General features: G+C 55.2%; 121 protein-coding genes and 13 pseudogenes (1 of these 134 only partly in view). 61 read left to right on the forward strand and 73 right to left on the reverse strand.

Annotated features, from left to right (window positions below):
* Positions 1–143: 143 nt before the first annotated feature.
* The 6 genes from ACQ86N_RS14070 (at position 144) to ACQ86N_RS14095 (ending at position 3748) form a co-directional block, all read left to right on the forward strand.
* Positions 144–830: a S49 family peptidase gene (locus ACQ86N_RS14070; protein WP_431215690.1), complete on the forward strand. Its 687-nt coding sequence runs from the start codon at positions 144–146 to the stop codon at positions 828–830.
* Positions 772–1500: a signal peptide peptidase SppA gene (gene sppA / locus ACQ86N_RS14075; protein WP_431217412.1), complete on the forward strand. Its 729-nt coding sequence runs from the start codon at positions 772–774 to the stop codon at positions 1498–1500. Before ACQ86N_RS14070 ends, sppA begins: the two co-directional genes overlap by 59 nt.
* A gap of 50 nt (positions 1501–1550) precedes the next feature.
* On the forward strand, positions 1551–1829 hold the full coding sequence (locus ACQ86N_RS14080; RefSeq protein WP_431215691.1) for a hypothetical protein: 279 nt from the start codon (positions 1551–1553) through the stop codon (positions 1827–1829).
* A complete protein-coding gene (locus tag ACQ86N_RS14085) occupies positions 1808–2626 on the forward strand; it encodes an ABC transporter permease (RefSeq protein ID WP_431217413.1) in 819 nt (272 codons plus the stop codon). Before ACQ86N_RS14080 ends, ACQ86N_RS14085 begins: the two co-directional genes overlap by 22 nt.
* Positions 2617–3129, forward strand: a complete 513-nt coding sequence (locus ACQ86N_RS14090; RefSeq protein ID WP_431215692.1) for an SRPBCC family protein — start codon at positions 2617–2619, stop codon at positions 3127–3129. Before ACQ86N_RS14085 ends, ACQ86N_RS14090 begins: the two co-directional genes overlap by 10 nt.
* A gap of 112 nt (positions 3130–3241) precedes the next feature.
* Entirely contained in the window at positions 3242–3748 is a 507-nt protein-coding gene (locus tag ACQ86N_RS14095) for a DUF2911 domain-containing protein (RefSeq protein WP_431215693.1), read from the forward strand.
* 24 nt (positions 3749–3772) lie between these two features.
* Here the strand turns inward: ACQ86N_RS14095 and ACQ86N_RS14100 are convergent, their stop codons facing one another.
* Both ACQ86N_RS14100 and ACQ86N_RS14105 read right to left on the reverse strand, forming a co-directional pair.
* Positions 3773–4681 (reverse strand): aminotransferase class III-fold pyridoxal phosphate-dependent enzyme, encoded by a 909-nt coding sequence (locus ACQ86N_RS14100; RefSeq protein WP_431217414.1) that lies wholly within the window; start codon positions 4679–4681, stop codon positions 3773–3775.
* A 70-nt stretch (positions 4682–4751) separates the two neighbouring features.
* Positions 4752–4967 (reverse strand): annotated as a pseudogene (locus ACQ86N_RS14105) (aminotransferase class III-fold pyridoxal phosphate-dependent enzyme); the annotation flags it as partial.
* Positions 4968–5245: 278 nt separating this feature from the next.
* Here ACQ86N_RS14105 and ACQ86N_RS14110 point away from each other — a divergent pair.
* The 3 genes and pseudogenes from ACQ86N_RS14110 to ACQ86N_RS14120 form a co-directional block, all read left to right on the forward strand.
* Positions 5246–5326: pseudogene (locus ACQ86N_RS14110) on the forward strand (RNA polymerase subunit sigma-70); the annotation flags it as partial.
* A gap of 8 nt (positions 5327–5334) precedes the next feature.
* Positions 5335–5691, forward strand: a complete 357-nt coding sequence (locus ACQ86N_RS14115) for an RNA polymerase sigma factor (protein ID WP_431215694.1) — start codon at positions 5335–5337, stop codon at positions 5689–5691.
* On the forward strand, positions 5678–7378 hold the full coding sequence (locus tag ACQ86N_RS14120) for an outer membrane beta-barrel protein (protein WP_431215695.1): 1701 nt from the start codon (positions 5678–5680) through the stop codon (positions 7376–7378). The genes ACQ86N_RS14115 and ACQ86N_RS14120 overlap by 14 nt, the downstream gene beginning before the upstream one ends.
* Here ACQ86N_RS14120 and queG read toward each other — a convergent pair.
* Positions 7336–8292, reverse strand: coding sequence for a tRNA epoxyqueuosine(34) reductase QueG (queG, locus tag ACQ86N_RS14125; protein ID WP_431215696.1), 957 nt, complete (start codon positions 8290–8292; stop codon positions 7336–7338). The two genes, ACQ86N_RS14120 and queG, sit on opposite strands and share 43 nt — an antisense overlap.
* A gap of 79 nt (positions 8293–8371) precedes the next feature.
* Between queG and ACQ86N_RS14130 the strand changes: the two genes are divergently transcribed.
* The 3 genes from ACQ86N_RS14130 to ACQ86N_RS14140 all read left to right on the forward strand — a co-directional run bounded on the left by ACQ86N_RS14130 (position 8372) and on the right by ACQ86N_RS14140 (position 14343).
* Positions 8372–10363, forward strand: coding sequence for a DUF3857 domain-containing protein (locus ACQ86N_RS14130; protein ID WP_431215697.1), 1992 nt, complete (start codon positions 8372–8374; stop codon positions 10361–10363).
* A gap of 63 nt (positions 10364–10426) precedes the next feature.
* Complete coding sequence (locus tag ACQ86N_RS14135; protein ID WP_431215698.1) at positions 10427–12451, forward strand: DUF3857 domain-containing protein; 2025 nt, start codon at positions 10427–10429, stop codon at positions 12449–12451.
* On the forward strand, positions 12451–14343 hold the full coding sequence (locus ACQ86N_RS14140) for a DUF3857 domain-containing protein (RefSeq protein ID WP_431215699.1): 1893 nt from the start codon (positions 12451–12453) through the stop codon (positions 14341–14343). Before ACQ86N_RS14135 ends, ACQ86N_RS14140 begins: the two co-directional genes overlap by 1 nt.
* A gap of 46 nt (positions 14344–14389) precedes the next feature.
* Here ACQ86N_RS14140 and ACQ86N_RS14145 read toward each other — a convergent pair.
* Positions 14390–15417: pseudogene (locus tag ACQ86N_RS14145) on the reverse strand (serine hydrolase domain-containing protein).
* A gap of 82 nt (positions 15418–15499) precedes the next feature.
* Between ACQ86N_RS14145 and clpB the strand changes: the two are divergent.
* The 6 genes and pseudogenes from clpB (at position 15500) to ACQ86N_RS14175 (ending at position 21531) form a co-directional block, all read left to right on the forward strand.
* The gene (gene clpB / locus ACQ86N_RS14150; RefSeq protein ID WP_431215700.1) at positions 15500–18133 is read left to right on the forward strand and encodes an ATP-dependent chaperone ClpB; all 2634 of its coding nucleotides are present in this window, start codon (positions 15500–15502) and stop codon (positions 18131–18133) included.
* A gap of 138 nt (positions 18134–18271) precedes the next feature.
* The gene (locus tag ACQ86N_RS14155; RefSeq protein WP_431215701.1) at positions 18272–18754 is read left to right on the forward strand and encodes a DsbA family protein; all 483 of its coding nucleotides are present in this window, start codon (positions 18272–18274) and stop codon (positions 18752–18754) included.
* A 139-nt stretch (positions 18755–18893) separates the two neighbouring features.
* Positions 18894–19373, forward strand: a complete 480-nt coding sequence (locus tag ACQ86N_RS14160; protein WP_431215702.1) for a YdeI/OmpD-associated family protein — start codon at positions 18894–18896, stop codon at positions 19371–19373.
* A 130-nt stretch (positions 19374–19503) separates the two neighbouring features.
* Positions 19504–19749 carry a KUP/HAK/KT family potassium transporter gene (locus ACQ86N_RS14165; protein WP_431215703.1) on the forward strand — a complete coding sequence of 82 codons (246 nt, stop codon included), beginning with the start codon at positions 19504–19506 and terminating at the stop codon, positions 19747–19749.
* Positions 19730–20808: pseudogene (locus tag ACQ86N_RS14170) on the forward strand (KUP/HAK/KT family potassium transporter); the annotation flags it as partial. The gene ACQ86N_RS14165 and the pseudogene ACQ86N_RS14170, both read left to right, overlap by 20 nt.
* Positions 20809–20826: 18 nt before the next feature.
* Positions 20827–21531, forward strand: a complete 705-nt coding sequence (locus ACQ86N_RS14175; RefSeq protein WP_431217415.1) for a KUP/HAK/KT family potassium transporter — start codon at positions 20827–20829, stop codon at positions 21529–21531.
* A 184-nt stretch (positions 21532–21715) separates the two neighbouring features.
* Here ACQ86N_RS14175 and ACQ86N_RS14180 read toward each other — a convergent pair whose 3' ends face one another.
* Positions 21716–22042, reverse strand: a complete 327-nt coding sequence (locus ACQ86N_RS14180; protein ID WP_431215704.1) for a hypothetical protein — start codon at positions 22040–22042, stop codon at positions 21716–21718.
* Between the two features lie 178 nt (positions 22043–22220).
* Positions 22221–22607 (reverse strand): annotated as a pseudogene (locus tag ACQ86N_RS14185) (NAD-dependent epimerase/dehydratase family protein); the annotation flags it as partial.
* A gap of 442 nt (positions 22608–23049) precedes the next feature.
* Here ACQ86N_RS14185 and ACQ86N_RS14190 point away from each other — a divergent pair.
* From ACQ86N_RS14190 to ACQ86N_RS14210, 5 genes and pseudogenes are all read left to right on the forward strand, one after another.
* Positions 23050–23442 carry a TolC family protein gene (locus ACQ86N_RS14190; RefSeq protein WP_431215705.1) on the forward strand — a complete coding sequence of 131 codons (393 nt, stop codon included), beginning with the start codon at positions 23050–23052 and terminating at the stop codon, positions 23440–23442.
* Positions 23408–24343 carry a TolC family protein gene (locus ACQ86N_RS14195; RefSeq protein WP_431215706.1) on the forward strand — a complete coding sequence of 312 codons (936 nt, stop codon included), beginning with the start codon at positions 23408–23410 and terminating at the stop codon, positions 24341–24343. Before ACQ86N_RS14190 ends, ACQ86N_RS14195 begins: the two co-directional genes overlap by 35 nt.
* Positions 24344–24382: 39 nt before the next feature.
* A pseudogene (locus ACQ86N_RS14200) lies at positions 24383–24646 on the forward strand (efflux RND transporter periplasmic adaptor subunit); the annotation flags it as partial.
* Positions 24531–25517, forward strand: coding sequence for an efflux RND transporter periplasmic adaptor subunit (locus ACQ86N_RS14205; RefSeq protein WP_431215707.1), 987 nt, complete (start codon positions 24531–24533; stop codon positions 25515–25517). The pseudogene ACQ86N_RS14200 and the gene ACQ86N_RS14205, both read left to right, overlap by 116 nt.
* A gap of 99 nt (positions 25518–25616) precedes the next feature.
* Positions 25617–28781, forward strand: a complete 3165-nt coding sequence (locus tag ACQ86N_RS14210) for an efflux RND transporter permease subunit (protein ID WP_431215708.1) — start codon at positions 25617–25619, stop codon at positions 28779–28781.
* A gap of 34 nt (positions 28782–28815) precedes the next feature.
* Here ACQ86N_RS14210 and ACQ86N_RS14215 read toward each other — a convergent pair whose 3' ends face one another.
* The 3 genes from ACQ86N_RS14215 to ACQ86N_RS14225 are packed head-to-tail and all read right to left on the reverse strand — an operon-like array spanning position 28816 to position 31234.
* Positions 28816–28977, reverse strand: coding sequence for a hypothetical protein (locus tag ACQ86N_RS14215; RefSeq protein ID WP_431215709.1), 162 nt, complete (start codon positions 28975–28977; stop codon positions 28816–28818).
* Complete coding sequence (locus ACQ86N_RS14220; RefSeq protein WP_431215710.1) at positions 28974–29432, reverse strand: ABC transporter permease; 459 nt, start codon at positions 29430–29432, stop codon at positions 28974–28976. Before ACQ86N_RS14220 ends, ACQ86N_RS14215 begins: the two co-directional genes overlap by 4 nt.
* A complete protein-coding gene (locus ACQ86N_RS14225) occupies positions 29420–31234 on the reverse strand; it encodes an ABC transporter permease (RefSeq protein ID WP_431215711.1) in 1815 nt (604 codons plus the stop codon). The genes ACQ86N_RS14220 and ACQ86N_RS14225 overlap by 13 nt, the downstream gene beginning before the upstream one ends.
* Before the next feature lie 497 nt (positions 31235–31731).
* On the opposite strand from ACQ86N_RS14225, the gene ACQ86N_RS14230 reads away from it, so the two are divergent.
* Together ACQ86N_RS14230 and ACQ86N_RS14235 are read left to right on the forward strand one after the other, a co-directional pair.
* On the forward strand, positions 31732–31929 hold the full coding sequence (locus ACQ86N_RS14230) for a WbqC family protein (protein WP_431215712.1): 198 nt from the start codon (positions 31732–31734) through the stop codon (positions 31927–31929).
* A complete protein-coding gene (locus tag ACQ86N_RS14235) occupies positions 31929–32351 on the forward strand; it encodes a WbqC family protein (protein ID WP_431215713.1) in 423 nt (140 codons plus the stop codon). The genes ACQ86N_RS14230 and ACQ86N_RS14235 overlap by 1 nt, the downstream gene beginning before the upstream one ends.
* Here the strand turns inward: ACQ86N_RS14235 and ACQ86N_RS14240 are convergent.
* Positions 32332–32493, reverse strand: coding sequence for a hypothetical protein (locus ACQ86N_RS14240; protein WP_431215714.1), 162 nt, complete (start codon positions 32491–32493; stop codon positions 32332–32334). The genes ACQ86N_RS14235 and ACQ86N_RS14240 overlap by 20 nt on opposite strands.
* Between ACQ86N_RS14240 and ACQ86N_RS14245 the strand changes: the two genes are divergently transcribed.
* Positions 32492–32635, forward strand: a complete 144-nt coding sequence (locus ACQ86N_RS14245; protein ID WP_431215715.1) for a hypothetical protein — start codon at positions 32492–32494, stop codon at positions 32633–32635. The genes ACQ86N_RS14240 and ACQ86N_RS14245 overlap by 2 nt on opposite strands.
* A gap of 153 nt (positions 32636–32788) precedes the next feature.
* Here the strand turns inward: ACQ86N_RS14245 and ACQ86N_RS14250 are convergent, their stop codons facing one another.
* The 3 genes and pseudogenes from ACQ86N_RS14250 to ACQ86N_RS14260 form a co-directional block, all read right to left on the reverse strand.
* Positions 32789–33937 carry a M56 family metallopeptidase gene (locus ACQ86N_RS14250; RefSeq protein ID WP_431217416.1) on the reverse strand — a complete coding sequence of 383 codons (1149 nt, stop codon included), beginning with the start codon at positions 33935–33937 and terminating at the stop codon, positions 32789–32791.
* Between the two features lie 93 nt (positions 33938–34030).
* Complete coding sequence (locus tag ACQ86N_RS14255) at positions 34031–34606, reverse strand: BlaI/MecI/CopY family transcriptional regulator (RefSeq protein ID WP_431215716.1); 576 nt, start codon at positions 34604–34606, stop codon at positions 34031–34033.
* Positions 34607–34802: 196 nt separating this feature from the next.
* Positions 34803–36940 (reverse strand): annotated as a pseudogene (locus tag ACQ86N_RS14260) (sodium-translocating pyrophosphatase).
* A gap of 579 nt (positions 36941–37519) precedes the next feature.
* Between ACQ86N_RS14260 and ACQ86N_RS14265 the strand changes: the two are divergent.
* The 4 genes from ACQ86N_RS14265 (at position 37520) to ACQ86N_RS14280 (ending at position 40223) form a co-directional block, all read left to right on the forward strand.
* Positions 37520–38179 carry a hypothetical protein gene (locus tag ACQ86N_RS14265; protein WP_431215717.1) on the forward strand — a complete coding sequence of 220 codons (660 nt, stop codon included), beginning with the start codon at positions 37520–37522 and terminating at the stop codon, positions 38177–38179.
* Entirely contained in the window at positions 38176–38502 is a 327-nt protein-coding gene (locus ACQ86N_RS14270) for a hypothetical protein (RefSeq protein ID WP_431215718.1), read from the forward strand. Before ACQ86N_RS14265 ends, ACQ86N_RS14270 begins: the two co-directional genes overlap by 4 nt.
* Positions 38503–38576: 74 nt before the next feature.
* Positions 38577–39554 carry a gliding motility-associated C-terminal domain-containing protein gene (locus ACQ86N_RS14275; RefSeq protein ID WP_431215719.1) on the forward strand — a complete coding sequence of 326 codons (978 nt, stop codon included), beginning with the start codon at positions 38577–38579 and terminating at the stop codon, positions 39552–39554.
* A 414-nt stretch (positions 39555–39968) separates the two neighbouring features.
* Positions 39969–40223: a hypothetical protein gene (locus tag ACQ86N_RS14280; protein WP_431215720.1), complete on the forward strand. Its 255-nt coding sequence runs from the start codon at positions 39969–39971 to the stop codon at positions 40221–40223.
* A gap of 63 nt (positions 40224–40286) precedes the next feature.
* Here the strand turns inward: ACQ86N_RS14280 and ACQ86N_RS14285 are convergent, their stop codons facing one another.
* From ACQ86N_RS14285 to ACQ86N_RS14325, 9 genes are all read right to left on the reverse strand, one after another.
* Entirely contained in the window at positions 40287–40760 is a 474-nt protein-coding gene (locus ACQ86N_RS14285; RefSeq protein ID WP_431215721.1) for a gluconate 2-dehydrogenase subunit 3 family protein, read from the reverse strand.
* Positions 40761–40845: 85 nt separating this feature from the next.
* Positions 40846–41568, reverse strand: coding sequence for a GMC oxidoreductase (locus tag ACQ86N_RS14290; RefSeq protein WP_431215722.1), 723 nt, complete (start codon positions 41566–41568; stop codon positions 40846–40848).
* The gene (locus tag ACQ86N_RS14295; protein WP_431215723.1) at positions 41549–42016 is read right to left on the reverse strand and encodes a GMC family oxidoreductase N-terminal domain-containing protein; all 468 of its coding nucleotides are present in this window, start codon (positions 42014–42016) and stop codon (positions 41549–41551) included. Before ACQ86N_RS14295 ends, ACQ86N_RS14290 begins: the two co-directional genes overlap by 20 nt.
* Positions 42013–42738, reverse strand: a complete 726-nt coding sequence (locus ACQ86N_RS14300) for an FAD-binding protein (protein WP_431215724.1) — start codon at positions 42736–42738, stop codon at positions 42013–42015. The genes ACQ86N_RS14295 and ACQ86N_RS14300 overlap by 4 nt, the downstream gene beginning before the upstream one ends.
* Before the next feature lie 196 nt (positions 42739–42934).
* The gene (locus tag ACQ86N_RS14305; protein ID WP_431215725.1) at positions 42935–43729 is read right to left on the reverse strand and encodes a M28 family peptidase; all 795 of its coding nucleotides are present in this window, start codon (positions 43727–43729) and stop codon (positions 42935–42937) included.
* Positions 43668–44504: a hypothetical protein gene (locus tag ACQ86N_RS14310; protein WP_431215726.1), complete on the reverse strand. Its 837-nt coding sequence runs from the start codon at positions 44502–44504 to the stop codon at positions 43668–43670. The genes ACQ86N_RS14305 and ACQ86N_RS14310 overlap by 62 nt, the downstream gene beginning before the upstream one ends.
* Before the next feature lie 24 nt (positions 44505–44528).
* On the reverse strand, positions 44529–44819 hold the full coding sequence (locus tag ACQ86N_RS14315; protein ID WP_431215727.1) for a S41 family peptidase: 291 nt from the start codon (positions 44817–44819) through the stop codon (positions 44529–44531).
* Positions 44707–45558 carry a S41 family peptidase gene (locus ACQ86N_RS14320; RefSeq protein WP_431215728.1) on the reverse strand — a complete coding sequence of 284 codons (852 nt, stop codon included), beginning with the start codon at positions 45556–45558 and terminating at the stop codon, positions 44707–44709. The genes ACQ86N_RS14315 and ACQ86N_RS14320 overlap by 113 nt, the downstream gene beginning before the upstream one ends.
* Positions 45559–45615: 57 nt before the next feature.
* Complete coding sequence (locus tag ACQ86N_RS14325) at positions 45616–47043, reverse strand: ABC transporter ATP-binding protein (protein ID WP_431217417.1); 1428 nt, start codon at positions 47041–47043, stop codon at positions 45616–45618.
* An 877-nt stretch (positions 47044–47920) separates the two neighbouring features.
* On the opposite strand from ACQ86N_RS14325, the gene ACQ86N_RS14330 reads away from it, so the two are divergent.
* The gene (locus ACQ86N_RS14330) at positions 47921–48835 is read left to right on the forward strand and encodes a sugar phosphate isomerase/epimerase family protein (RefSeq protein ID WP_431215729.1); all 915 of its coding nucleotides are present in this window, start codon (positions 47921–47923) and stop codon (positions 48833–48835) included.
* Here the strand turns inward: ACQ86N_RS14330 and ACQ86N_RS14335 are convergent.
* Both ACQ86N_RS14335 and ACQ86N_RS14340 read right to left on the reverse strand, forming a co-directional pair.
* Complete coding sequence (locus ACQ86N_RS14335) at positions 48829–51045, reverse strand: glycoside hydrolase family 3 N-terminal domain-containing protein (RefSeq protein ID WP_431215730.1); 2217 nt, start codon at positions 51043–51045, stop codon at positions 48829–48831. The genes ACQ86N_RS14330 and ACQ86N_RS14335 overlap by 7 nt on opposite strands.
* Before the next feature lie 136 nt (positions 51046–51181).
* The gene (locus tag ACQ86N_RS14340) at positions 51182–51415 is read right to left on the reverse strand and encodes a hypothetical protein (RefSeq protein ID WP_431215731.1); all 234 of its coding nucleotides are present in this window, start codon (positions 51413–51415) and stop codon (positions 51182–51184) included.
* Positions 51416–51781: 366 nt separating this feature from the next.
* Here ACQ86N_RS14340 and ACQ86N_RS14345 point away from each other — a divergent pair, with 366 nt between their 5' ends.
* Complete coding sequence (locus ACQ86N_RS14345; protein ID WP_431215732.1) at positions 51782–52966, forward strand: acetyl-CoA C-acyltransferase; 1185 nt, start codon at positions 51782–51784, stop codon at positions 52964–52966.
* A 52-nt stretch (positions 52967–53018) separates the two neighbouring features.
* Here ACQ86N_RS14345 and ACQ86N_RS14350 read toward each other — a convergent pair whose 3' ends face one another.
* Entirely contained in the window at positions 53019–53393 is a 375-nt protein-coding gene (locus ACQ86N_RS14350; RefSeq protein ID WP_431215733.1) for a helix-turn-helix domain-containing protein, read from the reverse strand.
* Positions 53394–53526: 133 nt separating this feature from the next.
* Between ACQ86N_RS14350 and ACQ86N_RS14355 the strand changes: the two genes are divergently transcribed.
* Positions 53527–54393 (forward strand): HEPN domain-containing protein, encoded by an 867-nt coding sequence (locus ACQ86N_RS14355; protein WP_431215734.1) that lies wholly within the window; start codon positions 53527–53529, stop codon positions 54391–54393.
* 38 nt (positions 54394–54431) lie between these two features.
* On the opposite strand, the gene ACQ86N_RS14360 is transcribed toward ACQ86N_RS14355, so the two are convergent.
* From ACQ86N_RS14360 to ACQ86N_RS14395, 8 genes and pseudogenes are all read right to left on the reverse strand, one after another.
* Complete coding sequence (locus ACQ86N_RS14360) at positions 54432–54842, reverse strand: RrF2 family transcriptional regulator (RefSeq protein ID WP_431215735.1); 411 nt, start codon at positions 54840–54842, stop codon at positions 54432–54434.
* Between the two features lie 68 nt (positions 54843–54910).
* Entirely contained in the window at positions 54911–55627 is a 717-nt protein-coding gene (gene dapB / locus ACQ86N_RS14365) for a 4-hydroxy-tetrahydrodipicolinate reductase (RefSeq protein WP_431215736.1), read from the reverse strand.
* Positions 55628–55681: 54 nt separating this feature from the next.
* Complete coding sequence (locus ACQ86N_RS14370) at positions 55682–56398, reverse strand: DUF5683 domain-containing protein (protein WP_431215737.1); 717 nt, start codon at positions 56396–56398, stop codon at positions 55682–55684.
* A 31-nt stretch (positions 56399–56429) separates the two neighbouring features.
* Positions 56430–56657 (reverse strand): hypothetical protein, encoded by a 228-nt coding sequence (locus ACQ86N_RS14375; RefSeq protein WP_431217418.1) that lies wholly within the window; start codon positions 56655–56657, stop codon positions 56430–56432.
* A gap of 51 nt (positions 56658–56708) precedes the next feature.
* Positions 56709–56765, reverse strand: a pseudogene (locus ACQ86N_RS14380) (hypothetical protein); the annotation flags it as partial.
* Between the two features lie 88 nt (positions 56766–56853).
* A pseudogene (locus tag ACQ86N_RS14385) lies at positions 56854–57363 on the reverse strand (ParB/RepB/Spo0J family partition protein); the annotation flags it as partial.
* 12 nt (positions 57364–57375) lie between these two features.
* Positions 57376–57897 (reverse strand): ParA family protein, encoded by a 522-nt coding sequence (locus tag ACQ86N_RS14390; RefSeq protein WP_431215738.1) that lies wholly within the window; start codon positions 57895–57897, stop codon positions 57376–57378.
* Entirely contained in the window at positions 57818–58177 is a 360-nt protein-coding gene (locus tag ACQ86N_RS14395) for an AAA family ATPase (protein ID WP_431215739.1), read from the reverse strand. Before ACQ86N_RS14395 ends, ACQ86N_RS14390 begins: the two co-directional genes overlap by 80 nt.
* Before the next feature lie 213 nt (positions 58178–58390).
* Here ACQ86N_RS14395 and ACQ86N_RS14400 point away from each other — a divergent pair, with 213 nt between their 5' ends.
* The 10 genes and pseudogenes from ACQ86N_RS14400 to ACQ86N_RS14445 form a co-directional block, all read left to right on the forward strand.
* Complete coding sequence (locus ACQ86N_RS14400; RefSeq protein ID WP_431215740.1) at positions 58391–58648, forward strand: hypothetical protein; 258 nt, start codon at positions 58391–58393, stop codon at positions 58646–58648.
* A 245-nt stretch (positions 58649–58893) separates the two neighbouring features.
* On the forward strand, positions 58894–59103 hold the full coding sequence (locus ACQ86N_RS14405) for a metallophosphoesterase (RefSeq protein ID WP_431215741.1): 210 nt from the start codon (positions 58894–58896) through the stop codon (positions 59101–59103).
* A complete protein-coding gene (locus ACQ86N_RS14410) occupies positions 59072–59515 on the forward strand; it encodes a metallophosphoesterase (protein WP_431215742.1) in 444 nt (147 codons plus the stop codon). The genes ACQ86N_RS14405 and ACQ86N_RS14410 overlap by 32 nt, the downstream gene beginning before the upstream one ends.
* Before the next feature lie 211 nt (positions 59516–59726).
* Entirely contained in the window at positions 59727–60398 is a 672-nt protein-coding gene (locus ACQ86N_RS14415) for a porin family protein (RefSeq protein ID WP_431215743.1), read from the forward strand.
* A 287-nt stretch (positions 60399–60685) separates the two neighbouring features.
* On the forward strand, positions 60686–61033 hold the full coding sequence (locus ACQ86N_RS14420; protein ID WP_431215744.1) for an outer membrane beta-barrel protein: 348 nt from the start codon (positions 60686–60688) through the stop codon (positions 61031–61033).
* A gap of 288 nt (positions 61034–61321) precedes the next feature.
* A complete protein-coding gene (locus ACQ86N_RS14425; protein ID WP_431215745.1) occupies positions 61322–61603 on the forward strand; it encodes an LON peptidase substrate-binding domain-containing protein in 282 nt (93 codons plus the stop codon).
* A pseudogene (locus ACQ86N_RS14430) lies at positions 61596–61895 on the forward strand (LON peptidase substrate-binding domain-containing protein); the annotation flags it as partial. The gene ACQ86N_RS14425 and the pseudogene ACQ86N_RS14430, both read left to right, overlap by 8 nt.
* 100 nt (positions 61896–61995) lie before the next feature.
* Positions 61996–62892 carry an AAA family ATPase gene (locus ACQ86N_RS14435; protein WP_431215746.1) on the forward strand — a complete coding sequence of 299 codons (897 nt, stop codon included), beginning with the start codon at positions 61996–61998 and terminating at the stop codon, positions 62890–62892.
* Positions 62893–62901: 9 nt separating this feature from the next.
* Positions 62902–63723, forward strand: coding sequence for a S16 family serine protease (locus tag ACQ86N_RS14440; protein WP_431215747.1), 822 nt, complete (start codon positions 62902–62904; stop codon positions 63721–63723).
* 434 nt (positions 63724–64157) lie between these two features.
* Positions 64158–64487 (forward strand): annotated as a pseudogene (locus ACQ86N_RS14445) (response regulator); the annotation flags it as partial.
* Here ACQ86N_RS14445 and bioB read toward each other — a convergent pair.
* From bioB to ACQ86N_RS14465, 4 genes are read right to left on the reverse strand one after another with little or no spacing between them, the layout of a single operon-like run.
* The gene (gene bioB / locus ACQ86N_RS14450; RefSeq protein ID WP_431215748.1) at positions 64476–65450 is read right to left on the reverse strand and encodes a biotin synthase BioB; all 975 of its coding nucleotides are present in this window, start codon (positions 65448–65450) and stop codon (positions 64476–64478) included. The pseudogene ACQ86N_RS14445 and the gene bioB overlap by 12 nt on opposite strands.
* A 12-nt stretch (positions 65451–65462) precedes the next feature.
* Complete coding sequence (locus tag ACQ86N_RS14455) at positions 65463–66578, reverse strand: M42 family metallopeptidase (RefSeq protein WP_431215749.1); 1116 nt, start codon at positions 66576–66578, stop codon at positions 65463–65465.
* A 31-nt stretch (positions 66579–66609) separates the two neighbouring features.
* A complete protein-coding gene (locus ACQ86N_RS14460; RefSeq protein WP_431215750.1) occupies positions 66610–67449 on the reverse strand; it encodes a UbiA family prenyltransferase in 840 nt (279 codons plus the stop codon).
* Positions 67450–67459: 10 nt separating this feature from the next.
* On the reverse strand, positions 67460–67900 hold the full coding sequence (locus ACQ86N_RS14465) for a hypothetical protein (RefSeq protein WP_431215751.1): 441 nt from the start codon (positions 67898–67900) through the stop codon (positions 67460–67462).
* 188 nt (positions 67901–68088) lie between these two features.
* Here ACQ86N_RS14465 and ACQ86N_RS14470 point away from each other — a divergent pair, with 188 nt between their 5' ends.
* Complete coding sequence (locus tag ACQ86N_RS14470; RefSeq protein ID WP_431217419.1) at positions 68089–68853, forward strand: hypothetical protein; 765 nt, start codon at positions 68089–68091, stop codon at positions 68851–68853.
* Positions 68854–68883: 30 nt separating this feature from the next.
* Here ACQ86N_RS14470 and ACQ86N_RS14475 read toward each other — a convergent pair whose 3' ends face one another.
* The 29 genes and pseudogenes from ACQ86N_RS14475 to ACQ86N_RS14615 form a co-directional block, all read right to left on the reverse strand.
* Positions 68884–69156 carry a hypothetical protein gene (locus ACQ86N_RS14475; RefSeq protein ID WP_431215752.1) on the reverse strand — a complete coding sequence of 91 codons (273 nt, stop codon included), beginning with the start codon at positions 69154–69156 and terminating at the stop codon, positions 68884–68886.
* Between the two features lie 11 nt (positions 69157–69167).
* Positions 69168–69551 carry a TSUP family transporter gene (locus tag ACQ86N_RS14480; protein WP_431215753.1) on the reverse strand — a complete coding sequence of 128 codons (384 nt, stop codon included), beginning with the start codon at positions 69549–69551 and terminating at the stop codon, positions 69168–69170.
* Positions 69460–69828, reverse strand: coding sequence for a sulfite exporter TauE/SafE family protein (locus ACQ86N_RS14485; RefSeq protein ID WP_431215754.1), 369 nt, complete (start codon positions 69826–69828; stop codon positions 69460–69462). The genes ACQ86N_RS14480 and ACQ86N_RS14485 overlap by 92 nt, the downstream gene beginning before the upstream one ends.
* A gap of 20 nt (positions 69829–69848) precedes the next feature.
* Positions 69849–70472 carry a precorrin-2 dehydrogenase/sirohydrochlorin ferrochelatase family protein gene (locus ACQ86N_RS14490; protein ID WP_431215755.1) on the reverse strand — a complete coding sequence of 208 codons (624 nt, stop codon included), beginning with the start codon at positions 70470–70472 and terminating at the stop codon, positions 69849–69851.
* Positions 70473–70640: 168 nt separating this feature from the next.
* The gene (locus tag ACQ86N_RS14495) at positions 70641–70838 is read right to left on the reverse strand and encodes a hypothetical protein (RefSeq protein WP_431215756.1); all 198 of its coding nucleotides are present in this window, start codon (positions 70836–70838) and stop codon (positions 70641–70643) included.
* Entirely contained in the window at positions 70789–70968 is a 180-nt protein-coding gene (locus ACQ86N_RS14500; protein ID WP_431215757.1) for a hypothetical protein, read from the reverse strand. Before ACQ86N_RS14500 ends, ACQ86N_RS14495 begins: the two co-directional genes overlap by 50 nt.
* A gap of 4 nt (positions 70969–70972) precedes the next feature.
* Positions 70973–71203, reverse strand: coding sequence for a hypothetical protein (locus tag ACQ86N_RS14505; RefSeq protein ID WP_431215758.1), 231 nt, complete (start codon positions 71201–71203; stop codon positions 70973–70975).
* Positions 71128–72102: a TonB-dependent receptor domain-containing protein gene (locus tag ACQ86N_RS14510; RefSeq protein WP_431217420.1), complete on the reverse strand. Its 975-nt coding sequence runs from the start codon at positions 72100–72102 to the stop codon at positions 71128–71130. The genes ACQ86N_RS14505 and ACQ86N_RS14510 overlap by 76 nt, the downstream gene beginning before the upstream one ends.
* Positions 72041–73339, reverse strand: coding sequence for a carboxypeptidase-like regulatory domain-containing protein (locus tag ACQ86N_RS14515; protein ID WP_431215759.1), 1299 nt, complete (start codon positions 73337–73339; stop codon positions 72041–72043). The genes ACQ86N_RS14510 and ACQ86N_RS14515 overlap by 62 nt, the downstream gene beginning before the upstream one ends.
* 151 nt (positions 73340–73490) lie before the next feature.
* Positions 73491–73799: a hypothetical protein gene (locus tag ACQ86N_RS14520; protein ID WP_431215760.1), complete on the reverse strand. Its 309-nt coding sequence runs from the start codon at positions 73797–73799 to the stop codon at positions 73491–73493.
* Entirely contained in the window at positions 73711–74646 is a 936-nt protein-coding gene (locus ACQ86N_RS14525) for a hypothetical protein (RefSeq protein WP_431215761.1), read from the reverse strand. The genes ACQ86N_RS14520 and ACQ86N_RS14525 overlap by 89 nt, the downstream gene beginning before the upstream one ends.
* A 132-nt stretch (positions 74647–74778) precedes the next feature.
* Positions 74779–74838 (reverse strand): annotated as a pseudogene (locus ACQ86N_RS14530) (hypothetical protein); the annotation flags it as partial.
* A 270-nt stretch (positions 74839–75108) separates the two neighbouring features.
* Positions 75109–75984 (reverse strand): hypothetical protein, encoded by an 876-nt coding sequence (locus tag ACQ86N_RS14535; protein ID WP_431215762.1) that lies wholly within the window; start codon positions 75982–75984, stop codon positions 75109–75111.
* Positions 75985–76079: 95 nt separating this feature from the next.
* On the reverse strand, positions 76080–76838 hold the full coding sequence (locus ACQ86N_RS14540; RefSeq protein WP_431215763.1) for a flavodoxin domain-containing protein: 759 nt from the start codon (positions 76836–76838) through the stop codon (positions 76080–76082).
* 63 nt (positions 76839–76901) lie between these two features.
* The gene (locus ACQ86N_RS14545) at positions 76902–77132 is read right to left on the reverse strand and encodes a hypothetical protein (RefSeq protein ID WP_431215764.1); all 231 of its coding nucleotides are present in this window, start codon (positions 77130–77132) and stop codon (positions 76902–76904) included.
* The gene (locus ACQ86N_RS14550; RefSeq protein ID WP_431215765.1) at positions 77093–77221 is read right to left on the reverse strand and encodes a hypothetical protein; all 129 of its coding nucleotides are present in this window, start codon (positions 77219–77221) and stop codon (positions 77093–77095) included. Before ACQ86N_RS14550 ends, ACQ86N_RS14545 begins: the two co-directional genes overlap by 40 nt.
* A gap of 23 nt (positions 77222–77244) precedes the next feature.
* Positions 77245–77658 (reverse strand): uroporphyrinogen-III C-methyltransferase, encoded by a 414-nt coding sequence (locus ACQ86N_RS14555; RefSeq protein WP_431215766.1) that lies wholly within the window; start codon positions 77656–77658, stop codon positions 77245–77247.
* A 13-nt stretch (positions 77659–77671) separates the two neighbouring features.
* A complete protein-coding gene (locus ACQ86N_RS14560; protein ID WP_431215767.1) occupies positions 77672–77953 on the reverse strand; it encodes an elongation factor 1-alpha C-terminal domain-related protein in 282 nt (93 codons plus the stop codon).
* On the reverse strand, positions 77878–78918 hold the full coding sequence (locus ACQ86N_RS14565; RefSeq protein WP_431215768.1) for a sulfate adenylyltransferase subunit 1: 1041 nt from the start codon (positions 78916–78918) through the stop codon (positions 77878–77880). The genes ACQ86N_RS14560 and ACQ86N_RS14565 overlap by 76 nt, the downstream gene beginning before the upstream one ends.
* 31 nt (positions 78919–78949) lie before the next feature.
* Positions 78950–79558, reverse strand: coding sequence for a sulfate adenylyltransferase subunit CysD (gene cysD, locus ACQ86N_RS14570; protein ID WP_431217421.1), 609 nt, complete (start codon positions 79556–79558; stop codon positions 78950–78952).
* 61 nt (positions 79559–79619) lie between these two features.
* Positions 79620–79934 (reverse strand): annotated as a pseudogene (locus tag ACQ86N_RS14575) (phosphoadenosine phosphosulfate reductase family protein); the annotation flags it as partial.
* Positions 79935–80603, reverse strand: coding sequence for a phosphoadenylyl-sulfate reductase (locus ACQ86N_RS14580; protein WP_431217422.1), 669 nt, complete (start codon positions 80601–80603; stop codon positions 79935–79937).
* 319 nt (positions 80604–80922) lie between these two features.
* Positions 80923–81501: a hypothetical protein gene (locus ACQ86N_RS14585; RefSeq protein WP_431215769.1), complete on the reverse strand. Its 579-nt coding sequence runs from the start codon at positions 81499–81501 to the stop codon at positions 80923–80925.
* Positions 81422–84064 (reverse strand): protein O-mannosyl-transferase family, encoded by a 2643-nt coding sequence (locus ACQ86N_RS14590; RefSeq protein ID WP_431215770.1) that lies wholly within the window; start codon positions 84062–84064, stop codon positions 81422–81424. The genes ACQ86N_RS14585 and ACQ86N_RS14590 overlap by 80 nt, the downstream gene beginning before the upstream one ends.
* 79 nt (positions 84065–84143) lie before the next feature.
* Positions 84144–84314 carry a T9SS type A sorting domain-containing protein gene (locus tag ACQ86N_RS14595; RefSeq protein ID WP_431215771.1) on the reverse strand — a complete coding sequence of 57 codons (171 nt, stop codon included), beginning with the start codon at positions 84312–84314 and terminating at the stop codon, positions 84144–84146.
* Positions 84274–86127, reverse strand: coding sequence for a CARDB domain-containing protein (locus ACQ86N_RS14600; RefSeq protein ID WP_431215772.1), 1854 nt, complete (start codon positions 86125–86127; stop codon positions 84274–84276). Before ACQ86N_RS14600 ends, ACQ86N_RS14595 begins: the two co-directional genes overlap by 41 nt.
* A gap of 38 nt (positions 86128–86165) precedes the next feature.
* Complete coding sequence (locus ACQ86N_RS14605; RefSeq protein ID WP_431215773.1) at positions 86166–87191, reverse strand: hypothetical protein; 1026 nt, start codon at positions 87189–87191, stop codon at positions 86166–86168.
* Positions 87192–87377: 186 nt separating this feature from the next.
* Positions 87378–88055 (reverse strand): hypothetical protein, encoded by a 678-nt coding sequence (locus ACQ86N_RS14610; protein WP_431215774.1) that lies wholly within the window; start codon positions 88053–88055, stop codon positions 87378–87380.
* Entirely contained in the window at positions 88018–89436 is a 1419-nt protein-coding gene (locus ACQ86N_RS14615; RefSeq protein ID WP_431215775.1) for a S8 family serine peptidase, read from the reverse strand. The genes ACQ86N_RS14610 and ACQ86N_RS14615 overlap by 38 nt, the downstream gene beginning before the upstream one ends.
* 410 nt (positions 89437–89846) lie before the next feature.
* On the opposite strand from ACQ86N_RS14615, the gene ACQ86N_RS14620 reads away from it, so the two are divergent.
* The 4 genes from ACQ86N_RS14620 to ACQ86N_RS14635 are packed head-to-tail and all read left to right on the forward strand — an operon-like array spanning position 89847 to position 91749.
* Positions 89847–90329: a DUF5009 domain-containing protein gene (locus ACQ86N_RS14620; protein WP_431215776.1), complete on the forward strand. Its 483-nt coding sequence runs from the start codon at positions 89847–89849 to the stop codon at positions 90327–90329.
* A complete protein-coding gene (locus tag ACQ86N_RS14625; protein WP_431215777.1) occupies positions 90319–90780 on the forward strand; it encodes a hypothetical protein in 462 nt (153 codons plus the stop codon). The genes ACQ86N_RS14620 and ACQ86N_RS14625 overlap by 11 nt, the downstream gene beginning before the upstream one ends.
* Positions 90749–90928, forward strand: coding sequence for a hypothetical protein (locus tag ACQ86N_RS14630; protein ID WP_431215778.1), 180 nt, complete (start codon positions 90749–90751; stop codon positions 90926–90928). The genes ACQ86N_RS14625 and ACQ86N_RS14630 overlap by 32 nt, the downstream gene beginning before the upstream one ends.
* Before the next feature lie 14 nt (positions 90929–90942).
* Entirely contained in the window at positions 90943–91749 is an 807-nt protein-coding gene (locus ACQ86N_RS14635; protein ID WP_431215779.1) for a Cof-type HAD-IIB family hydrolase, read from the forward strand.
* A 57-nt stretch (positions 91750–91806) separates the two neighbouring features.
* On the opposite strand, the gene ACQ86N_RS14640 is transcribed toward ACQ86N_RS14635, so the two are convergent.
* The 3 genes from ACQ86N_RS14640 to ACQ86N_RS14650 all read right to left on the reverse strand — a co-directional run bounded on the left by ACQ86N_RS14640 (position 91807) and on the right by ACQ86N_RS14650 (position 93673).
* Positions 91807–92436: a response regulator gene (locus ACQ86N_RS14640; RefSeq protein ID WP_431215780.1), complete on the reverse strand. Its 630-nt coding sequence runs from the start codon at positions 92434–92436 to the stop codon at positions 91807–91809.
* A gap of 95 nt (positions 92437–92531) precedes the next feature.
* Positions 92532–93155, reverse strand: coding sequence for a hypothetical protein (locus tag ACQ86N_RS14645; protein ID WP_431215781.1), 624 nt, complete (start codon positions 93153–93155; stop codon positions 92532–92534).
* A complete protein-coding gene (locus tag ACQ86N_RS14650; RefSeq protein WP_431215782.1) occupies positions 93146–93673 on the reverse strand; it encodes a hypothetical protein in 528 nt (175 codons plus the stop codon). Before ACQ86N_RS14650 ends, ACQ86N_RS14645 begins: the two co-directional genes overlap by 10 nt.
* 316 nt (positions 93674–93989) lie before the next feature.
* On the opposite strand from ACQ86N_RS14650, the gene ACQ86N_RS14655 reads away from it, so the two are divergent.
* The 3 genes from ACQ86N_RS14655 to ACQ86N_RS14665 are packed head-to-tail and all read left to right on the forward strand — an operon-like array spanning position 93990 to position 95959.
* On the forward strand, positions 93990–94985 hold the full coding sequence (locus ACQ86N_RS14655; RefSeq protein ID WP_431215783.1) for a helix-turn-helix transcriptional regulator: 996 nt from the start codon (positions 93990–93992) through the stop codon (positions 94983–94985).
* Between the two features lie 54 nt (positions 94986–95039).
* Positions 95040–95381, forward strand: coding sequence for a hypothetical protein (locus ACQ86N_RS14660; protein ID WP_431215784.1), 342 nt, complete (start codon positions 95040–95042; stop codon positions 95379–95381).
* 20 nt (positions 95382–95401) lie between these two features.
* On the forward strand, positions 95402–95959 hold the full coding sequence (locus ACQ86N_RS14665; RefSeq protein ID WP_431215785.1) for a helix-turn-helix domain-containing protein: 558 nt from the start codon (positions 95402–95404) through the stop codon (positions 95957–95959).
* Between the two features lie 15 nt (positions 95960–95974).
* Here the strand turns inward: ACQ86N_RS14665 and ACQ86N_RS14670 are convergent, their stop codons facing one another.
* Complete coding sequence (locus tag ACQ86N_RS14670; protein ID WP_431215786.1) at positions 95975–99001, reverse strand: ATP-binding protein; 3027 nt, start codon at positions 98999–99001, stop codon at positions 95975–95977.
* Positions 99002–99323: 322 nt separating this feature from the next.
* On the opposite strand from ACQ86N_RS14670, the gene ACQ86N_RS14675 reads away from it, so the two are divergent.
* Together ACQ86N_RS14675 and ACQ86N_RS14680 are read left to right on the forward strand one after the other, a co-directional pair.
* Positions 99324–99644, forward strand: a complete 321-nt coding sequence (locus ACQ86N_RS14675) for a hypothetical protein (protein WP_431215787.1) — start codon at positions 99324–99326, stop codon at positions 99642–99644.
* Between the two features lie 219 nt (positions 99645–99863).
* Complete coding sequence (locus ACQ86N_RS14680; RefSeq protein WP_431215788.1) at positions 99864–100115, forward strand: hypothetical protein; 252 nt, start codon at positions 99864–99866, stop codon at positions 100113–100115.
* Between the two features lie 136 nt (positions 100116–100251).
* Here the strand turns inward: ACQ86N_RS14680 and ACQ86N_RS14685 are convergent, their stop codons facing one another.
* On the reverse strand, positions 100252–100614 hold the full coding sequence (locus ACQ86N_RS14685; RefSeq protein ID WP_431215789.1) for a hypothetical protein: 363 nt from the start codon (positions 100612–100614) through the stop codon (positions 100252–100254).
* Between ACQ86N_RS14685 and ACQ86N_RS14690 the strand changes: the two genes are divergently transcribed.
* Positions 100604–101209, forward strand: a complete 606-nt coding sequence (locus tag ACQ86N_RS14690) for a murein L,D-transpeptidase catalytic domain family protein (protein ID WP_431215790.1) — start codon at positions 100604–100606, stop codon at positions 101207–101209. The genes ACQ86N_RS14685 and ACQ86N_RS14690 overlap by 11 nt on opposite strands.
* A gap of 216 nt (positions 101210–101425) precedes the next feature.
* Here the strand turns inward: ACQ86N_RS14690 and ACQ86N_RS14695 are convergent, their stop codons facing one another.
* Together ACQ86N_RS14695 and ACQ86N_RS14700 are read right to left on the reverse strand one after the other, a co-directional pair.
* Positions 101426–104569, reverse strand: a complete 3144-nt coding sequence (locus ACQ86N_RS14695; protein ID WP_431215791.1) for an ATP-binding protein — start codon at positions 104567–104569, stop codon at positions 101426–101428.
* A complete protein-coding gene (locus ACQ86N_RS14700) occupies positions 104556–105167 on the reverse strand; it encodes a response regulator (protein WP_431215792.1) in 612 nt (203 codons plus the stop codon). The genes ACQ86N_RS14695 and ACQ86N_RS14700 overlap by 14 nt, the downstream gene beginning before the upstream one ends.
* A gap of 214 nt (positions 105168–105381) precedes the next feature.
* On the opposite strand from ACQ86N_RS14700, the gene ACQ86N_RS14705 reads away from it, so the two are divergent.
* From ACQ86N_RS14705 to ACQ86N_RS14735, 7 genes are all read left to right on the forward strand, one after another.
* Positions 105382–105762: a hypothetical protein gene (locus ACQ86N_RS14705; RefSeq protein ID WP_431215793.1), complete on the forward strand. Its 381-nt coding sequence runs from the start codon at positions 105382–105384 to the stop codon at positions 105760–105762.
* A gap of 89 nt (positions 105763–105851) precedes the next feature.
* Positions 105852–106100, forward strand: a complete 249-nt coding sequence (locus ACQ86N_RS14710; protein ID WP_431215794.1) for a hypothetical protein — start codon at positions 105852–105854, stop codon at positions 106098–106100.
* A complete protein-coding gene (locus tag ACQ86N_RS14715; protein ID WP_431217423.1) occupies positions 105989–106255 on the forward strand; it encodes a hypothetical protein in 267 nt (88 codons plus the stop codon). The genes ACQ86N_RS14710 and ACQ86N_RS14715 overlap by 112 nt, the downstream gene beginning before the upstream one ends.
* 67 nt (positions 106256–106322) lie before the next feature.
* The gene (locus ACQ86N_RS14720; protein WP_431215795.1) at positions 106323–107603 is read left to right on the forward strand and encodes a GNAT family N-acetyltransferase; all 1281 of its coding nucleotides are present in this window, start codon (positions 106323–106325) and stop codon (positions 107601–107603) included.
* A gap of 328 nt (positions 107604–107931) precedes the next feature.
* Positions 107932–110220 (forward strand): WD40/YVTN/BNR-like repeat-containing protein, encoded by a 2289-nt coding sequence (locus ACQ86N_RS14725; protein WP_431215796.1) that lies wholly within the window; start codon positions 107932–107934, stop codon positions 110218–110220.
* Between the two features lie 268 nt (positions 110221–110488).
* Positions 110489–110947: a hypothetical protein gene (locus tag ACQ86N_RS14730; RefSeq protein WP_431215797.1), complete on the forward strand. Its 459-nt coding sequence runs from the start codon at positions 110489–110491 to the stop codon at positions 110945–110947.
* On the forward strand, positions 110944–112283 hold the beginning of the coding sequence (locus ACQ86N_RS14735) for a VPS10 domain-containing protein (protein WP_431215798.1). Its footprint extends 1804 nt past the window's final position; the window shows 1340 of its 3144 coding nt (coding positions 1–1340); its start codon is at positions 110944–110946; its stop codon lies off the right edge, out of view. The genes ACQ86N_RS14730 and ACQ86N_RS14735 overlap by 4 nt, the downstream gene beginning before the upstream one ends.

Consider the following 112283-nt stretch of genomic DNA (forward strand, 5'->3'; position numbering starts at 1 on the left):
CGCCACGCCAGGGAAGACTCTACCATCAAAGGCATCTATCTCAAATGTAATAACGACCCCAACGGGTTTGCCTCCAACGAAGAGATCCGGCACTCCATCGTGGAGTTTAAAAAAGTGGAAAATTCGTATACGCATACGGCGACATGATCACCCAGAAAGCCTACTATGTGGCTACGGCCGCCGACAAGATCTATTGCAATCCCAAGGGCGATCTCGAATGGAAAGGATTTGCCAGCCAGATGCTGTACCTCAAAGGTACCCTGCAAAAACTGGAGATAGAACCCCAGATCTTCTACGCCGGCAAGTTCAAAAGCGCGACCGAACCCCTGCGGGAAGACAGAATGACGGACGCCAACCGGCTCCAGCTGACCGAGCTGCTCGGCGACTTCTATAACCGTCTTTTGTGGACGACCGCGCAGGCCCGCAACCTCGATACCAGCACCCTCCGGAAATGCGTCAACCAAAGCCTGATCCGCCGTGCGCAGGACGCCTACGATTATAAATTGATCGACGGGCTCCGGTACGACGACGAAGTAAAGGACGAGATCAGAAGCAAGCTGAATATAGACAAACACGCCTATCTCAATTTTGTTACCCTCGGCAAATACGCCAAAGCCGTCAGCTATAAACAGACCGGAAAAGACAAGATCACACTGATCTATGCGGAAGGAGAAGCTGGTGGACGGAAAAGGCGATCGGGAAGAGATCGGCTCGGAGACCTATCGCTGGCTGATCCGCAAGGCACGCTTCGACAAGGACGTCAAAGCCATCGTGCTCCGGATCAATTCAGGCGGCGGCAGCTCGCTGGCCAGCGAGAATATCTGGCGTGAACTCTCCCTTGCCCGTAAGGAAAAGCCGGTGGTCGTCTCCTATGGCGACGTCGCGGCCTCGGGCGCATACTATCTTTCCTGCAACGCGGACAGCATCTTCGCAATGCCCGGGACCATCACCGGCAGCATCGGCGTATTTGCGGTCATCCCCAATATGCAGTCGTTCTTTAAGAACAAGTTGGGTGTGACCTTCGACGCCGTTAAGACGGCGCCCGAAGCAGACATGCTCTCCGTTTCCAAACCCCTGACGCCATCCGAACGCAGCTATGTCCAGAACGAGATCGACACCATCTATCACGACTTCAAGATGCGCGTCTCGGACGGTCGCAAAAAAGACATCGGGTATATCGACAGCATCGCGCAGGGACGCGTGTGGAGCGGAACGATGGGACTTTCGCTCGGCCTGGTGGACCGCATCGGCACCCTGCAGGATGCCATCGACTGCGCCGCACGCATGGCTAAGACAAATGACTATCGCCTGATCGAAACGCCGGAACCCAAAAGCTTTCTCGACCGGATTCTTGGCGGCTTCAAAAAGTCCGCGGGCATGAAAGCCGTTAAGGAAGAGGTCGGAGAAGACGGCTATCGCACCTATATGCTGATCAAAAAAGTAAAAGCGATGGTTGGCGTGACGCAGACAAGACTTCCTTTCGATCTCACGGTCGAATAACTGTATCTTCGCGAATAATATGTCTACCAGGTACAACCAGTCCAGTGGCCATGCTGGCGATCACCAAAGCCAGCATGAAGGCCATGTTCAAAAATCCGTCTTCAGTTGGTTTCAGCATTGGTTTTCCATTGATCTTTATCTTGGTGTTTGGCTTCATCGGAGGCAGCGGTCCTTCTGTATCGTTTGCGCTCGTGAAGGGCACGGATACGACTGATCCGGTGATCGCAAACCTGCTGAAGAACCCGCTGGTACAGCTGGAAAAAGAAAAGATACGACGCTCCTCAGGGAAGACCTCGAAAAGGGAAGGATCGCGGCTACGCTTTATGTAGATTCCGTAAAGTCGCCGGTTGGATTTACGCAGTACACGGTACACGCACAGACCTCATCCGCCAGCAGGGACAAGTTCCGCATCCTCCGGTCGGCGCTGGCGCAGGTGCAGGCCGTCGCGGTAGAGAAGGGAATACCCACGCAATACCAGCCCATTATCGTCAACGAACTGCCGCCCGTGCCCGCACGCGACTATAAGATGATCGACTTCATCCTGCCCGGCATGCTCGGTTTTTCACTGCTGAGCGCCGCTGTATTTGGAACCGCTTTTTTATTCTTCAATTTGCGGCAGCAACTGGTGCTCAAACGGTTCTTTGCCACGCCGATCAGCAAGGCGCATATCGTGTTCGGCGAGTGTCTCGCCAGGGTGCTGTTCCAACTGATCGCCGCTGTGGTCATCATCCTGGTCGGAAGATATGGATTTGAGTTCACGCTCGTACACGGCTGGGTTACTTTTTTGGAAATGGCAATACTCAGCCTTTGGGGGCTAATCGTCTTTATGGGCGCCGGCTTCGTCGTCAGCAATCTCGCGAAGACGGAAAGCGTGATACCCTTATTCGCCAATATCCTGACCCTGCCTCAGTTCCTGCTCAGCGGCACCTTTTTTCGGATAGACGTATTTCCGGACTGGCTGCAGAAATTCTGCCGCCTGCTCCCGCTGACACAGCTGAACGAAGCCATGCGCAATATTTCCTTCGAAGGCGCGCATTTGACGGACTGCTGGCGGCAATTGGGTGTCCTTACACTGTGGGGCATCGCCATCTACGCCATTGCCGTGAAAGTATTCAAATGGGAGTAATACATGAAATTATTAAAATTTGCCTTATTAAGTCTGCTGGTTCTTTTTGTTGTACTGACCTGTCTTTCTTTTTTATTCCTTCCGACCTGCGGGTAGCCCGCATTGTTAATATTTCAGCGCCCGGGGAGAAGGTGATCGCCACTGTGGGAGATTTCAATAGCTGGAAGGACTGGAACAAGATCGCAGGCGGCAATACGCTTACCAATGTACGCATTTCATCGCCCTCCGCCGGAAAGGGCGCGCAGCTCAGCTCCGATGAACTGACGGTCCGGGAGACGGCGGTGGATTCTGGCGGCGTTTCCCTGCACTGGAGCCTCAAGGGTGGAAAGGAGGTCGAAGGCGGCTTCCAGGTGGGTGCATCGAATACGGGCAGTGTCGTCGTCTGGTATTTCGACCTGCATTTTCGCTGGTATCCCCTGGGAGAAATTAGGGATTTTTGTATACGATCGGAAACTCGGACCCGCCATGGAGGAATCTTTGGACAGCCTGAAGCAATTTGTTGAGAGAAGTCGTTAACTTGTTGAAAGAAGTCGCTAACTGTGGCAAGAAGTACCTAACTTTAGACTCCCCCGGCCGGATGAACCGAACCATTGTTGTCAATCAAAACCCACCAATATGCGAGTACGTAACGCAATGCTAAGTTTGTTTGCTATCCTGCTGTCTGCTTCGGTGTCCTATGCGCAGCCCACTCATCCCAAGAGCCCGCACGATACCGTCAAGACAAAAGACATCACGGTGACCTATGGCCGTCCTTACAAGAAAGGACGCGAGGTCTTCGGTAAGCTTGAGCCCTACGGCAAAGTCTATCGCGTAGGGGCTGACGAGGCTACCACCATCACTTTCGCCAAGGACGGTACTTTCGGCGGAAAGCCCGTAAAGGCCGGTACTTACACTTTGTTCGCCATCCCTAATGAAAGTCAGTGGACGATCATCCTGAATTCCCAGCTGGGACAGTGGGGTGCGTTCAAGTACGACCAGTATAAGGACAAGGACGTATTACACGTCGACGTTCCCGTAAAGAAGCTCAGCTCTCCCGTTGAGCAGCTGACGATCAAGCCTACCTCGAAGGAACTGGAGATCTCCCGGGACATGGTAGAGGTTGATGTCCCCGTGAAGTTTTAGGTGCTGCGTGCCCGTGAGGGCCGATCAGCTATGTACTACAATACTATGGACCAGGAAATCATACACCTGGTCCATTTCTTTTTCAGTGATACAATAAGGTGGCATGAAATAGACGGTGTTTCCCAGCGGGCGCAGATAGATGCCCTGGGCCAGAGCCTCCTTCGTGATGGCAGGACCGATCGCGTTGACATAGCCGTCTTCGCCCGTGTTGAGCTCGAATGCCAGGATCGTACCGATGGACCTTGGGTTTTTGACGATAGGGTAGAGGGCCAGCTTTTCCAGAAAAGCCTCGTGGCGCCGGCCGATATGCGCGATGCGCTGCAGATTGCCTTCGTCCAGCAACAGGTCGAGGCTGGCCAGCGACGCGGCGCAGGCGATGGGGTTGGCGGTGAAGGAATGTCCGTGAAAAAGCGTCTTTCTCCGGTCGTCGCTGAGGAAGGCTTCGAACAGCCGCTCCGTAACAGCGGTGACGCCGAGCGCCATCGTTCCCCCCGTCAGCCCCTTGCTGAGGCATATAATATCCGCCTTGTGCCGCAGGTATTCGCCCGCGAACAGCCGGCCCGTCCGGCCAAATCCGGTGAGGACTTCGTCGGCTATACAGAGTATACCCTGTCCGGACAGCTCCGCCAGCAGCTCGTCCAGAAGCTGGGCCTCATAGATCCGCATTCCGCCCGCGCCCTGCAGCAGCGGCTCATAGATGAAACCAGCGATCGAGCTGCCTTCCCGTCGCACCAGGGATAGCAGTTCATAGATATTGTCCCTCGTCGGCGTGCCGACAAACTCCACTTCGAAAAGATAGTCGCTGAAAGGGGCGGTGAAGACACTCCGCTCGCTGACGCTCATCGCCCCGAAGGTATCCCCGTGATAGGAATGGCGGAATGCAAGTATCTTGTTTCGTTGCCCGCCCTTGTTGCCCCAGTACTGAATAGCCATCTTGATCGCCAGCTTCGACCGCCGTCGAGCCGTTGTCGGAATAGAAGACTTTCGAAAAATCCCCCGGCAGCAGGGGCAGCAGGCGTTCAGCCAGCTCGACCGCAGGCTCGTGCGTGAAGCCGGTAAAGATGACCTGCTCGAGCAGGCTGGCCTGCTTATATAGTTTTTCTGCAATATAAGGGTGTCCGTGACCATGGATACTTACCCACCAGCTGCTGATAGCGTCGATATAGGTGCGGCCTTTGTCATCGTATAACAGCGTACCTTTGCCTTTTACAACCGGAATGGGGGAAGGATGTCTTTATGCTGGGTATAGGGATGCCAGATAACCTTCCGGTCCCGTTCTGTAAGTGAAGTTGACATGGTCGCAAAGGTAAGGCTTCGTCAAAATCCGTCGTGCAACGCTTTTTGTCTCATTAATTGTCAAGTACGATAACTGTCGGAAGAATGGATTATCACCAGCTGGTAAAAGACTGTCTGAAAGGAGAAAGGGCTGCCCAGAAGCAGCTGTACGATCATTTTGCCTCGCCGATGCTGGGCGTATGCTATCGGTATACGAAGTCAATGGTCGACGCCGAGGACGTATTACAGGAAGGATTTATAATGGTTTTCAAGAACTTACATCAATTCAGCTTCTCCGGCGAGCTGGGTGGATGGATTCGCAGGATCATGGTCAATACGGCGATCAACTACCTAAAAAACACAGCCGGTACCAGACCGAGCTGCTTTTTACGGAGACCGCCCTGCACCCGGTCTCGGATGACAATCCGGAAGTCTCGCTCAGCACCAAAGAGCTGGCAGAACTGATCAGGCAACTGCCACCCGGATACCAGACCATCTTTAACCTGCACGCAGTGGAAGGTTACAGCCACGTCGAGATCGGAAAAATATTGGGCATCAAAGAGGGTACCTCCCGTTCGCAGTATGCGCGGGCAAGGAGCCTGTTGATCAGCTGGATAAATAAATTTTCAGCGACTAACAAAAACGAAGCGAATTATGCACGACCCTAAGTTCGAACAAGAAGTGCAGCAAAAAATGGCGGAGCTCGACTTCACTCCCTCCGAATCCGTGTGGGCGAATGTCGAGGCTGCAATCAACAGAACGCCGCCGCTGGCGCCTGCCGATGTTCTGGCGCCTTGCGCTGCCGGGACTCCTGCTCCTGGCGGGAGGAGGTTACTGGCTTTTCCGCGGTTCATCTGCGGCGGTAACTCCGGAAACTTCGGCTATCGCGTCCGGGACCGCGAAACCACGGCCAGACGCGAATCCTGCAACAGCCGCCGCGCGCCTGCGACTGCCGCGAACACTGCGACTGCCCCGAATACCGCGGCGGCCGCGAACACTGCGACGGCCGCGAACACTGCGACTGCCCCGAATACCGCGGCGGCCGCGACCCCGGCAATGGCCACGAGCTCTGCAACAGCCGCCAGCTCTACAACGGCCACCAGCCCCGCAACGGCTGCCCCGACCGGCTCCGGCATTACTTCATCCAACACCAATAAAACTTCTTCCCTAACGAACAATTCTACACTCGCGCCGAACAATAAAACACTCCATTCCAATAATAATATTTCTGCCACAACCGGCAGGCCCCGTGAAGGCTCAGTGGTCGCTACCACACTTGCCAAGAGAGGAACCGGGACTAACCGCGCGCATACCCCGGATCCTTTCGCGGCTGCCACGAAAAAGGGAGATGCAGGATTGGCCGATTTTAACCGGACCAGTGGCGGAGACGTGAACCGAGCAACCAGCGAGGGTAGCGTGAACCGTGCGAATGCCCGCGGGACCAGTGGCGGAGACGTGAACCGAGCAACCAGCGGAGACCAGATGGCCGGCCGCGGAGCGGCATTCAATCCCGCACTGGCCAGCCTCCATTCCGCCATGAGCCCCGTAAAAGCCGGAAACCTGCCGTCCAAACTGACTACCAGTACCGTCCAGGTCCTGTCCAAACCGCATAACCCCTGGGAAGCCGCCTTCACCGGCGGCGTGGGCATTTCCTCGCTCCACCAGACCCAGGTCGCCAACTATGGCCTGATGTCCGCCGCACCGGCCAGCCAGACGACCGCCAACGCGATCACTACCTATGCCGCCAGGCCCACCAAGGAATACGTCTCTACAGTCGACCCCGGACCCGCCTTTTATTTCGGCGTACTCGCCCAGAAAAAGCTGAGCCCGCGATGGAATCTCTCCGTCGGTCTCGACTTCCACTACTATTCCAACCGCGTCCACGTTGGCGAACAGGTCGCCAGCTATGCGCCCTCGAACGCCACCTACCTGAATGCGGCGGCAATAGCCCCCATTCAGTCTTACCCCTACTATAGCCGGGGAGACGATCAGTCCTATATGAACAGGTACTATTTCCTCGAACTGCCGGTCGCTATCGAGTGGAGGATCAATCACAGCCATCTGTTTCCCCTGTACCTCGACGGCGGCGTCTCCGCCTCCTATCTGGTAGGGTCAAGCGCTGTATACTACAACACCCATTCCGGAGTATACTTCAAGGACGCGGGAGTGGCCAATCGTGCGCAGTTCAACCTCAATACAGCCCTGATGGTCGGCCTCCCCGTGCGCAAAATCCGCCTCCAGCTGGGACCCCAGATCCAATACGGACTTACCCCGCTGCTGAATACGGAAGTGTCGGGCCCCCAGCACATCTTCTACGGAGGTATCAGGCTGGTGGTGATGCCGGGGAAGAAATAAAACGGAGGTTCCTGCGCAGGCCGGCAAACTTCGCGCGTTTTACCGGCGAATTGCGGAAGATCTCCCGAAACTTCTCTTCCGTCAGCTGCTCCCAGTCCCCCGCACTGAAGTCCAGGATCGCCGCCACCGGCGTAAAGGAGGGCTCCTGCGTCGGCCTGGAAAATCGGTTCCAGGGGACATACGTCCTGACAGGTATCGCAGCCGAACGCCCAGTTGTCGAACTTCCCCTTCATTTCGTCGGGAATCAGCAAGTCTTTGAGCTCGATCGTAAAATAGGAAATACACTTGCTGCCGTCCACAACCTTATTCGGGAGAATGGCTTCCGTCGGACAGGCGTCTATACAACGGCGACAGGTCCCACAATAGTCGCCCGCGAACGGAGCGTCGTATTCCAGCTCGAGATCCACGATCAGCGTGGCGAGAAAAAAGAAGGAGCCGGACTGTTTGGTCAGCAGATTTCCATTCTTTCCCACCCAGCCGAGCCCGCTGCGGACCGCCCAGCTTCTCTCCAGCACCGGGGCGCTGTCGACAAAACCCCGGCCTTCCACCTCGCCGATATTCGCCCTGATCCTGCCCAGCAGCTCCCTCAGCTTCGCGCGGATCACCTCGTGGTAGTCCTCTCCGTAGGCATATTTCGAGAACTTAGGTGCGTCCACGGGCTGCTCCTCTGCAGGAAAATAGTTGAGCATCAGCGTGATGACGCTTCGTGCGCCCGGCACCAGCCGCGACGGGTCGATACGCATGTCGAAATGATTGCCCATATAGGCCATGGTGCCGTTCATTCCCTTGTTCAGCCACGTTTCCAGCCGGCGGGCATCGTCGTCCAGACGCTGCGCCCGCGCAATACCGCAATAGTCGAAGCCAAGCTCGCGGCTCCAGGCCTTTATCAGGTATGTATGGTTGTTATTAGACAAGTATTTTACCTTTTAGGGGCATATAATTATGCGCAATTTGTTTATTTTCGGGGCGTTTATCCCCTAACGAAACCTAATTATGACCGTCAGAAGACTTACTTCTCTGATTGCTACCATATTATGCCTGTGCGCGCTACAAAGTTATTGCTTTGCGCAGGACAAAACCAACCATTTCGGGAAGCTGAGTACCGCAGACTTCAGCATCCCCTCCAATCCCATCATCGACACCAATACGAATGCCGTTGTTTTGGCGGACGTAGGCACCGTCCATTTTGTCGGCAACAAACACAGCTGGTTCTCCTGGATGTACAAGCGGCAGACCCGCATAAAGATCCTGAACAAAAACGCCATTGATCTCTCGACCCGAAAAATACTGCTGTATAACGGTAACGATGATGGGGAGAAGCTCTCCGATATCGTTGCCACCACCTACAATCTCAGCAATGGCCAGATCGCCGAGACCCGCCTTGATAAGCAGGATATCTTTTCCACCAGGATCGATAAGAACTGGACCGAGATAAAGTTCACCCTGCCGGCGGTCAAAGAGGGCTCCATTATCGAATTCACCTATACGGAGACCTCACCCTATGCCTACAACCTGCCGTCCTGGGCGTTCCAGTCCGATCAGTACCCCTGCCTGTGGAGCGAGTATCAGGTGAGCATTCCCCAGGCCCTTTTTTATGTTGTTGTCCGCGAGGGCGTACACGGCTATACCATCGACAAAGGCAGCGAAGGCAATGAATCCTATACGGTGACACAGAAAGACCAGTCTGCTTACGGCTCAAGGGATCAGGACCTCTACGTGGACGCGCGAACCACCAAACACCAGTGGGCGATGAAGGATATTCCAGCCCTGCACGCCGAACGCTATCTCTATACACCCGCCAACTATCTCGACCGTCTCGAATTCCAGCTTTCCAAAACTTACAACGGCAGCGAATCAAGAGACGAGACCAACAGCTGGGCAAAAGCCACCGACGAACTGCTCGAGAAAGAGAATTTTGGAGCCCCTCTTGCAGAGGATAACGAATGGCTCAACGATCTGGTCAGCAAGGCCACCACCGGGAGCGCTTCCGAAATGCAACAGGCGAGGGCCATCTATTATTATATCAGCAGCCATTTCACCTGTACCGACCACTACGATAAATATATAACGAGCGGCCTCCGCAACGTCGTAAAGAAAAACAGCGGCACCGTAGGGGATATCAACCTCCTGCTCGCCGCCGTATTTCGCCTCAAGGGCTGGAAGGCGGATCCCGTCGTGCTAAGCACCAGAGACTTCGGATACAATCTTTCTTCCTATCCCGTCCTGGCAAGGCTGAACTACGTCATCGTCCGGCTGAAACTCGGAGACAAGATCTGGTACCTGGACGCTTCCCATCCCGATCTCGGTTTTGGACAGCTGCCCGGCGACTGCTACAACGGCCACGCGCGTATCATCAGCAAAACAGATTCGGCTTCCATTTATTTTGAGGCCGATTCGCTGAAGGAAACACGCACGACGATGGTCCTCATGACAAATACCGGTAAAGGCATGGAAGGTAATTTCCAGACCACATTCGGCGATCAGGAATCCTATAATTTCCGGCAGATGATGATCAAAAAAGACGAAAAAGAGTATTTTAAAGAGACACAGGCCAGTTTTGGCGACGACCTGACGCTCAGCAATGGCCGCATCGACAGTCTGTCTGCCCCTGAATTGCCGGTGAAGCTGCACTATGATTTCGTGCTCAATAACACCGCGGGTGCAAGCGTTCTGTATATCAACCCGATGCTATGGAACGACCTGCGCAGGAATCCCTTCACGGCCGCGGAACGCAAGTACCCCGTAGAAATGCCCTATACCACCGACGAGGTGTATATTTTTTCGATGGAGATACCCGAAGGCTATGCCGTCGACGAAATGCCAAAGTCCGCGAAAGTCGCTTTCAACGGCGATCAGGGGATGTTCGAATACCTCCTCGAGCAGCAGGGTGCCGTGATCCGGATGCGCTGCAGACTAAGACTCAACAAGGCCTGGTTTCCGGCGGAGGACTACGCCAGCCTCCGGGATTTTTTACATATGTCGTGAAGAAGGAAAACGAAACCATCGTGCTGAAGAAAAAATAGTGCTATCTCTTAACCCCCTATATACATGAATCGAAGAAAAACCGTTTTGTTGGTCGTTTCCTGTCTGACCACCGCCATCGCAAGCCTCGCACAGGACAAAATACCCGTAAAATTCGGCAGGCTGACGCCGCAGGACTTCAGCGTCCGTCCCGCAGGACCGGATTCCGCGGCAGACGCCGTGGTCGTCGCCGACTATGGTGTCTCGGAATTTGAAGGCAATGTCAAAGGCTGGTTTACGCTGATCTTCAAACGCAGTGTGCGGATAAAGATCATCAACCGCAAAGGCTTCGACGCCGCCACCGTCTCGATCCCCCTCTACGTCAGCGGTAACGACGCGGAAAAACTGACGTCGCTAAAGGCCTCGACCTATAACCTCGAGGACGGAAAAATAGTCGAGACCAAACTGGACGACAAGTCCATATTCAGCAACCAGGAATCCAAACATCTGGTCAAGAAAAAGTTCACCTTTCCCGCGCTGAAAGAAGGCTCGATCGTCGAATACAGCTATACCCAGGAATCGCCTTTTCTCTTCAACCTGCAGCCCTGGGCATTCCAGGGCGACTACCCCTGTCTCTGGAGCGAATACCAGGTCGATATGCCAAGGTTCTTCCAGTACGTCACGCTCACCCAGGGTTTCCGGGAATACCATATCAACAAATCCGACTCCCGGAATGTCACATTCCACATGACGAACCCAGGCGTTACCTCGAAAGACGAACGCTATACCTTCGACGACGAAGTGGTCATGCACCGCTGGGTCATGAAAGACGTTCCGGCGCTGAAGGAAGAACCTTTTACGACCACGCTCTCCAACTATATCTCGAAGATCGAGTTCCAGCTGGTTCGCTATCAGTTTCCCAGCGGTTATACCGAAGACAAAATGGGCAGCTGGGCGAAACTCAACGAGTTGCTGATGAAGTCGGACGATTTTGGCGCCGACCTGGACAGGAACAACGGATGGCTGGACGACGACTTCCCTTCGATCACCAAAGGAGCCGGTACCAGCCTCGAGAAAGCGACAAAGATCTATACCTATATCCGCGACAATTTTCACTGTACGGCGCATAGCGGACTAACGATAAGTTCCGGTTCGCTCAAGACAGTATATAAGAACAAGACGGGCAGTGAAGCCGAGATGAACCTGCTGCTCATCGCGATGCTGCGGCACGCGAAGATCAATGCGGACCCGGTCATCCTGAGCACCCGCGGCCACGGCTTTACCCAGCCGATGTATCCGCTGATCGACCGCTTCAACTACGTCATCTGTTTGCTCACTATCGACAGCACGCAGCAATTCCTGGACGCCAGCGAACCCTGGCTGGGCTTTGGCCGGATCCCCTCGATGTGCTATAACGGCTCGGCCCGCGTCGTCGACATGGGCACCGGCGCGGAAGCCCTGATCGATGCGGACGACCTGCGCGAAAAGAAGCTCACCACCGTATTTATTTCCAAAGACGACAACGGAAAGGGGCTGGTTGGTCATCTGGCCTGCAGACCCGGCTTTGTCGAGGCCGATATTATGCGGGAAAAGATAAAGGATAAGGGGCTGCCGGAATTTTCAAAGGGTATCCAGGCCGAATATACCGGGGACTTCGCCTGCTCGAACCTTCAGCTGGATTCGCTGAAGCAGCCCGACCAGCCGCTCGGGGTGGGCTATGACCTGAAATTCAACCCCGACGCCTCTACCGATATCATCTATTTCAACCCGATGCTTTCCGAAGGATATAAGGAAAATCCATTCAAGGCCGCCGAACGTTTTTATCCGGTGGAGATGCCCTATGCGATCGACGAGACCTATATTCTGAATATGGAGATCCCCGACGGCTATGACGTCGACGAACTACCCAAGCCCAGCAGGGTCTCCTACAACGAGAACGAAGGTCTTTTCGAGTACCTCCTCCAGAAGGACGAAGGCCGCATACAAATGCGCGCGAGACTCATCCTGGCGAAAGCCAACTACAAACGCGAAGACTATGCTTCCCTGCGGGAATTCTTTGGTTTTGTCGTGAAGAAAGAAAGCGAACAGATCGTCTTTAAAAAGAAAAAGTAATGAGAATCCTGATCCTTGTGCTGCTGCTTCCCATTTGCGCCGGAGCGCAGAGTTATAGCGTCCTTTCAGTTCCCGATAGTCTGCTCAAGGGCGCCCGCGCCGTGGTGCGCGAGTCGGAGATCGTTCTCGAGATAAAGTCTCCGGCAAAAGCCGTCATAAAGAAACACGAAGTATATACGGTCATGAACGCGTCCGGAGACAATCTCGGCGGATTCGGCACCCGTTATGACAAGTTCAATTCGGTAGACGAAGTATCCGGCATTCTGTATGACGGTTTGGGCAAGCAGCTCAAAAAGGCAAAAAGAAAGGATATGGACGACCGCAGCTATGTCGACGATGACGAGCTGGCCGCCAGCGCGCGCTATCTGATTCATGATTTTTATTACAGGAGCTATCCCTATACTACCGAATACACGGAGCAGGACGACGTCAACGGTCTGATCGTGTTTCGCGACTGGCTGCCGCTGATCACCTCCGGCGTCTCCACTCAGCATAATAAATATGTCATCGTCGCGCCAAAGGACTACGAAGTTCGGTGGCTTGCGCTGAATGGCGCCGCCGCACCGGTGATCACAACGGATGGCGACAAAAAGGTCTATACCTGGGAGGCGCGCAACATGCCCGCCCGCTGGGGAGAGAGCTCCGGGCCCCGCTGGCGGGAGTTCATGCCCTATGTGCTGACCGGTCCATCCGATTTTGAGGTTGCTGGATACAGAGGGAATATGTCCTCGTGGACGAGCTATGGAAAATTCATTGAACAACTGAGAGAGAACAGGGAGACGCTGCCGGACAATGTTCGTAGCCAGGTGCACGCTCTCGTGGACACGGTAAAGGATACCCGTCAAAAAGTATATATCCTCTATCGCTATCTGCAGCAGAACACTCACTATATGAACCTTTCATTGGGCATCGGTGGCTGGCAGCCGTTTCCGCCCGAATATGTCGCGACGAAGAAATACGGGGACTGCAAAGCGCTCTCGAACTATATGGTGGCACTGCTGAAAGAGGTGGGTATCCCCGCGAGGTGTACGGTGATCAGGGCCGGCGACGATGCCGCGCCGATCGTCGAGGGGTTCCCGGGCTTCCAGTTCAATCATATGATCACCTGCGTGCCGATGGGCAAAGACTCGATCTGGCTGGAATGTACGAGTCAGACGGTGTCGCCCGGCTATATGGGCAGCTTTACCGGTGGCCGCAAGGCTCTGCTGATCGACGAGACCGGCGGGCACCTCGTCCCGACCCCGGTGTATACAGCCAAAGATAATACCCTGACCAGGGTGGTCAGAGCACGCATCAGTGCGGATGGCAATCTCGACGCGGACGTCAATACCCTATATTGTTGTGTACGCCAGGAGCTGCCATTCCATATGATAAAAGAAATGGCCGCCGACCGCCGCGAAAAATATCTCAACAGCCTTTTCCGGCTGCCTACATATTCAATTGACAAAAACAACTACGCAGAATCCGAAGGACCCCATCCCTCTGTGACCGAGCAGCTCCACGTCCTCGCCCCAGGCTATGCCAGCGTATCCGGCAAGCGCCTGTTCATCACACCCAATGTCTTCGACCGCAGCAATACCCGTCTCTCCGCCGACTCGGTCAGACACTACGACTATATCACCGACGAGTCCTTTACAGACGTAGACAGCGTACAGATCGCGCTGCCTTCGGGGTATTCACCCGAAGCCGTACCCAAAGACGTCACGATCGATGGCAAGTTCGGCAGCTACCGGTGCACGGTAAAGATCGACAATGACCGGCTGGTCTACTACCGGTATCTCCGGCAGAATGCATCCAGATATCCACCCGCCGACTATGCGGCACTTGTAAATTTCTATGAGCAACTCTACAAGGCCGACAACAGCAGGATCGTGCTGGTTAAAAAGGAATAGATAGCCGCGGAGCAAAGACCGATCGCCCGCGGCGCCGCCCCGCCCGCTAGTTCGCGCAGGCCCCCATCTGCTCTCCGATAAGGCTCACAAGGCTTTGTACAAGGGGTTTCTTTTCCTCCACCGGCTTTTCCACGATCAGGATCGCGGCATACTTGCGGCATTTATCGAAGATGGGCACCACCCCGTATCCGTCGGGGCAGGTAAAGGAATTATTGTCCATGATAAAGGAACCCAGCCCGAACTTCGCGCCCGACAGACCCGCAGCCGTATTCTTTACCGGCAGACTGACCAACTGCGGCGTCTCTATCTCTTCCACGGCCTTTTCGCTCAGCACGCGCTTGCCTTCGAATTCGCCCTTGTTGATCATCATCTGCAGGAAATTGAGATAGTCGTTGGCGGAAGACTTGGCAGCGCCGGAGGCAATGATCGCGCCGCCGTCGTCACTCGTGAAGCTGGTCTGCTTCATCTTGCAGGGTCGGATGATCCGCTCCATCATCAGCCTGTCGAACGGTTTCTTGCCGACGACTTCCAGCACCCGGCCACGATATTCGGGCCGATCTCGCTGTAAAAGAATTCCGTTCCCGGATTGGTGACGATATCGTGTTTGGAGGCGTAGTTGTTCACCAGGTCCTCCGTGCTTTCGAACTTGCTCTTCGTTTCGATCCTTACCCCGGCATCGCCCCTGACGCCCGTCGTATGGGTCAGACAGTTGCGGATGGTAATATACCCCTTCATATATTTACCAAACATCGGGACGAACTTCGTAACCTTGTCGTCCAGAGACAGCTTGCCCTCGTCCACAAAGGTCATGACCAGCGCCGCGGTCATCCAGTTGCCCGCGGCTCCGATAGGCGCCTGCGCCTTCGCCGTAAAATCCGGGTTCGACTGTTTCTGATAGACCAGCTTCCCGTCCTTCCAGGCAAGAGCCACGAAATTGCCCAAAGCCTTTTGATTCGTTTTAAGTAATTGATCCACAGCGTCGAAATTGGATTGAGCCCGAAGGTTCAGACAGAATAGCAGAGGAAGGATGAACAAACTGAACCGGCGGCAGGTTAAACGGTCTTTGTATGACATAATAGCTGAATTGAAAGCTTATTTGAAGCTCTGGTTTGGATTTTGCGACACAATTTAACTATAAAAGGAAAACCATAATTGTATGAATCTGAATAATTTTACCATAAAAGCACAAGAAGCGATCGCCAAAGCGCAGCAGCTGGCTTTCAATGGTTCGAATCCAGCAATAGATACGGACCACCTGCTGAAAGCGTTGCTCGACGGGGATGATTCGCTGGTGGAATTTCTGCTCAAGAAGAACAACGTAAACGTGGCCTTTGTCGAGACGAAACTGGATGAAGCCCTGCAGCATCTGCCGAAGATCAGCTCGGGCGAACCCGCTCAGACGATCAGCCGCGACCTCAATACCGTTGTCCTGCGCGCGGGCGCGGACCTCAAACAGTTCGGCGACGAGTTTGTCAGCGTCGAACACCTGCTGCTGGCCCTGCTGCAAAGCAATAACAATACGGCCAAGCTGCTGAAAGACGCCGGACTCACCGAAAAAGGACTGATAGCCGCGATCAAAGACCTCCGCAAGGGATCGACCGTAAACTCGCAGACCCAGGAGACCAGCTTTAACGCGCTGAACAAATATGCCAAGAATCTGAATGAACTGGCCCGACAGGGTAAGCTGGACCCCGTTATTGGCCGGGATGAAGAGATCCGCAGGACACTGCATATCCTTTCCCGCCGCAGCAAGAACAACCCGATCCTCGTCGGGGAGCCCGGTGTCGGTAAGACGGCCATCGCCGAAGGGCTGGCCCACCGTATCGTCAACGGCGACGTGCCGGAGAATCTCCGGTCAAAGATCATCTATGCCCTGGACATGGGACAGCTGATCGCCGGCGCCAAATACAAGGGCGAATTTGAAGAAAGGCTGAAAAGCGTCGTAAAGGAAGTGGCAGGCAGCGAAGGAGAGATCGTCCTGTTTATCGACGAGATCCATACCCTGGTCGGTGCGGGTGGGGGAGAAGGCGCCATGGATGCCGCCAATATCCTGAAGCCGGCGTTGGCACGGGGCGAGCTCCGGGCCATCGGCGCGACCACGCTCAACGAATACCAGAAATTCTTTGAAAAGGATAAGGCGCTCGAAAGACGCTTTCAAAAAGTAATGATCGACGAACCCAGTGTGGACGATGCTATCTCCATTCTGCGGGGACTGAAAGACCGGTATGAGATGCACCACCACGTTCAGATCAAGGACGAAGCGATCATCGCAGCCGTGGAATTGTCACACCGGTATATCACCGACCGTTTCCTGCCCGACAAGGCCATCGACCTTATCGACGAGGCGGCTGCCAAACTCAGGCTCGAGATCAACTCCCAGCCCGAAGAGCTCGATCGTCTGGAAAGACAGATCAGACAGCTCGAGATCGAACGCGAAGCGATCAAGCGGGAGAAGGACGAGGAAAAGCTCCGCGAGCTCAGCGCCGAGATCGGCAATCTCAGCGTCTCCCGCGATACGTTGAAGGCCAAATGGCAGCAGGAGAAAGAGCTGGTGGAAAAAGTACAGAACGCCAAAGCTTCGATCGAAAGCCTGAAGCTGGCCGCAGAAAAAGCCGAACGCGAAGGACAATACGGACAGGTGGCGGAGATCCGCTATGGCAAGATAAAAGAAGAGGAAAAGATCATCGAAGACAACTCCAGACAGCTGGCCGCGCTTAGCGCCGGAACAAGGCTGATGAAGGAAGAGGTCGACGCGGAAGATATTGCCGAAGCCGTAGCAAAGACAACGGGTATTCCCGTCAGTAAGATGCTGCAGAGCGAAAAAGAGAAACTGCTCAATCTGGAAGACGAACTGCACAAAAAAGTAGTCGGCCAGGACGAGGCGATAACCGCCGTTGCCGACGCTATACGCAGAAGCCGCGCGGGTCTTCAGGATCCCAAACGGCCGATAGGCTCCTTCATCTTCCTCGGCACTACCGGTGTCGGTAAGACCGAACTGGCCAAGGCCCTTGCACAATATCTGTTCGACGACGAAAGCATGATGACCCGTATCGATATGAGCGAATACCAGGAGAAGCACTCGGTCAGCCGGCTGGTAGGAGCGCCTCCGGGATACGTAGGATATGAAGAAGGCGGTCAGCTGACCGAAGCCGTGAGGCGCAAACCCTATAGCGTGATCCTCCTCGACGAGATCGAAAAGGCGCACCCGGATGTATTCAATATCCTGCTGCAGGTACTCGATGACGGCCGGCTGACGGACAATAAAGGCAGGGTGGTCAATTTCAAGAACACCATCATCATCATGACCAGCAATATGGGCAGCCAGATCATCCAGGCCAATTTCGAGGACGTAACGGAAAAGAACCGCGACGACGTGATGGAAAGGACGAGACTGGAAGTGGTCGACCTGCTCCGGCAGACCATCCGGCCGGAGTTTCTCAACCGGATCGATGAGATCATCCTGTTCCAGCCGCTCCTGAAGAGTGAAATAAAGGGCATCATCCGGATCCAGCTGCAAAACCTGCAGAATATGGTTGCGAAAAATGGCATTATTCTGGAGTTTAGCGACTATGCGCTGGATTATCTGGCCGAGAACGGGTTCGACCCGCAGTTCGGCGCCCGTCCGCTGAAGAGATTGATCCAGAAGGAGATCGTTAACCAGCTGAGCAAGAAGATATTGGCTGGGGCCGTCGACCGGACCGCTCCGGTTCTCGTGGACGTCTTCGATGGGGTGGTGGTCTTCCGTAATGAACACCCGCACCTCGAGAAGACCGACGACTTACGGAAATAATCCCGGTTGCGGATGAGGCCGGCCGGGCCCGCGGGGCTGGGACACCCCGAAAACGACCCCGGCAGCCCAAAAAATGGCTGCCGGCCCCAAAAACTTGGGATATTAATGAACTAATCAGTTCAAAAGACGTTATATTAAATGATGAAGGCGAAAGAAATCGATATCATACCGACGAAAGACGTTTTCGTCGGAGACCCAAAAGCTCCGGTAACGCTGATGGAATATGGCGATTATGAGAGCGAGGCATGTGCCAAAGTGAACGAGATCGTCGACAAGCTGCTGAAACAGTTCCAGGGGAAGATGCGGTTCAATTTCCGGCATTTTCCGCTGACCAAGGTCCATCAGCACGCGATGAAGGCGGCGGAAGCATCCCTCGGCGCGGCCCAGGAAGGCAAGTTCTGGGAAATGCACACTACGCTGTTCGCCAACCGGCGGAGACTGGGGGCCATCAGCCTTCGGGAATATGCCAAGGAATGCGGGGTCATCAACAAGAAGTTCCTCGAAAATCTGGTGGATTCCACTTCATGGCTGGCAAGTCCGCAGCGACCTGCTCGAAGGGCTCGACAAGGGAGTTCGGGACGTCCCGGCCTTCTTTATCAATGGCGAGCTTTTCACCGGTAAGCCCACGTTCGATAACCTGAAAAAGGGCATCGAAGAAGCGCTCAAAAAGAAAAAACGAGCTTAAATTAAACGCGACCGCCGGCCAAACCCGGCGGTTTTTTTGCCCCGGCCGTGGCGGGCAAATTTGTATCTTAGGGCGATGATCCGCTTCAACACCAAAATTCAGCAGTTTCAGGAGATGGGCGAAAAGACCGGCTGGTCCTATATCCGGATCCCCGCCGCCCTGGCGGGCCAGCTGAAACCCGACAATAAAAAATCCTTCCGCGTAAAAGGCCGGCTCGACGACCTCCCTGTCGCCGCCATGGCGCTCCTGCCCATGGGCGAAGGCGATTTCATCATGGCGCTCAAAGCCGAGATCAGAAAGAAACTACGCAAACAGAAAGGCGACAGCCTGGCCGTCCAGCTGGAGGTCGACACCAAAAAGATCGAACCCCCGAAAGACCTGCTCGAATGTCTCGGAGACGAACCCAAAGCCATCGAATACTTTAAGAGCCTTCCCAAATCCCACCAGAACTATTTCGGCAACTGGATCAAATCGGCCAAAACAGAAGAGACCAGGGCCCGCCGCATCGCCCGCGTCGTCGACGCCATGATAAAAAATTCAGCTATGCAGAAATGATCCGCGCGGCCCGGGAGGAAAAGGATTTTTTTCAAAATGAAAATATCTTTTTCATTTTGGGAAGGTCGGCGCCGGCCAGAATTTTGTTAACGCCGCTCCCACAGCGGCTTTCAGCGATCAGGCCCATTTTTTGACCCCTCCACGGCACCATGGACTCTCACCACGCAAAAAGGATCTCCTCCGCGGGACTCCTCATAACACTGGGTATCATTTTCGGCGATATTGGAACCTCCCCCTCTACACTCTTCAGACAATCCTCAATGAAGGCGGCAAAGTATCGGAAGAACTGGTGCTCGGCGCCATCTCCTGCGTCTTCTGGACGCTGACCCTGCAAACCAGCTTTCAAATACGTTTTTATTACCCTCAAGGCGGATAACCGCGGGGAAGGTGGCGTCTTCTCCCTCTACGCACTGGTGCGCAGATACGGCAAGAAGCTGGTCTATCCGGCCATTATCGGCGCAGGTACCCTGCTCGCCGACGGCATCATCACCCCACCCATCTCCGTCACCTCCGCGATCGAAGGACTCAACAGCGTCCACGGCATGGAACATATCATCGTACCGGGTAACAATCTGGTGGTCGAACTCGTACTGGTAATTATCCTGCTGCTCTTCGTCTTCCAGCGCTTCGGGACAAAGGTCGTGGGCGGATCGTTCGGACCGATCATGTTCATCTGGTTCACCATGCTGGCCGTCCTGGGCCTCAACCAGATCATCCACTATCCCGTGGTGCTGAAAGCCCTCAGCCCCCACTACGGACTCGAACTGCTGACCCGTCATCCCAAAGGCTTCTGGCTGCTGGGTGCGGTATTCCTCTGTACTACGGGCGCGGAAGCACTGTATTCGGACCTGGGACACTGCGGAAGAAAGAATATACAGGTGAGCTGGATCTTTGTCAAAACCACACTCGTGCTGAACTATCTGGGCCAGGGCGCCTGGGTCCTGCTGCAGCACAAGGAAAGCCTCGGCAACGCCAATCCATTTTTCGCGATCGTGCCGCACTGGTTCCTCGTGCCCAGCGTATTTATCGCGACCGCGGCCAGCATCATCGCCAGCCAGGCGCTTATCAGCGGTAGCTTTACCTGATCAACGAAGCCATCAGCCTCAACTTCTGGCCCAGGGTCACGGTGAAATTCCCGACAGACGTGCGCGGACAGATCTATATCCCCAGCATCAACTGGTTCCTGTGTACGGGCTGTTTCCTGGTCGTATTGTATTTCCGGACTTCCGAAAGTATGACTGCCGCATATGGATTTTCCATCACCGTGGCCATGCTCATGACGACGATACTCATGTACCAATTCCTTCGACGGGTCAAACACTGGCCGATGACCATCGTCGTCCCCGTCCTCATCGTCTTCGTCTGCGTCGAGACCTCCTTCTTCGTCGCCAACGCGGTCAAGATCGTCAAGCGGCTTTTCTTCCTGGTCTTTGAATTCGGTCTCATCTTTACCATGTATATCTGGTACAACGCCAGAAAGATCAACAACCGGTTCCTGAATTTCATCGACCTCAATGAACACCTGCCCCTGCTCGGGCACCTCAGCAGAGACGAGTCCGTGCATAAATTCTCCAGCCACCTCATCTATCTCACCAAGGCCAACCGGCCGAACCAGATCGAGCAGAAAGTGCTCTATTCGATATTCAGCCACCACCCGAAAAGGGCCGACGTATACTGGTTCGTCCATATCGAACGCACCGACGAGCCCTATACGATGGAATATGGCGTGGAAGAGCTGTTGAACGACAAGGTCATCCGGGTAGAGTTCAGGCTGGGCTTCCGCGTACAGCCCAGGATCGGAATGCTGTTCCGCAAGGTCGTCACGGAAATGATCGAGAACCGCGAGCTCGACGTCGTCAGCAGATTCCCCTCGCTGAAGAAGCACAATATCGCCGAAGACTTCCGCTTCATCATCCTCGAGAAATTCCTTTCCTACGACAACGAATTCTCCGTGCGCGACGGATTTATTCTGAATGCATATTTCAGCATCAAGAAGCTCGCGATGGCCGAAGAAAAAGCATTTGGCCTCGACTCCAGCGAAACCGTCGTCGAGAAACTCCCGCTGGTGGTCGCGCCGGTTACAAAACTAAATTTGCAGCGGGCCTATTACCGGATACATCCGGCGCCCGAACTTCCACAGTCTTATCGGCGCGGATAAGAGCTTCACGCCGCAGGTGCTTAACCGCATTTTAATTTGTTATAGTCGGTTAATTTCGGTAGCTTTTCGCTAGAAATAGCTCCTATACTTATCTGACCTGTTTTTTCTCCATACCCGTGTGCGAATCCATCCGTACCATGAGGCCCGTTTCTGATCTGTTTACCTGCTGTGACCCCTTACAACATCAAAAGCCAGTGCCGTATGTGTACGCATTGGCTGTTGCTTTTATACCCTCTTCGTAAGAAGTGGGCTGGAAGCGATAGGCGCTGTCGAATTTCGACGAATCGAAAAGATAGTCGAATTCATATTGATACAGCATTTCATTCAGCTCTTTCGTCGTACCGTCAAAGAGTCCGCCAAGCCGGATCATCCACTTGGAAAGAATGCTATAGCCCGGCGTTTTGCCCAGGGCCGCGGCAGCTTTTTCGATGAATTCGGCGCCGGTGAGAGGAGAGGCGGCAGTGGGCAGATGCCAGACCTGGTTCCAGGCGCTGTCGTCGGTCGCCAGCATAACCATGGCCCTGGCAGCATCGGGGGTATAGGTAAAGGAATGCGGGACCCGAGCATTTACCAGCCACTGCGCCTTTTTCCCTGCCGCAGTTTTTGAAAGACGAGGATATCGGGTATGCTGGTTTTCCCCGCCCCGGACCATAGAAATCCGCGGAGCGGGCAATCATAGCCGTAATATTTCCCTTGCGGACCTCGCTCATCAGCTGCGTTGCCAGTCTGGCCCGAAGGTCGCCTTTCCGGCTGGCCGGGTCATAGGGCGTCTCCTCCGTCATAGGTCCGTCTGTTTTCCCATACATATAGACATTGTCGAAGAAAATGAGTTTCGAGCCGGTCTTTTTGCACGCTTCAATAGTATTGTCGATGATGCGGGGCCACTGCTGACGCCAGACGGCATAGCGATAGGGGAGCCCGACGCAGAGATAGGTCACGGCGGAGCCCTCGACGGCCCTGAGGGTCTGCGTGGGGTCGGTGAGGTCGGCAGCCAGTGTGGTAGCGCCTTCGCGGGCGGCCGGCTTGCGCGATACGAGGCGAACCGGCAGGTGATGGGCAAGCAGCCCGGAGGCCAGGTGTCGGCGATCACACCGCCGGCTCCGAGGATGGTATGGACTGTCATAATTATAGAATTACCCGATAAAGATAATTAAGGTTTGATTAAACGTTTGTTTAATTCAAACGTTTGTTTAATTTTGTGCCCTCCTAACCGACCCTAAACCTCCAAACCGACAATATTTCGCCATGATATTTCGCCAATTAACGCAAGCGGTGGGGTGTTTTGGGTCGATCCGGAGGTAGACAAACCAGACTGTCTGTTGTATAATTCTCCGATTTTAATGTCCAAAAACGAGGATTTGGACCGGCGGTTGGGTTGGTTGATACAATTGTAACGATTTTTGCGGGCCATGACCGGGTGAGAGAGATGAATCAGTAATAAGAATCTAACATCCATATAATTATGAGGAAAATATTCCGATTCGTAATCATCAGCAGTGGATTGAGCTTTACCTTTTTTTGGCAGGCGCGCAGACCAAAGACGGTCTGCTCGACCCGAAAAAGGCGCCGGATACCCTGACAAGCGCTGACTTACAGACCTGTGTGCAGTACGCGCTGAAACACTATCCGCTGATCCAGCAGGCCCTTCTGGACGAGCAGATCACCGACCGGCAGATCAGGAGCAGGCTGGCCGACTGGTATCCCCAGCTGAACCTCACCGCCAACTATCAGAATAACTTTGTCCTCCAGCAGGCCGTTTTTAGCGGCGGTTTTACAAAGACCGGCGTTTACAACAACTCCTATATCAATCTCGGTCTGAGCCAGACGCTGTTCAACAGAGACGTATTGCTGGCCGCCCGCACCAGAAGGCGACGTCATGACCAATATCCGCCAGACTACCGTTACCGATAAGATCGAAATTGCCGTCAACGTCACCAAGGCATTTTATAATGTCCTGCTCACCAGCAAGCAGATCGAAGTACTGGACGACGATATCCGCCGGCTCGAGCGCAATTTCAAGGATACCTACAGACAGTATCAGGGTGGACTCGTGGACAAGACGGACTATAAGCGCGCCACCATTACGCTGAACAACTCGAAAGCCGAAAGAAAGACCAACGAAGAGGCGCTGAAGGCCAATTATGCCGCACTCAGACAGCTGATGGGCTATAGCGGCAAGGACTCTATCCATTTGATATACGACAGCGTCAAAATGGAGGCGGACGTCCTGATCGACACGCTCGCCCAGGTCGACTATACAAAGCGCATCGAATTCCAGCAGCTGATGACGCAAAAACACCTGCAGGAAGCCGACGTAAAGTACAACAAATGGGCTTATATCCCGACCCTGACCGCCAACGCCGGGTATAATTTCAACTATCTCAACAACCAGTTTTCAAAACTATACGAGAACAATCTGCCCTTCTCCTATGCCGGAGTGACGCTGGGCTTTCCGATCTTTCAGGGGACCAAACGGACACAGAACATCCGCGCAGCCGAACTTCAGCTGACCCGTATCGACTGGGATATCGTCAACCTGCAGAACGTGATCTCGACCCAGTACGCGCAGGCGATGGCGGCCTACAAAAGCAATCTCAACAATTACTACGTGCTACGCGAGAATCTCGCTCTGGCCAGAGACGTTTACAACACGATCGAACTGCAGTACAGGTCGGGTGTAAAAGCCTATCTCGAACTGATCACGGCCGAGACGGACCTTCGGAACGCGCAGTCCAACTATAGCGACGCCCTCTACCAGGCGCTGAGCAGCAAGGTCGACGTGCAGAAAGCACTGGGTACGGTACAATACTAAAACTTCATTCAATCAATTCCGGATAAATCATCTTTTTATATGAGAAATAGCTTACAATGGATTGGTCTTACAGCGGTCGTTACCAGCCTGGCCCTGACTTCCTGTGGAGACAAGCCGGCGGGACCCGCGGCCCCGCCCGCAGTTGCGGTCAACGTCACCAAAGTGACTACCGGCAACGCCACCTATTATGATTCCTATCCCGCAACCGCGACTCCCCTCAATCAGGTGGATATCAAACCCCAGGTGTCGGGCAATATCGTCGGCATTTTCTTCAGGGACGGCCAGCAGGTGCGCAAGGGACAAAAGCTATACGAGATCGACCAGCAGCAGTATTCGGCGGCGGTCGAACAGGCAAAAGGCCAATCTGGCGGTAGCACAGGCGAACCTCAACAAGGCCCAGCAGGACGCCGACCGATATCAGGATCTGGCAAAAGATTCTGCCATCGCCCGCCAGACCCTCGACCACGCGATCGCCGACCTGGACGCCAGCAAGCGGCAGGTAGAGGCAGCGAAGGCAAATGTTGCCGCCGTGCAGACCAACCTCAACTATTCCATCATCTATGCTCCCTTCGACGGAACGATCGGCATCTCCCAGGTGAAGGTGGGTACAGCGGTATATCCGCAGTCCCTGCTCAACTCGGTCAGCACCGACGACCCCATGGCCGTCGATATCGCCATCGATCAGGCGGAAATACCCATGTTCAACAGATACTTTGAGAAAGGGACCAAAGCGCAGGATTCGCTGTTCACGGCGGTGCTGCCCGACGGCTCCGTCTATCCCCGTCCGGGAACGCTGTATACGCTCGACCGCTCGGTCGATCCCACGACCGGCACGCTCCGCGCCCGCATCACCTTTCCCAATCCGAAGAACGAGCTGAGGGCGGGTCTGACGACCAATATCCGCGTCAGGCACGAGGCCGGAGACAGCAGCATGCTCATTCCCTACAAGGCGGTCGTCGAACAGCTCGGCGAATATTTCGTATACCTGGCTGACAACGGCAGGGCCTTTCAGAAAAAGGTCACGCTCGGTACCAAGATCAACGACAAGATCGTCGTCAGAGGTGGTATAAAACCCGGTGACGAGGTCGTTACCGACGGCGTTCAAAAGCTGAGGGACAGCATCGCCATCCAGGTCGGACCACCCAGGGCGCCGGCCGCCGCTCCAGCTAAGTAAAGAGAGTTGAGAACTACTAAAAACACAGGATGACAAGTGAGTTCCCGAGCAACGCGAAGGTCTACTGCATCACTCCGCTGAAAAATTAAATAACTCGTGATGAAAGGAAATATATTTTTAAGACGGCCTGTAACGGCAATCGTTGTGTCCCTGGTCATTTTGCTGGTCGGTACGCTGGCAATTCTGAACATGCCGATCAGCCAGTATCCCGATATAACTCCGCCGACGGTGCAGATCACCAGTAACTTTGTCGGCGCCGACGCACAAACGGTTGAGCAGACTACGACAACGGCGATCGAGACCCAGGTCAACGGCGTTCCCGGTATCGCCTATATGCAAAGCAATAGTTCGAACAACGGTAACTCGCAGATCACGGCAACGCTCAACATCGGCGCCGACCCCAATATCGTGGCACTGGACATCCAGAACCGCGTAGGTATCGCAACGCCAACCCTGCCACAGCAGGTACAGCGCCTGGGTGTCACCACGCTCAAACGTAACCCGGCGATCCTCATGCTGGTGGCCATCTATTCACCGGACAATTCGCACAGCATTCCCTTCATGGACAACTATGCCAATATCTATCTGCGCGACATCCTGCTGCGCGTACCAGGCGTAGGTGACGTATTCAGTCGCGCCGACAATTTCTCGATGCGCGTGTGGCTGAAGACCGATAAGCTCGCACAACTCGGTCTTACGTACAACGACGTGCAGAACGCGATCAACGAACAAAATATACAGGTGGCTGCGGGCTCCGTCGGTGCACCGCCGCAGAATTCCGCTTCGGCCTTCGAGTTTACCGTATTCACCAACAGCCGCCTGACCACCGAAGAACAGTTCGGCAATATCGTTATCCGGTCGAACCCTCAGCAGAATTCCATTGTTTACCTGAAAGATATCGCCCGGATTCAGCTGGGCAAGGTCAGCTATGCTTCCAACTCCTTCGTGGACGGACAACGCGCTTCCTACCTGCTGGTCTACCAGGCCCCCGGCTCCAACGCGCTTTCAACGGCAGAGGGCGTTTATAAGGCGCTCGAAGCACAAAAGAAATATTTCCCCGCGGGCATCGACTATAAAGTGCCGTTTGAATCGATATCTGTCGTAAAAGTATCCATCGACGACGTTGTCAATACGCTGCTGATCGCGCTGCTGCTGGTGACGATAGTGGTCTTTCTCTTCCTTCAGAATTGGCGGTCCACACTGATCCCCGTGCTCGCCATACCCGTGGCGATCGTGGGTACTTTTATCTTTTTCATACCTCTGGGCTTTACCATCAATACCCTGACCATGTTCGGCTTTGTACTGGCCATCGGTATCGTGGTGGATGACGCCATCGTCGTAGTGGAAGCGGTACAGCACTATATCGATACGGAACACCTGTCGCCGAAAGAAGCGACGGCCCGCGCTATCGCCGACATTTCGGGGCCGGTTGTCGCCATCGCCCTCATTCTTGCCGCGGTGTTCGTACCCGTCGGCTTTATTCCAGGCATAGTAGGCCGTCTTTATCAGCAGTTCGCCATCACCATCGCGATCTCCGTACTGATCTCGGCCTTTGTCGCCCTCTCGCTGACCCCCGCACTTTGTATGCTGCTGCTGCGGGAACACCACATAACCAAACAATCCCGCGGTCTCAATTATTTATTCTACCGGTTCAACGAATGGTTCCGCCGTTTCAGCCTCCGCTATACCATCGGGGTAAAGGGCTGGATCAAGCACGCGCCGCTGGTCATCATCCTGCTGGCCTGTATATGTGTCGGCGATTTTTTCCTGTTCAAGTCCAAGCCGACGGGATTTATCCCGACCGAAGACGACGGCCGTCTTTACATCTCTTTTGAGATACCCGAAGCCGGATCGACTACCCGCGCCATACGGGTCCTGGACAGCATACAGCATATTGCCCAGCGGACGCCAGGAGTTGCGCACACTGCGGCCCTCGGCGGTCTGAACATTCTGACATTCGGGACCAAGTCCAACGCCGGTAGTATCTTTGTCCAGTTCAAGCCCTGGGACGACCGGAAGGAGAAATCCCAACAGTTGATGGGTATCGTCGCAGAGCTGAACAAACGATTTGCGGCTATTAAAGAAGCTCGCATCGTCGTTATCCCGCCGCCGGCCATCCCCGGCCTCGGCAACGCAGGCGGTTTCAGCATCCAGGTCGAACAACGACAGTCCAACGACGATATCAGGACCTTCGAAAAGGTCGTCAACCAGTTCGTGGCCGCCGCCAACAAACAGCCGGAGATCGGCCAGGCATTTACCTTCTTCAGCGCCCACACACCGGGCTTCCAGGTGGACGTCGACCGGGACAAGGCCAAGAAGCTGGGTCTCAATCTCGCGGATGTCTACAATACCATGCAGATGTATATGGGAAGCACCTATATCAACCAGCTGACCATCTACGGCCGCAACTTTTACGTGGTGGCCCAGGCGGACACCGGTTACCGCAACGATATCCACAGCATGGACAAATACTACGTGAAGAATGTAGCCGGACAGATGATCCCGCTGAGCACGGTGGTCAACTACCGACAGACGGAGACCGCGCCCCTGATCTCACACTTCAATATCTACCGCAGCGCCGAGATCGACGGAGGAGCCAAAGCAGGCTACAGCAGCGGTCAGGCCATCGAAGCGCTCAACCGCGTAGCCGCCCAGACATTGCCCGAAGGCTATGGCGTGGAGTACAGCGGTCTGTCCCTGCAGGAGATCAAGTCGGGCAACAGCTCGACCTATATCTTCGCGCTGTCCATCGTCTTCGTCTTCCTCTTCCTTGCCGCCCTTTACGAAAGCTGGTCGGTGCCTTTCTCGGTACTCCTTGCGGTGCCGATAGGGGTGTTCGGGGCCATCCTCACGCTGACCTTTATTCCGCGACTCACCAATAACGTATACGCGCAGATCGGCCTGATCACGCTGATCGGTCTTTCGGCAAAAAATGCCATCCTGATCGTGGAATTTGCCAAGGAGCGCGTCGACAGGGGTATGGGCGTGGTCCCCGCGACACTGGACGCGGTCAAGCTGCGTCTCCGCCCCATCCTGATGACATCCGTCGCCTTCCTGCTCGGGGTACTTCCCCTTGCACTGGCTTCAGGCGCCAGCTCGGTCGCCCGTAATACCATCGGCTATACCGTGCTGGGCGGGATGTTCGCCGCAACCAGTCTGGCCATCTTCGTCGTCCCGGTCCTCTTCGTGGTGATCACCAAATGGACCTACGGCAAGAAGAAGCTGGAAGAACTTCGAAACCAGGAATACAAACTCGCAGAGTAAAAATACAAGACCCGCCGCCAGGCGGGTTTTTTTATTATTCTGTCCGCAGACTCTTCACCGGATTGGCCGTCGCCGCCCGGATGGCCCTGACACTGATGGTTAACAGTGCGATCGTAAAGGCGATCCCCGCCGCCAGCAGGAAGACGCCATACCCGATGCCGACCGGATAGGCAAAATCCTGCAGCCATTTGTTCATGAAAAACCAGGCCACCGGCGCCGCCAGCAGAAAAGCCAGCCCCACCAGACGCAGGAACCCCCGGCCAGCAGCGCAACGATCCCCTTTACGTCGGCGCCCAGCACCTTGCGGATCCCGATCTCCTTCGTACGCTGTTCGGCCGTGAACGTCGCCAGCCCAAAAAGACCAAGACAGGCCACAAAAATGGTCAGCCCCGCAAAAATGGTGAGGAGAATTCCGGTATGGCGTTCGTTCTTATACATCTGGTCATAGCGCTCGTCGAGGAAGGACCAGGAGAATGGCGCCTCCGCCGTCAGAGAGTTCCAGCTCTTTCGCATACTGGCCAGAACGCCCGGGATATCATCGGTTCTGACGCGGACGATGGTCGTTCCATCCATCCTGTCCAGCACCATGATCACGGGGGTGATCCGCTGGTGAAGCGACCTGAAATTGAAGTCTTTCACTACGCCGACCACATGCCAGGTCTTTTTACATCTCCTTCATATCTCGAGAGGGTATGCCCGACGGCGGCGTCCGGCGCCCACCCAAAGGCCCGGGCAGCCGTTTCATTGACGATGGCGGCGCTGGAATCCGCGCCAAACGCCCTCGAGAAATTGCGTCCCGCCGCCAGTGACATCCCAAGAGTGCCCAGATAACTCTCGTCGACGCCATACCGGATGCCCTTTATCTGCCGGAGGCTCTCGTCATCCGGGTAGGTAAAAAAATTATTGTTGTCGCTCGGGCCCGCCGGCAGGTATTCGCTGGCGCTGACGCTGGCAATTCTCGGGTCCTGCCGCAGCTGGTCCCTGAACGCGTTCAGATTTTTGCCCAGCCAGTAGGTTTCTTCCACGACGACGACTTTATCCCGGTCATAGCCCAGCTGTCTGTGCTGGATATACGACAGCTGCCGGTAGACTACCGCCGTGCCGATGATGAGACAGATAGAAATAAAGAACTGGAAGACGACCAGCCCGCCGCGCAGACCGGCGCTTTTCCTGTCACCCCCGCTGCGCGTCTTCAGCACGGCGATAGGGTTGAAGGCCGACAGGAAAAAGGCAGGATAGCTGCCCGCCAGCAGTCCGGTGAACAGACCTGCGAGCAGCAGACCGGGGATCAGCCACGGCGAAAGGGTCAGGTCCAGCTTCAGCTGCAGTCCGGTCAGCCGGTTGAAAAAGGGTAGGACCAGCCATACGATGGCCAGGGCCAGGACGAGGGCAAAGGCTGTCAGTAGCAGGGACTCGGAAAGGAATTGCTGGACCAGCTGCCGCTTTTCCGAGCCCAATACTTTCCGGATGCCTACCTCCCGGCTTCTCTTCGCCGCGCCGGCCGTGGAAAGGTTCATAAAATTGATACACGCGATCAGCAGGATGAAGACCGCGATCACGCTGAAGATATACACGTACTGGATATCGCCGTAAGGCTCGAGGTCTCCGGTGAGATCCGAATGCAGGTGGATATCGGTGAGCGGCTGGAGATAGAGCCCGATCGAACTGCCGTTCTGCCTGAACTGCGACAGCGTCATATGGAGGGCCCTTTCCATCTGCGGGGCGATATGGCTGTCCACGGTCTGGGGCAGCCGGGCCTCCAGCTTGTGGTAGTCGTATCCTTTTGGCAGGACCAGATAGGTGAAGAAATTGGAGTCCATCCAGCTGTCCGATCTGGCCTCCTGGAGTGAGGACATGGAAGCGAAAAGCCCAAAATGGAAATGGGAGGCTTCCGGGACCGCGTCGATCAGCCCCGTCACAGTCATCGAATTATTGGCGTCTTTGAAGACCAGGACCTTCCCGACCGGGTCGGCGTCCCCGAAATATTTCTTCGCCACATCCCGGGTGATGACCACCGTATTGGGTTGGAGCAGGGCGGTCCTGGCATTCCCTTTTACCAGAGGAAGCGTGAATACCCGAAAGAAATTCGAGTCGACAAAAGCGAGCTGGTCGTCGCGGAATAACTTATCGCCATAGGCGATCCGGGGACGACCCATATTGCGGATGCGGGTCGCGTCCAGCACCTCCGGAAAATCCTTTTTTAGCGTGGCGGCAACCGGCGGCATCACGTGCGCCTCCTTCAGATCGTCGCCCTGCATCCGTCCTTTTATGACGACCCGGACGATCTGACCGGCCTTTTCATTGTACCGGTCATAGCTGAGCTCGTGTTGGACAAATAGCAGGATAACCATACAGGTCGCCAGGCCAAGAGCAAGGCCGAGGACGTTGATGGCCGTAAACACCTTATTCCGGCGGAGGTTGCGCAGGGCGATCTTGAGATAGTTGCTGAACATGTGCAGTGGATTTGACAGTTTATGACCGGCTAAGAGAATGCCAATTTCATATTATGCTGATTATCACTTCCCTGCGACGAGTTATTTCGGGCGACTGTTCAATTTCGATACAAGTTCTGTTCACTTTTTCCGATGACAGATTGTCTGGCCCCTGTTTGGACCTGCCTTGCCGCCAGGAGGCAAAATAAGACGATTTAAAGGGGTGGGGGAGCCCGTGACAACCGGGAGCCAATTTTTGTTTTTCCGGCCTCTGAGGGATTTTGTATTTTTAAAAGACCGGGCTAATACCCCTGGTTTTTCCGGCGTGGAACACCGCTTTTTAGCCGGAAATAGGTTGCCAGGATTGGTAGTATTTTCTAAAGTGAGTTTACTAGTTGATATACATAGGTTTATCACCAATTATATCTATTTAAAATAGATCATTTGCAATCTCGGTTTCGGATCAATAATCGCCAGTTTTGCAAATTGCAACAAAACCGTTCTATTTAATAAAAATTATGACATTAATAACTGATTTGCAATATTTTCCAAACGTCAACCTCTTTAAAATTTCGTCTGAATTTTCGAATATCGTTTTTGAACAATATGAGACCTATCAAAAAATGAGTTTTCGCAACCGTTGTCAGATCACGGGTGGCGAAGGGATCATCAATCTGAACATTCCGCTCGAAGGAGGAAGGGACCAAAAACCCTGATGAAGGATGTCAGAATTGCAGACGCTCAGCCCTGGCAAGCCCAGCACTGGAAGACGATCGTCTCCTGCTATAGCCGTTCGCCCTGGTTCGAGTTTTACAAAGACGAGTTGGAGATATTGTACAAAACGCGGTATGAAGCCCTGATGGATTTCAACCGGGCCTGCTTTGAATGGGTGGTAAAAAGACTGCGTCTGCCGGTGGAGATATCGCTGACGGAAAGCTATAAACCAGCTTATTCATCCGAAGAAGAGGTGGATTGGCGGGGGCGGTTTTCCCCCGGCCGCCGGGTCCAACTGGACGAGGTTTCGCCCGTCCGGTACCGTCAGGTATTCGAGGAGCGGACAGGATTCATCCCTGGATTGTCCGTCCTGGACCTTATCTTTTGTACCGGAAAAGAAGCAATTAAATATATACGATCGTAAGGTGACGGGCCTTCTTCAGGCGTTTTTGCAGCTCGTCCAGTTTTTGGATATAGGCCCTTTGCAGCCGCAGCTGCTGTTCGATAAGGGCCCTCTGTTGTTTGAGATTCTCCTGTCCTTCCTGTGTATAGCCTTCGGCCAGCATGCTGCTGCCGCTGTTTGATCATATCGAGCTGCGCCATCAGGTCAAGCTGCAGTTTTTGCATGCTCCGGGCGATCTCCCGCTGGGCCTCCATCTGGAGGCGGGCCAGTTTCTCCTCGGGACGGAGCGTATCCTCTTCCACTAGAGTGGAAGGTAAAGCTGGCATTTGGCACGAAGGGTAGTCCTTTCTCTCTGGCCTGTTCGGGAACCTCGGCCTTCTTCTGGTTGATCGAATATTCCCGGTCCGCCTTTTGGATAATGGCTACGAGGTCCCCTGGTTGTTTTCCACCCGCCGTCTTCAGCGGTATTGATCACCATTACCTTTTCTTCGACTACCGGATGGCGGTTCGTTCGGGCAATCCCTTCCATCGGCGGTCGGCGCTCCGCTCCGGCGGCCCCGACAAACGAGGATCCCTTGTCTCCAGTGCTGAGGCTGCACCGGGGGAATGGTGGCTGTATGATTAAAGACGATATGATCCGGGATGGTAGAGGGCCTGACGGTTTCCGTCTTCGCGGTTGTTGGCATTCCGGCGGGCTCGATTTTGGCAGGCTGCGCCGTAAGCGGCTGGGGTGGCGGAGCCGGCCGGTTTGGCCGGGTCAGGGATACCGCCGTCAGCAGAAGCACCAGGAACAGCAGGGCGAAAGGCCCCGGTTTGTCGCCGGTGCGCTGCTTCATCAGAATACGTTTCGCCCGTTGCAGCAGCAGCTGGTCGTTGCTGCCGCCCGTCGCCGCCATCGCCAGCGCCGTCTGCCGGTCATTGCTGGCTACGGCCAGAAGCGCAGAGACATAACTGTGCGGGTCATAGCTGAACTGCAGCACCTGGTCGTCGCAGCAGTGTTCCCGCTCTTTTCGGAGGTCGGCGATTAGCCGGCGTACGAATGGGTTGAAGAAGAACAGCCCTTCCAGCAGCGTTACCACCAGGTTGAGCAAAAAGTCATTTCGGCGGATATGCGCCAGCTCGTGGATGAGGATGGCCTCGACCTGTGCGGTCGTAAGATTGCTGCAGATCGCCAGAGGGAGGAGGATCACCGGCTTCAGGAAGCCCAGGGTCACGGGGACCTGTACCCTCGAAGACAACCAGACGCCGACCTTCTGCCGGATACCCATCTGGCTCGCGCTCCGGACAACGAAGACCCTGTATTCCGGCGCTATGCGCGAAAGTCCATGGCGGGCGAGGCGCATGGAGCTAAAGTAAAAATAGAAGTATCTCGACAATAATATAATGAGAATCAGTAGGTAAAGCGATGAGCCATAGGGGATGACAGATGCGATGAATTCGCGGACGGGTCGTATCGGAAAAGCGCCCGAAAAGCCCGGTCCACCCGTAATCCAGGTAAGAGCAAAGCTCAGCGCCGACCAGCCCGTACCGGCGAGAAGGAGCAGGAGGAGGAAGGCATGACGGGTATGGGCGGGAGCCTTGCTGAAAAATAAGGATAAACAGCTGATACAATAGCCACAGCAAACCCATTTGCCAGAGACTGTTGAACAGCGACCAGCCCAGTGCCTGCAGTAAAGCGGATTGGGTCAGGATGTGCATGGTTATTGACTTTTCAGGTTATCCAATAGCTGCTGTATCTCTTCCAGCTCGGCCGCCGAAGCCTTGTGATTACCGAGCGCCTGCAGGACAAGCACGGCCGGCGAACCGCCGAACAGGGAATTGATCATCTTCCCCACCAGATGTTTCTGTGTTTTTTCCTTGCTTACCGAGGCCTGATAAATATGGGTCTTGAAAGAATCGTCGCGTTTTACCAGCCCCTTTTCGTGCATGATCTGCATCAGCTTGAGAGTGGTGGTATAGCCGGACTCCTTCGTTTTGAGCAGCTCCTCGTGTACCTCTCTGACGCTGGCTCTGGCTTTTCTCCCAGAGGACCCGCAGGATCTCCAGCTCGCTCTCTGTAGGTTTAATAGTCTTACTGGACATACAAAAGAAAATTTGTCAACTAATTTACGACATATTTCGTAATTGGATGTTAAGGTATGGCGAAAAATATGAGGAGAGGTCCCCGACGGCGCGTTCACGCGGGGGGTATGGTTCACCCGGAGGGCCACCGCACTGGCCAGTAGTCGGTTCACGCCGGAAACGACCGGACAAAAAAAGCCCCGATGTGGAAACACCGGGACTTTGGTATTTGGATCTGATTAGTGTCGTAATTTGCTGACATCGAAAAACATCCGCGTCAGGGTAGTAAAGATAGGGTTTGCATTTCAAAAGAGAACAAAAACCCCTTACTTTTTTGTTAATGCATCGTTACAACAGCCGTTCCGGGAGCAGCCGGGCTTACGACGACCGTCTTTTCCACCTGCTTGTGCTTCACCGCAACGCCCTCGCGGGTGTGGAAGAGAGAAGCAAGGGTGGGGGCGATGACCAGGGGACACGATGGACATCAGCTTGATGAGGATATTCATCAGAAGGTCCCGAGGTATCCTTGAACGGATCGCCAACCGTATCACCCGTTACAGACGCCTTGTGAGGATCGGATTTCTTATAGTGGATCTCGCCGTTGATCTCCACGCCTTTCTCGAACGATTTCTTGGCATTGTCCCAGGCGCCGCCGGCATTGTTCTGGAAGATACCCATCAGTACGCCGCAGACGGTCGCACCGGCGAGGAATCCGCCCAGCGCTTCGGGTCCGAGCAGGAAGCCGATGATCAGCGGGAAAAGAATGGCGATCGCTCCGGGGAGGATCATCTTTTTGATAGAAGCTCTGGGTGGAGATAGCCACGCATTTGTCGTATTCCGGCGTGCCCGTTCCTTCCATGATCCAGGAATGGTCCTGAACTGCCGGCGGACTTCTTCCACCATCGCCATGGCCGCTTCACCAACCGCCTGAATGGCGAGGGACGAGAAGACAAAGGGGATCATGCCGCCGACGAAAAGACTGGCCAGCACTTTTGCCTTATAGATATCGATGCCCTGTATACCTGCAACTCCAACGAACGCGGCGAACAGCGCCAGCGCCGTCAGCGCCGCGGATGCGATCGCAAAGCCCTTACCGGTAGCAGCAGTGGTATTACCAACGGCGTCGAGTACGTCTGTCTTCTCGCGCACTTCTTTCGGCAGCTCGCTCATTTCCGCGATACCGCCGGCGTTGTCGGCAATCGGACCAAATGCGTCGATGGCCAGCTGCATTGCGGTCGTCGCCATCATACCCGCGGCGGCAATTGCAACACCATAGAGACCGGCGCAGGCGTAAGAGCCATAGATGCCACCAGCCAGCACGAGTATCGGCAGGAAGGTGGACTGCATCCCTACGGCGAGACCGCCGATGACATTCGTTGCGTGGCCCGTACCCGACTGCCGGATAATGCTCAGCACCGGGGGCTTGCCCATGGCCGTATAGTATTCTGTAATAATGCTCATCAGAGTGCCCACCACAAGGCCGACGGCGATAGCGCCGAGCACGCCCCATTTGGTGAACTCAACACCGCGCAGGACCATGGTCTCAGGCAGTACGTAATTGACCAGACCGATACAGGCAATGGCCGTGATGATGATCGAACCCCAGTTACCCATGTTGAGCGCTTTCTGAACCGTATGTGTATTGATCCCGGCCGAATCGCTGATCCGGACGAACCACGTACCTACGATAGAGAAAGGATACCGGCGCCGGCGATCAGCATCGGAAGAAGTATCGGCGCCATACCGCCGAACATATCGTCGGACTGCGTTTCCTGGCCGAGTACCATGGTGGCCAGTACGGTTGCTACATAGCTGCCGAACAGGTCGGCTCCCATGCCTGCAACGTCTCCCACATTGTCGCCTACGTTGTCGGCGATCGTGGCCGGGTTGCGGGGGTCGTCCTCGGGGATGCCCGCTTCCACCTTACCCACCAGGTCGGCGCCTACGTCGGCCGCCTTCGTATAAATACCACCACCCACACGCGCAAAAAGAGCTATCGATTCAGCGCCCAGCGAGAAGCCCGTCAGGACTTCGATCGTACGCTGCATTTCTTCGGAATTGACTGCCGCTTCGGGGGCGAATATGGCTTTCAAAATAATAAAGAGACCACCAAGACCAAGGACCGCCAGACCGGCGACGCCGAATCCCATGGCCGAACCGCCGTTGAAAGATACCTTCAGGGCGCTTGCAAGACTGGTTCGGGCCGCGTGTGCAGTCCTCACGTTGGCTTTTGTAGCGCTGCGCATACCGATGTAGCCGGCAGTCGCGCTCAATACGGCACCTATGATAAATGCAACGGCGATGAACCAGTGCGAATGCGGATTGCTGTTGCCCATCAGCGCGAGGAGGATGGCGGCGATGACCACAAAATAGGAGAGGATCTTCCACTCCGCTTTCAGAAAGGCCATCGCTCCTTCAGCGATGTGCTTGCTGATGTCCTGCATCCGTTGGTTGCCCGGATCCTGCTTGGAAACCCAGGAGAATTTGATAAACGTGTAAAGAAGACCGACGGCCCCCAGTACGGGAACTAAATAGATCAATTTGTCCATAAGTGTGTAGTTCAATACAGAATTTCTACTCTCTGCAATCGTTATTTACCAGCAGATAGTCAAAAGATGGCGAAAATAGGGGAAAAATATATAAGATAAAAAAATGAGGGCCGCGAATCCAGGCCTCAAAAAGAATTAGCCGGACCCGAAAGAACCAGCCCGGACATAAAAGAAGAACGATCCCGGACCTACCTTCAGTTATAGGGCCAGAGATCGTTCATTCATCAAACTCAACGAGAATTGATTTGGGCCTCTGAACCAAAAAAACTCTCCCGGGTTTAGGGGTCTGTGCTCAGGTTGTAAGGGTCAAGAGCCAGATACTACTAAGGGTCTTGCTATTCACTGCTGTATAAGGGGAATCGAAATGCATGCCAGTCGGATAATTTTTTGATGTTCAATAATTTATGTATTTTTGGAGACACCCTGTATTCCCATTTCCGGAATTTTTATCCAAAATTGGACCATACGGCATTTCTGGCCTTTTCGGACCGATACTTGCAACGTTCGCAACGATTTAACAATCAAAAGACAACCAGGAGCCTGAAGGTTTCGTCCCGGTACTTAACTTTATAGTGACACATGCTTTTCCGACAGCTGCTTATTCTATTGACCGTCCTTACTGCCACTACCCTCCAGACAAGGGGTCAGATCAACGGCTGCTCCACCCTTGGACAAACTCCCGGCACGGCCTTTCCGGTCTGCGGGATCTCCACCTTTAAGCAGGATTCAGTACCACCCTGTCCGGGGGCGAGGATCCCGGTACCCTGTTCCGACAACGCGCAGTATTCAGACATCAATCCTTTCTGGTATAAATTCACCTGCTATACCAGCGGCACGCTGGGTTTTCTCATCACCCCCACTACGTCGTCGGACGACTACGACTGGCAGATCTTCGACGTGACCGGCCACGATCCGAACGACGTATACACACAGTCCAGCCTCTTTGTCAGCGGCAACTGGTCTTCCAATTCTGCAGGCACGGGTACCAGTGATAACAAGAACGGTTCGATCAACTGCGCAGGACCGGCCTATCCCAATATGAACTCGATGCCCAATATCATCCAGGGCATAACTATCTGCTGCTCGTCAGCCATTTTACCAATACTAACCAGAGCGGCTACTCGCTGGTTTTTTCGGGAGGAACGGGCAGCATTACCGACCCGGTCAATCCGGTGCAGAAGTCCGCGACGCCGGTCTGCTTCGGCGGCACGATCAACGTGGCGCTCAACAAAAAAATGAAATGCAGCAGCCTCGCGCCCGACGGCAGCGATTTCCTGATTACGCCGCTGCCGCCGGGAGTAAAAATAACAGGCGCGACCGCCAACGCCTGCAGCAGCGGTTTCGACATGGACACCGTGAGGTTGACCCTCAACGGTTCGCTCGTCGTCGGCAACACCTACACCGTCGCGGCCGCCCTGGGCTCCGACGGAACTACACTGGAAGACAATTGTAATAACCAGATACCTGTCGGCCAGTCCGTGACCTTTACACTGGTAGCGCCCGTCCCGACGCCGATGGACAGCATGGTCCCCCGGGCTGCGCCCCTAATAATATCCGGCTGATCTTTAAAAAAGGCATACTCTGTTCGTCAGTCGCAGCCGATGGATCGGATTTCAGCGTCACCGGTCCGGTTCCCGTGACGGTCGCGGGTGTCAGCATGAACTGCGACGCTTCCGGATATACAAGCATGATCCAGGTCAATCTTTCCGCCCCGATCCAGACGGCCGGCAATTTCCGGATCACGCTCCAACTGGGTGACGACGGCAATACATTTTACGACGAATGCGGCCTTCCGACCCCCACGTCCCATCTTGATTTTGTGACCAGCGATACCGTCTCTGCCCAGGCATTCAGGGCCTCGCTCCTCGAGGGATGTAAAATGGATACCATCGACATGTCCTATCCTTCAAAGGACGGCGTCAACCAGTGGATGTGGGTCTTTGACAATACCGATACCAGCCGCGCGCAGAATCCTCCCCGCCATATCTATCCGGCTACCGGCACGCACAGCATGCTGCTCGTCGTCAGCAACGGCGTCTGCAGCGATACGCTAAAGACTTCAATCGCGCTCAACAACGAAGTAAAAGCGGCTTTCGAGGCCCCCAATATCGTTTGCCCGCGGGACTATACCCAGTATAAAAACAACAGCACCGGCCTGGTCGACTACTGGGACTGGGACCTCGGCGACGGCACTACCAGCAATCTTCAGACGCCCATCGACCATCTCTATCCCATCACGGGTGAGGAGACCTATTATACGATCCGGCTGATCGTCGGCAACAACAGCATCGGCTGCCAGGACACGGCCATACAAAAGATCGACGTACTCAAATCCTGCTATATCGCGGTGCCGACGGCCTTTACTCCCAACGGGGACGGACTCAATGACTATCTCTATCCCCTGAATGCATTCAAGGCGGATAACCTCGTTTTTAAAGTCTTCAACCGCGAGGGACAAATGGTGTACGAGTCCCACAGCTGGACCGACCGATGGGATGGGCGGATACACGGCACCGATGCCCCCGCGGGCACCTATGTCTGGTTCCTCCAGTATGTCGACCGCGACAGCAAAAAGCCGTTCCTCAGAAAGGGGACCTCCATACTGATAAGGTAGTCCCCGGCAGGACCCCGCCGCCCAGGGGTAGAAACCCTCCCGTGTGGAACCAACCAGAAATAAAAAAGCCCCCGGTAGCGGGGGCCTTCTCATTTTTGAATTTTTGTAGAAGAACCTGTAAGCCTGAAAAAAACCAAAAAAACCTTTTGTACAATGTGATGGCCGTCAACATGGTGTAAGGTAATATCTTGATAAGAACTTGTTCGTTGTGGTCTGATGTATAGGATGCGAAACAAGTGCCAAAACCTAAGCCCTTGTAATGTAAACATTTGCAAGTTTCCGGCTCAGATTTGACTTCCCTGGGTGGGAAAAAGATTCCTGGCCAAGGAATTAGTGCAAAAAGGACACAATTTTGCGATCGATCCGGCGTTTTTCAAGTATATCCAATATCTTCTAAAATCTAATGCAATCCCTATGACCCCTTATATCCGTAACAATCAGGACCACCTGGCTGAGGAGTTCAGACGTTTTGACAATTATCTTCTGCAGGAAAGCAGGATCGCACTGCTGAAGATCCAGAGCTGGCAGTTTGCCATGAAAACTCCTGAGGTAGGAGAGCACTACCAGCAGGAAGCTACCGATATGGTCAAGAAATCCCTTTTGAGCTTTGTACCCAACAGTTTTGTGCTCAGCGAAGAAGGCTATTACTATAAACCACTCTCGAACTAACTAACTACTTACAACATAAAAGCCCGTCATTGACGGGCTTTTTTATTTTGCGCTCTAAAAGACCTAAGCCTTGTCAAAGCTCACGCATTCCTTCAGTTCTTTTTCGCTATAAGCGATCCCATACTGCTTCAGTACGTCCTGAGGGACCCCATTCCACTGGTTGGGCACATTACCGACATAACCGATATCCTTGTAGCCGATCTGAGTGGTGTAAAATCCGGTGGCGGTAAGGTTGCGCATCAGATTGAAGAACGCCACACCCTGGGTCAGCCACGGCTTGTCCTTCGCCCTATCCGGCCACGCGATATCGTCGACCATTTCCATCTGTTGCTTGCCGTCGCAGTCCTTGAACGCTTTATCATAGCGGTTGAGGCACTGCATGTCCAGCCACCGGAGACCGCCCCGCATCGGGGTCTGGTGTTCCGGCATATCATTGACGATGTACTCGATGAACTCGGGTACCTTTGCTTCCGACGCGCTTCCGCTGATATCGTCCTTCGGGATGATGATATCACCCAGTATGGTGATCGTCGCCATTTCCTCCGGCGTAAAAAAGTAGCTTTAGACCTGACCTCTTTTTCGTGCGCGAGCTCTTCCTTCATCCGGTTGTAGCCGCTGGGGTTCAGGTCTTTTTCACCGGCCTGTGCGTCTGCTTTCTGCTCCGGCTTTTTGTCTTCCGGGTTAGTACAGGCCTCGACCAGTACGCCGGTACTGACGCCGCCGACGAGAAGGGCTTTGATCGATTTTCTTCTGTCCATGGTGGTCTGTATTTAAATATTATTTTTTTCATTTCGTCAATCAGATGCTCGCTCGCGCGCATCGAGAGCGCAAGAATGGTCCAGGTGATGTTCTTGTCTGCCTGCGAGACGAACGGACCACCGTCCATACAGAAGAGGTTCTTCACCTCGTGCGCCTGGTTCCATTTGTTCAGCGGCGAAGTTTTGGGATCGTTGCCCATCCTCACGCTGCCCGCTTCATGGATGATATTGCCCGGTGCGTGCAGCCCCCAGTTGTTGTGATCGCCGTCCTTGTGCCCGTGCGTGACGACGGCCCCCATCGCGTGGAGTATCTGCGAGAAGGTCTCCTTCATGTGCTTGGCCTGCTTGATCTCGTATTCGGAATGGCTGACGTTGAAACGCAACACCGGAATACCGTACCTGTCGACGACCTTCGGGTCGATCTCGCAGTAGTTCTCCCTTCTTGCAACCGCTTCGCCGCGGCCCGCCATATGTACGGAAGCGCCATAGAGGGCGCGGTAGTCTTTTTCAGCGCGGCGCCATAGCCGCCCGCTTCCTTTTTCGTACCCATCACCTGGGAGTTGCCGTTCAGCTGCTCGATACCCCACTGGAAGCCATAAAGAGGCATGCCCATGCCGCCGCCGAATTCGATATGATAGCCTCGGGGAAATCCAGCTTCTTGTTGTCGAGCCACCAGGGAGCATACACGTGCATGCCGCCGACCCCGTCCTCGTTGTATCTTTTGCGGTCGATCAGGTGCGGCAGTATACCGCCCATATCGGCACCGGTCGAATCGTGGAGATACCTGCCGACTACGTCACTGCTGTTGGCCAGCCCATTGGGATGGCGCGGCGATTTGCTGTTCAACAGCAGCCTTGCGCTTTCACAGGCGCTCGCGGCAAGGATGACCGTCCTTCCACTGACCTGATACTCCTGCATGTCCTCCTTATTGATATAGGAAACGCCGGTAGCCAGACCTTCTTTATCGGTCAGCACTTCGCGGGCCATGGCGTTGGTCACCAGATCGACATTACCAGTTTTCAGGGCGGGTATCACCAGGACCGAAGAAGAAGAGAATCGCCATAGACCTTGCAGCTGCGGCCGCACTGCGAGCAGAAGAAACACTGTCCTCGTTCGTTGTTGATCTGCTTGGTCAGAATCGATAGCCGGGAGGGGATGACGGGGACGCCGACAGTACCCGCAGCCTTCTTGATCATCAGCTCGTGAAGCCTCGGTCTGGGAGGAGGCAGGAAGAAGCCGTCGGGGTCGTTTTCCAGTCCTTCGTTGGTGCCGAAAACTCCGATGAGCTTGTCTACTTTATCATAGTAAGGCTTGACGTCATCATAGCCGATCGGCCAGTCATCGCCAAGTCCGTCGATGCTCTTTCGTTTGAAATCCTTGGGGCCAAAACGCAGAGAGATACGACCCCAGTGGTTCGTACGGCCGCCCAGCATACGGGCGCGCCACCATTCCCACGACGTCGTACCGGGGTTGCCGGTTTGGGTATAAGGCTCTCCATCCACTTCCCAGCCCCAGTAGCAGCCGTCGAAATCACCAAAGGGACGAAATTTGGTGGATGCGCCCCTGCGCGGCGACTCCCAGGCGCTTCTCAGTTGATTGCTATCCGTCTTCGGATCAAACATCGGTCCCGCTTCGATCAGACATACTTTCAGCCCTGCATTCGCCAGCACGTAGGCGGCCATGCCACCGCCCGCGCCTGATCCCACAATAACTGCATCGTATTTTTTAGGCTGCTTCTTGATATGGAGGTCTCCCATACTTGATTGATGGTTTTTGTACTTTACTTTGGACGAACCCTTCGCAGGGTCTCAAAAGTGAAAAAGGTAAATTTAAAGGTTTAGCAAAACAGCAAACAAATTTTATTTTCGTTCACCCGACGACTGGTCGCGGATTGTCTTAAACTCAGAACCCCCTTCCATGCCGGCCATTCACGGCCATCGGCAAGGCGTTGTCCTATATTATATACCAGCAGCATATCCCCGAGTGCGCCATCCAGATTCCAGGTCGCGGCGTTGTATTCGTCCGCCGGCTGGTGATAGCGCTCGCTGGTGTATTCATCGTGCTTCTTCTTTCCGAAAGCGGGCCCCGGGTTTTGTCATCCACACCGCCATCAGCCGTCAGCGAAGGAACACCCGCGCGGGCAAAATTGAAATGGTCGCTGCGGAAATAGTGCCCGGCTTCCGGATGATCCTCCGGCGCTATATACCGCTGCTGCTTCTTCGCCTCTTCCGCCAGATAGTCTTCCAGTTCGGACTGCCCCTTGCCACTGTAGGTAATATCTTTTGTAGGTCCGTAAGTATTCAGTACGTCGATATTCAGGTTGGCCACCGTCTTTGCCAGCGGATATACCGGGTGCTGCGAATACCAGGCGGAACCGAGCAGTCCCTGCTCTTCCGCCGTTACCGACAGGAAGACGACCGTGCGCCACGGCTTCGGTCCCTTCATGAATGCGCGCGCGATCTCCATGATAGCCGCCGTGCCGCTGGCATTGTCGGCCGCTCCATTATAGATCGAATCGCCTTTTGCGTCGGGCTTTCCGATTCCCAGATGATCCCAGTGCGCCGAGTAGATGATATACTCGTCCGGGTGTTCTGTTCCCGTGATTTTCGCGACGACGTTGTGGGAAAGATCATAGACGTGTTTAGCCTTCACGGAAGCCGATAGCTTCAGGTTCAGCGGAATCGCTTTAAACCCTCTTTTTTTGGCGCTCTCCAGCAGACTGCTGTCTTTTCCCGCCGCCGCGAGCATCTTTTGCGCCGTTTCGCTGGTGATCCAGCCCTGGACCGTCAGCCTGTGGAGCGGGGCTGTTGCGCGTGTCCAGGTGGAGTTTGACGCCGCCATTGCTGGTCTGCACCACCTGGAAAGGGTAGGAGGCTGGCGCCGTGGCGTGGATGATCAGACAGGCTTTCGCGCCCTGTCTTGCCGCCTCTTCATATTTGTAGGTCCAGCGTCCATAATAGGTCATGGTATGTCCCTTGAACAGCGTGGAGTCATAGAAACCCGGGTCGTTGACCATGACGACAACGGTCTTTCCTTTCACGTCCAATCCCGCATAGTCATTCCAGTTATATTCGGGGGCGACTACGCCAAAGCCGGCGAATACGATTTCGTTGTCGTCGAGGGTGTTGACGGAATCCGGCTTTTCTGTCCACAGGACAAAGTCGTTCAGGTTCTGAAAAGACAACTTTGCTTTGGGAGACGCGACGGTCATCGCGGACGGGGCGGCGGGACTGATCTCTACCAGCGGAACGTCCTGGGTATAGCTCTTGCCGTTGCCCGGCTCGAGGCCCAGCGCAGTATAGGACCGGACAAGATAGTCGATCGTCCTTTTCTCGCCGGCGGTGAAGGGACGGCGTCCCTGAAAGGAATCGGATGAAAGCGTCCTGATCTCTGATATCAAACTATCCTTTATAAAAGGCGTCCCGCCGGTGTCGGCGGGATTGTTAGTGCCGTTTTGGTTGCAGGCGATGACCCCGCCTGTGAGAACAGCAAGCAGCGAGTAGCGTAGTAGTTGATGATGCATAGGGTGTAATATACACCAAAATCCTTACTGCCCCTGCAGCCAGGCAAGCGCCGCGTTCCGTGCGGGGTCTTCCGCTCCTTCGGGTAAAGTCGCCACCAGTCTGTCCGGCTGGATGCTGCCCATGCAGATATTGCCCTTGTGGTCGGCTTCCTGACAGACAGTGAGCACGAGCAGGCTCTTATCGGAAAGTTCGTAGGTAGCGTTAGCCGTAGTCAGCCCCGCCGTTGGCTCGCCGATCAGACAGGTCTGCGCCCGCCCCCTGAAAGCAAGGGCGACGATCTCGCCAGCGCTGACGGTCCTCCGGCTGGTCAGCACGACGATCGACTTGCGGTCGCTCCGCGTCCTGTAGCCGCGACTGCTCACCCGGCATAGAACATGCCGGCCCTGGAAAAGCGGAGCCGTCTCTGTAGGAGATCGGGATCCGCTGGTCCCCCGATACAAAATAGCCATAGACACCGTCTCCCAGCAGGGGACCGATACCCGCCAGCATCGGCCAGCAATTGCCGCCGGAATTCTTGCGCAGGTCGATGATCCACCTTGAGATATTGCGGCTGTCGAGCCGGGCTATCAGCGTCTGAAGGCTGTCTGCAATTCGCAGACAGACAAGGGAGTCGGTCGAGCTCACCCAGGGGATGGTGAGGTAGGCGATGCTGTCCTGCAGCCATTCTCCCCTGATCTCGCCCACCAGTAGCGAAAGGTCGGGGAGCGGCATATCCGGCCCGTCGGACTCGCCGGTATAACGGCTTGCCTTATCCGGAGGCATGATGAAACTGTGGGGTTCATTCAGCTGATGAAAACACCAGCTGATGGTCGCATAGGCGTCTTCACAGCTGACTGCTTCGCGAAGCCGGGCTTTGGCTTCCGCGGCCAGCACAGGCCACGATACGTCGCCGCGCCGGTAGTAGTTCTTTTCCATGAAACCCAGCGTCTCGTCCAGCAGCCTCCCGGCTTTTTGCCGGCAGGGCATTTCGATACTGTCGCGGATGGACGGGGACTGGCCAAAGGCCGATGCGAGAACAAGCAGCAAAAGGGACAGGAATATCGGTCGGAGCATGCTGATCGTGTTTATATGACGAAATAAGACGCTGGCAGTCCAAATTTCCATAAAATATTATTCTTCTTCGGGATCTTCTTCGCCATCTTCAGCTTCTTCCTCCTGATCTTCTTCTTCTTCTTCCTCCGCCGCCGACTGCGCCCAGTCGCTGAACCAGCCGCCCTCGTCCAGCAGCTGAGCCGGACTTCCGGCCTCCAGAACCTGCCCTTCGTCCAGCACGATCACCTGGTCGGCGTCCCGCACCATGGAATAACGGTGCGCGATGATCACGATCGTGGTGGAGGCCCGGGCGGCTTCGATGGACCGTCTTACCTCGGCCTCCGTGGAATAGTCCAGGTTGGCGGTTGCCTCGTCCAGCACGAGGATCCGCGGTTTGGCCACCAGCACCCCGGCGATCTGGATCCGCTGTCTTTCTCCGACCGACAAGCCGAGTCCGCTTTCGCCTACTGGCGTCTGCAGTCCCTGTGGCAGCCGCTGCAGAGTACCGTGTAACCCCGCCGCCATCGCCGCCGCGAGCACCTCGGCGTCCGTGGCCGAAGGACGCTTGTACCGGATATTGTCCAGCAGCGTTCCCCGGAAAATAGCGCCGTCGGTGGATACGACGCCGATCTGACTTCGGACGCTGGCGGCGTCCAGCAAATTCAGCTCCTGGCCGTCGATGAGGATCTTGCCCCCGGAGGGTTCGTATAGCTTGAGCAGGAGGTCGATGGTCGTGGTCTTTCCCGCTCCCGACGGTCCTACCAGCGCGGTAGCCCGGCCCGGCTCGAGGGTGAAGGAGACCCCACGCAATATTTCTCGATCCGGCGTATAGCTGAAACGGACGTCGCAAAACTCGACCCTGCCCAGGCCGATGACAAGTCCGCTGCCCTTCTTCTCTTCGGCGCCATTGTCCAGCAGACGAAAGGCCCGCGCGATAGAGGCCACGTTCTGCTGCAACTCGACCCAGAGGCTGGCCAGCGTGTCGATCGGACCATAGAGCCGGTCCAGATACGCGACGAACATAACCACGTCCCCCGGCGTCAGCCTGTTCTCCAGCGTCAGATAACCACCATAGCCCAGCACCAGAGCCGTGGACAGGTGAGAGAGCATCGTCTCCCAGAACACATACTTATTGGAGAGACGAGCGCGCCGGATATAGTCCTGGTAGGCCCGGTCGGCGACATTCTGAAGACCCGAAGCCTCCCGGTCCTCCGCCCCCGACAGCTTCACCGTCCTGATACCCGTGAGCCCGTCCTGGATTCGGGAGGAGACCTCCTCCCAGCGCGAATAATAAATGGAGAGGCCCGACTCCAGCTTGCCCGCGCTGCGCCAGGCGATCAGGATATAGAACGGGATCGTGATCAGCGCCACAGAGGTCAGCGCGACATTCTGCCAGAACATAATGGCCAAAATACCAGCCAGGCTGATCAGCTCGGGGAGTATCTGCTGGGAAAAACCATTGACGATGCCGGTGACCTCCTCGGACTGGTCGATCTGTTTGGCGATGGCGGCGCTGCTGCGCTTGCCGAAAAAGAGAGGGGAGCCTCAGCACGTGCGAGAAGGTGCCCTGTATGAAACGCTGCTCGATCAAACAGGAGAGACGGGTATTGGTATTCTCCGCCAGACGCCACAAAAGGGTGGCGGCAAGATTGATGATAAAGAGCCAGAATACCGACCATAGCAGTGTATTCAACGCCTGTTGCGGCGAACGCGCAGCGACATGTCCCTGGCGGTGCGGTTCGGGATGTTTGACCGGAGGTTTGACGGCAGGTGGCGGCGTAACCTTTTTGCCATGACGATGACGGCCATGCAGGAGCGGCTTTGCCGCTGCGGAGTCCCGGTGTGGTGGCGTCGCCGTGGCGGAGTCCCGGTGTGGTGGCGTCGCCGTGGCGGAGTCCCGGCGTGGTGGCGGCGGGATCACGATAGCGGAGTCAGCCGCCGAATCTGCGGCAGAGTCAACCGCCATCGCCGCCGAGTCCGCCGTTTCTGCCCGAAACGTCGACCGGATGCTCTCTACGTCTTCCGAATCGAGGCCGAGGTCTTTTTGCGCGTTCTCTCTCGCCTGCCTCACGAACAGACCGGCTACGTCATTGATGGCTTCGCGATAGATCAGCGGCTCGACGAGGCTGGCACCCGTGCTCAGCAGGCCCAGCGTCACCACCCAGATAAATTTTCGCCTGTAAGGCATGATGAGCCGGAATATATTCTTCCAGACAGCCTTTTTATTTGGTTTTTCCATAGTCGCTGATAAACGCTGTAAATGTAATACCCTTAAAATTTATTTGGCTCCGGCAGCAAAAAAATTACATTCGTTGAGAACAATCCGTTAGTAGTATACAAGACCGAAGTTCTTAATCTATTTCACTTTATCAATCCAGATTCCATGGGCTACTCCCGCAGAACCTTTATCAGGAATAGCGCCCTTGCGGTGGCTGCTACCAGTTTTCTTCCACGCGAAACGTCCTCTTATTTTAAGAAAGGGGTGACGGGCCTTCAGCTGTATTCCGTTCGTGACGAAATGAAAGCCGATCCTTCCGGTACGCTGAAGAAGCTGGCTGAAATGGGTTACAAATACGTCGAGCACGCGGGGTACGTCGACCACAAGTTCTACGGCTCCCCGGCAAAAGAGTTCAAAGCACAGCTGGACGGCCTCGGATTGAAGATGATCAGCGGGCACACGCGGCTGGGCGCTTCGGACTGGAACGAGAGTACAAAGGATTTTTCTGACAGCTGGAAAAAGACGGTAGAGGACGCGGCCATCGCCGGTCAGCAGTACGTCGTCAGCCCTTCGCTGGAAGAAGCCCAGCGCAAGACCTACGACGACCTGATGCGTTTTATGGACGTTTTTAACAGGAGCGGCGAACTCTGCAAAAAGCACGGGATGAAATTCGGCTACCACAACCACGATTTTGAGTTCAGCTCCGTCCTCAACAATAAAAAGGTCTACGATATCATCATGCAGAATACCGATCCCGCACTGGTCGCTCACCAGCTGGATATGGGCAATCTCTACAACGGCGGCGCTATCGCGATCGCCGTCGTCATGCAATACCCGGGCCGGTACGAGTTGATGCACGTGAAGGACGAGATCAAGTCTGCGACCACTGCCGCAGGCAGGGACAAATTCGAGAGCACCATCCTCGGAGAAGGCATCGTCAATACGAAACAGGTCTGTGACCTTGGAAAAAAATCGGGCGGGACCCGCGTCTTCATCATCGAACAGGAGTCCTATCAGGGCAAGACCCCGCTGGACTGCGCAAAGGCGGACCTGGCGATCATGAAGAACTGGGGTTACTGATAACTGAATACGGCCTTCTTATCTCCAATATAAATGTCAAAGTCTCCGGGCTCCGTCACGGTCTTTAGCTGTGCGTTGACGAATGCCAGGTCGCTCCCGTCAAGAGTAAAACTGACCTCCTGCGACTGACCGGCTTTCAGGAATATCTTTTTGAACGCGCGCAGCCGCCGCATGCTCGGCGTGACGCTGGAATAGTGCTGTCTCGTATATAGTTCGACGGTATGGTTTCCGTCCATTTTACCACTATTCGTCACCGTTATTTTCACCGTCAGCCGGTTTCCCGCGGTCAGCCTGTTCGTGTTCAGCGCAGGCTCGCCATAGTCCCAGCGGGTATAGCTGAGTCCCCATCCGAACGGAAACAGCGGGTGGTAGCCGTCCATCGTCATGTCCGAGTTGAAGATCTCCCGGATGTCTTCCGTCGGCTTACGGTCGTAGAGCACCATTTCTCCCATGCTGCGCGGATAGCTGTAGGGCAGGCGTCCGTCCGGGTTGTAGTCGCCCATCAGGACGTCGCTGACGGCTTCGGCGGTCTTCCTTCCGCTCCAGTAGGCCTGCAGGATTCCCTTCATCAGCGGAGCGATGCCGGTGATGAGCCGGGGTCTCCCCTCTGTCAGTACGAGTATGACGGGCTTGCCCGTGGCCGCGGCGACACGCGCCAGGGCCTGCTGTTCTTCGGGCAGCGTCAGGTCTGAAGTATTGCCGGGACTTTCCGCGTAGGCGTTCTCGCCCAGGCAGAGGACGATGGCGTCCGCGCCCGCGGCAGCGCCCTTAAGGGCAGCCGTATCATAGTTTGCAGGGCTGTCAAAGCCGGCCACAGCGGTAGTCGTGACCTTGTCAGCGCCTAACTTATCGCTCAGCGCGTCGAATATGGTCTTGCTGTTTGAAGGATACCAGCGCTCGTCTTTCCCCTGCCAGGTATAGCTCCAGCAGCCGTTGAGGGCGCTGATGCTTCTGGCGGATGGGCCGGCGACCAGCACGCGCACATTTCGCTGCAGCGGCAGCGCACCGTCGTCGTTCTTCAGCAGGGTCATAGCTTCGTGCGCAGCCTGAAGGGCCAGCGTCTGATAGTCCGGTCGCCCGAAATTGCCCGCGGCGGCGGGTTCGGGATAGGGATTGTCGAAGAGGCCGAGCTTCTCTTTCAGCAGCAGGATGCGCCGGACCGCGTCGTCGATGCGGCTAACGGGCACTTCGCCTTTCTGTACGGCTTCCTTCAGGAGAACAAAGAAGGAAAAGTCCATCGGCACCATGCTCATGTCGATGCCGGCGTTGATGGCCATCGCAACAGCGGCCCTTGGGGTTGCCGCCACGTTATGCCGTGTGTGCAGCCGGATGATATCTTCCCAGTCGGTGACGATGACGCCCTGGAACCCCAGCTCTTTGCGGAGTACATCGGTCAGCAGGTATTTGCTGGCGTGAACCGGCGTGCCGTTGATCTCGCCGGAGTTGACCATCAGCGTCGAGGCGCCGGCTTTTATGGCCGCCCTGAACTGGGGCAGGTAATATTCGCGCATTTCTGTCTCGGGCAGGTATATCGGCGTCCGGTCCTTGCCCGTGCGGGAGGCGGAGTAAGCCAGATAGTGTTTCATGCAGCTGGCGACGGCCGTCGGCGTTTTCAGTCCGTCCTCTTCAAAGGCTTTGATAACAGCCGCACCCATCGTCTTTCCAATATATACGTCTTCGCCATAGGTCTCGGGGAACCGCGACCACAGCGGCTGACGGCCACAGTCGAGGACGGGTGCAAAATTCCAGCGGACCCCCGAAGCGCGCAGCTCTTTGGCCGTGACCTTGGCCAATGCCGCGGCCAGCGCCGGGTTGCGGGTTGCGGCCATACCGATACTCTGGGGAAACAGCGTCGCGTCGAGTGTATAGGTCTGCCCGTGGATCCCGTCCAGTCCGTAGACGACAGGTATCTTCAGTCTGGTCCTGCCGGCCTCGTCCTGTATCTGTGTGAGCACCTTGTGCCACTGCTCCACACTCAGTGCGTGGTTGGTAACGTTCAGGATCGATCCGACCTTGTACTCCTGTACCGCCTTCGTCAGCGCGGCCGGATCCAGGACGCCGTCTTCCGGCTTCGAGATAACGCCCAGCGTCACCTGGGTCATCTGTCCTATTTTTTCGTCCAGCGTCATCTGCCGCAGCAGTGCCGTCACTTTATTCCCGCCGGCACCTTCCTGTGCAAACAGGGAAAGGGATAACAGGAGTCCGCCCAACAGGCTTATTCTTTTTGCATGCTTTAAAGATAAGCTGCCGGTTCACGGTCCGGGCATGAACTTTTGATCATTTCTGATACTAATTTAACAGGGGCAGCATGCGTTCGGGGCCCGCCGACGCACCGGGCCGGCCCTTTCAATCCTCGAGTCCGTTCAGCGCCCTGAGGTAGTCGTACTGGAGGTCTTCGTGCATCGTGGCGATAGCGGCGCGGACCTTTTTCAGCTGTTGCTTGTAAAGGTTCGTCAGCACGGGGCTGTCCTTTACCGGTATTTTGGCGGCCCGAATCTTCCGGCAGAAATAGGTCAGCAGTTCCACCTCTGCCTGAGCCGAACCGGTATAACGGATCTGCTTAGCCGTATTTCGCAGCACCTTGCGCAGACTCTTCTTGGTGAGGTAGAGATTGGGTTTGGGCAGCTCCTCAAATTCTCCGTCGATCTCTTTTTTTACATTCTCGATATAGGCGCCCTCGTCGGCGGCTTCGAACAGCAGATAGGTCAGCAGTTCCTTGTTGTCTTTTTGAACCGGGCCAGCCGCAGACAGATGTCGACAAGCCGGGAGGGAGGAAGGTCTTTGAGTTCTGTTTTAATGTCCTGGACGCTTGCTGCTTTCATATTGCTAATTAATCAAAAATTCTGATCCCGCCAGTCGATAATCCGGGTTTTTGCCGCGTCAGCGGGAAACACTAACACTTGTTAGTTTTTTGCTTAACTTCACGCATCAAAAACAAACTCCCATATGAATAAAGAAGTCGTCATCGTCTCTGCAGTCCGTACCCCGATAGGAAGTTTCGGCGGGGCGCTCAAGGATTTTTCGGCCCCGCAACTGGGCGCTATCGCCATCAGGGGCGCGCTCGAAAAGGCGGGGCTGGCGGCCGACAAGGTTCAGGAAGTATTGATGGGCTGTGTATTGCAGGGCAATCTCGGACAGGCTCCCGCCAGACAGGCGGCGAAAGGGGCGGGTCTCCCGGACAACGTGGTATGTACCACCGTCAACAAGGTTTGCGCCAGCGGGATGAAAGCCGTGGTACAGGCTGCCCAGGGTATCCTGCTCGGCGACACGGATATCGCGGTCGCCGGTGGAATGGAAAGCATGAGCAATGTGCCTTTCTATGTAGAACAGCTTCGCTGGGGGAATAAATACGGGAATAGCAGCCTGATCGACGGACTGGCGAAAGACGGACTGACGGACGCCTATGACGGCAAGGCCATGGGAAATGCGGCCGAGCTCTGCGCGACCACCTGCGGCGTCAGCCGGGAAGACCAGGACGCTTTCGCCATCGCCAGCTATCAGCGGGCGCAGGCCGCCTGGGCGGCCGGTCAGTTTGCGGACGAAGTGGTGCCGGTAGAAGTGCCGCAGCGAAAGGGCAATCCAATACAGATCGCAAAGGACGAAGAGCCGTTCAATGTCAAATTCGATAAGATCCCGGAACTGAAGCCCTCGTTTCAAAAGGACGGAACGGTGACTGCCGCCAACGCATCCACGCTGAATGACGGCGCGGCGGCCCTCGTTATTATGAGCAGGGAAAAAGCGGAGCAGCTGAAGCTGAAACCCCTGGCCCGGATCTTGGGTTATGCCGACGCGGAGCAGGCGCCGGAATGGTTCACAACTACTCCGGCTATCGCCGTTCCCAAAGCAGTGGCTAAGGCAGGGCTGAAGATGGAAGACATCGACTATTGGGAATTGAATGAAGCGTTTGCCGTCGTCGGTATTGAAAATACGAAACGCATGCGGCTGGACCCGGCCAAAGTCAATGTACACGGCGGCGCGGTAGCCATCGGCCATCCGCTGGGCGCCAGCGGGGCGCGCATCCTGGTAACGCTGATCCATACACTCCGTCAGAACAAGGCCCGGTACGGCGCCGCAGGGATTTGCAACGGGGGTGGGGGAGCGTCCGCCATCGTCATCGAAAACATCGGATAGCGAAAAGCCCGGGAAAGCTTTTACAGCGAGGTCGCTTCCAGGCGGCCTCTTTCTATTTGTTTTCGGGAAGACGGGAGTTGATGCGCTCCATTTCTTCCCGGAGATTCTTTATTTCCTCCAGGACATAGTTCAGCTTGTCTTCCCTTGCCATCGAAGCCTCCGCGTCGGCGTGATCGTACATGGCCACACCAGAGTTGCCCTGCCTTTGATAGACGTTTACTTCCGACAGATCTACTTTCAGCAGCGTATCCAGCGGAATATCAAAATAATTGCTGATGATCAGCAGTTCCTCCAGGTTGGGCTCGCTTATCCCGTTCTCCCAGTTGCCCACTGTCGTCTGCCCTTTTTTGATCAGCGCTGCAATCTCAGACTGGGTTTTAGACGATTGCTTCCGGAGCCACCTCAAATTTTTTCCTAAAAAATGCATAGCAATAAAATTGTCCACACAAAAATATTCACACCCTGTTTATTGATAAAATACCAATATTATTAGTTAACTTTATTTTGGTATTGTTACTACAAATATAGCCAATTAAGTTGCTAGAAAAGACCGTTTAACTATGAATACTTCCATAAAACACTTATCTCCTGCCCTGCGCGACCAGCTGAACGCCGCCATCCGGATCATAGTGGACGCCATCCACCCGGAAAAGATCATTCTTTTTGGAGTCTACAGCGTCGAAGGCGACGCGGAACTGTTCAGCCATGCGCTATCACCCGGCCAGCTTCCCTTCGACCTGCTGATAGCGACCGCGCGCGGCGAGCGCCGCGCCGACTATGAGCTTCAGGATATCCTCGAGAACCGTTGCCGCGGGGTGGCTTCCGTTACAACGGTGGTCCACGATATCGACCATATCAACCGGCAGCTCGTCGCACGTCAGTATTTCTTCAGCCTGGTGGCCATGAATGGCATCCTGCTGTATGACGCGGGTATCACGCGGCTGGAGAAGCCCGGACTTCCGGATTTCGATGCGGTGAGGAAGACGGCCGAAAGAGACTTTGAAAGATGGGCGGGGCAGGCCAATGCCTTCTATAACAATGCCCGGTTCAGCCTGCAAAATAAAGAATGGAAAATAACGACCTTTCTGCTCCACCAGGCCGCAGAACAGATCTATCAGGCCATTCTTCTGGTGTTTACAGGCTACAAACCGACAACCCATAATCTCGACAAATTAAGAAGGTATACCAACCGTCTCTCCCTCGAACTGGCAACCCTGTTTCCCCGCGATAACCCCGAAGAGGAGCATCTTTTCCGGTTGCTGACCCAGGGCTATGTGGATGCCCGTTACAAAGATCATTTCATAATTTCGGAGCAGGAGGCAGGGCTACTCACAGAAAGAGTACAGCAGCTGCTGGACATTGCCAAAAGAGTATGCGGAAATCATTTGCTGAGCCTCGGAAAGAAAGCCAGGTGTATGTCTTTCTGATGGGGTGAGCCCGCGGCAGCCCCCAGTGCCCCGGCCGGCTACTCCCTTGCAAGGTCGGCGATCGTCTTCTTCTCGAGTATCTTGAGGTTGGCGTCGCGAACCTGCGACATGACCGAATGCAAACCACAACTCTTTTCGTCGCAGTTCTTACAGCGCTCGTAGAAGTAAAGGCTGACGCAGGGCAGGAGAGAGATCGGGCCGTCAAGCAGCCGCATGACCGTAGCCAGCGGAACATCCTTCGGGTTCTTGGCGAAATAGTATCCGCCTCCCTTCCCTTTCTTACTTTCCAGGATATTCGCATTTTTCAGCTCCAGCAGGATATTCTCCAGGAACTTCAGCGGGATCTTTTTCTTCTTGGCGATCTCCGCGATCAGTACCGGCTCGTCTTTTTCTTTTTGCGCCAGGTACATCAGAGCCTGGAAGGCATATTGTGTCTTTTTGGAAAGCATTTTTTATCCTTTCTTTTGTAGTATTTGTGGGACCAGTCTGCGGGATCCCCATCCCGGTTGGCAATGGATCAGAAACCCAGCACATCGCTCATCCGGAAGAGACCGCTTTTACCCTTTATAAATTCAGCCGCCAGCACCGCACCCAGGGCAAAACCTTTCCGGCTATGCGCTGTATGCGTAATCTCGATGGAATCGATCTCCGAACTGTATTCTATCCGGTGAGTGCCGGGCGCCGGGTCTATCCGATCGCTCAGTATCTCCAATTCATCTAAGTTATCACTAATATGATTGACCCATCCTTTTTTACGGGGGATTTTTTCCAGTATCTGTTCGGCCAGCGTAATCGCCGTCCCGCTGGGCGAATCCTTCTTCTGGGTATGGTGGATCTCCGATATCCGCACTTCGTAGTCCGTATGAGGCTCCATCAGTTCGGCCAGCCGCCGGTTGACTTCGAAAAAGATATTGACGCCAACACTGAAATTGCTGGCATAGAGAAAGCCCCCATTTTGCTGACGGCAGGCACTCTGAACCGTATCCAGCCTGTCCAGCCAGCCCGTCGAACCGCTTACCGTCGGAACCCCCGCCTCCAGACAGCGCATGATATTTTCGAAAGCGCTTTCGGGACCCGTAAATTCGATGGCAACATCCGCCTGACGGATCTTTTCGACGGTGTTGTCTTCCAGGTTGTCGATCGATACCTTGAGCACGATAGTATGGCCCCTTGTGACGGCGATCTCCTCGATCGCATGCCCCATTTTTCCATACCCAATGAGCGCAATCTTCATACTGCGAATAGATTTAGCGGCAAATTTACGACAGTTTTTGTGGACTATGAAGTTTTAGGGCAGCGGTTTCAGCGACCGGCTCCGGGCCTTGTGAAAGTCAAAGGCCAGACCCAGCCCCATCCCCGTTGCGCCAGGACCGGCTACACCCGATGGCTGGTCCAGGCGCAGACTCAGCTTGTCGCTGACGTCGAAGCTCATCAGGTGAGCGTCTACCGTCGCATCCACGATCTGCAGCCCCCAGAATAACAGGAAAAAAAGAACGGAATAGTCCTGGTCCTTCCTGAACTCGTTGCGGTAGGTACGCAGCGAATTGATGTTTCCGTTGCCCTCGACAAACGTCCGCAGCCTCGGGTCGACCTGTGAGGCAAGAGCGGCCGGGATCGTATCCCCCTTTTCGACATATGGATCGATCAGCGCTATCGCAGCCTGGCATTTCTGATACCAGCTGCGGTTATAGAAGAAAGTATAGGCGGGAATGCCCACGGCTGCATACACCAGCGGCAGCTTCCAGTATTTGCGGTTGTATATCTGTCCGAGACCGGGACAAAAGGTAGAATAGAGCGTGGCCTTTCTCGGACTGTGTACTTTGCGGCCAAGAGAATCGACTTCGGGCGCCTTCTGCTTGTGCCCCTTCGGATGCGGCCCGCGCGGCAGAGTATCCGTCACCCGGGTGCCCGTTGCCGGCTTCCCCTTTATAAAGGAAGGTATCGTGTCGTTCTTTACCTGGCACTGACAATGGCCATGCAGGAACAGGAATCCCGCGATGATCAAAAAATCCGGACCATTTTCATGTAGAAACTGCTTAGTTGACGGAAACGCCCAGCTGGTCCAGCAATTTATTCAATTCCTGGAGAGAGTAATACTCAATTGAAATACTTCCTTCTCCTTTCTTGGTGTGATTGAGCTTTACTTTTGTGCTGAAATGCGAGGCTAAGTTATCCTCAATTCTTTTGTAAGCCTCCGGCAGGGCGGGCTTTACCGAATTTTTAACAGCGCCGGGCGCGCCGCCCTCCTTGTAGAGCTTGCGCACCAGTTCTTCCGTCTGACGAACGGAAAGTCCTTTTTCCTTTATCTCTTTGAATAAATACAACTGCTTGTCGACAGTGTCTACGTTGATCAGCGCACGCGCATGACCCATCGAAAGCTGGTTGCTGCGAACCGCGACACTGGATATCGGGCGGCAGCTTCAGCAGACGGATATAGTTGGCCACCGTGCTCCTCTCTTTCCCCATCCGCTCCGCCACCTGCTCCTGCGTGTAGTTCAGCTCTTCCATCATCCGCTTGTAGCTGAGCGCAATTTCCATTGCATTCAGGTCTTCACGCTGCAGGTTCTCCAGCAACGCCAGCTCCAGCAGCTGCTGGTCGTCGGCCTGCCTCACATAGGCCGGGATGTCTTTCAGCTCGGCCAGCTTTGCCGCCCGGTATCGGCGCTCACCCGAGATCAGCCTGTACTTTCCGGTCGGCAGCTTGCTGACCGTGATCGGCTGGATGATATCGTGCAGCCGGATAGAATGTGCCAGCTCCTGCAGGGCCTGCTCGTCAAAATCATGACGCGGCTGGCGCGGGTTGGTCTCTATCTCACCCAGCGGTATACGCAACATATTGGTTACCGTCTCGACGACCGATGGCTTCAGGTCGCCCGACGTGGTCTTAAGGTCAGCGTCGATGCTCTTCAGCAGGGACCTGATTCCTTTCCCCAGGGCCTCTTTATCACTTTTTTTATTGGGTGTGCTCATTGGTGCATTGCGTTATTCTAAAATTCTCTCCTCTTGTTTGATGCGCGTCATATTGTTCTTCTGCAGGATCTCCTTCGCAAGATTGAGATAGTTGACGGAACCCTTGCTGAGCGCATCGTACAGGATCACCGGCTTACCGACGGACGGCGCCTCGCTGATCTTCGTGTTCCTGTGAATAATGGTGTTAAAAACGATCTCGTCGAAATGCTTGCGGACCTCGCTGACCACCTGGTTGCACAGCCGGAGACGTCCGTCGTACATCGTCATCAGAATGCCTTCGATCGCCAGACTGGGATTCAGCCTGCTCTGCACGATCTTCACCGTGTTCAGCAGCTTGCCAAGCCCTTCCAGCGCGAAAAACTCGGTTTGCACCGGCACGATCACCGAATCGGCGGCCGTCAGAGCATTCACCGTGATCAGACCCAGCGAAGGCGAGCAGTCGATGATGATAAAATCATATTCGTCTTTGATCGGCTCGAGAATGCCTTTCAGCACGCTTTCCCGGTTGGGGTAGTTGATCATTTCTGATCTCATAACCTACCAGGTCGATATGCGAAGGAACGACGTCCAGGTGCGGGATCTCCGACTTCAGGATCACGTCCTTTACCGGGATGCCATTCACCATACAGTCATAAAGACTCTGGGTAACATTGTGCAGATCGAACCCTACACCGGTAGTACTGTTCGCCTGAGGATCGGCGTCTACCAGCAGCGTTTTGAATTCCAGCACAGCAAAGCTGGCGGCCAGATTGATCGCTGAGGTGGTCTTACCTACTCCTCCTTTTTGGTTTGCAACTCCTATAGTTTTTCCCATATTATATTATCTCATCGCAATGGGCCAAACCCATTTTGCGTAAAATTGTCACCAATCGACAAGATGACAAAATAAAGTTTTTGACAAGATGGCAAATGTACATTCTTCAGGAGAAATTCGAAGAACTTTCCTGATTTACGGAAGTTTGCCGCAATTTTGCACCCAAAACGGTCCATCTCCTGAAAGGCCAAAATCACATAAATACAATTTTTAATGCGTAGCCGAAGATTTCAGCTGGTCTTTCTGGTGGTTGCCCTGCTGGTGGATTTCTACGTCTTTCAGGCCGTTAAGGAGCTTTCCCAGGGGCTCTTACCCCGGACCAGACTATTGATCTATACCATCTACTGGATCATTTCCCTGCTTTCCCTGTTTACCATGTTCTTCATCCTGCCCAGCCTGCGGTACAAGGCGCCAAAGACCTATTCCTATCTTCTGGCCCTGGTCGCCGGTCTTTTCATGAGCAAGCGCTGATCGCATCCGTCTTCTTTTGATAGACGATATCCGGCGGGCCGCCCAAGTGGCTGCTCACCAAATCCGGAGCCTCTCGAAGGCGAACCCATTTCCCGCAGCGTATTTCTCAGCTGGCTGGGGATCGGACTCGGGGGAGGCCTGTTTACCTCCTGGTCGCCGGCTTCGCCAATAAATATAATTATAAGATCCAGCGCCACCGACTGGCCTTTGACAATGTTCCCCCCGGCTTTAAAGGCCTTAAAATTGTGCAACTGTCTGATATTCATTCAGGTAGCTTTGGCGATCCCGCAGCGGTAGGCAGGGGTGTCGATATGGTCCTGGCCGAAAAGCCCGATATCATCCTTTTTACGGGCGATCTGGTCAACAGCATCGCCACCGAAATGAAAGACTACCAGGGCCGTTTTCGCCCGCCTGACCGCCCCGATGGGGGTCTATTCCACCCTGGGAAACCATGACTACGGCGATTATTACTGGTGGGAGTCCGAACAGACTAAAAAGGCCAACCTCGAGCACCTCAAACAGATACAGGCAGAAATGGGCTGGCGCCTGCTGATGAACGAACACGTCGTCCTGGAAAGGAGAGGGGACCGGATCGCACTTCTTGGCATAGAGAACTGGAGCGCCAAGGCGCGTTTCCCCAAATACGGTAAGATGAACGAAGCCCACGCAGGGACGGAAGAATATCCCTTTAAGATCCTGATGAGCCACGACCTGAGCCACTGGGACGCCGAGGTAAGAACCCATTACCCCGACGTCGACCTCATGCTCGCCGGACATACTCACGGTATGCAAGTGGGGAGTGGAGCTGCCGGGTTTCAAATGGAGCCCCGTCAGCCTGGTGTACCGCCAGTGGGCCGGACTCTATGAGGAAGGAAAACAAAAATTATACGTCAACCGCGGCGTACGGATTTATCGGCTATCCGGGCCGTTTTGGGATACTGCCGGAGATAACGGTAATCGAACTGGCTTAAGAAAGCTTTAACATTTAACGAGTCATTTAAGGATTTTAACAAACCAATAAATTAATCAAATGTACTTTCACCCCATAATTAGAATGAAACACAAAACAGCACCAACAATGAAATTCAGCATGAACAAATTTGCTCTTCCGCTAGCTTCGATCGCCCTTTCTCTCATGCTCGTAACCTTGACTACTGCAAATGCCGACGCCCAGGAATCACTTCAACTGGGTATTAAGGGCGGCGTCAACCTGATCAAGGTAAGCGGCAGGTCAATGAATACCGAGGTCCAGCCTGGCGCGGTCGCCGGCTTCTACGGAGAACTGAATTTTTCAAAGCGCTGGGTGCTGCAGCCCGAGCTGATCTGGAATCAGATCGTCACCCAGACCTCTGAAGAATTCGGCCAGATCTATCCCGGCGACGGCGTACATTCCGGCCAGGCCATCAACAACTATATTTCGCTTCCCGTACTGGTCGCTTTTAAACCTACGCCCGAATTATCGATCCTAGCAGGACCCCAGTACAGCTACCTGGTCAACCAGACCAAGGGACTTTGGTTCAGCGACCAGAACAAAGGCATCTTCGCTAAAAATGACCTGGCCGTCGTCATCGGCGGACAGCTGAACCTGGGCAAAGTGAAGATTGGCGCGCGTTATGTATGGAATATTACCGATGCTAACGGTATCAATAACTCGGATCAAGTGGCGCGAGCACGGTTTTCAGGCCTATCTCGGCTATCAGATCAAAGATATCCGCCTGAAGAAGAAAGCGACGGCAGCAAAATAAATTGACAGACTTAAACAGACCTGTGTAGAAAATGTGGGACAAAAAATTAACCATAAAAATTCAATTTTTTGTCCCAATCTCATAATATCTGCACACCCGGCCGAAAGGCCTCGTGTGCGAACCGGACTTTGTCCGGTTCAGTTCTCCCTAAAACTACTGGCACATAAGTTGAAATACTACTTGCAATCCATTCAATAACTGAGGCCTCACGGGGACTCATAAATCAAACCAACATGAAGAGGACCGCAATTGTATTATCCGTATTACTTGTGACCGCCAGCACTGGGAGCCAGTGCCCAGGGGTGTTCACCTGGGGATCAAGGCCGGCGCCAACCTTTTTAAAATGAACGGCGAGTCGTTCAGCGACGAATACCAGTTCGCCTACAACGTCGGCGCCTTTGCACAGGTCAATTTCACCCCGAACATCGGTATCCAGCCCGAACTGCTGTTCAACCAGACGAACTATCGTACGGGTACCCAGTTCAGCTCAATCTACCCCAACGGCGTCAATGACGTAAAAGGGAAACTGAACTATCTTACCGTTCCGGTGCTGTTAAACATCAGGCCAATCCCCCTGCTGAGCATCCTGGGTCGGACCCCAGTTCGGTATCCTGCTCAATCAGGACCAGCACCTGGTTGACAACACCAGGAATGCATTTAAGAAGGGAGACTTCTCCATGGTAGGTGGTGCGCAGCTCAACCTCTCCGGCCTGATGGTCGGGGCAAGGTATGTCATAGGGCTAAATAACATCAATGATGTAGGCACCGAACAATCCCTGGAAGAACCAGGGATGGCAGTTGTACGCAGGTTTTCGGATATTTTAAGCCAATTATGTAATTTTGTTTCAGAACCCTCCTGTGGGAGGGTTTTGTTTTTCTGGATAAGAGTGCTATTTTGTTACAGATTGCACATACTCAAACACCACTGATGAAAGAGAATTTATTCATGCGTGCCGAAGATGACCTGGATTTCATGCCCATTATACCCTTGAATGAGACCGATAATGAGAACCTCAACGATATAGAGATACCCAAAGAGCTTCCCGTCCTTCCCCTCCGCAATACTGTACTCTTCCCCGGCGTGGTCCTCCCCATCACCGTCGGCAGAGACAAAAGCATCAAGGCGGTCAACGACGCCTATAAGGCGGACAAGCTTATCGTGCGTGCTGGCGCAAAAAGACAGTACCATCGAAGATCCCGGCATGGGTGACCTGGAGGACGTGGGTACCGTCGCGCGTATCATCAAACTCATTAAAATGCCCGACGGCGGAACTACGGTTATCCTTCAGGGTAAAAGAAGGTTCAAGGTCGGAGCTATCACCGCGGAAGACCCCTATTTCAAGGCCCAGGTTGTCCTGCTGCAGGAAGCAGAGGCCCCGAAAGAACAGGACTTTGAAGCCTATGTCTCCAATATCAAGGACCTGGCGGCGCAGATCATCCAGCTGTCTCCCAATATCCCTTCCGAGGCTTCGATCATTCTGAAGAATATCGAAAACCCTTCTTTTCTCATCCATTTCATATCCAGTAATCTCAACACCGAACTGCACGAAAAACAGCAGCTCCCTGGAGATCCACCATATCAAATCAAGGGCAGACCTGCTGATGCAGCTGCTCCAGCGCGAACTCCAGTTCGCCGAACTCAAGAACAAGCTCACCAACAAGACCAAAACCGAGCTCGACAAACAGCAACGCGAATACTTCCTGCAGCAGCTGAAAAGCATCAAGGACGAACTGGGAGGAGATACCAACGAACGCGAGCTCAAAGAGATGCAGAAGAAGGCGGAGAGCAAGAAATGGCCGGCCGCCGCACGCGACCTGTTTCGCAAAGGGATCGAACGGCTCGAACGCATGCACCCCACGACACCCGACTATTCCGTCGTCTACAATCACCTCGACCTGATGCTCGAGCTGCCCTGGGGCGACTATACAGAAGATTCCTACGACCTGAAAAAGGCCAAGAAGATCCTCGACCACGATCACTATGGCATGGATAAAGTGAAGGAGAGAATACTGGAATACCTGGCGGTACTCAAATTAAAAGGCGACATGAAGAGTCCGATCCTTTGTTTTGTCGGCCCTCCCGGTATCGGCAAGACCTCGCTCGGCCGCAGCATCGCCAGCGCCATCGGCCGCAAATACGTCCGAATCAGCCTCGGCGGCCTGCACGACGAAAGCGAGATCCGCGGCCACCGCAAGACCTATATCGGCGCCATGCCCGGCCGTATCCTCCAGTCCCTGCGCAAGATCAAGTCCTCGAATCCCGTAATGATCCTCGACGAGATCGACAAGACAGGCAGCGATTTCCGTGGCGATCCATCTTCGGCGCTCCTGGAGGTCCTCGACCCCGAACAGAACCATACCTTCTACGACAACTACCTCGAACTCGAATACGACCTGAGTAAAGTACTGTTCGTCGCCACCGCCAACGATATCAATGCCATCCCGCACGCCCTGCGCGGACCGCCTGGAGATCATCGACTCTCAGCGGCTACGCGGTAGAAGAAAAAGGTGGAGATCGCCAGAAGACACCTCGTTCCGAAACAAAAGGACCTCCACGGCCTGAAACCGCTGAACTTCAAGATCTCCGACAAGGTGCTGGAAAAGGTGATACAGGACTATACACGGGAGAGCGGCGTTCGCGATCTCGACCGTCAACTGGCCTCCATCATGCGCTATCAGGCGAAGGAATACGCGATAAAGGGGCGACTGAAGGCACACCTGACGAACGTCGATATCGAAAAGGTGCTGGGAAAATCCCGGTACAGCAACGACCTCTACAAGGTCGCCAATATGCCCGGAGTAGCCGTAGGACTTGCCTGGACCCCCGTAGGCGGAGACATCCTCTTTATCGAGACCAGCCTCAGCGACGGCAAAGGCGACCTGAAGCTGACCGGCAATCTGGGGAACGTCATGAAGGAAAGCGCCGCGACTGCACTGACCTATCTGCAGTCAAACGCCCGTAAATACGATATCGATCCCGAGATCTTCCATAAGAAAACGATCCATATCCACGTTCCCGAAGGCGCCGTGCCCAAGGACGGACCCAGCGCGGGCGTGACCATGATGTCGGCCATCGCCTCCGCACTCACCGGCCGCAGGGTGAAACCCTATCTGGCCATGACGGGTGAGATCACGCTGCGGGGACAGGTCCTGCCCGTAGGCGGCATCAAGGAAAAGATCCTCGCTGCGCGCCGGGCGGGTTTGAAGGAGATCGTCCTCTGCTGGCAGAACGAAAAAGACGTACAGGAGATCGATTCAGCCTTTATAAAGGGACTTAAATTTAATTTTGTCAAGACCATGCAACAGGTCCTCGAACTGTCGCTGGTATAAGGCCGCTAACGCGCAAGGCCGAAAAGCATTAACAACCCTTTTTGAACCATTTGTTCCCGGATCTTGTTAGATTCTTTTCATGTTGGTTGTTTTAAGGGTAAAGCAACAGGCCCGGCGGATGCCGGGCCTGTTTGTACTTCGCCGGCGCCCCATTTTCCGCTGCAACGATCCTCACTGCGCTTTTTCTTATATGGAATACCTCGGCTCGCCCTAAGTGCTTTTAGCCTGGTTTTCAGGGGAAATGGGTAATCGGTACACGATTTGACAGTTTTCCTTTTTTATTATTACCGAAACATTAATTTTGATCGGTTAGAAAAAACCTTCCATGATCAAGCTTATTATCGTAGACGATCATCTGCACGTACGGGAAGCGTGGACCTGGGTACTGAATCAGGTACCGAGGATTAGCGTAATCGCTCAGTGCGCCAACGGCCAGGGAAGCCATCGAGGCCGCCAGGCAGCTACAACCGGACGTGATACTGATGGATATTCATATGACTCCGGTCAATGGCATCGAAGCCACCCGTACAATACGTCAATTTTCCCCTGATATCAAGATCATCGGCGTCTCCGTGCAGGCAGAGCGTTCTTACGTGAACGAAATGCTGCGAAACGGCGCCAATGGCTATGTGACGAAGAATTCTCCCAGCACCGAAATGGTGGCGGCTATCGACGAAGTGCTCGCCGGCAACACCTACCTCTGCGAGGAAGTAGGGCATCTGCGTGCGGTCGCCGGCGAGATGCGCACTCAATTACGCAATTAATTCCTTCTCCTCCTTGAAGGCGACCCTCGGCTTCAGGCCCAGCAGCCCGAACATCAGATTGTCCTCTTCAAAAGAAGGATTGGGAGTGGTCAGCAGCTTCTCTCCGGCAAAGATCGAATTGGCTCCCGCCATGAAACAGAGGGCCTGCTCTGCCTGGCTCATCTCCGCGCGTCCCGCACTGAGCCGAACCATCGTGGCTGGCATCAGGATCCTGGCCGTGGCGATCATCCTGACCATATCCCAGGTGTCCACCTTGGGGTTGTCGGCCAGCGGAGTACCCTTTACGCGGACGAGCGCATTAATAGGAACGCTCTCGGGATGCTGGGGCAGGGTAGACAGCGTATGCAGCATCTTGATACGGTCTTCATGGGTTTCGCCCAGGCCGATGATGCCTCCGCAGCAGACGGTGACGCCCGCCTTGCGGACATTGTCCAGCGTAGCCAGACGATCGTCATACGTGCGCGTGGAGATGATCTCGCTATAGTGTTCCTTGGAGGTGTCCAGATTGTGGTTGTAGGCGTAGAGTCCGGCGTCAGCAAGCCTTTTGGCCTGGTCTTCGTTCAGCATGCCCAGCGTACAGCAGACTTCCATTCCCATCTCGTTCACCCCCTTTACCATATCGATGACCCGATCGAAGTCCTTGTTGTCCCTTACCTCGCGCCACGCCGCGCCCATGCAGAAGCGGGTAGAACCGGCGGCCTTTGCCTTGGCGGCGTATTCCAGTACCTCGTCTTTCTTCATCAGCGCCTGCACGTCGACGCCCGTATTGTAGCGGGCAGCCTGGGGACAGTAGGCGCAGTCCTCGGGACATCCTCCCGTCTTGATCGACAGTAGCGTACAGACCTGGACCTCGCCGGTCTCGTTGTTCTCCCGGTGTACCGTAGCCGCGCGATAGATCAGGTCCAGTAATGGCGTATCGTAGATTGCTTTTATTTCGTCGATTGTCCAGTTGTTGCGTACCATAGTAATTCGGTTTTATAGGTAACTCAGATTGGTTTTGGGAGTCAAAGTAAGTAGCGTTTCATACATCAGCCGGATCGTCTGCTCGATATCCTTTTTGTGCAGCATCTCCACCGTAGTATGCATATACCGCAGGGGGATGGAGATCAGTACGGACGGGCAGCCGTCGTTGGCGTACGCAAATGAATCGGTATCGGTGCCCGTACTGCGCGATACGGCCCTCATCTGTACCGGAAGCTCGTGTTTCTCCGCCGTCTCCTGTACGATAGCCAGCAGCTTGTTGTGTACCGCCGGACCAAACGCCAGTGAGGGTCCCCTGCCGCAGGCGACGTCCCCTTCGATGGTCTTGTTGATCATGGGGGTCGTCGTATCGTGCGTAACGTCGGTGATGATCGCGATATTGGGCTTGATCCGCCGGGCAATCATCTCGGCGCCCCGCAGACCTACCTCTTCCTGTACGGCATTTACGAAGTACAACCCAAAGGGCAGTTTCTTTTTGTTTTCCTTCAGCAGGCGCGCCACCTCGGCGATCATAAAGCCGCCGACCCGGTTGTCGAAGGCGCGGCCGATCAGATAGTCATAGGCCAGCTCGGCATAACCGTCCTGGTAGGTGACTACAGCGCCGATATGTACGCCAAGGTCTTCGAGCTCCTTTTTCGACCGGGCTCCGGTGTCGAGAAACAGATTGTCTACCTTCGGCTGATTCTCCTTGGAGTCGGCGCCAAGACGGGTGTGGATGGCGGGCCAGCCAAATACCGCAGGCACCTTTCCTTTTTTCCCGTGGATAAATACGCGCATCCCGGGAGCGATCTGGTGGTCGACCCCGCCGTTCCTCTTCAGGTACAATAACCCTTCCGGCGTGATATAGTTGACAAACCAGCTGATCTCATCGGCGTGCGCTTCGATGACGACCTTAAAAGGCGCATCCGGGTTGACGACGCCGACAGCCGTTCCGTATGGATCGGTAAAATAGGTGTCTACATAAGGTTTAAGGTAGTCCAGCCAAAGTCGCTGGCCGCTGCTCTCAAAGCCGACCGGCGAAGGATTGTTGATATAGTTCTTAAAAAATTCAAGGGATCTCGTGGTAAGAATAGAGGGCGCCGTGCCCCCGCTTTTCGCACTTTTTGCCATGTTGATAATCTCGATTAGGCAGCAAATGTACTTAAATCCTGAAAATCAGCATCAGCACCCCCGAAAACATCATTAACCCGTCTAATACGATGTAATAGAGGTCGTCCGAAAAATTGCGCTTAGCCTCCCTGTAGAGGGCCGCCGTGACGATACCCGGTATCAGCAGCAGGAAAATATAAAAGGCATTGTAGTGGAAGAAGGAAAGGCTGATGCTCACCACGAAGAACAACGCGATCGATACCGTGAACAGCAGGTCGATCCCTCTTTCGTCCAGCATCGTGATCAGGCTTTTGATCCCCTGTGACCTGTCGTCCTCGCGGTCCCGGTAGTCGAATAGGATACAGATCGCATAGATCAGAAAAAATCGGCCGGCCGCGAACAGGACGAAGGACATCTTCCAGGACGCGTCCGCCACGATCACCGGAAGAACGGACGTGACGTAGACCCAGACAAAACTGAGGAACAGGGTCTTGCCTACCGCTATTTTCTGCAGCTGTGAAAAAAAACGCTGCGGCAGCTTGGGAGCCGAATACAGAAAGGTGAGCAGGACGCCGAACAGCAGGGCGGGGAGAAAGTGCAGCAGGTAGAGGAAATAGACTCCGGCGCCCACCAGACCTACCAGATACAAAATAAAATGCAATATCTTATGGCGGTTCGACCAGTGTACCCGCCGCGAGGGACTGGCCGATTTGGGGGTCAGCCACCAGTGGAAATTATAGCTGCAGATAGTGGAGAAAAAAACGAATCCGATAAGTCTGCCGGAGGGCCCGGTGCCGAGCAAGAGTTTGCTCGTCTGCCAGACCATTACGACGGCACATAAGGCAATATACAGACTGCTGAATACAAAGAAATCAACTATTTTTCTAAACATCCGCCACTCATTATTTCAGGATGATCAGCTTCTCTGAAGTGATCGTATCACTGTGAACACCGCCGGAAGATAGAACAAAGAATTTCATGAGAACGGTGTCATTCTGCCCGAGACTCGTTGACTGGAAAAGAGAACTATGGGGCAACGAATACCTGAACTCGCCCTTGTTTGCGCCTTCCAGGTCCGGAATGGGGTTGACAAGCGTGTCGACCACGGGATCCGAAGCCGGCGCCTGGTTAAGCCTGTCGAGTATCGAGACGAAATAACCGTTCTGCACGCTGGTGCCGTTGGTGAACTTGAAATGCGCTACGAGTGAATCATTGGCCCCGATGGTCGTCTTGTCGATGGACGTGAGGGTGAACTGCGGTTTACCCCCGGAGCCGCCCTTGCTACAGCTGCCGGCTGCCAGTAGAATAATTATCGCGGGTATCAGGAATGAACCAGACTTCATGATGCTGATTTGATGCCTACAAACGTAGTTGTTTTTATTTAAAAGGGGGTAAATTTGTTCCAAAATTCCCACTGAAATTAACAGAAGGGCTGTTCTCCCTCTCCGAATCCGATGCTGCACCCCGCGCCCTGGAAATATTCGCCTTTCAGTATGCTGAAAACCCTCTTTATCGCCAGTATGTCCAAACGCTGGGCATCGACCCCTCTGCCGTCAATAAGGTATACGATATTCCCTTCCTTCCGGTTGCCTTCTTCAAAACACAGTCTGTCCGGACGGGCTCCTGGACACCCGCAGCTACCTTCGAAAGCAGCGGTACCACCGGAATGGTCACCAGCCGCCACGAAGTAAAGGACCTGGATCTTTATAAAATGAGCTTCACCGCCGCCTTCCAGCGGGCATACGGACCCGTCCACGAATGGTGTATCATCGGCCTTCTGCCCGCCTACCTGGAAAGGAGCAACTCCTCACTGGTCGTAATGGTAGACGAGCTGATCAAAGCCAGCGGCCACCCGGACAGCGGCACCTATCTCTACGACCACGAGGCCCTTTACGCGGTGCTGCAGCGTCTCGAACAAAAGGGGCAGAAGACCCTGCTGATCGGGGTGACCTTTGCCCTGCTGGACTTCGCGGAAAAATATGCCATGCGGCTAAAACACACGGTGATCATGGAGACCGGCGGCATGAAGGGCCGGCGAAAGGAAATAACCAGGGCGGAACTGCACGCGACGCTGACGAGCCGGCTCGGAGTATCGGCCATCCACGCCGAATACGGCATGACCGAACTGCTGTCCCAGGCCTATTCCTCCGGAAATGGTCTATTCCGCTGCCCCCTGGATGAAGGTGCTGGTCCGGAAAGAAGACGACCCGCTCGACGTCAGCGGGAAAGGAGAAGGGATCGTCAATATCATCGACCTGGCCAACATCTGGTCCTGCTCTTTTATCGCAACAGATGACCTGGGCCTTGTATTCCCGGACGGGTCCTTTCAGGTCTCCGGACGCGTCGACAACAGCGATATCCGCGGGTGCAGCCTCCTGGTGGTGTAGGCCCACGGTGCCGGTTCCAGCGGCGTAGCCGCCTCTAATGATGTATTACCCCCGCCGCGGCCAGCGCTTTCCACAGCGTCCAGTGCGCTGGTCACCATCACCAGTGTCCCCACCGCTACGAACATGGTCTTCACCGGCAGTTTGCCTACCAGCCTGGCAGCAATAGGCGCCGCGACGATCCCGCCGAGTATCATACCGGCCACGTCCAGCAAAGGAATGCTTTTCAGCAGTATAAAAAGGTGATGGAGCTCGACAGCACGACAAAGAATTCCGCGAGACATACCGAACCGATCACATAACGCGGATTCCGCCGCTTGGCGATCAGGGTGCTGGTGACCAGCGTGCCCCATCCGCCACCCGCAAAGGCGTCAAGGAAACCGCCGGCGGAAGCGAGCCATCCGGCCCTCCGGACCTTGTCTTTGGGGTTGCGTTTGGCAAAGGCCTTCCGGAGAATATAATAGCCGAGATAGACCGTATATACCGACAGCGGGATGCGTACCCACTGCGAATACTCCTTACCGAAATAGGCAGCCGCGGCCCCGAGAATGGCCCCCGAGGATCCCCGGCACCACGATGGTCCGGAACAGCTTCCTGTTGATGTTTCCAAATCTGTGGTGGCTGTACCCCGATACCCCGCTCGAGAACACCCGCGCAGAATGCACGCGGCTGCTGACGATAGCGGGGGGCACCCCATAGGCCAGCAAAAAGGTGGTGGAAATGGTGCCGTAACCCAGTCCCAGCGATCCGTCTACCATCTGGGCGAGAAAGCCGGCGAGCGTCATGACCAGAAATCCGGTGCTGTCGATGGGCAGGCCGCGCACGTAGTCGACGATCCCCGTCACTGGCACCATCGACAGCAGGCCATGCCCCAGTATCATGAACATGAACGCGAAAAGACACCACTTCACGATCTTCTGCCATTTGGCCTGTCTGGGTTTGGCCAGCAGCTCAACGGGCGGGGGGCCTGCTTGGCCACCAGCACCTCCGTCAGGTCGTTCAGCTTGCGCACCTTCTCCGAAAAGTCTCCGTTGAGACTCTGCCGGATAGTTTGCATATTCTCCAGCACGTTGTCCATTTCGTCGGGGATCAGGCTGCCGATCTCTTCCTTCAGCCGCTTGGCGATGGTCGGCGACTTGCCGTTGGTGGAGATAGCGATCTTGAGATGCCCCTTGCGGACGATCGAGCTCAGATAGAAATCGCAGAGGTCGGGTGTATCCGCAACATTGACCAGCAGTCCCGCTGCCCGCGTCTGCTTCGCCACGGTCTCGCTGACGCTACGGTCGTTGACCGCCACGATGACGATGTCGGCATATTCGAGGTCGTTCGGATGATAAGGCCTTTCCAATAGCCTGATCCCCGTATGCTTCACGGCGAGTTCCCGGATCGCCTCGGATATCAGCGGCGCCACCACGGTGACCTTTGTCGCAGGCGAATTCTGCAGCACCGCCTGCAGCTTCTCCAACCCCACATTGCCGCCGCCGACCAGAAGAAGCCTCAGCCGCTCCAGTTTTACAAACAGCGGGAACAAATGATTTTCGGTTTCGGCCTCAGCTTTTATATCCATCACTTCTTATGCGTATTAGTGTCGAAGACGATCGTCAGGTAATAGAACCCTCCGATCGACGGCCCCCCAAGATACTGGTAATATTTTTTATTCAGCAGATTAGTAGCCCCCAATTTTAGTGTACTAAACAATTCAGGTATCCGATAAGTTCACCTGAGCGTCGACAGTGCTGTATGCAGGCACGTTCCCCGCAGCCAGCGGACTGTTCCAGTAGAAGGCATTCTGCCAGTGCCAGCCGACATTAAAACCGGTATTCTTCAGGATCTCCCGGTTGCCGATGCTAAGATTGGTGATCCAGTTGGGCGTATTGAACGCGGGGAGTGAAGGCATCGGTAGACTCCGAGCTCACAATAGCCGCATAGCTCGCATTGCCCGTGATCGTAAACTTCTTGTAGAAATTATAGCTTACTCCGAGCTCGACGCCGTTGTTGGTCACCTTGCTCTTGGAATTGGTCCACATCTTGTCACTTCGTGACCGATCCGGTATAGATCTCCGTGGCCGTATTGACGTTCACTCCGCCGCCGATGGTCCCGTTCTTCGGCTGCGTGATATCCAGCTGGCCGATGAAGTGGTCGTACACGCTGAAATAGTAGTCGACGTCGACGAACAGCTTGTTGTTCAGCAGAACGCCCTTATAACCCGCCTCGAAGGAATTGATATGCTCGGGTTGAATATAGTCGTAGGTACTCTGCACCAGGATCCAGGCCTCCTTCTGTATCGCCGCCCCTGGGTGATCCCGCTGCCGCTGTTGAGGTCGGCGTTGACCGCATTCTTAAAAGCAGTCACCGAAGAGTTGATATAGGAATTCTCGAAAGCCTGTGTATGCGCCGCGATCACCGGCAGACCGCCCAGCCGGCGGACGCCGCCGTTGTTGACATAGGCGAAACCTTCGAAAAGGGTGGGGAATCGGTAGCCGTTCTGGAACGAAGCCCTGAAATTATGCTGCGCCGTCGGAGAGTAGACCGCCGCAACCCTCGGGTTGAATTTCGTGCTGAAATACTCCGTCTTGTCGGCCCTCAGACTCGCCGTCAGCCTGAGCTTTTCCTCGAATAACTTCTTCGTCAGCTGTATGAACGCGCCGTAGGTATAGTAGTCGAACTTGCTGTCGGCCTGCTTGGAATCCGCATAAGCTTTCGGATTGACGTAGTTGTTGCCGTCCGGCGTAACGATATAGTTGCGGTAGTTCGCGCCCGCGAGCACCGGACAAAGGGGATCAGGCGGGAGAAATCGTACTGGCCCTCGAGGTGCACGAACGCCGACTGCAGCTTCATCTGTGCGCCCACCGTATCCCAGTTGTTGGTATGGATGATCTTGTTGCGCACGCTGTCGAATGCCTGCGTGCCCGGCAGGAAACGGCCGTTGTCGGCAAAGCGCGCGCGCCGCCGCCAGCGAAGCCTGGACGTTCTGCGAGGTAGGCGTTGCGCTGGAATTGTAGGCGTTGTTAAATCCGGTGGTAAAATCATTCCACCACTGCGGCGATTTCTTGAAGGCCATATCGATATTCTCTCCCAGCGGCCGGTAGTTGAAGGAATTATTGCCGGTGTTCTCGCTGGTATAATAGCCCTTGAGGGTAAAGGTCTCCGGCCCTGATATCGAGCGCGTGCTGCTGGATCCGCTCGCCGTCGAGCCGCACCCGGTTGCCGCGCTGGTAGTTGTTCGTAACCACGCCTATCCGGTAGGTATAGGAGATCTCGGTGCCGGCATTGGGCCGGAAATGCAGGGCGGCGTCGGCCTTGGTATTCTTAACTGCATAATCCGTCAGGTCCTTTTCAAGATAACCGGTGCGCGAGACGTCGTATTTTTGCCAGCCAGCGTGAGCGTCCTGAGATCGCTGTTGTACTCGTCGCCATAGCGGTTGATGAGGTCCGCAGCAGGATTGACGGCGGCAACCGAGGCGTTGGTCTTGTGTGCCCACGTCGAAATACTGGTCTCGCTGGTTGTTGGCGATCCAGTCCGTGCCCTCCGAATGCGCCACGTTGATCTTGAACGCCCATTTGGGGCTGAGGATCTTTGCCCAGCGGATCGCCGACTCGCTATAGAGCGCGGCGTTGTGATCCTTGTCGTTTACGTGGTTGACGCCGATCTTCTGGTATACGCTGAACCCTTCGTACTGGAAGGGAGACTTTGTTTTAAGGTTCGCGATGCCGTTGATGGCATTCAGTCCATAGATGGCGGATGCAGCACCCGGTATCAGCTCGACGCTCTCGATGTCCAGCTCGGTCGGCCCGACCGCATTGGCGACAGGAGCCCCGATGCCTGGGGAAATATTGTCTACGCCGTCTACCATTTGGAGGAACCGGGAATTGGTCGTCCCGCTGAAGCCCCTCGTATTCGGCACCTTATAACCCAGGCTGAGGGTCGTCATCTGCACGCCCTTCACATTTTCCAGCGCGTCGTAGAAAGTGGGAGCGGGGCTCTCTTTTATGGCCCGAAGATCCAGTTTCTCGATCGTCACGGGACTGCGCAGGATACTTTCCGGGACGCGGCTCGCCGTCACCACCACCTGATCCACCAGCACGCTTCTCGTATTCAGCGCGATGGAAATACCCGTCGTGCCGTCCCCGCTAACGAGAAATTCCTGGCTCTTGAACCCTATGGATGTCACCACCAGGGTCAGCGGCAGCTTCTGCGAAGTCCTGAGGTGAAAACTGCCGTCCTCCGCGGCCGTCGTTCCGATCGCGGTGCCCTTGACACGCACGGTCGCCGCACTCAGGGGCTGGTTGCCCACCGAGTCGTACACCTTGCCCGAAATGATATAGGGATCCTGCGCGAAAAGGCTGCTCCCCGTGAAGAGGGCTAAAATGGTCAGTATTCCCGAGAAATGCTTCATAAGCTATTAGTCTATTAATTTAGTAGAGTAAAGGTATAAAAAAAATGCCTCCGGACAAAAAGCCGAAGGCAGATTCAAAAATATTTATTGTTTATACCATTTTTGACGCAGCGCGAAGTCGCCGAACCGTTCGCCGGTGATCCGCTCTTTTTTATACAGCCAGAACAGCAGGTCCAGCTCTTTCAGTATCGCCGTCTCGTCCGAGGTTCTCCTTGTAGATCCTGTTCAGCCTCGTCCCCTCATGGTCTCCGCAAAGATGCATATTGTAGTGGCCCGGGGCCGTGCCTACGAAACCGATCTCCGCAGCATACGGGCGCCCGCATCCGTTGGGGCAGCCGGTCATCCGGATAATGATCTGCTCTTCGCCGAGCTCATATTTGTCCAGCAGCCCTTCGACCTTGCCCAGCAGGGTAGGGAGGTAGCGCTGCGCTTCCGCCAGCGCCAGTCCGCAGGTCGGCAACGCGACGCATGCGATCGCGTTCTTCCGGACGGCCGACGCCGCCTCGGTGTGTTCGATGATCCGGTATTTCTCGAGTATCTTTTGGATCGCCGCCTTGTCTTTTGTTTTGATATCGGACAGGATCAGATTCTGCGTGCCGGTAAATCTGATGTTTGCCTTTCCCGTCTGCGCCAGCTTCCAGCAGCGCCGTCTTCATAGCGACTGTCTCGTCATCGACGACCCGGCCGCATTCCACATAAGGCGTATAGTACCAGAGTCCCTTGTGATTCTGCTTCCATCCGTAGTGGTCGGTCCGGTCGGTGAATGTGAAGGGACGCGGGTCTTCCAGCGGAAAGCCCACCCTTTTCTCCAGTTCGGCCCGGTACCAGTCCAGCCCGTATTTGTCGACGGTATATTTCAGCCGCGCCAGTTTACGGTCGCTGCGGTTGCCATAGTCGCGCTGGATGGTGACGACCTCATAAATGGCCTTGAATAGTTTTTCATCATCCGCGGGTACATAGCAGAGTACGCTTGCCAGCCGCGGATAGGTCTCGGCATTTCCGTGCGTGGCGCCGAGGCCGCCGCCGATCGCGAGGTTGAAGCCTTTCAGCTTTCCGTCTTCGATGATGGCGATCAGGGCCAGGTCATTGGTCAGTACGTCGATATCGTTATTGGGCGGAATGACCAGACCGATCTTGAATTTCCGGGGCAGGTACCGGTCCTGGTACAGCGGGTCTTCCTCGTCCTTTTTATCGGTCAGTTTCTCTTCGTCCAGCCATATCTCATAAAAAGCCCTGGTCTTCGGTAATAACAATTCGCTGATCCGGGTTGCATAGGCGTGTACCTGTTCGTGCAGCTCCGATTCCATGGGGTGTGCCGCAGCCGTGACGTTGCGGTTGACGTCGCCGCAGGCCGCAATGGAATCCAGATGAACCTGACTGAAGGCTTTCAGCGTAGGCTTGATCCTGCTTCTCAGGATGCCGTGCAGCTGAATGGTCTGCCGGGTCGTGACCTTGATGGTGCCCGTGCTGTTCTCCCCGGCGACGTGGTGAATGGCGATCCACTTGTTCGGGTGTCAGAAAGCCTCCCGGCACACGCAGCCTCACCATAAAGGAGTACAGCCGCTCGAGCTTCTTCTCGGCGCGCTCTTCCCGCCGGTCGCGGTCGTCCTGCATATACATGCCGTGGAATTTCACCAGGGCGGTGTCGTCATCCGCGATGGCGCCCGTGACTTCGTTCTTCAGGCCCTCCACGAGAGTGCCCCGGAGCCCGTCGCTCTTTTGCTTGATCCTTTCCGTTGACGATAAATTCTTGTTGTCGCTCATAGCAATTAGTATACGTCTTTGACATAACGCCCGGCTTCTTTCAGCTCGTCGAGCCAAGCCTGCGCCTGTGTTTGTGATTTTTGCCCTTCCTGCTGAATGATATTCAGCAGCGTCCGTTCCACGTCTACGCTCATGGGTTCCTTCGCTCCGCAGACATAGACATAGGCGCCGTCTTCCAGCCAGCGGTACAGCTCGGCGGCCTCGCGCTCCATCCTGTGCTGTACGTATACCTTTTCTTTCTGATCCCTCGAAAAGGCCGTGTTCAGACGGGTCAGGACGCCGGTATCCATCCAGTTCTGCAGATCCGTCTGGTAGAGGAAGTCGGTAGTGAAATGCTGGTCTCCGAAGAAAAGCCAGTTCCGGCCCGATGCGCCCTGACTGTCGCGATGCGCCAGGAAGCTGCGGAAGGGAGCAATGCCCGTTCCCGGCCCGATCATGATCACATCCTTCTCTTCCGAAGGCAGCCTGAACTGCAGGTTCTTATGAATATAGAAATCGACCGGCTGGTCGGGAGACAGCTGTGACAGCAGGTCCGAGCAGAGGCCGTGTTTGGTCTCGCCGTTGACGCTGAAACTGTCTCTGGTCACGGTCAGGTGGATCTCGCCGCTGTGAGCCTCCGGAGAAGACGCGATGCTGTACAGCCTCGGCGCCGTAGGTTCGAGGACCGAAACGACCTCCTGGAACTGCGCCGCATCCTTCACCGGATAGATCTTCAGCAGGTCGAGCAGCCCGATCTTCGTCTCCGGAATATCCTGCTGCACGATGGCCGCGTATTTCTTTACCACTCTTTCGGGGAGATAGACGATATTGAGTTTCTTCCTCAGCAGATGGCCGATGGTCGATTCCTCCTGGCGGAACGTCAGCTTGCGGTTGGGGTCCACTCCGGTAAGCGCCAGGATCGCGTCTACTATTATCGCGGGATTCTCGGGAACCAGCCCGAGCGCGTCGCCAGGCTGATAGTCGACCGCTTCCGCGGCTATCTCGAGATGGTGGGTTTTTTGGCGGAACCCCGGTCGTTGAGGTTGATATTGGCAAGTACCGTTCCCGTATAGGTCTTTTTACCCGTGGGCCTTGCCGCTACAGCGGGGGCCGGGGCTGCCGACGGCGCCGCCGCGGGCGCGCTCAGCTGCTGCAGCACGGTCTCGAACCATTTTCCGGCCTGCAACTCATAGTCGGTATCGCATTTTTCCAGCGTTAACAGTCGCTGGCCGCCAGCCTTGTGCAGCTGGTGGTCCACGTCTTCACCGGCCTTGCAGAACAGAGGGTAGGACGTGTCTCCGAGCGCGAGCACCCCGTATTTCAGGCGCTCGAGTTTTAGGCTGCCCTGGTGAATATGGTCATAGAACTTCTTCGCAGCGGCGGGCGGCTCACCGTCGCCCTGAGTGCTGATCACCGCGAAGAAATATTCTTCTTTCGCAAGATCGCCCAGACGATATTGTTCAAGACCGACGAGCTTGGCGTTGATGCCTTTCTTCTTGGCCTTTGCCGCAAAATCGCCGGCGAGTTTCTTGGAGTTGCCCGTCTCGGTGCCGTAGGCGATGGTGATCTTATTGATGGCAGGCGCCGCGGGAGCCTCTACCGCCGTCGCAACGGCCGTCTGAACCGCCTGTATCGGCGCCGACTGTCCCTGCGACGCGACAACGCCGGCGAGATAGCCGCTCAGCCATACCAGCTCTTCCCGGGAAGAACCGGCGATCAATTCCTGTATCTGCGTCAATTTCGGCGTTGCTAACATACTAGTTTCTTTTTTATTTGTTGTTCCACTACCGGTGGAAAGTAAAGTTGTTCGTCCGCGGCGTCACTCTTCCAGCCGAAGGCCTGATGAAGCGCCGCCAGCTTTCCCGATGATGATCAGGGACGGCGATGCATACTGCGTTCCTCCGGCGGCAGCTATATATTCCCGTACCGGCAGCGCGGTCACGCGCTGCTGCGGCGTGGTAGCCTGTTCGATCACCGCCACCCAGCGGTCTTCGGCGATTCCGTACCCGATCAGACGGCCGACCAGATCGTCCAGCGGCTGGGATGACATATAGAAGACCAGCGTGTCTTCTGTATGCGCCAGTCCTCCCAGTAGGCGGCGTCGATCCCCTCACTACGCCAGGCCGTCAGAAATCGCACAGCCGTCGAATATTTTCTTGCCGTCAGGGGATGCCGGCGTAGGCCGCTGCCCCCAGTGCGGCGGTTACGCCAGGTACCAGTTCATACGGGATGCCATTGCTCACCAGCGTCTGCAGTTCGTCCAGCACATTGGAGAAGATCGATACGTCGCCGCCTTTCAGCCTCACCACCCGGCGCCCCAGCAGGGCATGCTCCACCAGCAGACTGTTGATGGTTGACTGCGGAGTGCTGGCATCGCTGCTGCACTGTTTGCCGACGGGGATGATCAGGGTCTCCGGCCGCACGTATTCCGAAAGGATCACCGGGCTCACCAGCCTGTCCGTGATGACAACGTCGGCCTGCTGCAGATGACGCAGCGCCTTCAGGGTCAGCAGCTCCGGATCTCCCGGTCCCGCCCCCACGAGGAATACTTTTCCGATATGTTTGACACTGTGCATTTGACTAATTGAACTACTGCACCATGCAGGCGCCTACTGTTACATAACTCGTTTCGTCGATCAGAATGGCTCCGCCGCCAACCGGCAGGTCCGCGTACCGGTCGAAGGGTAGGGGAGACGCCGTCCGGATGGTGGCCTTTACAATATCATTCAGGCCTGCCTGTGCGGGTGCAGGTTCTTTCTCCAGTGTGTTTACGTTCAGCTTGTATTCGATATCCTTCACCATCCCGCGTACGGTCCGGCTGCCGATCTGGACCAGGTATTTATTACCCGGCGCCAGGGTCTTGGCGTCCATCCAGCAAAGAAGAACGTCGAATTCCTGATCGACCTTCGGCAGCTGTTCGCCGCTGACCAGCAGATCCCCCGGCTGATATCAATATCGTCTTCCAGTTGCAGGATCACGCTCTGCGGCGCAAACGCCTCATCGACTTCTTTGCCGCCTACCTCGATGCTTCTGATCCGGCTGGTGAGCCCCGAAGGAAGTATGGTGACCTTTTCGCCCTTCCGGTAGATGCCGCTCGCTATCTTCCCGGCGTAGCCGCGATAGTCGTGCAGATCAACATCATTAGATTGCGGCCGTATGACGTACTGCACGCTCAGCCTTCCGCGCGTGAGGTCGATATCGTGATCGATTTCTATCGTCTCCAGCAACTCGAGCAGCGCGGGACCGTCGTACCACGAAATGCTGTTCGAACGTTCGACGATATTATCACCCTTCAGCGCGCTGATCGGCAGATAGGTCACGTCCTTCAGTCCCAGCGTTCGGGCGACTTCTGCATAGTCGATCACGATATTGTTATACCGGTCCTGCGAATAGTCCACCAGGTCCATCTTGTTGATGGCGACCACTACGTGCGGGATATTCAGCAGAGAGGCAATGATCGAATGCCTGCGGGTCTGTTCTACCACGCCGTTGCGCGCGTCGACCAGGATGACGATGAGGTTGGCGTTCGAGGCGCCGGTCACCATGTTCCGCGTATACTGAATATGTCCGGGCGCGTCGGCAATGATGAACTTGCGCTGCGGGGTAGAGAAATATTTATAGGCGACGTCGATAGTGATGCCCTGTTCGCGCTCGGCCCTCAGACCGTCGGTCAGCAGCGCCAGGTCGATCTCCCCGTCCTCCTTGTTTTTACTCTGTTTCTCGAGCGCGGCCAGCTGGTCGGCGAGAATACTCTTGCTGTCATACAAAAGCCTCCCGATCAGGGTGCTCTTCCCGTCGTCCACGCTGCCTGCAGTTATAAAGCGAAGTAAGTCCATTGTCAATTTTATTTTAGCGGACCACGGGTCCTTAGAAGTATCCATTCTTTTTCCTGTCCTCCATCGCGGCTTCCGACACCCTGTCGTCGATACGCGTCTCGCCGCGCTCCGAAGTCCTCGTCGCCGTGATCTCCCGAATGATATCGTCGATGACCGACGCTGACGATTCCACAGCCGCCGTACAGGTCATATCCCCGACCGTCCGGTAGCGAACCCGCACCTTCTGCACCTGGTCCGTCTCGTCCAGCCGGATGAACGGCGATACAGCCACCCGCTGGCCCCGGAAGTCGATAACCTCCCGTTCGTGCGCGAAATAGATGGAAGGCAGCTCGATCTTCTCCCGGCGGATATAGTTCCAGATATCCAGCTCGGTCCAGTTGCTGATCGGAAACGCTCTCACGTTCTCTCCTTTGCGGATCCGACCATTGTAGATATTCCACAGTTCGGGCCGCTGCCGCTTCGGATCCCAGCCGCCGAACTCGTCCCGGACAGAGAAGATCCTTTCCTTGGCGCGCGCCTTTTCCTCGTCGCGACGGGCGCCGCCGATGCAGGCGTCGAAATGGAATTCTTCGATGGTATCCAGCAGGGTGAACGTCTGCAGGGCATTGCGGCTCGCGAATTTGCCGACGGGCTCGGTCAGCTTGCCGCTGACGGATGGTGTCTTCCACCTTTCTCACGATCAGCTTCTCGCCGATGCTGGCGGCCAGCGCATCACGGAATTCCAGCGCCTCTGGGAAATTGTGACCCGTGTCGATATGCACGAGGGGAAAAGGGAATTTACCAGGGCGAAAGGCCTTCAGCGCCAGGTGCACCAGTGTAATGGAATCTTTCCCTCCGCTGAACAGCAGCGCCGGACGTTCGAACTGACCCGCCACTTCCCGCAGAATGTGGATGGCTTCCGATTCCAGCTGGTCCAGATAGTCTAACCGATAATTAGTTGCTTTGCTCATAGTTCCAAATTTCGAAGCGGATTTAACCGCCGGACATTTCCCCGGCAGGGTTACCCTGCCGGACATTCAATTCGCGTGTAGTCCACATTCTTTTTTACTGTTGTCTTCCCACCACCACCTTCCTGCGCGGAAATCTTCACCGGCACGGATCGCCCGCGTACAGGGAGCGCAGCCGATACTGACAAAACCCCGGTCGTGTAGCGGATTGTAGGGCACGTCATTCTTGTCGATGTATTCGCGAACCGCATCCGTATCCCAGTGCAGCAGCGGATTGTATTTTACGACCTTGTTGCCTTCGTCCCATTCGATGACCGCGTGGTCCTTCCGTTCGGGAGAGTGCTCGGCCCTCAGCCCCGTCACCCAGACGGCCTGTCCCTGCAGCGCCCGGCGCAGCGGCTCTACCTTGCGGATAAAGCAGCACTCCTTGCGGTTGGCGACCGACTCATAAAAGGCATTGGGGCCCTTCTCGTCGAGAAATTTTTCCAGCAGACTGCGGTCGGGATAATAGGCTTTTACGCGCGTATCGTATTTACTGTTGGTGGCGCTCCAGACGGAATAGGTCTCCGCGAAGAGACGGCCCGTGTCCAGCGTAAAGATCGATATCGGCAGATTCGCGTCGAGGATATGATGGGCGATCACCTGGTCCTCGATACTCCAGCTGGTCGAGAAAGTGACCTGACCAGGAAAGCGCTGTGCCAGCAGCGTGAGTGATTCCGAAATGGATAATCCACTAATTAAGCTGGAGTAATTGGGTTGTCGTTTCCTGTGTCGTTATTGTTGCATTGCTCATGATCCGGTGGTGGTGGTTGTTTTCGAAAGAAAATAAATTCTCTGGCGAAGGCGGTCGGATAGACAAAAATCAACAGCAACAACAACAGGCGTTGTTATAAGAGGAGAAGAAGTGATATGAAGAGGATGTGTGCATTAAACTTTACTTGTCTACTGTTGTTGTGGACAAAGATAGTCTACCAAATTGATATAAAAAAGAAATTTTTCCACCAACGAAAATTGGGGCTCGGGGCCCCCAATTGCACATATTTGGTTGATTATCCGGTTATTTTATTCCTCCGCTGCCCGCAGGCGCTCCCAGCTTTGCCCCATACTGCTTTTCCCATTCCGCGATCTGCATCGTCAGCTGATACGTGGAAAGGATATCCTGGGCGAACTCGATCTGCTTGTCCGACAGGTTGCCGCCCTTATTCTGCATGATCATCTGCGCATTGATCGCCAGCTGCTCGTCGGATATATTATCCCCCAGCGATTTATAGTAACGCATCTGCTGACTGAGGTCCTTCTTCAGGGAAGCGGCCACCTTTTTCGCCAGATTCCAGTCTTCCGCCTCGTAACAGGCGTTGAGGAACCTGAAGGAGAAATAGTCGTGCAGGTTGTTCTGGTTGGAGGTCATCCCGTAGGGGAAATTGGACTCCAGGACATTCTCGTCGAAATGTTCAAGGATCTTGCGGGCCGAGTCCTTCCTGCCGGACGCGGCAAGGCTTTCGGCCAGCTGCGCGTGCGCATACTTGATGCTGTTGAGGTGGCGGCGGTTCTCTTCGTCATAGTATACGCCCGGCTTGTTGGCGCCGCCATAGGCGAATTTCTCCATGATGGTCTTGTAGGCCGTTTCGTTGTCCACATTCTCCCCGCTGCGCGGGTTGCCGCCCTCTACCGGCACCAGCTCGGTAGGAAAGGCCCCTCAGCCTGACGTATTTGGACAACCCCAGATCGCCAAGGTCCTGCGGGGACGTAAAGCAAATGGGTCGCTTCCACTTATTACGCGCGATGATGCCCAGAATGGCCAGGTCGTTCTTCAGCAGATAGCGCTTATCCGCCGGCATGTCCAGGTGGAGCTCGCTGACGACGCTGTCGCTTTCGTGTACGGTCCCGTTGCTGCGGACGGCATTCAGGTCTACCGGGACGTTGAACTTGTGCGTGGGCACGAGGTTCAGCGGTGTGCCGTTGTCCGACTGCATCACGTATTTGGGATCGTCGCTGGCCGTCACGTTGGTCAGCGTACTGTCGAGGTCATAGTATCTGCCGGCGTCCGTATAACCCGGCACCTTGTCGGTGAAATAGGCCACATTCCGCCTGTCACCCACCACCTGCTCCGGCGTGAACAACACGTCGAATGGCGCGCTCTCGTTGATCTTATAGCGCAGCTGATTCATATACCAGTCCGTACCCAGCAGGGTATTGACCATCACGCGGACGTCGGGGCGGATGCCCTCCACTTCCTGCGCATACCACAGCGGGTAGGTGTCGTTGTCGCCGAAAGAGAACAGGATCGCATTGGGCGGACAGCTCTCGAGGTAGTCGCGCGCCAAATCCCGGGCAAGGGTCTTCTTGCTCCGGTCGTGGTCATTCCACTCCTGACTGCCCATGAGCACGGGCACCGCGAGGAAACAGAGACCCGCGGCGGCATAGTTCGCCGCATCGGCCTTGCCCTTCAGCGCGTATTTCTCCAGCAGGTCTTTTACCCAGATGACGCCGATGCCGATCCAGATGGCGAAGGCATAGCAGGCGCCGGCATAGGCATAGTCCCGTTCGCGCGGCTGCAGACCCGCCTGGTTCAGGTAGATCACGACCGCCTCCCCTGTAAAGAAAAACAGGATCAGCGTTACCCAGAAATCATGGCGTCCCCTCTTATACATAAAGACGACACCGATCAGCCCCAGTATCAGAGGTAACAGGAACATACGGTTATAGGACTTATTGTTGGTATGTATGCTGTCCGGCATCCGGCTCTGGTCGCCCAGCCGCCAGTTGTCGATAAAGGGAATACCCGTGATCCAGTTGCCGTCGCGCACGTTCCCGAAACCTTCCAGGTCGTTTTGTTTACCGGAATAGTTCCAGAGAAAATAGCGCATGAACATCCAGTTGGTCTGGTAGTTCCAGAAATATTTGAGGTTGTCCGCCATGGTGGGTACATCCCCTTCCATTCCGGAGAACTTCTTGTAGGTATTGACCTCCTGCCGCTCGTTGCTGCCATTCCACATACGCGGGAACAGGTGCGCCGAGGGCGTATTGCCCCAGTCCTGACCTACGGCCTTACCCGCGACCTCGTAGCGGTCTTTCCCCATCGTATAAAGGTCTCCCTTGTCTACGGTCGGAGGCTGGTCCTGGAAGTCGGGGCCGTAGAGAATGGGCCAGTCGCCGTACTGGTCACGGCTGAGATAGCCCACCAGCGCCACCGGATTATCCACATTATACATATCCACACCGGGGTTGGCCGTGCTTCGTATCAGCGTCGTGAAATAGGTTGAATAGCCCAGGAGCATAAAGGACGCGCACCAGAGGCCGAGCTTGAGGAAATAGTATCCCTTTTTGGCCGCCCAGCGGATCACGAAGATCAGGGCCGCCGTCAGCAACACGAAGAAGGTGCCAAAGCCGGAGAAGAAGGGCAGGTGGAAGGAATTGACGAACAAAATGTCGAACTCTCCCGCGCCCTTGATCGTATACTGAATGACGAATTTCTGGACGACGCCGGTGATGGCGCAGCCGATGATAAAGGCAAGGATGGTTCCCCAGATCGTCGGCTTGTATTTCCTGAAATAATAGACCATCACGATCGCAGGGATCGTCAATAAGTTGAGAAGGTGGACGCCGATAGAAAGGCCCATCATGTAGAAAATGAATACGATCCATTTGTCGGACCCGGCCCTGTCGGCGTTGTGCTCCCACTTCAGGATGGCCCAGAAGACCAGCGCCGTGAAAAACGCTGAGGAAGCATATACTTCACCCTCGACAGCGCTATACCAGAAGGAATCGCAGAAGGTATAGGCCAGGGCGCCTACGACGCCGGCGGCGAGGATGGTAAAGGTCTGTGACCTGGTAGGTTCGGGTAGCGTGTGGCCACCGGCACCGGTCAGCCTGTCGGCACCCTGCACGATCTTACGCGCGAAATGGGTGATGGTCCAGAACAGGAAAAGGATGGAAAGGCCGCTCGCAATGGCGCTCATGAAGTTGACGCCACGGGCAGCGGTCAGGGGATTGTCGCCGAACAGAATGATGAAAAAGCGGCCAAGCAGGATGAACAGCGGAGCGCCGGGCGGGTGGGGGATCTGCAGCTTGTAGCAGCTGGAAATAAACTCTCCGCAATCCCAGAAGCTGCCGGTAGGCTCCATCGTCATGACAAAGACGGTACAGGCAATCAATCCCACGATCCAGCCTACCACATTGTTCGCTCGATTAAAATTCATATTGGTTAATAGTTTTTGTCCCCCTCCGGAGCGATCTCCGTCCTGAAGGAGGTGGGCAAATATAAGGTATGAGCGCCAGCTATTTAATAAAAACCTTCTGCACCGTAGTACCGGTATCCGTGTCCACGGCGAGCAGGTAAATACCCCGGCTGATCATCCCCACGGCGAGGGTTTGCTGGTACCCCTGTACCGTCTGTCTTAGCAACACCTTACCGGAGACGTCGGTCAGCCGCAGCTGCCGGATATTCACCGTGCTGCTGACGTATAGCTTGCCGTCCTCTACTGGGTTCGGGTAGACGCTGAGCGTGCCCACCCCCGTGGCAACAAGAGTCCGGACCGGCGACCGAGGTATAACGTCCGTCGACATCCACCATCCGCAGCCGGTAATAGTTGGTGCCGGAAAGGAGATGCGGGTCAGTATAGCGATAGGAGTGGATGCTGCCGGTGTCGGAGATCGCAGGGACGGAGTCCAGATCGGCATAAACGCTTCCATCGGCGCTCTTCTGGATGATGAACCGGCTCAGGCCCTTGTCGTTGGTGGTCGACCACTGCAGGAGCCCGCCTGCGCCGGCCCTGTTAGCCGTGAACGATAGCAGGGTCAGGGGCAGCGGCTGGGTGCCCGATGGTCCGCCGTTGTTGATCCAGAATTCGGAGAACCCGCTGACCTGATATTCGGCATAGTACCCATTGTCGTTGGGAACGATGCTGACGTCCTGGTGGGGCAAATGATAGGTGAATGTTCCCGAAGCGTCGTTGAACAGAATGCCGTCCTCTTCCGCGGTCACCGCGCTGCTGTATTGGGTCACACCGGCCTGATAGGGGTCGCCGATAGTGGTACAGGCCGGACAGCCCGTCGCCTTCATCAGCGTATCGGCCTCCGTCTGGAGGAAATAGAAGCGCACGGTCACGGGCGCGATCGGCGCCACGGCCGGCTGGATCACGATATTCCGGTCGAGATAATACTGGACCCCGTCATTGCGGACCGCGCCGGTATTGATATAGAGTTTGACATTCGTGAGCCCCAGGTTCTGGCCGTTGGGGTTGATGGCAGCCACGCGCTTGCCGCCGGCGTCGAAATTGATCCACCCGCTTCCGCTGACGGTCTGGCTCAGCCCGCCGGTGATATCGGCGCCGCTATATACAGACGCCTTGTCGAATACATGGACGTCGTCGATCGCCACACCCTCGAAATTCGCGGCCATATCACTCTTCATGACTATGCGGAATTTGACGCCGGCAGCTTTGACGGGAACGTCATAGCTCGACACATGCCATTTGGTATTGGACATCCTCCAGGCCTGAGCGGCTACGCTGTCATACCACGCCTGTCCTCCGCCGGCGCTGCCCAGCCTGGTCCAGGCGATCCCGTCCGTCGAATACTCGACCCAGTGCATATCACAGTCGCAGTCGTCTTCCGTCTGGAAGATATGACTAAAGCTGAATACCGGCTGGTTCAGCCCGGTAAGATCGAAGCAGGGCGAATAGAGATAAGATTGTTCGTTATCGTTATAGTGGCCCGTGAGGCTCGTCACCCAGCATTTGGCGCCGTTTGCGGCCTTGTTGATGACCGTCTTGGCCGGCGCGCCCCACTGCCAGCTCGGATTGGTCCCGCCCGAATACCAGTTGCCGCTGGACGTCTCGAATCCTTCCAGATAGGGATAGGCCGTGATCGTCGGCGAGGTATGGATCGTCACGGGCGTCAGCGTATCGTTCGCCGTGTAGGAGTCACCGGCCAGCTTGGCCCAGCCCGTGATCGTATAGGTGCCGAACCCGGACATATCCGCCTGTTGCGTGAACGTATAGATCACCGAGTCCTTTCCGTTGATGGAGGGTATAGTCTCGGTCACAGTGGCGCCGTTGATGGAAAAGGTCACCGGTATATTCGTGGCCGCCGCGCTGCCGTAGTTCTTCACCCTGAAGCTGATGGTCTGCGACGGGGACAGCGAACAGTCCGTTGCCGGGTCGGGAGAGATCAGGGCGGCAATGCCGACGTCGGTCGTCGAACGACTCAGTTTGATATTGTCGAACGTATAGCCTTCATCAGGCGAGGTAGGGTCGGCCACGACGTTGTTGGCTGACGTATATCCCTCTTCTCCGAATTTTATCTGGAAGCTGCTGGTAATGGTCTGTGACGCCCCTTAAGGGTACCCGTTATATCGATATGGGACGAAGGCTGCCAGGCGCCGACATTGGCCTGCGAGGTGTCCAGCGTATAGACCTCTGTCCAGGGATAGGTGTCGCCGCCGCGGATCCAGACCTTGTTGGACGTGCGGACGGAATCATTGCCCTGGTTCTTATAATAGAAGTCCAGCCACAGCTGGTCCGTCAGGGAATAGTTGGAGAGGTTGAAGGTCGTGATCAGATTGTTCACAGTTGTCTGGCCGGAAGCGTGCGCCTGATCCAGCGTCGCGGACTTCGTACCGCTGAAGGAAAATCCGGTATTCACAAATGTCCGCACGCGGCCGTTGGGATTGCTGGTCGTAAAATCGCAGCGGTCGAGCCCGGTGAAGCCCATGATAGGGGTCGTATAGCTGGCGCTGGCCGCCAATTCGAACCCTTCCGTATAGGTGGTGTTCAGGGTTATAGGGTCATTGACCAGCTGTTTGACCACGGTAGTGATCGTATCGTTCGAGGCGTTGGGGTCGCTGCCATAGTGGACCCATATCCGTATCGTGTCCGTGCCCGGCGCGGAGAGATCGGCGGTGGTCGTGAACACATAATTGGTGCCGCTCTGCCCTGCCAGCGATATCCCGGGCGTCTCCGTCACGGGCGTCCCGCTGTTGATGCTGTAGGAAAGGGAGATCGGGCCGCCGGTCGCGACCGAACCCAGATTTTGCAGGTGAACCTGAATTGGCACGCCTGAACCCAGCTGCGACGATGTATACATCCGCCCCGATACGGGTCCGATGACACTGTCTACGGTATAGTCATTGTTGGCGGCGCCGAGCGAGCAGTCACCTCCGGAAGGCTGGATATTCACGGCAAAAGCCCGCCTGCCGGGTTTGCCCGCCATGACCGGCCGCACGGAAAACCAGTACGAACTGTCGGGATTGAGACCCCGGAGAAGATAGTTCGTAGCGGTCGTACCTGCGATCTTCTGCATCGTACTGCCCTTCAGCTGCATCACTTCAAAACTGTCGGCTGAGGCGACGGTACTCCAGGAGAGCTGCGCATAGCCCTTACAGGGGTTGCCGCCGTTGAGACCGGTCGTTCCGAATACCGTGAACGGATAAGTGCTGGTGCCGCTGTAGGCGGTCCCATTGCGGCTGACGCGGATCAGTCCCTGGAATGTTATTCCCGCAGGCGTCCAGCTTCAGCTCGCGCTGATCTGAAGGGATATTGTCCTGGACCAGCGACCAGGTGGCGCCATTGTCGGCCGAATATTCTGCTTTGAATGTATTGGGCTCTCCTCCATATGCGTTCCACCGGATGAAATGCTCTTCGCCGGGTAAATAGATCTCGTTGCCGTACGGCGACTCCACTTTACCGAGGGCTGAATCACCTGCCAGGTGATCACGAAAGGCTGGGGGCCGGCCGGCACGGAGGTGCCGGCGACACTGATCTGAAAAGTTCCTCCCGCGGGCAGATTGACGACTACCTGTTCGATATTGTTGAGGTTGTCGACGCCTTCCACGGCGGCGTCCTGGACGTGCCCTGCGGCGGGATTTAATATCAGCGGGTAGTGCACCGTGCCCGAAGCGTCCTTTACCGTGAGGTCCAGATTGTTGACGAGCGCACTCGCTGAGAAGGGGCAGCCGGATAGTCGGGCCAGTACAGCATGACACGTACCTGCTGCGTCCCGGCAGGTACCGGGAAGGTTCTTGTCGCAAGCCCTCCGGTGGAAATGCCCCCGGTGCTCATCGCAAACTGACCTGCTTCCAGACATTCCACGGCGGCGCGACCGTTCCAGGGACCCAAAGCCATAGAGATAGTCGGGACCGGGATTGCCAAGGTCATTGGCGGTATTGCAGGCCGGGGCCTTTATCAGCATCGCGTAAGGGTCGCCGCCGCCGGACAGCTCGACGAAAGCGCTGAACCAGTAACGCCAGTGTTCCTGCTACCGCAGGGCAGGACATGCTGGTGCCATAGTCCGGACCATAGTCGTTATAGGGCATGGTCGACCAGACCTGGGTCCCGCCCGCGACCAGTTCGGGCTTTAGCCGGCCGTCATTGACAGGGCCGCTGCTCGAGCCAACATTGAGCATGGTTCCCGGACCTGCATAGGTGTTGTCGATATTTCCGACGTCGATCGCGTTCTTGGCGGTCTGAAACCCCGACTTTACGGTGGCATATTGTACCGGATAGGCCGAGCAGACATTGGTGCCGTCGTTGCCCGAAGCAAAAACGTGCATCAGCGCCGGATACGACCACAACTGGGCGTCGGTGTAATAGCTGAGCGCGTCATAGTCGCCATCATTCTGACATCCGTTATCATAGTCGGTATAGGAGTTGCTCGTTAACTGCATGTTGTAGTCGTTCAGGTATACCGGTGCGTTGGCCAATATATCGCTGAAGTTCTGGCTGACGATCGTCGAATGCGGGGCCATCCCGGTATACAACGGGCTCAGAATGCCGCCGCCCCCGACCGAACCGGAAGTATGCGTGCCGTGTCCATTAACAGGGCCCGACATCCTGTCGATCAGCCGGCCCGAAAAATCAACATGCGTATAAGGGGACGAGTTATCTCCCACACCCACGACGATACCGTCACCCTGCAGATTCCTGCCGGAGAGCGCCCCCAGTGCGTCCGCTCCGTGGACAGCACGGTTGTTGAAATTCAGCGCCCTTGGCCTCATCGGCTGGGCTGCTATATAGCTTACGAACGGCAATGCCGCCAGCTTATTGATGATGGCGGCGCCAGAGGCACGGACAAAGACCACGTGCGGGGGCTCGATCTTATCGGGGATGATGACTGCCCCCGCCGCTGCAAGCTCCTGCTTTATCTCGCTCTCCGCCTGACTGCCAAACCAGCTGACGGCGATCACATTGTCCCTGTTCTGAAGGTCTGCATCCATATTCGCCTGTAAGCGCCGGGCTATCTTGAATTCCGACGGCAACGGCGATATGCTGCTTATCGAATACCGGCCCAGCTCACCCGTCGGTATGCTGTCGCGTACTTCGGCCAGCCATGCCCGGTCGGGCAGGTAGTCGAATAGTCGTATACCCAACCCCGCTAGCTCTGCCTTCCTGACGGAATCCGGCAACTGGTCGAACTGTACGAGGACATAATATCTTTTTGTAAAGAACCGTGCGCAGAGCGTCGCGCTGTAACCGCATCGCACCAAAATTCCGCTGAGTCCGGTAATTTCCCCCTTGAAATGAACGGCGCCGGGCAACTGCTGGCCCTTTGCAGAAAGAAGACCGGAAAACAAGAACGAGTAAATAAGCAGTATAATGTGTAAAGTTCTGGTTTTCAATTCTGGAGTGGATTTAAAGGGATCGATATGCCAATTCTATTCAAACGGTAAGTTAGTCATAATAGTATAAATTTTTGCATTATTAACACGGTATCTCCGCCTCGTACTCTCCTGACAGCTTCCACCAGCCAGAGCGCGTGAACCGACTGCTTTCTCACCCGGTTCTTACATCCGGGTATAACCCTCCTTCGCCCCGATTCCGCACGGACCAGCTACGTGGTCATCGTGTCCCGCAAACCATAGCGGGCAGGCACAAGTTTTCTTTTGCCGCCGAAAGAAAATAGCTTATTTTACCCCTTTCTATCCGCAAAATGACTCAAAACACTGCATCTTCACGCTCGCTCGCGCTCGACATTTTCAGGGGTATGACCGTCTGCTTTATGATCATCGTCAATACGCCCGGCAGCGAGGCCTTCACCTATTCGCCTTTGCGGCACGCGGCCTGGCACGGCTTTACGCCGACCGACCTCGTCTTCCCCTCTTTTCTTTTTGCCGTCGGCAACGCCATGAGCTTTGCCATGAAGAAATTTGAAACGATGTCGCAGACCGAGGTTATCGGCAAGATCTTAAAAAGGACCCTGATCATTTTTCTGCTGGGGTTTCTGATGTACTGGTTTCCCTTTTTCCACCAGACCGACGGGCACTGGGTATTCAATTCCTTTTCGCATACCCGCGTCTTCGGCGTACTGCAGCGCATCGGACTTTGCTATGGCATCGCCGCTCTGCTCATTTACTACACCAGTCCGAAGACCGTTTACTCCGTAGCGTGGGTGCTGCTCATCGGCTACTGGGCGATCCTGCTGTTCTTCCCCGTTGCGGGGGGCAGACCCTTACAGCATGACCGGTAACACCGGCTACGGCATCGACAAATGGCTGCTGGGCGAGAACCATATGTACCACGGCGAAGGGCTGGCATTCGACCCCGAAGGCGCCCTGAGTACGCTGCCGGCGGTAGTCAACGTCATTGCGGGCTATTTTACAGGCGTCTTTGTCAGTCGCAAAGGCAAGACCTACGAGGGGCTCGCACAACTGCTGCTCTGGGGCGCCGCGCTGATCGCCGTCGCCTGCGCATGGAATCTCGTGTTCCCGATCAACAAAAAATTATGGACGAGCAGCTTTGTATTGCTGACCGTCGGACTCGACCTGATGATCCTGTCTTTCCTGATCTACTTCGTCGAGTTCAGACAGCAGACGCGGGGGCTTCCTTTTTACCGTCTTCGGAAAGAACCCGCTGTTTGTCTATCTGGTCTCCGAGCTGCTGATCGTAGTGCTGTTCACCATCCCGGTCGGCAACGGTGAGAACAGCGCCGAATGGATCAACCGCACCATCTTCCAGGCCGTCTTCCCGGGGCCTTTCGGCTCGCTGCTCTTCGCGCTGATCTATATGATGGTTTGCTGGACAGTCGGCAAAATATTGGATATGAAGAAGATTTATATACGCGTGTGAACTATATTTGCGGAATGTATAAAGCTGTATTCCTGGACATGGATGGCACCCTGCTGAAGTCCGATCATTCCGTTAGCGAGCTTACCATACAAACGATCCAAAGCCTCACCAACAAAGGCATTCCGGTGATCCTGGTCTCGGCTCGCCCGCTGAACGCCGTGCTGCCGACCTTCCGGAATATCGGACTACCGGCACACTATCCCATCGTCACGCTCAACGGCAGCTATATCGTCGAAGCAGAGCAGCCCATCTTCCAGGCGATGGTCGACCTTGCGACTACAAAAGACGTGACCGAAGCCGTCCGTCCCTTCAACGCCACGATCGCCTATTATCTGCGGAAAGAATGGTACTCGGAAGTCAGCGATTCATGGACCGACTATGAACAGCGGATCATGGACGTTAAGATCGTCACCGGTCCCATAGACCAACTGATCAAAGACTGGTCCGAACGGAAGATCGGTCCCAACAAGATGATGGTGATGAGTCAGGCGGAGAATATCTCGAAGATACAGACACAACTTCGGAAACTCTACAACGGCCGCCTGAACATCTATCCCTCCAAACCCACCTACCCGGAGGTGATGGACACCACAGGTTCCAAATCCAATGCGGTCAGGTTCATCAGCGAACGCCTCGGGCTTAAGCCTTCGGAGGTCATCGCCATGGGCGATAATTACAATGACAAGGAGATGATCCAGTTCGCAGGCATGGGCGTAGCAATGGGCAACGCGCCGGATGAGATCAAAGCCGCGGCAGACTATATTACAGATACCAACAACAACGATGGTGTGAGAAAAGCCCTGGAGAAGTTCTTCGCGTAAGCGGACGGGGGCGGTCAGTATGCGAATCGGGGCCGTCAGCAAGCGAACTCTGGGCGCTCAGATGATCTCGTACAACCGTGCCAGATTGATCAGCTCGACCGTATTGGAGATCTTCAGCTTGTCGAGGATGCGCGTCTTGTGCGTTCCTACCGTGGACTTGTGCAGACTCAGCGTATTGGCGATCTCGGAGACCGAACTACCCTTCAACATCTGCAACACCACCTCAAATTCCCGGTCGGACAGGTCTTCGAACGGATTATCCTTTAATTTTTTGGTCAGCTCGCCCGACAGGATCTCCGCCAGGTTATCGCTGATATAGCGCTTGCCGCCCAGCACCTTCTGGATGGCGTATTTGATCTCCGACTCCTTCGAGTATTTATTGAGGTAACCGTGCGCCCCGATCTTCAGGAACCTTTTGGCGAAAAACACTTCCTGGTTCATCGTGAAAATGATGATCTTGAGACCGGGATATTCTTTCAGTAAATAGGAAGTAAGACTAAAGGATTCAGTATGCGGCATATTGATGTCCAGCACCAAAAGGTCGAAAGAGGCCGATTTCATTTTTTTGATGACTGCTTCCCCATCTTCAGCCTCGTCGATGACGACATCCCGGATACAGCTATTGATCAATAGTTTCAAACCAGCCCGAACAATGGAATGATCATCGGCAATTAAAATATTTGGCATTTGCTTGAATTAAGGGGAAGCTTATCCCGGGTTAACCCTGATATACAAATATAGCTGTTACCGGTTATATTGAGAATGGTCCTTAAAGTCTTTATTTATTTGGGGCCGCCCTGTATTCCATCCTTGTATTTTCGGACGCCCGCCAGAAGTTTTCGGTATTTTGGGATGATCGTGTGCAGCAGCAGAATGTCGAAGGAGACCGATATAAAAATCAGTATCAGCCATTTGTACCAGTCATTGTGACTCAGCGTTTCAAAGGCCCCCTTATTCGACCGGAACAGCAGCAGCTGAATAAGGGCCAGCACATAAAATCCGGCCAGACCGCTGACAAATTTAAAAGAAAGTATATATTTATCCAGCACCGTCTCCAACTTACCCAGGAAGCCCATCAGGGGAAGCGACAGAAGGGTGGGGTAGTCGGCAAAAAATAGCAGCCGGATGTGAAAGTAGAGACCGTAGGACAGCAGTCCGAACAGGGCTACCAGCTCCGAAATATCCGGACCGTCCAAAATCCACTGTGAACGCAGCTGTATAGCGCTCACTATCCATAAGACCGAAAAGACAATGATCCTCGTCAGCAATTTCCTCCGCAAATAAAAGGCATCGGACAACGGGTTTTTCACCACGATCTTTTCAAGGTCGGACGAGAGGATCGGCCGCTCTTCCATCGAGATCTCGGGGAAATTGTCCCAGTGCTCCTGCAACTGCTTTAGCTCCATACCAATTTCTGCTTTAGGTAGGGAATGAAATTGAAAGACGCCTTACGGGGCAGCACGGCTTCCTTTTCCTTCTTCTTACCCGAAGCGTTCCTCGGCAGGGGCAGGCCCGTCAGGTGGGTCAGCTCGTCGGCGGGCATCTTCTCGAATTCGAGGAACAGACGAAACTTCTCATAGTCGGATGCCTCTCCCATCGACTGGCGAAAACGGGTCATCGACCGCTGGTAGTCGGGAGACTTGAACTGGATGCTGCGATCTGCCGGCGGCGCCATCTCCGTCGTAATGGAATGCAGGGCGGCCATATTGATACAGGCCCTCAGCACCATGGTCTGCTTGTCGCTGTTCTCCCGGCGACCCCGGATATTCTGGGATGCGGCAGCCATAATACTGGTGAAAAGATACTGATGTTCCTTGTAAGTGTGGGCGAATAGCCTGCAGATGGCATAGACCCTTTTGTGCTGGTTCTTCAGCAGCGAGCGGATGTCGACGTCAAACCCGCCCTTTTTGGAGGAATTGTTCATATTCGGTATGGATTTTAGACATAGGTGTGGATTGATCGATACAACCAGCTACATATGTAACCGGTTGTGAGGGTAAATATTTGACAAAAACGAGAATTAGGATAATCTTATTGTTGATTTCTTCAACGAGAAAAGACAGACTACAGCAAGGCTTAAACGATTGAGTAAGTGTTTTTTCGGATTCATAAGTAGTTAAAAAACTACACAAAATTCGTTCTTTTACTATACCTCCTGCCTGGCCTAATATATAACTTGGCGCTGATTCTGAGGCGGGTGAAACCGGATTTCTTTTTGATAGGAATAAATTTAAAATTCAATGAGCTATGTATCTCTTGAAAATTCAGAACCTTTTCTGAAATGTTTTGAGGCGCTCGCAGAGGACAAAAGTTGTGTTGTATCAGATTCGGTGCTCTATTTTTCGGGATCAAAGGGTAAAGGCTTTATTACCGTAGCAGGCATCAGCTCCGGCATTGAAGTGCTGGCGGTCAACCTGTCCCTGCTCACGGAAGACCTCACCATCCGTATGCTGCCTTCCGCCGACGCTTCTTCCTATATATTATGTTTCGACGAGATCGATATTCCCGGCAAGGCCGAAGGCGAACTGCCGCCAGTGCCCCCGGTCCTGGCCCATCCCCAGCAAATGCATTCCACCGTCAGCATCACCGATGCCGTCAACGGTAAGACCATCGTCTATCCGAAAGAAAAGACCATCCGTTCACTGGTCGTACGCGTGAAGAAACAAAGCCTCGACCGGCTGATCCAGGACTTCGACGCTGGCGCGATCGCCACGATCCTCGAGTCTACCGGTAATGAAGCTACCCTGAGCTGGCCCATCACGTTCAAATACCGGCTGCTGCTCGACGATTTCATGACGGAGATCATTCAGCACCCCTTCCGCGAACTGTTCACCATCCGCAATATCTCTATCCTGACCGAATACCTGCTGCAGCAATTCTTCGTGATGAACAAGCTCAGCGAGGACGGCAGCGCGCTCAGTATCCAGGACACGCATAGCCTCTCCCGGGTCGAGTACCATCTTTGTCTGCACTATAAAAAGGAGTTCCCCGGTATCGAGAAGCTGTCGCGTATCTCGGCCATGAGCCCGACCAGCCTCAAGACCAAATTCAAAAAATATTATGGAGAGACCCTGTTCGGTTACTACCAGAAGAACAAGCTGGAGCATGCCCGGAAGCTGCTCGACAACAAGGTGCCGGTAAAGGTAGTGGCCACCGAAATAGGCTATTCCAACCCCTCCCATTTTACCACTGGCTTTCAAAAAGGAGTATGGATTTTCACCCCAGCATTACCTTAACCCCCATTGATAGCCCTGCTAAATTGCCCTTAACTCTAACCCAGAAATATGACTATGAAATCCCAACATCCTGTTCCAGCCGCCAGGGCTTTGCATTGGCACGAAATGCAATTGCCGGTAGGTCTGCAAGCCGCTGCCATACGAAGCTCGGCCGAAGGACTGGATCTGACCCCACCCGGGTTCGCCCCCAATGGTCTCGTACTTACGTTCATCAACCATAAAGGAGACCTCCACGTCCGGCCCGCCGATGCTCCGGAAACAGAAGAATTGCCCGCCAGCCCCGGGCTCGGTCTGCTGACCACCGCCGCCCGTCCGCTGGTCTACCGGTCTTCCTCCTCCATTCTTTTCTCCGCACTTGTCATCTATATCCCTTCGAACTGGTCGGATATTTTCTGAAGGATAACGCCCAGTTCCAGATGATCGAACAGCTGCTCGCGCAGGACGCGAATATCGTCACCTGCAGACTCGGGAGAAGACAGATGTCCCTTTTCACCGCGGCGCTGGCACAGCTGCAGAACCCTGCAGAGAACCTGCTGGCAATCCAGAACAATCTCCTGACGCTGCTGGAGTATTTCCTGTGCAACCGCCACCGCAGCGTACTCGGCGTCAAACCCGTCTCCGATATCGACAACGAAGACGACCTCAGCCTGATCCGTGAGGTGGAATCCTATATTTCCGAATTCTATTGTTCCGATACATTCACCGTGGACAGCATCCTGAAAAAGACCTACACCAGCTATCACCGGCTGAATTTCCTTTTCAAGTCTATTCATGGAATGACCATATCGGAGTACATCCGGAACAAGAGGATCGAGAAGTCGAAGGAGATGATCGCGGACAACGCCAAATCCATCAGTCAGATAGCCTATGAGATCGGCTATTCCAGTATCAGCAACTATATACTGGCCTTCAAAAAGGTGTACCAGATAACGCCCGGTAAGTATAAGAAACAGATCGATAATATGGTTCAGTAAAGATACGCGGCCCCTCTAGTAAGGAAGCCGAAGATCCACCGTCGTACCTTTCTGCTCCACGCTCTTCACCGAAAGCGTTCCGTTGAGCCTTTGCGTGAGGTCGAAGATGAACTTATGCCCCAGCTGGCTGCCGCTTTTCAGATTGTCCAGGCTGTCGTCGCCCAGAAACGCAGCCACCTGCTGCGGACTCATCCCCTTCCCCGTGTCGGCGACCGATATCAACACCGAAGGCCCTTCTATTCTTGCCGTGATCTTGATGGTACCATGACTCGTATACTTGTTGGCGTTGTCGACCAGGTTCCTGATAATGGTCAGTAACATATGCGGATCGGAGTAGATCGACAGGTCTTCGGCCGCCTCATAAGAAATGCTGTTCCCCTTCTGCTGCACCTGCTCGATAAAGAAATCAAATATCTCCTGCAGCAGCGGCCTGACGGCAAACTGTTGTTTGCTGATGCTGAACTGATCCGTCTGACTGGTCACCCACAGTAAAAAGTCCTCGGAGAAATTATAGATATCCTGCGCGCCTTTCTTGACCCAATAGGTCCTGTCCCTGATCTCTTCCGCGGACAGGCTGCTCTGATTGTCATGGAGGTCGCCGGCCAGCAGAGTCAGGAAGCGCAGCGGGGACCGGAGGTCGTGGATGACAAGTGAGATCAGCTTTTCGCGGCTGACCACCGCACTCTGCAGCTTCTCCGCTTTTACTCCGATCTCCTTTTTCTTTTCCACCAGTTTGAGCCGCAGCCGGATCAGCAGGAAAAGTAGGATAATGACCGCCAGCGCCAGCGGCAGCATGAACCAGGTCGTTTTGTAAAAATAGGGCGGGATGATCAGCTCCCATTCGCGGTACTGGTAGTTGTTCTTGCCAAAACCGTTGACTTTCCGCACCCGAAGCGTATACCTTCCGGCCTGCAGCCTGTTCAGCGTGATGATGCCATCCGCCGGAACCGGCTTCCACTCGTCGCGGAGCCCGTCCACTTCATATTGCAGATAGAGATTGTTCGGATTGCCCAGATAAGGGCAGGAGATCTCTACGAGCAGACTATTGTAGCCGGCCTTCAGCCGGATGGTGTCCCCATTCTCCAGTATCGTTCCGTCCGTCTCAACATGGCGCATATCGATCGCGCCATGGGGAAAGTCGGTCGCCAGCGAATCGGCGAAAAAGCAGACCATTCCCTTCATGGACGAAAGGGCCACAAAATCTCCCGGCGTGATCACCCCCGCGGAATTAAAGCCGCCGTTGAACTCATTGGTCTGCAAACCGTCCTGACGGCCATAATAATAATAGTACAGGCCCTTGTTGCTGCCTTCGCACCAGGCGTCCATATCAGCCCTCGGAACTTTGAAAAGCCCTTTGTTACAGGGGATCCAGATATTGCCCGACCTGTCTTCGAGGAAACAGTGCGCCGTGACAAGAAACCCGTTCTTGTCCAGCGGCATCCGGACCCACCGGTTATGATAAAAATAAAAATAGCCCTGACCATAAGTCCCGACCAGGATATTGCCGTCTTTAAAAGGATGGATCGCCCGCACATGCATCCCTGTAAACTCGGGAATGGCGCGGGATTCGTTGCGCTCCTCGTCGTACTCGAGCAGTCCGCTGGTACCGGCGATCCACCAGCGGTGCGCGCCGACCCAGGCAAAAGATTCATTGACGTCCCTGCTGGTCAGCCTGGGCACCGTAAAGACCCGCCGGAAACTGTCGCCCTGCAACTGCCATAGCGAGCTCTCGGTCAGGCAATAGAGGCGGCCTTCCGCGTCCTCCTTATAGTCGACGATCGTCGCATCGAGGGCCGGTGGCTCCGATACCAGATCCATCGCGCTGTCCAGGCGGCGCGGTCTGTCGTACCATGCTGCCCAGACCCGATCCTTCCGGTCGGCATAAAGCGCGCGCTGCCAGATAGCCACGGCGTCCTTTATCGGAATCAGCTGTCCCTCCGGCGTGAAAATGAATTTATCGGTCAGGATCTTCCGGCCTTTGAACAATGCCAGGGGACCGAAAAGATGCCGGTCCATCTTCTGTCGCAGCGCCGGGGGCCATCCGGATCGCAGAAACCTGTTCTTTCGCAAAAAATAGAAGCCCTCGGTATGCGTGGCTACCAGCAAAAGGTCGAGCCCCGCATTGTATTCCACCGCCGAAATATTGGGGATGAAACTGAGGTCGACGAGAAAAGCCGCGTTCAGCCCGGCGTCGCCGGCAGCGGTCAACCGGTACAGGCGACGACCCGCCAGCAAATGCGTCGTCCTGCCGCACGAATACAGCCGGTAGCTGTCCCCGCCTTTCTTGACGAGCGCCAACTCTCTCCCGAGATCGCCTCCGATCAGCGAAAGCCCCGTCAGTTGGCGGCCGTCGGCATATACCGCAAGCACCGAATCCTGATGCAGGACGAAGAACTTTTTATCCAGCAACAGGCACTGTTCCTTGCCGCCCGGCAGGCGGGCCACGGCTGACAACTGACTTCCATCGTAGTAAAAAAGGCTGTCGTTCAGCGTATAGTAGAGACGGGCCGAATCAACAGCGTAAAAGTTCCGGTTGTTCGCAAAAAGGTACCGGAAGATTTTTTGGCGCTGCGCAGCCCCGGCTGCGTTTTTTGTGTTATTCAGGAAAGGGGAAAAGTCGAACAACTGTTTGCGGCCATTCAGCAGCCAGGGCCGCTTCATCGCTTCGGAAGGGGTGATCACCGGGGCGACGTACTGCCGGTTATTCCTGGGATAACAGTAAAGGTTATGGTCATCCGTCTGAAAATAGAGCGACCCCTTGTCATTCTTCCCCAACAGACGAACATTCGATTCCATGACCGGCTTGTCGTTCGGGTAGTAGAGTTTGAACGAATTACCATTAAAGCATACCAGGCCGACCTGAGAGGCCAGCCACAAATACCCGTCATTGTCAAATAACAGGTCGTTGACGCTGTTTTGGGGCAGCCCGTTCTCGTCGGTAAAATGCTGGACAGAGTAGCCGTTCGAAGAGTCGGACTGAGTCAGGGCAGGTGTTACAGACAATGAGAGGATAGCAATGATAGAGATCGCCTTTTTGATCATGCCTTAACCTTGGCCGCCAAATATAATAAAAAATACTCTGGACGTATAATAAGTGGAAAGGGGCATGCTTTCCCGTCATAACACCTTATGACAGAAAGTCTTTGTCTGATCGCGTGGCTAATTTCGTTATCGTGAGTACCTGCTGGCGGAAGGGAGGGTACTTTTATAGAACAAAATCTGTATCCACCATGAATAAACTCTACTCTAAGGGCTTAGTCCGCCCGCACATCGCCGCCACACATCCACTCAGACGGTGAAACGCATAATCTGGTCTACTTATTTTATCGTTTTTCCCTTATTCGATTAACTAATTGATCATCTTATGCCGACGACCTTCGAATTAACTATCGACGCATATGTCCTGCTGCTGATCCACCGGTATCGCGGCCCTGGCGGGCTTTTTGTTCAGGAGCCGGCAACTGTCCAAAAAGAACGGCGCATACACCAACTCGAGCAGGAAATGCTGGACGCGCACGCCGAAGTGCTCACCGTTCAGCGGGAGTACCACGAACTCGAGTCGAGAGTTGCCAGCGATACCAGCCCGGTTATTCCCATGAAGAACAATAAGAACGACGAACCGCCGCCCCATTCGACCGGCCGGAGGCCATCCCTTCGGAAAGACCGGCCTACAGGGACGGACTAGCGGCCCTGTTGTCCTATTGCGCCTGCGTATTTAAAATATAGTCATGCCTCATCCTTCTTCGGGGGGAGAAACCTGTCATTTCTCACCCTTATCGCCCTCCTTGCCGCCTTGGACGCGCAGGCCACCTGCCCGTCCAAAAATTATTTTCATTCCTTCTTTTCGAGAAGTCATAATTCTCCAGGATCTGCGTTATATAATAAGGAGATTGCCCCTGAACCTATGAGCTCGGGCTATGTCCGCCGGAATGCCAATGGCGATCTGGTCATAACGGTTCCTCAGAATAGCGCTGGCAAGTACAAGATCCGATTCTTCGACGACCATGGCGGGCTGCTTTTTGAGATCCGGCAGATCCGTGACCCGCTGCTTATCGTGGAAAAATACAATTTCGAACACGCAGGGCAATTCGTATATGAGCTTTACAGGGATGCGGTAGTCATCGAAAGAATGAGCTTCAGCATCCGCAAAGAATGAAATGAATGATTCGTAACCCAAATCCTATAACCGTAATTAAAATCCAAATCCCATGCGCGTACTATCTAACCTTCTATTTAAGGTTACCCTGTCGTCCATGATCCTGACAGCCCCGGCAATGATGACGGGACGTTCCCTAGCTGACGGAGACCACCGAAAAGGAAAAGAAGTCGTTCTGCCTTTTTACTCCTCGGCGGTCATCGCACGGTTCATCGATCAGCCTTCTCTCACCGCAGTTCCAAAATTTACAGCCCAGGGAATATGTTGCCAGAACTGCGCCGCCCGTCACACCGGTCGCAGAGACTCCCGCTACGCCTCCCGCAGAAGTTCCGGCAGCAAAAGAAACCCCCGTAACGACTGAAACTCCCGTAGCGACTGAAACCCCCACAACGACAGAAACCCCCGTCGCCAAAGCCACCGAAGAGAACGAGTCCACCAGCAACGGCATCGTATCCACAACCGCCGCGGCAAAGGCAGCTGAGCTCCGGATGGTGGTCAACCAGGCCGTTATGCTCTACAGCAATATGAAACTCGAAAAGCAGGGCCTCGACCCCAAAGCCTTCGAATACGCGTGGCGCGGCTATTACCACCTGTTGAAAAAAGGCCTTATACGCAAAAGGACCGTTCTCTCTATCTGCGATTTCAGCCAGTCCTGCTGCAGCAAGAGAATGTATGTCATCGACGTCCAGCGCCGCAAGCTGCTGTTCCGGACCTATGTAGCCCATGGCCAGAATTCCGGCGAGGAATATGCGACCTCGTTCTCCAATGAGCCCGATTCTTATAAAAGCAGCCTTGGGTTCTATGTAACAGACAGGGTCTACTATGGCCGCAACGGCCTCTCGCTGCGCCTCAACGGAGTCGACACCGGCTACAACGACCTGGCGCTGAAAAGAAATATCGTATTGCACGGCTCTACCTATGTGGGAGACAAATACATGCAGAACTTCGGTACGCTGGGTACGAGCCTGGGCTGCCCCGCTCTGCCTTCCGCCCTCAGCGGCCGCATCATCCGGGCCGTCAGAAATGGCAGCTGTCTGTTCATCTATCATCCGACACAGCAGTACCTCGAAAATTCGACCATCATCAATAGTTAACAACTAAAAGAAAGCACTATGACGTCCAGGACCCGTTATACAACCATCTCTTCCCGCGGTGCCGTGGCGCTATTGATCTGCTTTCTGATAGGGATTGCCGCTGCAGCCCTGTTACTATATACCTTATTATAAGCAACGGTCGAAGGTATTATAAGCAACTGTCGCAAGTTAGCTGGCCGGTCAGTTTGACCGGCCTTTTTTATGGCCTCAACTTCCTTACAATGGCACCCACACGGAGATCCTCGTCCCCCTGCCTTTTTCACTCTGGATCGTCAATCGCCCCCGGATGATCTTCAGCAGGTCCTTGATGATCAGATAGCCGAGCCCGTTCCCCTTCCGGTTATCCACATTCGCGGACGAAATGATGAAATGGTCGGCCATGATATTGTTGATCTGCTCCTGTGTCATCCCGACACCCGTATCCCCGACAACCAGCGTGATGTTGTCCGCACCGCGAATACAACTGACGCGGATATGCCCTTCCGCGGTAAAATTGATGCCGTTCAGGATCAGGTTGTAAAGCACGATCTTGACCGGCTCGATATACTGGAATACGATCAGATCGGATTCGATCCCATTGATCAGACTTACCTCCTTCTGCCGCGCCATCGCCTGAAAAATGCCGAACAGCTGCCCCACCAGCTCGTTCAGGTTGAAGCTTTCCTTAGCCAGGCGGCGGTCTTCATTTCGGTATTTTATCCAGTTCAGGATATTGGTGGAGAGTAGTTCAAGCTCTTTCGAAGTGTTGGCCATCTCACCTATCGCCTCCTCCTGAAGGGCCTCGGTCAGGCCCTGCTTTTTTCGATCAGATTCCTGCCGGTCATATGCAGAAAACGCAGCGGCGTCACCAGATCGTGGCTGATAATGGAGATCAGCCTGGTCTTGATCTGGTCGGTACGTTCCAGTTCTTCGTTCTTGGCCTGCAGCTCGCGCGTCTTTTCGGCGATCTGTTTTTCCAGCCTGTTCTGCCGCTGCTCGAGCCGCCGGGTGCGCCACCGCACGATGGCGCCGATAAAGACCGCGAGAAGGGCAAGGCTCAGGATCCAGCTCCAGGGCTGCTGCCACCAGCGCGGAATGATGCGGAAAGCTGGCGGCCGTCGAGCTATAGCTGTATCCAAATCCGTTGCGCTCGCGTATCTCGAGCCGGTAAACCCCCGAAGGCAGATTGCTGAACCGCAGCCTGGGGTTATTCTGTATATCCAGCAGCTGCCAGCCATGCGTGTAAGGCTCCAGCCTGTATTCGATATAGAGATTTTCCTTACCCGCCCAGGCAGGAAAGCCGAGGGAAAAGACCAACTCCCGCGTACTGGCCGGAAGCTCGGGCGTTATCAGCGACGCGCTGTTGACCACCTGGCTATCCGCCATGAACTCGTCGATATCGATCGCCCCTCCCGGCAATCCGGTGACAGGTCGCATGGTATTGACCCACACCAACCCGTCCATCGACGGAAAAGACAACGTGCTGTCATTGAGGGCCAGCGCACAGGGAGTGCACCCGCCATTGAGTTCGGTCATGTCCAGGCCGTCGGCCCTCCCATAATAATGATAGTACACACTGCGGCGGCTGTCGTCGAAAGCCGCGGCCATGTCCTCCGGACGGGCGCGGAACACCCCTTTATTGGTACTGATCCAGCAAAAGCCCCGCCTGTCCGGAATGAAACAGTGGGCGTACCGCAGGTAATTGCCCTTATCCAGTGGGATCGGCCGGATCTCCCCGTTCTTATACAGGAAGATCCCTTTCCCATAGGTGCCGATGAACAGATAGCCCTTGTATTTCCAGAGACTGCGGACGCAAATACCCGGCGCCCTCCAGAGCGTATCCACGGCATGGGTCACGATATTGTAACGAAAAAGACCGTCGCAGGTGGCGATGGCGATCAGGCCGGGACTCATCTCCAGCACCGCGAACGGCGCATTGCCGTTGATATCCGGTTTGGGATAGCGGTATTGATAGTCGATCCGGTCCTTGCGTAGTACCCCGATGCCGACAGCATTGACGACATAGAGATCACCCTCTGACCGGACAAATCCGTCCGTGATCGATCCCTCTCCCGCCGGTATGGCTACCCTCCGCTTAGTACGGTAAGACCACGAATAGACCGTATCGTTGCTGCTGTACCACAGCACGCTGTCCGGCGTGGTCAGCACGTAGTTGTTGAAGCTGCCGCGGACGGGCAATGCCTCCGGTCCGGGATTGGGGTGACGCAACACATCCCCGTTGCTGGTGAGTACCGCTCCGCCCGTAAGGGCTATCTGGCTGTAGTAGGCGGTCTGTCTGTCAGCACCGCCCGGGCCGGCCGCCTTCTTTACCGTCCGCACCGCATTTTGGTGGATCACGAATATCCCCTTCGAAAAACTGCCCAGAAAAAGCAGACCGCTCCGCGCGTCGTACCGCACGAAGACCAGTGACGCATCCGTCGGCACCGAGTCGCAGACCAGTTGTTCCGTCATCCTGCCTTCCCGATAGTCCAGCAGCCACGCCCGGTTGTCCTTCACCATGACGGGATTACTCATGCTGTTGTCCCAGAACAGCTGTGCCTTACCCTTCCCTCCGGTTGTACGTGACCCTCCGGTCGTCCGTGACCCTCCGTCGGCCCGTGACCCTCCGGCAGCCCGTGACCCTCCGGTCGTCCGTGACCCTCCGTCGGCCCGTGACTTTTCGGCCTCCGGTGAAGGAATGGCCCTCTTCGATGTAAAATCCGGAGATAGTTGATAAAATCCCACTGCGGGATCGAACAAAAAAACGCTGTCCCGGAGACAAAATGGCTTCGACCCAGGCGGCAGTGCGGTCAGCAACCTGGGGACCGGCCGACCGAGCCGATAGTCGTACAGGCTGTCGTGCTGCGTCAGCAGCAGTCTGTTCTCGTCCAGCGGTATCAGCGCCTGCAGGGAGAAATCGAAGCCAAAGCCGGCGGGAGGCTCCTGCGAGCTTTGCCGGAATAGTTTGCCCGAAGCGATCAGCCCGGTCAGCCGGAAGGTCGTGGGGCGCGCGTCGACCCTGATCTGACCGGTGAACTGCGGTTTGTTTCGCATCACAAGGAAGAGATCGCCTACCTCATCTGAAGTATAAAGACGGCCATCCCTGCTTTTCAGCAGAAAAAGCATTCGTTCGGAGAAAAAGCCGGGGGTATTGCTTCGGTTGAAAGTGACGAAATCGGCGCCATTATAACGGGTGATCCCAGCCTCGGTCGCGATCCATAAAAAACCGGTCTGTCCGTCCCATTGCAGCCCCTTAATCCCATTCGAGGGAAGCCCGTTGTCAGTAGTGAAATGGTCGATACGATAGTCATTCTGGGCCTTCGGGTAATAGCAGCAGCTCAGCAGCAACACCAGAAACCCCGCCGTCCTAGTAATTGACATTGTACAATGTAGCTAATTCTATGAGTTCTTTCAGGTTTGTAGTGAGGGTTTTTTCGAATATGCGGTTTTTTACCGTCGAGACCGTATTCATCTTTACGTTGAGCGTCTCGGCTATTTCCTTTGTGCCAAGCCCCTTCAGGACATAATGCAGGATCTCCAGCTCCCGCGGGGCCAGCGCGGAGAACGGATTGTTGGGCCATCGGGCGCCGGGGCCTTCTCTCGTCGACTGTTCGTTCAGCAGGAAGCGCCGGAGCAGCAGGATCGTCTCTTCCTCCGGAGTCGTCTTGGGCAAATAGTGCTCGATGCCGTATTGCCGCAACGCCTTTCCGTATACTTCGGCGGGCTGCATGGAAAAAACCATTATGCGCAACTCGGGATAAAGTTTTTGAATGTTCGGCAGGATCTCCAGCGAACTTCCATCCGAGAGAATGATGTCTAATACGAGATGCGTATACTTTTTCTTCGCCAGCTCCTTCATCAGCTCGTTACAGCTGACAACTTCCGAGACATCCGTAAATCCCAGGTGCAATTGCAATAATAACTTCAGACCTTTCCTGATCATGCTATGGTCATCCGCCAATAGTATCTGTGGTTGCATTTATGCTAAATTCATCAATAAAAATCTACTGTTTGTAGAATTAATTCTACCGCATCTTGACGTAAAGCTATTAATTTGCTCTCAGTGGCGATCACGCAGACTCGTGCTGATGCCTCTCAAACTGCCGGTAATATCCTGTTTAAGCTTTGTTCCTGACTTTTTCAAGACCTGTCGTCCGCTTAATGATTCGTTCACATTATTTTAATTTATCACTATGTCCGGTTTCCGCTTAAAACTCAACAGGTTAAGGAATATCCCATATGCGTCTTCGATCCAGGAGCTATTGCCATTTGAGAAATCCTTCGAGCTCGAATACTATTTCGAAGCACAGTGGCACCTCATTGTCGTCAAACCAATCCTCGTCAATACCGTCGTCGTCTTCCTCGTAAACTTTCCCGAAAGCCATGAAGAATCGATGGCGCTCGTGTACAATAAAAAGGACACCTGGGCAGATATCGAGAAAGAATCCAACGGCCATACGGAAGCCATTGGCCTCGCTATCGAGAATTACTACACCGACTGCTATCTTCCCTGGACGGGTAGCGTCAGGGACGGGTCATCCCAGATACAATGGGACGATCACCTGATGAACTAGATCCTCATAGAAGGTCCCCCGGAACCGATCCTCAGCTTTATCCAATCGCTTCGTTTATCTGGGTGCCCCCGGCGTCCTCAAACTTAACTATGATCTCCATTATGAACATGGAACGAACCGACGAGGAAGATATCAGCATCACCTGGTTTCGCCAGGGGCTGCCCGAAGCTTTTAAGGCATTTTTTTCCTGTACTATCCCGAACTTTTCTCCTTTGCATTCCTGCTTCTGCGCGATGCTCCCGCCGCCTACCAGCTATCGCTGGACGCCTTTTTCCTTTGCTGGCAGCGCCGTGCGGATTTTACCGACGACGAAAAGATCAAGGCTTTCCTCTATCTGACGACGCGCAACGCCTGCATGGATCAGCTTCGCCGTATCGCCGACCCCGCCGTCACGGACAAGACGGTGCCCGCAGGGGCCCCCCGACTCATTGCCGCCCGCTATCCTGCGGGAGGTCTATGCCTTCGCCTCCGTCGGGCTGAAGAAGTACGGTAAATAATGGAAGAAGTACGGCGCGGAAGATTTTTTTGCCGGTCGCGGCGGATAACCTAGATTTATCCTGATGGCCTATCCGTCAACAATGCAGGAAGCCGATTCCCTCCGCCTTGAACAGGCTGCGGCTTTCAACCACCGGGAGCTGTTCAAAAAAGAAGCGATTACGCTTGGCGGCAGCTACTTTGATACCGACGGCCTGTGCTGGACTTCGGGCAACGCCCAGAGCCCTTCCATGGTGGCCTTTCCCCAACTGACAGAAGCCAATGCCGGACAGCAGCTGGACGAGCTCATGGATTTTTACCGCAAATTTCCGCCGAAAGGGGCGGGCTGCTGGTCCCTCGACCCCGCCAGTCCTCCCGATCTGGGTATCCGCCTCCTTGCAAGAGGGTTCCAACCCGGCTGGAGACCCCGATGGATGGGCCTAGACCTCAACGAGGTCCGCACCGATCATCCCTTCCCCCGCGGACTGACCATCGTAACAGACAACCAGATTTCCCTGACAGACGTAAAGAACCTGCCCTATGCCCACGTCATCGTTCCCGCCGCTTCCACTACCGACATGCCAGGACAATGGATGCGTTTCGTGGCGAGCCTCCACGGAAAAGTAGTGGGACATAGCGTCGTCTTCCTCACCTCGGGCGATCTTGGCGCCGCGGGCATCTACCACGTCGGGGTCGTCCCCCGCCACCGCAAAAAAGGCATCGGGAAAGCCGTCACGCTGGCCGCCTGCCTCTATGCGCGCGACCAGGGATACCGCTACGCCGTACTGAATTCCACCAGCGCCGGCCAGCGTACTTACGAGCAACTGGGCTTCTCCGTTATACGCGACGGGTGGACCTGGTGGCTGATCACCGATCGCTATCTTTCCCGCCCGCCTTCACCGCCGGACGTACAGCTGGCCGAAGCCGTCGGCAGGGGCGACCGGCAGTCCCTCGACGCCCTGCGCCCCCAGCTGCAAATGACTTCCAGATACCTGAACCGCGAACTCAGCAACGGCCTGACCCTGATGGAGCTCGCCGTACACTGCCGGCAGCCCTCCGCCGCGGAATGGCTGGTCGGCGCCGGCGCCAACTATACCGTCCTCGACGCCTGGGACCTCGGCTGGCTGGACCGCGCGCGTCAGATGCTGCAAAAAGACCCTTCTTCGGTCAACAGATCATACGGGGAATGGAACAAGACACTACTGCATTTCGCGGCCGAACGCAATGACGCCGACCTCACCCGGCTGGCCCTGACCGCCAGACCCGACCTGCGCATGAAAGACAGCGCCTACCAGTCTACCGCCCTGGAATGGGCCAGACACCTCGGACATACACATATAATGGAATTGTTGCAGGACGCGCGCTAGTGGCTTCCATCTTCGTCATCTCCGCGAACCAGCGGTTGGCCTCGTGGACACAACTGATATGCGCCGCGTCGTTCTTCGCGGTGTAGAAAGCGATAACTTTGAACGACGGACTTTGCGGCTGCTGTGCCCTGCCGCTAATAAAAAGAAAGTGACCAGGACAAAGACCCAGGAATGTCTACGGAATCGAAGCATTATGGGCGTAGTTTAAGATTCCGAATATACGGAACAGTTGACCGACCCGAAAAAGTTGATGGACGGTTCGGTCCGGTAGCAACTTATATCGTAATTTTTTGCCCTCTTATACACTACTACACATGAAGAAACTGCTTTGGCTGCTGTCCTGCTGCGTCATTATTCACTCGGTTCACGCGCAGACTCCCGACACTTCTCTTTTGGAAATCTTCGCTGGCGGATGATCGGCCCCCATCGAGGGGGACGAACAGTCGGCGGCTGCGGCTCGCCACAGCAGCCCAATGTCTTTTATATCGGCGTCAACAACGGCGGCGTCTGGAAGACCACGGACTTTGGCCGGACATGGGCGCCGATCTTCGACGAACAGTCGACCGGCTCCATCGGCGACGTGGCCGTTGCCCCTTCCGACCCCAATATCGTCTACGTAGCCACCGGAGAAGGCATCCAGCGCCCTGACCTCTCCGTAGGCAAGGGGATCTTCAAGTCTACCGATGCAGGCCGCACCTGGACCCATCTCGGACTGGATGCCGGACAGCAGATGGGCGGTCTGGCGATCGACCCCAAAGATCCCAACAGGGTATTCGCCGCCGTACTCGGCCATCCCTACGGGCCCAATCCCGAACGAGGCGTGTATCGTACGCTCGACGGAGGCAAGACCTGGGAGAAAGTATTGTATAAGGACGAGAACACGGGCGCGATACAGGTGACGATCGATCCCGTCAATCCGCAGATAGTCTACGCGGACCTCTGGGCAGGACGCCGGGGCCCTCGGGAGAACGGCGCATGGAACGGCCCCAACAGCGGCCTTTTCAAGTCCACAGACGGAGGCACGACCTGGTCGCAGCTGACCAAAGGGCTTCCGACGCCCGCGCAGGGACTCAGCCGCATCGGTTTTTGCATAGCGCCTTCCGATCCCTCCCGCCTGTATGCTACCGTCGCAGCCGACGCGTCCTACGGCGGCATCTATCGCAGCGACGACGCCGGCGCCAGCTGGCAAAAACTCAACAGCGACCAGCGCTTCTGGGGCCGCGGCGATGACTTCGCCGAGGTCAAGGCCGACCCGAAGAACAAAGACATCGTCTATACAGCCGACGTGGTCGTCTGGAAATCCACCGATGGCGGAAAGTCCTGGGACGCCTTTCGCGGAGCACCCGGCGGCGACGACTACCACCGCATCTGGATTAACCCCGACAACCCGCAGATCATGCTGATCGCCCTCGACCAGGGCGCGATCGTCACGGTCAACGGCGGACAAAGCTTTTCTTCCTGGTACAACCAGCCCACGGCACAGTTCTATCACGTCATTACCGACAACGCATTTCCTTATAACGTCTATGGCGCACAACAGGAGAGCGGCTCCGTTGGCATCGCCTCCCGCGGCAACGACGGCGGCGTGACCTTCCGCGAATGGCACCCGGTAGGCGTCGAGGAATACGGCTATGTGGCCCCCGACCCACTGGACCCAAATATCATCTATGGCGGCAAGATCACACGCTATGACAAACGCACCGGCCAGATCCAGAACATCGCCCCGGAAGCGGTACGCAGCGGCAAATATCGTTATCTCCGCACCGCACCCGTCCTCTTTTCTCCCATAGACCCCCACACAATGTACTTCGCGGGCAATGTCCTCTTTAAAACTTCCAACGGCGGCCATTCCCGGCAGACGATCAGCCCCGACCTCAGCCGCGAGCGCTGGAATATCCCCGCCAGCGTCGGCGTCTACAGCAACGAATCACTAAAGCAAATGCCCCGCCGCGGCGTCATCTATACCGTTGCCCCTTCTCCCGTAGACCCGCTGACCATCTGGGCCGGTACCGACGACGGACTGATCCATATTACAAAAGACGGCGGCAAGACCTGGAAAAATATAACCCCACCCGAAGTCTCCGACTGGATGAAGGTCTCGCTGATCGACGCCGGACATAGCGACGCCTCCACCGCCTACGCCGCGGTCAACGGCATCCGCATCGACGACATGCACCCGCATATTTACAAGACCCACGACGGCGGCAAGACCTGGACCGCGATCGTCAACGGCCTGCCCGACGACCCGATCAACGTCGTCCGCGAAGACCCGCACCACAAGGGGCTCCTGCTGGCCGGCTCGGAAACTGCCGTATACGTATCCTTTGACGACGGAGCACACTGGTCTTCCCTTCGGCTGAACATGCCCGCTACCTCCATCCGCGACCTGGTGTTCAAGGACGCCGACGTGGTCGTCGGTACGCACGGCCGGTCGTTCTGGATCCTCGACGATATCGCGCCGATGCGCCAGCTGACTACCGCCGTGGCCGACGCGACCCTGTACAAGCCCGAGCCCGCCGTCCGCGTCCGCTGGGACATGAACCCCGATACGCCGCTGCCGCAGGAAGAACCGGCGAGGAGAACCCGCCAGACGGAGCGATCATCGACTACTACCTGAAAGCCGACGCCTCCGACGCAGTCACACTGGATATTCTCAGCGCTTCCGGACAGACGATCCGCCACTATTCGAGCACCGATACGCTCTATTCCATTCCCGACGTCAATATCCCCCTGTACTGGATCCGCCCCCAGCAGCTGCTGTCCGCAAAGGCCGGCCCACACCGCTTCATCTGGGACCTGCACTACCAGCCGCTCAATATCCCCGCATCCTATCCCATCAGCGCGGTATATGCGAATACAGCTCCCAGCGCCACATCCCCTGGGCCATGCCCGGCGTCTACACGGTCAGGCTAAAGGCAAACGGGAAAGTGTATATGCAGCAGCTGACCGTTCGCATGGACCCGCGCGTGAAAACGCCGCTGGCGGCTCTCCAGCAGCAGCACGACCTGGCGCTGCAGGCCTACCATGGCAGGGAACAGGCGATGGCGTCCATGGAAAAAGCACACGCGCTCCGCGCAAAGGTCGCCGGCAACGCGGCGCTGGAAGCACAGCTGGCCGCACTGGAAGGCTCGGGCGGAAGACGCGGCAGGGGAGGGGCCGCTCCGGCTGGCAACGGCGTTCATTCGTTCTCCCAGCTCGCCAACGATTTCGCCGGCATATTCGGGATCCTCGAAGAGGCCGATATGCCCCCGACCGAACAGACCATTTCAGACCTTCAGACAACCATAAAGGCCGCGGCAGCCACCAACGCCGCATGGCAGCAGCTTCAAAAACAAGTACAATGATCCAACACATGAGATATCTCCTGACCGCTAGTATCGTCCTGCTGACTACCGTCGTTGGTCAGGCGCAGAAAAAGACCCCTTCCGATCCAAACGACTCGACCTTTTTCGCCGCCCTCAAATACCGGCTCATCGGCCCCTTTCGCGGCGGCCGCGCAGACGCCGTCTCTGGCAGCCTCAAGAACAGAAACACCTTTTATTTTGGCGCCACTGGCGGCGGTCTCTGGAAGACCATGGACGGCGGCAGCAACTGGAAGAACGTTTCCGACGGATATTTCGGCGGCGGCGTAGGCGCGGTAGCCGTAGCTCCCTCCGATGAATCGATCGTATACGCCGGAGAGGGCGAGAGCACGCTGCGCAACAACGTCTCCGAGAACCTGGGAGGCGTCTGGCGTTCCGACAACGGCGGCCGCAGCTGGCGCGACCTGGGGCTGAAGGACAGCCGTCATATCGCCCGCATCGTCGTGCACCCCGCCAATCCGGACATTGTTTGGGTCGCCGTCATGGGCCATCTCTTTGGCCGTAGCACCGAGCGTGGTGTGTTCAAAACTACCGACGGAGGTAAGACCTGGCGGAAGGTATTGTTCGTCAACGACCAGACCGCCTGCTCCGACGTGGTCATGGAACCCGGCAATCCTTCCGTGCTCTATGCCGGCATGTGGCGCGTCAAACGCACGCCCTATAGCATGGAGAGCGGCGGCGAAGGCAGCGGCCTCTACAAGAGCACCGACGGCGGAGAGACCTGGACAAATATCTCTGCAAAGAAGGGCCTTCCCAAAGGCGTCTGGGGCGTCGTCAACGTCGCCGTCCCCGCCGCCAATCCCGACAAGGTCTACGCGATGATCGAGAACGCAGAAGGCGGCCTCTTTCTCAGCACCGACCGCGGCGATACCTGGACAAAGGTCAACAGCACCAACGATATCCGCCAGCGCGCATGGTACTATAACCGCGTCTACTGCGACCCGAAGAACGAGAATATCGTCTACGTGCTCAACGTACAATTCCAGCGCAGCCTCGACGGCGGCAAGACCTTTGCCTCCGTTGCGAGTCCGCACAGCGACCACCACGACCTCTGGATCGACCCGGAAGACAGCCACCGGCTGATCCTCGCCGACGACGGCGGCGCCCAGGTCAGCTTCAACGCCGGCGAGGACTGGAGTTCCGTAGACAACCAGCCCACAGCCCAGATCTACCGCGTCACTACCGACAACGCCTTTCCCTACCATATCCTCGGCGCCCAGCAGGACAACACCAGCGTGCGCATCAAAAGCCGCTCCACCGGACCTGCCATTACCGGGAAGGACTGGGAACCTACAGCGGGCTTCGAAAGCGGTTATAT

The organism is Puia sp. P3 (assembly GCF_050632245.1).
Taxonomy (GTDB): Bacteria; Bacteroidota; Bacteroidia; order Chitinophagales; family Chitinophagaceae; genus Puia.

Bases quoted from the DNA above. Each gene is read 5' to 3' on its own strand.
- ACQ86N_RS14070 (WP_431215690.1), top strand. From the start codon at position 144: ATGATCACCCAGAAAGCCTACTATGTGGCTACGGCCGCCGACAAGATC.
- ACQ86N_RS14080 (WP_431215691.1), top strand. From the start codon at position 1,551: ATGCTGGCGATCACCAAAGCCAGCATGAAGGCCATGTTCAAAAATCCG.
- ACQ86N_RS14090 (WP_431215692.1), top strand. From the start codon at position 2,617: ATGGGAGTAATACATGAAATTATTAAAATTTGCCTTATTAAGTCTGCT.
- ACQ86N_RS14095 (WP_431215693.1), top strand. From the start codon at position 3,242: ATGCGAGTACGTAACGCAATGCTAAGTTTGTTTGCTATCCTGCTGTCT.
- ACQ86N_RS14100 (WP_431217414.1), bottom strand. From the start codon at position 4,681: ATGGCTATTCAGTACTGGGGCAACAAGGGCGGGCAACGAAACAAGATA.
- ACQ86N_RS14115 (WP_431215694.1), top strand. From the start codon at position 5,335: ATGGATTCGCAGGATCATGGTCAATACGGCGATCAACTACCTAAAAAA.
- ACQ86N_RS14120 (WP_431215695.1), top strand. From the start codon at position 5,678: ATGCACGACCCTAAGTTCGAACAAGAAGTGCAGCAAAAAATGGCGGAG.
- ACQ86N_RS14130 (WP_431215697.1), top strand. From the start codon at position 8,372: ATGACCGTCAGAAGACTTACTTCTCTGATTGCTACCATATTATGCCTG.
- ACQ86N_RS14135 (WP_431215698.1), top strand. From the start codon at position 10,427: ATGAATCGAAGAAAAACCGTTTTGTTGGTCGTTTCCTGTCTGACCACC.
- ACQ86N_RS14140 (WP_431215699.1), top strand. From the start codon at position 12,451: ATGAGAATCCTGATCCTTGTGCTGCTGCTTCCCATTTGCGCCGGAGCG.
- clpB (WP_431215700.1), top strand. From the start codon at position 15,500: ATGAATCTGAATAATTTTACCATAAAAGCACAAGAAGCGATCGCCAAA.
- ACQ86N_RS14155 (WP_431215701.1), top strand. From the start codon at position 18,272: ATGATGAAGGCGAAAGAAATCGATATCATACCGACGAAAGACGTTTTC.
- ACQ86N_RS14160 (WP_431215702.1), top strand. From the start codon at position 18,894: ATGATCCGCTTCAACACCAAAATTCAGCAGTTTCAGGAGATGGGCGAA.
- ACQ86N_RS14175 (WP_431217415.1), top strand. From the start codon at position 20,827: ATGTATATCTGGTACAACGCCAGAAAGATCAACAACCGGTTCCTGAAT.
- ACQ86N_RS14180 (WP_431215704.1), bottom strand. From the start codon at position 22,042: ATGCTGGCGACCGACGACAGCGCCTGGAACCAGGTCTGGCATCTGCCC.
- ACQ86N_RS14195 (WP_431215706.1), top strand. From the start codon at position 23,408: ATGACCAATATCCGCCAGACTACCGTTACCGATAAGATCGAAATTGCC.
- ACQ86N_RS14205 (WP_431215707.1), top strand. From the start codon at position 24,531: ATGATTCCTATCCCGCAACCGCGACTCCCCTCAATCAGGTGGATATCA.
- ACQ86N_RS14210 (WP_431215708.1), top strand. From the start codon at position 25,617: ATGAAAGGAAATATATTTTTAAGACGGCCTGTAACGGCAATCGTTGTG.
- ACQ86N_RS14215 (WP_431215709.1), bottom strand. From the start codon at position 28,977: ATGAACAAATGGCTGCAGGATTTTGCCTATCCGGTCGGCATCGGGTAT.
- ACQ86N_RS14225 (WP_431215711.1), bottom strand. From the start codon at position 31,234: ATGTTCAGCAACTATCTCAAGATCGCCCTGCGCAACCTCCGCCGGAAT.
- ACQ86N_RS14230 (WP_431215712.1), top strand. From the start codon at position 31,732: ATGACATTAATAACTGATTTGCAATATTTTCCAAACGTCAACCTCTTT.
- ACQ86N_RS14235 (WP_431215713.1), top strand. From the start codon at position 31,929: ATGAAGGATGTCAGAATTGCAGACGCTCAGCCCTGGCAAGCCCAGCAC.
- ACQ86N_RS14245 (WP_431215715.1), top strand. From the start codon at position 32,492: ATGCTGCTGCCGCTGTTTGATCATATCGAGCTGCGCCATCAGGTCAAG.
- ACQ86N_RS14240 (WP_431215714.1), bottom strand. From the start codon at position 32,493: ATGCTGGCCGAAGGCTATACACAGGAAGGACAGGAGAATCTCAAACAA.
- ACQ86N_RS14265 (WP_431215717.1), top strand. From the start codon at position 37,520: ATGCTTTTCCGACAGCTGCTTATTCTATTGACCGTCCTTACTGCCACT.
- ACQ86N_RS14270 (WP_431215718.1), top strand. From the start codon at position 38,176: ATGAAATGCAGCAGCCTCGCGCCCGACGGCAGCGATTTCCTGATTACG.
- ACQ86N_RS14280 (WP_431215720.1), top strand. From the start codon at position 39,969: ATGACCCCTTATATCCGTAACAATCAGGACCACCTGGCTGAGGAGTTC.
- ACQ86N_RS14285 (WP_431215721.1), bottom strand. From the start codon at position 40,760: ATGGCGACGATCACCATACTGGGTGATATCATCATCCCGAAGGACGAT.
- ACQ86N_RS14300 (WP_431215724.1), bottom strand. From the start codon at position 42,738: ATGGGAGACCTCCATATCAAGAAGCAGCCTAAAAAATACGATGCAGTT.
- ACQ86N_RS14305 (WP_431215725.1), bottom strand. From the start codon at position 43,729: ATGCTCGCGGCGGCGGGAAAAGACAGCAGTCTGCTGGAGAGCGCCAAA.
- ACQ86N_RS14310 (WP_431215726.1), bottom strand. From the start codon at position 44,504: ATGCATCATCAACTACTACGCTACTCGCTGCTTGCTGTTCTCACAGGC.
- ACQ86N_RS14320 (WP_431215728.1), bottom strand. From the start codon at position 45,558: ATGCTCCGACCGATATTCCTGTCCCTTTTGCTGCTTGTTCTCGCATCG.
- ACQ86N_RS14330 (WP_431215729.1), top strand. From the start codon at position 47,921: ATGGGCTACTCCCGCAGAACCTTTATCAGGAATAGCGCCCTTGCGGTG.
- ACQ86N_RS14345 (WP_431215732.1), top strand. From the start codon at position 51,782: ATGAATAAAGAAGTCGTCATCGTCTCTGCAGTCCGTACCCCGATAGGA.
- ACQ86N_RS14350 (WP_431215733.1), bottom strand. From the start codon at position 53,393: ATGCATTTTTTAGGAAAAAATTTGAGGTGGCTCCGGAAGCAATCGTCT.
- ACQ86N_RS14355 (WP_431215734.1), top strand. From the start codon at position 53,527: ATGAATACTTCCATAAAACACTTATCTCCTGCCCTGCGCGACCAGCTG.
- ACQ86N_RS14360 (WP_431215735.1), bottom strand. From the start codon at position 54,842: ATGCTTTCCAAAAAGACACAATATGCCTTCCAGGCTCTGATGTACCTG.
- dapB (WP_431215736.1), bottom strand. From the start codon at position 55,627: ATGAAGATTGCGCTCATTGGGTATGGAAAAATGGGGCATGCGATCGAG.
- ACQ86N_RS14390 (WP_431215738.1), bottom strand. From the start codon at position 57,897: ATGAGATCAGAAATGATCAACTACCCCAACCGGGAAAGCGTGCTGAAA.
- ACQ86N_RS14395 (WP_431215739.1), bottom strand. From the start codon at position 58,177: ATGGGAAAAACTATAGGAGTTGCAAACCAAAAAGGAGGAGTAGGTAAG.
- ACQ86N_RS14400 (WP_431215740.1), top strand. From the start codon at position 58,391: ATGCGTAGCCGAAGATTTCAGCTGGTCTTTCTGGTGGTTGCCCTGCTG.
- ACQ86N_RS14410 (WP_431215742.1), top strand. From the start codon at position 59,072: ATGGGGGTCTATTCCACCCTGGGAAACCATGACTACGGCGATTATTAC.
- ACQ86N_RS14415 (WP_431215743.1), top strand. From the start codon at position 59,727: ATGAAATTCAGCATGAACAAATTTGCTCTTCCGCTAGCTTCGATCGCC.
- ACQ86N_RS14425 (WP_431215745.1), top strand. From the start codon at position 61,322: ATGAAAGAGAATTTATTCATGCGTGCCGAAGATGACCTGGATTTCATG.
- ACQ86N_RS14435 (WP_431215746.1), top strand. From the start codon at position 61,996: ATGCAGCTGCTCCAGCGCGAACTCCAGTTCGCCGAACTCAAGAACAAG.
- bioB (WP_431215748.1), bottom strand. From the start codon at position 65,450: ATGGTACGCAACAACTGGACAATCGACGAAATAAAAGCAATCTACGAT.
- ACQ86N_RS14455 (WP_431215749.1), bottom strand. From the start codon at position 66,578: ATGGCAAAAAGTGCGAAAAGCGGGGGCACGGCGCCCTCTATTCTTACC.
- ACQ86N_RS14460 (WP_431215750.1), bottom strand. From the start codon at position 67,449: ATGTTTAGAAAAATAGTTGATTTCTTTGTATTCAGCAGTCTGTATATT.
- ACQ86N_RS14465 (WP_431215751.1), bottom strand. From the start codon at position 67,900: ATGAAGTCTGGTTCATTCCTGATACCCGCGATAATTATTCTACTGGCA.
- ACQ86N_RS14485 (WP_431215754.1), bottom strand. From the start codon at position 69,828: ATGTTCATGATACTGGGGCATGGCCTGCTGTCGATGGTGCCAGTGACG.
- ACQ86N_RS14495 (WP_431215756.1), bottom strand. From the start codon at position 70,838: ATGCCTTCACTCCCCGCGTTCAATACGCCCAACTGGATCACCAATCTT.
- ACQ86N_RS14500 (WP_431215757.1), bottom strand. From the start codon at position 70,968: ATGTGGACCAATTCCAAGAGCAAGGTGACCAACAACGGCGTCGAGCTC.
- ACQ86N_RS14515 (WP_431215759.1), bottom strand. From the start codon at position 73,339: ATGAAGCATTTCTCGGGAATACTGACCATTTTAGCCCTCTTCACGGGG.
- ACQ86N_RS14525 (WP_431215761.1), bottom strand. From the start codon at position 74,646: ATGGAATCGGAGCTGCACGAACAGGTACACGCCTATGCAACCCGGATC.
- ACQ86N_RS14540 (WP_431215763.1), bottom strand. From the start codon at position 76,838: ATGTTAGCAACGCCGAAATTGACGCAGATACAGGAATTGATCGCCGGT.
- ACQ86N_RS14545 (WP_431215764.1), bottom strand. From the start codon at position 77,132: ATGTCATCCCAGCCGCTGGACGATCTGGTCGGCCGTCTGATCGGGTAC.
- ACQ86N_RS14555 (WP_431215766.1), bottom strand. From the start codon at position 77,658: ATGCACAGTGTCAAACATATCGGAAAAGTATTCCTCGTGGGGGCGGGA.
- ACQ86N_RS14560 (WP_431215767.1), bottom strand. From the start codon at position 77,953: ATGGACGCCAAGACCCTGGCGCCGGGTAATAAATACCTGGTCCAGATC.
- ACQ86N_RS14565 (WP_431215768.1), bottom strand. From the start codon at position 78,918: ATGGACTTACTTCGCTTTATAACTGCAGGCAGCGTGGACGACGGGAAG.
- ACQ86N_RS14590 (WP_431215770.1), bottom strand. From the start codon at position 84,064: ATGAATTTTAATCGAGCGAACAATGTGGTAGGCTGGATCGTGGGATTG.
- ACQ86N_RS14610 (WP_431215774.1), bottom strand. From the start codon at position 88,055: ATGCTGATAAAGGCCCCGGCCTGCAATACCGCCAATGACCTTGGCAAT.
- ACQ86N_RS14620 (WP_431215776.1), top strand. From the start codon at position 89,847: ATGACCGTCTGCTTTATGATCATCGTCAATACGCCCGGCAGCGAGGCC.
- ACQ86N_RS14625 (WP_431215777.1), top strand. From the start codon at position 90,319: ATGACCGGTAACACCGGCTACGGCATCGACAAATGGCTGCTGGGCGAG.
- ACQ86N_RS14635 (WP_431215779.1), top strand. From the start codon at position 90,943: ATGTATAAAGCTGTATTCCTGGACATGGATGGCACCCTGCTGAAGTCC.
- ACQ86N_RS14640 (WP_431215780.1), bottom strand. From the start codon at position 92,436: ATGCCAAATATTTTAATTGCCGATGATCATTCCATTGTTCGGGCTGGT.
- ACQ86N_RS14645 (WP_431215781.1), bottom strand. From the start codon at position 93,155: ATGGAGCTAAAGCAGTTGCAGGAGCACTGGGACAATTTCCCCGAGATC.
- ACQ86N_RS14650 (WP_431215782.1), bottom strand. From the start codon at position 93,673: ATGAACAATTCCTCCAAAAAGGGCGGGTTTGACGTCGACATCCGCTCG.
- ACQ86N_RS14655 (WP_431215783.1), top strand. From the start codon at position 93,990: ATGAGCTATGTATCTCTTGAAAATTCAGAACCTTTTCTGAAATGTTTT.
- ACQ86N_RS14660 (WP_431215784.1), top strand. From the start codon at position 95,040: ATGAAATCCCAACATCCTGTTCCAGCCGCCAGGGCTTTGCATTGGCAC.
- ACQ86N_RS14665 (WP_431215785.1), top strand. From the start codon at position 95,402: ATGATCGAACAGCTGCTCGCGCAGGACGCGAATATCGTCACCTGCAGA.
- ACQ86N_RS14670 (WP_431215786.1), bottom strand. From the start codon at position 99,001: ATGATCAAAAAGGCGATCTCTATCATTGCTATCCTCTCATTGTCTGTA.
- ACQ86N_RS14675 (WP_431215787.1), top strand. From the start codon at position 99,324: ATGCCGACGACCTTCGAATTAACTATCGACGCATATGTCCTGCTGCTG.
- ACQ86N_RS14680 (WP_431215788.1), top strand. From the start codon at position 99,864: ATGAGCTCGGGCTATGTCCGCCGGAATGCCAATGGCGATCTGGTCATA.
- ACQ86N_RS14690 (WP_431215790.1), top strand. From the start codon at position 100,604: ATGGTGGTCAACCAGGCCGTTATGCTCTACAGCAATATGAAACTCGAA.
- ACQ86N_RS14695 (WP_431215791.1), bottom strand. From the start codon at position 104,569: ATGTCAATTACTAGGACGGCGGGGTTTCTGGTGTTGCTGCTGAGCTGC.
- ACQ86N_RS14700 (WP_431215792.1), bottom strand. From the start codon at position 105,167: ATGCAACCACAGATACTATTGGCGGATGACCATAGCATGATCAGGAAA.
- ACQ86N_RS14705 (WP_431215793.1), top strand. From the start codon at position 105,382: ATGTCCGGTTTCCGCTTAAAACTCAACAGGTTAAGGAATATCCCATAT.
- ACQ86N_RS14710 (WP_431215794.1), top strand. From the start codon at position 105,852: ATGATCTCCATTATGAACATGGAACGAACCGACGAGGAAGATATCAGC.
- ACQ86N_RS14720 (WP_431215795.1), top strand. From the start codon at position 106,323: ATGGCCTATCCGTCAACAATGCAGGAAGCCGATTCCCTCCGCCTTGAA.
- ACQ86N_RS14730 (WP_431215797.1), top strand. From the start codon at position 110,489: ATGCCCGGCGTCTACACGGTCAGGCTAAAGGCAAACGGGAAAGTGTAT.